This window comes from Amycolatopsis orientalis DSM 43388, assembly GCF_000411975.1.
Classification (GTDB): Bacteria; Actinomycetota; Actinomycetes; order Mycobacteriales; family Pseudonocardiaceae; genus Amycolatopsis; species Amycolatopsis orientalis_D.
Genome location: NZ_ASXG01000015.1, coordinates 167,560 through 254,627, shown reverse-complemented (window position 1 = coordinate 254,627; position 87,068 = coordinate 167,560). Strand labels below are relative to the sequence as shown.

Here is an 87,068-nt window from a genome sequence, read left to right as displayed (position 1 = left end):
GCGGGTGCGCTCGTGACGGCCACCGTGGCCAGTGCGGCCGCGGCGGTGGCCGCGAGCCGGGTGAAGAGCTTCATGTTTCCTCCGGTGTTCGCGCCCGCTCGACCCCTGATGCGGACGCCCGGCGAAGCAGTCTGCCCAAATCGGACGGTCCTGAACAGAGCGGAACGGCTGGTCCCGGAGGAAGTTTCGGTAACGTTCGCCGCTTGGCCGGCGATCTGTGCGGTGGGTGCCGAGGGGGACAAAATGGAACTGCAGCTCGTCGTGCTGGTGCTCGGCGTGGTCGTTTTGCTGATCGGCGGCACCGTCTTCGCGGCCTGGCGCTCCGAGCGGGTGGACCGGGACGACGAACCCCCTTCGCGCGACGGCTGACCGATCGGTCGGCGCGCACTCGGCCATCTGGCCGATCCGTGGTCCAGACCCTCGGGCTTTTCGACCGAAGTGCCGCGACGGCACGATCAATAGCGTTCTCGGCATGACGAACGCACAGGTCACCGCCCTGCAGTACGGGTTCATCGGGTTCCTCGCCGTCTGGGCGACGATCCTCGTCCCGCAGCTCGTGCTCCAGTTCGCGCGCTACGGCCGCCTTCGGCTGCGCGGCCTGGTGACGACGGCGGCGGTCGTGTTCTACGCGTGCATGGCGCTGGCGGTCGTCTTCCTTCCGCTGCCCGGCCCGAACAGCCGCCGGCTGGAGCAGACCGTGCAGCTGGAGCCGTTCCAGTGGATCGCGGACATCCACACCGAGCTGGTGAAACACGGCCTCCCGGCGGCGGACTGGTTCGCCACCCAGACGTTCCAGCAGGCCGCGATGAACGTGCTGCTGTTCGTCCCGCTCGGATTCTTCGCCCGGGTGCTGTGGCGGCGCGGCCTGGTGGGCGCACTGGCGATCGGCTTCGCGGCCTCACTGGCCGTCGAGATCACCCAGCTCACGGCCAACTTCGGGACCGCGCCGTTCGTCTACCGGATTTTCGACGTCGACGACCTCATGACCAACACGTTCGGGTCCGGCCTCGGCTGGCTGGCCGGGGCGCTGCTGCTCGCCCTCAGGCCGATCTCTTCAACCCTCCGCGTGGAGCCTGCCCGGAGCGAGCGGATCGACCTCGCCGAGACGCGCTAACCGGGCTCGTCTCGCGATCGCGGCTTGGCGCGCCGCGCGGCGGTCTTCCAGGATCACGATCAACGAGGCGATGGCGATGATCAGTGCTACCAGGCCGAGCACTAGCCACAGTTGCATGTGCTCTCCTCATCGACGCCGTTGTGCGAGAGATCACACAGGCTACCGAGCGGGGCGCCCGATTGGCTACCCCGCGTTCGAAGGTCGTGCGGAGAACCAATCCCGGTCAGCGGCAACCCAGCGCTCGAACCTCAGCCCGGCCCGCTCGAGAGCCGGTTCGAGGGGGAAGGTTTCGCAGGTGAAGGACTGTTTCCAGGTTCGTTCGCCCAGGCGGTAGACAACCGTGGCGGAGAGCCGGTCGCCGTTCCGGCGGACGCCTTCGACGGCGATGCGGACCTCGCCCAGTTGGCCGCCCGAGCCGTCGGCGACCTGGTCGAACCAGGCGGGCGGATGCCATTCGACCAGCAGCTGCCCGCCCGGGGCCAGGTGCCGCCGCGCCGCCGCCAGCAGCGCCTGCCGATCCGGCCCGTTGACCAGATGGCTGCCGAGCACGACGACCGGGAACCGCCGGTCCAGCCGAAGCTCGTCGATCCGAGCGCACACGGTCTCCGCGCCCGTGACGTGCGCGAGCATCTCCGCCGATTCGTCGACCGCGACCACCGGATGCCCGAGCGCGAGCAGCGGATGCGTCACGCGCCCCGCTCCGCAACCGAGTTCGAGCACCTCGGCGCCCGCCGGGATCGCGCCGTGAATCACCTCCGGCTCGCCGGCGGGCGGCAGTGCCCGATAGAGGTCGACCGGGCAGCCGTCAGGCGTCACGCTCATGCCGTCCAGCGTGCCGGAAACTGGGTCGCATGCCCGCCAAACCCACCAAGGCCGAACAAGCCGCCGCGCACGGAACCACCATTCCGGACGTGCTGGCCCCCAACCTGAACGTGTTGTTCTGCGGCATCAACCCCGGCCTCTACTCCGGCGCGCTCGGACTGCACTTCGCCCGTCCCGGCAACCGCTTCTGGCCGGCCCTCTACGCCAGCGGGTTCACCCCTCGCCTGTTGGATCCGAGCGAGCAGGACCAGCTCCTCGACCTCGGCCTCGGCATCACCAATGTCGTGGCCCGGACCACCGCCCGCGCCGACGAGCTGACTGACGGCGAACTCCGTGAAGGCGGCCGGATTCTGGCCAGGAAGGTCGAGAAGTACCGCCCGCGCTGGCTGGCAGTGGTGGGAATCACTGCCTACCGCGTCGCGTTCGGAGATCGCCGCGCCGCGGTCGGGCCGCAAGACCGGACAATCGGGACAACTCGGGTCTGGCTGCTGCCCAATCCGAGCGGTCTGAACGCGCACTGGACCCCGAAAACCCTCGCCGAGGAGTTCGGTCGGCTGCGCGCACAGGCGGTCATCGGAGATTCACCCGAGCAGTTAAACCCTCAGTAGAGCTAACCCGTCCGGGCGGACCCGCACTGCGCCGTCTCCCCGCATTTCGACGGCCATTTTCTACGCAGAGTTTGCTGCGACCAGCCGTTACGGCCATGAGGGGGAAACCGCGTCACAAGCTGCTCTCGGCGGAGTCGGACTAGGGACAAGGTGTCGTTCCCGGCCGGTTCCGGCAGGGGGGACCGGCCGGCACGCCGAGGGGGTGTGCCCGTCACCGGGAGCGACCGAGATGGACGGAGGCCCGAGATGCGTGGCATCGAGCCCCACCGAACGCCCATGTCGGCCGGTCAGCCAGCCGGCGGTCGAAGCCTGGGGGTCGCGGTCGTCGACCCGATCCCGATTTTCCGCGAGGGCATCGCGGCGATGGTGCACCGCACGCTGGGCCTGCACTGGTCCGGACAGGCGGCGAGCCACCACGCGGCGATGCAGCTGTGCGAGCAGGTCCGCCCGGACGTCGTGATCCTCGACTCCGCGCTCGACCCGAACTGCCACCTCGCGAAACTGCTCAACGCGGGCGACCCGGCACTCGTGCTGGTCACGCTCGTGCGCGACACCAACCGCACCCAGCAGTACCTCGCCGCCGCCATCGGCGCGGGTGCGCACGCCATCGTCCCGCGGGCGGTCGATTCCCGGCGGCTCGCCGAAGCGGTCCGGCGCGCGCACAACGACCGGCGCTACATCGACCCGGCGCTGTCCGCGCTCACCGCCCGACCCAAGCGCGAGCCGTCGCCAAGAGCCGCTCCGGTCGACGGTCAGCTCGTGCAGCCCAAGGGCGCCATGCCGCTTTCCCGCCGCGAGTACCAGGTTTTGCAGCTCGTCGCCGAAGGGCTGGAGAACTCGGGAATCGCGAAACTGCTGTTCCTGTCCGTGGAAACCGTGCGGACCCACGTGAAAAGCATTCTGCGCAAGCTCTCCGCTCGCGACCGGACACACGCGGTGACGATCGCGTTCCGCAGCGGCATCCTCGTCCCCCAGCTCGACGACAGCGCCGGTCCCCAGGCAGTGCAGGAGGCCGTGGCGCGCAGCACCCGGTGAGGTCGGACTCCTGGTCGGCCCGGTTTTCCGAGCGAATGCCCACCCCTGGAAGGGCGGATTCGCTTGCTCTGGTTACTCGTAGGTAATATCCTGATGTTACCGGCGAGTAAGGGAACCAGTGCCCGGCCGGAAAGCCGAACACGACACGGAGTGACGACATGGGCCACTACAAGAGCAACGTCCGAGACCTGGAGTTCAACCTCTTCGAGGTGCTCGGCGTGCAGGAACGGCTCGGCAAGGGCGTGCTCGCCGAGTCGGACGAGGAGACCGCCCGCGGCGTGCTCTCCGAGCTGAACAACCTCGCCACCGGCCCGCTCGCCGAGTCCTACGCCGACGCCGACCGCAACCCGCCGGTGTATGACCCCAAGACGTTCAGCGTGACCATCCCCGACTCGTTCAAGAAGAGCTACCAGGCGCTCGTGGACGGCGAATGGTGGCGGCTCGGCCTCACCAACGACCTGGGCGGCTTCGGCCTTCCTCCGACGGTGCAGTGGGCCGCGGCCGAGCTGATCCTCGGCGCGAACGCCCCGCTGTTCATGTACCTGGCGGGTCCGAACTTCGCCATGATCGTGGACAAGAACGGCACCGAAGAGCAGAAGCACTGGGCCCGGCTGATGATCGAACGCGGCTGGGGAGCCACCATGGTGCTCACCGAGCCGGACGCCGGTTCGGACGTCGGAGCCGGCCGCACCAAGGCGGTCAAGCAGGAGGACGGCTCCTGGCACATCGACGGCGTGAAGCGGTTCATCACCTCGGCCGAGAACGACATGGTCGAGAACATCATGCATCTGGTGCTGGCCCGCCCCGAGGGTCCCGGCATCGAGACCAAGCCGGGCACCAAGGGCCTCTCGCTGTTCCTGGTGCCGAAGTACCACTTCGACTCCAAGACCGGCGAACTGGGCGAGCGCAACGGCGCCTTCGTCACCAACATCGAGCACAAGATGGGCATCAAGGTGTCCACCACGTGCGAGCTGACCTTCGGCCAGCACGGCACCCCGGCCAAGGGCTGGCTGCTCGGCGAGGTGCACGACGGCATCGCGCAGATGTTCCAGGTCATCGAGTACGCCCGGATGATGGTCGGCACCAAGGCGATCGCCACACTGTCCACCGGCTACCTGAACGCGCTGGAGTACGCCAAGGAGCGCGTGCAGGGCGCTGACCTGCCGAACATGCTCAACAAGACCGCGCCGCGCGTGACGATCACGCACCACCCGGACGTGCGGCGTTCGCTGATGCTGCAGAAGGCGTACGCCGAGGGTCTGCGCGCGGTCTACCTCTACACCGCGTCCTTCCAGGACCAGCTGTGGACCGGCGAGGGCGACGAAGCGTCCCTGAAGCTGGCACACGGCGTCAACGACCTGCTGCTGCCGATCGTCAAGGGCGTCGGCTCCGAGCGCGCCACCGAGCAGCTCGTGCAGTCGCTGCAGACCCTGGGCGGTTCCGGCTTCCTGCAGGACTACCCGATCGAGCAGTACATCCGCGACGCGAAGATCGACTCGCTGTACGAGGGCACCACGGCGATCCAGTCGCTGGACTTCTTCTTCCGCAAGATCGTCCGGGACAAGGGCCAGGCGCTCGCGTTCGTGGCCGGCGAGATCACCAAGTTCATCGAGTCCGAGGCGGGCAACGGCCGGCTCAAGAACGAGCGCGCGCTGCTCAAGCAGGCGCTCGAGGACACCCAGGGCATGCTGGGCTCGCTGATCGGCTACCTGACCTCGTCGCAGGAAGACCCGCAGAACATCAACAAGGTCGGCCAGCACACCGTGCGGCTGCTGATGTCGGTCGGCGACCTGCTGGTCGGCTGGAAGCTGCTGCAGGGCGCCGAGGTCGCGCTGGCCAAGCTCGACAACGGCCCGTCGGCCAAGGACAAGCCGTTCTACGAGGGCAAGCTGGCGGTCGCGTCGTTCTTCGCGAAGACCGTGCTGCCGGAGCTGACCTCGCGCCGCGCCATCGTCGAGGCCGCGGACAACGCGCTGATGGACGTGGACGAAGCCGCGTTCTGATCGCACTCGCTGGAAAAATGCCCCGGCCCGCACCCCGGACCGGGGCATTTTCCGTGCTTCCAGTGGCGGTTACCCCAGTCGGGCGGTAAGCCGGGTTTGGCCCTCCGGGTTCCGGGCTAAACCGGTCGAGCCCGGTCCTCTCGGCAGAAGGAGTTCGTCATGGCGGTTTCCGGCATCATCAGCGCGATCGTGATCGGCCTGATCCTCGGCCTGCTCGGCAAGCTGGTCGCCCCTGGAAAGCAAGCGATCCCGATCTGGCTGACGATCATCGTCGGCATCATCGCCGCGTTCGTCGGCACCGCGATCGCCCGCGGCCTCGGCTACGCCGACACCAAGGGCATCGACTGGCTCGAGATCATCACCCAGGTCGTGCTGGCCGCGATCGGCGTGACGCTGGCCGCGAGCCTGTGGGGCAAGCGGCAGGTCAAGAGCTAGCTCAGTCGTTCAGTTCGGGCTCGAGCAGGCTCATCAGGTACATGTCGTGGTAGCGGCCGTCCGGCCCGCGATGGCATTCGCGGTGCCTGCCGTCCTCCACGAACCCGACCTTGCGGTAGACGTGCCGGGCGCGCTCGTTCTCGGCGACCACCCAGAGCGCGATCAGGTGCAGCCGCATCACGTTGAATCCGTAGCGGCACATGAGTTTCAACGCCTCAGTGCCGTAACCGCTGTCCCAGTGGTCGGTCTCGCCGAGGTAGATGTCCAACTCGGCGCGGCCGACCTCTGGGCGAGCGTCTCGCAGGTCGACGACGCCGATCAGCTTGCCCGCGTCGATCGATTCGATGCCGAGCACGACGTTCTCGTAGGTGTTCACCGGGCGGTCTTCGGCCCGCTTGCGCAACTGGGCGAGTGAGCGCGGGTAGTCGCTGGTCATATACCGGCCGACCTCCGGATCGTGGATCCATCGGTAGAGCGAGTCGGCGTCCGACGGTTCGAGCGCCCGCAGCCGCACTAGCTTCCCGGTGAGCATCCCGCCCCTTATTCTCGTTTCAGCACAAGGAAATCCGTGACGCCGACCAGTCCGAGGAACTGCCGCACCCCGGGCGGCATCGGCCGGCGCGACTCATCATGCACGAGTTCTGGATCACGCACGCGGTATTTACGGCCGCGGGTGATCAGCTCCGCCTCGCCCGCCGTGCGGACGTTGCGAACCCAGTCGGAGTCCGGTCCGTAGGTGAGCGCGACGACGAAGCCGTCGTCGGTGCGGAAGACGTTGAGCGGGGTGCGGAATTCGCGGCCGGACTTCCGGCCGCGGTGCACGACCACCCCGAATCCGGGCAGTTTGTCGGCGAAGGGTTTCGTGACCCGGTTGGTGACCACGCGGTTGAACCGGGCGAGACGTTCGGGCAGCACCATGCCGCCGAGCCTAATCCAACGTACGTGGAATTTCCTGCCGGAGACGCGCTGTGCACCTGAGCGGACGGGTCTGGTGGGATGGGCCCGCACGGGGACGCGAGGTGGGGAGCGGGCATGTCCGAAGACTGGCTGATGCGGCAGGATCCGCGCGCCGCGGTGATCGTCGCGCAGAGTCTGGTCGAGCATCCGGAGCGGCTCGAATACGTGCTGCTGGACGAGGAAGACGACTGGCTGGTCAGCGACGGCTCCAAGCTCAGCGGCGACGCGGAGCGCAACCGCGAGCGGTACGCCTCGATGTGCCTGCACGACACCGTCGAGTTGGTGCCACAGCTGACCGCGCTGGCCGAGCTGCCCGCCGGGATGGGCGCGAACTGGAACGCGGAGACCGCGACCTGGGAACTGCTCTCGCCGACCGATCCGCACGACGACGAGGAAGCTTCCGCGCGACGGGCGGCTCGCGTCGCGGACTGGCCGCATCCCGGGTCGCCGACGGACAAGGCGTACCTCAGTCTCGGGTTGACGGAGATCGCCACCGCGGCGGACGCACCGGCCCGCGGCGTGCGTTATGCGAACCGGGAAGAAGACGGCACGTGGATGTTCGTCGGCTTCGAGGTGCCGGACCCCGATGAGCAGACCGAGGTCGAGGTTGACACCCTGGAACTCGGGCACGTGGCGGAGCTGTATCCGGACGTGGTCGAGCTGCTGGACGCGGAGCCGGGGGAAGTGTTTTTCCGCGAGGCGCCGGATGCCGAGTGGTTGCAGGTAATCGACGACGGGGAGTGAAGATGTCCGAACGATGGCCGCTGCGGCAGGACCCGGAATCCCCGGTGATCATCGCGCACGAGCTGGTGGATCATCCGGAGAAGCTGGCCTTCGTCGTCCTCGACGATGACGACGACTGGTTCATCAGCGACGGCGCCGAGTTCGAAGAGGACATGGAGGTCAACCGCCAGCTGTTCGGCGCGATGGCTCTGCGCGAGGCGGTGACCCTGCTGCCGCACTTGGTCGCGCTGGCCGGCGTGCCGGCCGGGATGGCCGCGGACTGGGATCCGGAACGGCGGACCTGGCTGCTCAGCTCGGTGTCGGATTCCGATGACGTGGACGAGGACCTCGCCCACCGCGAAGCCCGGATCGCCGCCTGGACGCATCCTGGTTCGCCGCTGGAAGAAGTGCAGCTGAGCACCGGCTTGACCGAGATCGGCACGACCGCCGACGCTCCGGCGCGGGCGGTCCGCCAGGTCGTCCGCGAGCAGGACGGGACGTGGCTGTTCGTCGGGTTCGAGGTCCCCGAGGCGGAGGACTTCGAGGTGGAAGGCCTGGAACTGGAACACGTCGTGCGGCTGTACCCGGACGTCGTGCCGACCCTGCTCGCCGCGCCGGGCCAGGTGTTCGACCGCGCCGAGCCGGGCGCGCCGTGGGAATTGGTGGAAGGCTGACGTCCTTTGTGGACCGTCTGAAATCGCAGACGCTTTCCCGTCGTCGTAGGTTGGGCGGCCGGGGCCGGATCAGTTCTACTGTGCCGACCCGCTCGCGCGCCGCTGCGCCGCGGGCCGCCGATTTCGGGAGGTAGGCGTCGATGACGACGAAGTCCGGGGATGGTTTGAGCCGCCGGTTGAACGGCAGGCACATCCGGTTCATCGCCTTGGGCTCGGCGATCGGCACCGGATTGTTCTACGGCTCCTCGGACACGATCGCCAAGGCCGGGCCGTCCGTCCTGCTGGCGTATCTGATCGGTGGCGCGGCGATTTTCTTCGTGCTGCGCGCTTTGGGCGAGATGGCCGTCAACGATCCGGCACCCGGCTCGTTCGGCGAATACGCGCGGAAACACCTGGGCCCGTTAGCCGGCTTCCTGACCGGCTGGACGTACGCGTTCGAGATGGTGATCGTCTGCGTCGCGGACGTCACGGCTTTGGCGGTGTACATGGGATTCTGGTTCCCCGAGGTGCCGCGCTGGATCTGGGTGGTGCTGACGATTCTGGTCATCGCCGCCGCGAACCTGGTCAGCGTACGGGTTTACGGTGAACTGGAGTTCTGGTTCACCCTGGTGAAGGTGGTCGCGATCGTCGCGATGATCCTCGGCGGCGCGGCAATCCTGCTCTTCGGCCTCGGCGGTGATTCCGGCAGCGTCACCAACCTGTGGTCCCACGGCGGCTGGTTCCCCAATGGTGTTGGCGGTTTCCTGGGATCGTTCGCCCTGGTGATGTTCGCCTTCGGCGGCACGGAAATCCTGGGCCTCACCGCGGCCGAGTCGGAAGACCCGCGCACCGCCATGCCCAAGGCGGTCAACACGGTTCCCGTTCGGGTGCTGCTTTTCTACGTGGCGACTTTGGCGATCATCATGATGCTGAACCCGTGGAACACGATCAGCACCTCCGGCAGCCCCTTCGTGCAAATCTTCGCCGGGCTGGGTTTGCACTCCGCCGCAACGGTTTTGAACATCGTCGTGGTCACCGCCGCGCTGTCCGCGATCAACAGCGACATCTTCGGCGCCGGCCGAATGATCTACGGTTTGGCTCGTCGTGGCCAAGCCCCCGCGGTCATGGCCCGGGTTACGCGCAATGGCATCCCGTGGATGACCGTCCTGGTGGTCGCTGCGGCTTTGAGCCTGGCTGTGGTGTTGAACTACCTGTTGCCGGACAGCGCTTTCCTGCTGATCGCCTCGGTAGGCACGTTCGCGACGGTGTGGGTTTGGTTCATGATCCTGCTTACGCACTACCGGTCTCGCCGCTCGTCGCCTGCCGCCGAGCTGGCCTTCCCGGTGCCGTTCTGGCCGGTGGGTCAGGTGCTGACGATGGTGTTCATGGTGTTCATCTTCGTGGTGATGGCGTTCGCCGAGGACACTCGCTTGGCGTTGATCGTGGGCGTCGTGTGGCTGGCGGTGCTGTGCGGGTTGTTCTGGTTTCACCGGAGGGCTGCTTCGTCGGCCCCGAGGGAAGACGCGATGACCGAGGCGGGATAAACCCAGGTGGCAACCGGGTCGGGCAGCGGGATGCGTGAGCACTTAGCGTCCATGATGGACACCCCTTCTCCGAACGCTGCGGCATTCGCAACCGATGACGCAACGCCGATCGCGGCCGCGGCGGTGGTTCCGCACCAACCTGGCCAAAGCGCCCGGCCTCTGAGGTGCCGCCCGCTCGCTCCGCACCGAGAGCGGAAATAGCGCCGCGAAATGGTCCCGGAGAAAAGCAGTAGGGGCGCTTACCATTCCGGAAAGCGCCCCTACTGAGCTGCTGAAACAGCCAAGAGAGCGGATGACGGGAATCGAACCCGCGTATTCAGCTTGGGAAGCTGATGTTCTACCATTGAACTACATCCGCAGTGCCCAGCCAGCATACACAACCGCGGCACCCCCATGTCCAGCGGGGCACGTCTTGACGCTCCGCCAGCGAAGTGACAACACTTGTTGTCGACCCACGGTGCGGAGGTGCGCGATGGACGACCCCGAGATGCCCCCGGAGATGTTCCGCCAAGGCGGGTTCCGCCTGGCCGCCCGGACCCGGGGCGCCACCGCCGACGAAGGCCAGATCAAGCGGCTCCGGAGCTTCGCCCAGCAGCAGGACGATCTGGCCGACGCGGTCGTCGAGTGGCTGCACCGGGAGCCGCGCCAGCGAAGTCGGGTTGAGGAGGCGCTCGGTGGCGGCCAGGCGCCGCCTGAGCTGCAGGACTTCATCGACCACGTGGAAGCCACTCCGTACTGGGTCGATCACCAAAGGCTCGTCAGCGGCGCGAAGGCGATCACCCGCGCCGGGCTGCTTGGTCTCTTCCCTCTCGGCGACATGTCGCTCATGGGCGGCTACCTGGCCTCCCGCGCGACGAAATCGCTGGTCGGCACCGGCGAGATCGAGCATCGGGCACCGCGGCGGCTGGTGGAGACCGCGGCGTGGTGGATTGACGTCACGACTCCAGGGGCGCTCGAGAAGCACCGCACGGGATATCAAGCCGCCTTGCGGATCCGGCTCGTGCACGCGCACGTCCGGCGCGCGATGAACAGCCGGCCCGACTGGGATTACGACCGGTGGGACCGGCCGGTCAATCAGGTGCAGACCGCGGGCACTCTCCTGCTCTTCTCGCTCGTCTACGTCTTCGGCACGCAGCTGCTCGGCCTCCGCTACACCGCCCGCGAGAAGGCCGACATCCTGCATCTTTGGCGTTACGTCGGCTGGCTGATGGGCGTCGACGACGAACTCCTGCCCGCCGACGAGGACGACGCCTGGCGGTTGCTCTGGATGCTCGCCGCGACCGAGTTCATCCCCGACGACGACTCCAAACGGCTCGCCCGCGCCCTTGTCGACGCGCACGCGGCGATCGGCGAGGGGCGCGGGGCCGCCGGCAAAGTGCTCGCGCAGGTGAACGTCGGCGTGCATTCCGCGATCAGCCGGCTCGTGCTCGGGCGCGACAACGCCGACTTTCTCGGGCTGCCGGACAACCCGGTCGCGCAGGCCGCGGTGCTCGCCGCCGCCGGCGTGAATTACGCGGCGGAAACCGTCCGCCAGCTCATTCCCGGGGCGACTGCGCTGCAGGAAGCGCTCGGCGCGTTCGGCCGCCGGCGGTACCTCAAGCGGATGAACGCGGTCTTCGAGCGGAGGGGCGCCCCGGCCGTGCCCAGCCGCCCGATAGGCTGCATCCGTGCTGCTCAGTGACCGTGACCTCCGCAAAGAGCTCGACGCCGACCGTCTCGGCATCGACCCCTTCGACCCTGCCATGGTCCAGCCGTCCAGCATCGACGTCCGGCTCGACCGGTACTTCCGGGTCTTCGACAACAGCAAATACACCCACATCGACCCGCAGCTGCAGCAGGACGAGCTGACCTCGCTGGTCGAAAAAGAGGGCGACGAGCCGTTCGTGCTGCACCCCGGCGAGTTCGTGCTCGGGTCCACGTTCGAGCAGGTCCGGCTCGCCGACGACCTCGCCGGACGGCTCGAGGGCAAATCCTCCCTCGGCCGCCTCGGGCTGCTCACCCACTCCACCGCGGGCTTCATCGACCCCGGCTTCTCCGGGCACATCACGCTCGAGCTGTCGAACGTCGCGAACCTGCCGATCACGCTGTGGCCCGGGATGAAAATCGGCCAGCTGTGCATTTTCCGGCTGTCCAGTTCCGCGGAATTCCCGTACGGCTCCAGCGAGGCGGGCTCCCGCTACCAGGGGCAGCGCGGGCCGACGCCCAGCCGTGCGTACAAGAACTTCCACCGCGTCGACACCTGGCGCTAGGCCGCCCGCACCGGGGCCGCCCAGTCGATCCGGTGGTCCCACATGAACCGGTTCGGGTCGTCGCCCGCCGGTTTGCGCAGCGCGCGCGTGATGAAGAAATCCCGGAGCACGCGGCCGATCGGGCCCGGGGCTTTGGCATCGCCGTTGCGTTTGCCTTGGGCCACAACGGCTTCCACTCGCTCGCGGCGCAACGCCTCGAAGGTCGTCAACGCGGTCGCCGGGGCGGAGACGTCGCGCAGGCACCTCGCCAGCGTCACCGCGTCCTCGATCGCCATCGCCGCGCCCTGGCCGGCCGCCGGTGACGTCGCGTGCGCGGCATCGCCGATCAGGCCGATCCGGCCGCGGTGCCACACCGGGACCGTCGGGAAGTCGTACGTCGCCCACGGTTCGTAGATGTTTTCGCTGGCCTCGATGATCGCGGTGGCCGGCGTGCGATCCGGGCGGGCGAGGTCGAGCAGCCGCTTCCGCCAGCCGGGGCCGCGCATCGCGGCGAGGTCGGATTCCGTCGGCTCGCTCGCGTGCGGCACGTTCGCGAACCACCAGACCGCGCCGTCCGGAGCGAGCACGTGCGCGAAGAACGCCCTGCGGCCGAACACCATGTGCATGACGCCCGGCTCGTCGTCGAGGTCGAGCCCGCGCGCGAAACCGCCGGTGTTGAGCAGCGGCACGTACCGCGGCGACGGCGCGGAGGGATCGAGGATCCGGCGGACGGTCGACCGCAGCCCGTCCGCGCCGATCAGCAGGTCGCCGTGGGCTTTCGTGCCGTCGGCGAAGAGCGCGGTGACGCCGTCCGCGTTCTGCTTGGCGTCGGTCAGCCGCTTGCCGAACTCCGTGGGCACGCCGCGTCTGACCGCTTCGTCGCGCAGCGCCACGTAGAGGTCGGAGCGCAGGACGGTCTGGCTCACCGTGCCGTCCGGCAGCGGGCCGCCGAGCGGGAACTCGCTGAGCCGGCGACCGTTGCCGAGCCCGAGCGTCATCCGCGGAGTGTCGAAACCCAGCTCTTTGACCAGCGGTTTCAGTCCCAACGGCGTCAGCGCGTCGAGGCCGTTCACGGCGAGCGTCAGAAACGCGCCGACCCCCTCCGCGCTGCGGTCGTACGCCTCGTACAGCACCGGTTCGTGCCCCACCTCGTGCAGCGCGATCGCGGTGATCGCCCCCGCGATGCCCCCGCCCGCGATCAAGACTCGCGACATGATTCACCCCTTGGAATATCTTGGAAAGTAATTCGTTCTATCGAACTAAATAGTTCGCTAGACTTCGGGGCATGTCAAGCGAGCGCGAGGATCTGGTCGCTGAGCTGCTGCTTCGGGCCCGGAAGCTGTCGACCGAGACGGTCATGTTCCATACCGCCATCGCTGAGCAGAGCGGGCTGTCCGCGGTCGAAAGCAAGGTCACCGACTACCTCGCCCGGCTCGGTCCGCTCACTCCGAAGGAGCTGGCGGGGTACGCCGGGCTCGCGCCGGCGTCCGTCACCGCGCTGGTCGACCGGCTCGAGCGCAAGGGCATCGTCAACCGAATGCCGCATCCAGACGATCGGCGGAAGGTTCTCGTCCGAGTCGACCCGGCGACCGTCGAACGCTCCGCGCCGTTGTGGGACTACATCGTCTCGGCGACCAAATCGGTGGCGGACGGCTACTCCGACGAGCAACTCCAAACGGTGATCGGCTTTCTCGAACAGGCAGCGGCCATCACCCACGAGTCAACCGTGCGTCTCACCAATCGCTCAGCGGAGTGAGGTAATCCCACTGCCGGGTAGGAAATCGCCGCGGCGTCACCGGATGGTGGAAAACTTGCCCGCATGGTTTCGGCCGGGAAACGTCTGCTCTTAGTCCTCGGCCTGACGGCCACTCTGCTGACCGCTGCCCTGCCCGCGGCGCAGGCCCGGCCGGCGCAGGCGTTGCAGGTCGCGACGGCCGCCGAACCGCATCGGGTGCACGTTGGCGACCAGGTGACGTTCACGGTGAGCGTGACGAACCCGGCTTCGGACGCGGTGTCCGATGTGGACGTCGTGGATGAGCAGAACCCGCAGTGCGGCAAGAAGATCGGCACCTTGGCGCCAGGGGCCAGCACGCGTTATCAATGCACGTTCACCGCGCCGGAGCAGGGGTTCGTCTCCGCGGTCAAGGTGACCGGCGTGGGTTCCGGCGGGGAGCGGTTGTCGGCTTCGGCGGGCAGCAACGTCGATGTCCTCCGTCCGGCCGTGCTGTTGAGTCAACAAGTCGACAAACCGGCTTACCGTGCTGGCGATCAGGCCATCTTCACGCTCAAGACCACCAATACCGGCGACGTTCCGCTCCACGACGTGACCATTGGCGACCCAGCGGTCCCCTCGTGCGCTCGCGCGATCGGATCCCTCGCGCCGGGGCAATCGGTGGTCGGCACCTGCGCGGCGAGCGTGCCGCTGCCGGACGGAGCCAGTGCGACCGTGAAGGGGATCGACCCGCTCGGCAAGGTCGTCAGTTGGACCGCGGACGCGAAAGTCCCCCTCATCACGCCCGCGGTAGCGGTCTCGAAGGAGGCCGTTCCGCCGGTGGTGCACGGCGGGGATCAGGTCACCTGGAAGGTCACCGTGCGCAACACCGGGGACAGTCCGCTCAACCCAGTGGACGTCACCGACGACACCACGCCGGAATGCTCGCGGTCCTTCGGCGTGCTCACCCCCGGCACCGAGCAGACCTACTCCTGCACCGCGAAACCCGCGCGCACCACGACAAACAGCGTCACCGCGACGGGTACTGACGCGACTGGCCGACCGGTCACCGCCAAGTCTTCGGCCACTGTCACGGTGATCCATCCGGCCTTGGCGGTCACCGCTGCGGTCTCCCCCGCGCAGGTGCGCGAAGGGGACCGCGTCACTTTCACCGTGACCGTGCGCAACGCTGGCGACGTGCCGCTCGACGACGTCGCGGTAGCCGACGACAGCGTGCCCGGTTGTGTCCGCAAGTTCGGCACGCTGGCACCCAACGCGGTCGAGACGTACAAGTGCGAACAGTTAGCTCCTGCGGACGACGTGACCAACACCGTGGTCGCGACTGGTAAAGATCAGCTCGGCACGACACAGCGCGCCACTGTGGAGGCGCGGGTCGACGTGGTTCACCCGACGTTGGAGGCTGCTGTCGCCGCGGCGCCCGCGCAGGTGCGCGAGGGGGACCATGTCACCTTCACCGTCACAGTGCGCAACAGCGGAGACGCCGAACTCCATGACGTCACGGTGGCCGACGACCGGGTCGCGGAATGCGCCCGAACTCTCGGAACTGTTGCTGCCCAAGGCAAGCAGACCTTCACCTGCGGCACAGTCGCCGGGGCCCAGGGCTTCCCGAACGACCTGACCGTCACCGGCACCGACCCGACTGGCCGCCCGGTCAGCGCAAAGGCGAGTGCGTCGTTCACCGTGCAGCACCCGGCGGTCAGCTTGACCGCGAGTGTCCAAGGTGGACCGTTCCGCGAAAACGACGCCGTTGCGGTGCACGTGATCGTGGTGAACACCGGGGATGTGCCGCTCACCGGACTGGCCGTCACCTCGATGGCCCGCGCCGAAGGCTGCGCGCAGCAGCGCGACGCGCTCGCCCCGGGTGCCAACTGGACGTTCGACTGCACCACCACCGCACCGAGCACCGACGTGACCGAAGCACTGCAGGTCACCGCGAAACCGCCGGTCGGAGCGCCGGTGACCGCAGCGGCCGAGGCAGCGATCGACGTGATCCATCCGCTCGTCACGCTCGCACAGAGCGTCGCGCCCGCCGTCGTGCGCCCGGGCGCGCCCGCGACGTTCACCTTCACCGTCACCAACGCTGGCGACACCGAACTCCACGACACGCAGGTCGCCGACCCCGCCGTGCCGGAATGCGTCAAGCGGGTGGGAACCCTTGCCCCGCAGGCAAAGCAGACCTACACCTGCACCCGGCCCGCGACTGACGACCTCACCAGCGACGCGACGGTCACCGGCACCGATCCGTCCGGCCGCCCGGTCAGCGCGACCGCGAGCGCGCACGTCGACGTCATCCACCCGGCCGTCCAGCTCGCCCAGACTGTCGCGCCGACGCAGGTGCGCGAGGGGGACGAAGTCACCTTCACCGTCACCGTGCGCAACAGCGGAGACGTCCCGCTGACCCAGGTGTCCATTGTGGACGAAAAGACTCCTGGCTGTGTCCGCGACTTGCCCGCGCTGGCCGCCGGTGAAGAACAGCACTACACCTGCACCGTCAAAGCCGGGCAGGACGGCTACTCGAACACCGCGAAGGTGACCGCCGCCGACCCGATCGGCGGCACGGTAACCGCCACGGCGGACGCCGCGTTCACCGTCGTGCACCCGGGATTGGCGTTGACGAAGACCGTCCACGGCGGTCCCTTCCGCGCTGGCGACCCGGTCACCTTCACCATCACGGCCACCAACACCGGCGACGCCCCGCTGACCGCCGTCCAGGTCGCCGACCAGGGCTCGTGCGCGAAAGACCTGGACACCCTCGCTCCGAAAGCCAACAAGGCCTACGACTGCACCATCCCCGCCCCGGCCGACGACGCGGTCAGCACCGCGCACGTGACCGGCACCCCGCCGGCCGGTCCGCCGCTCACCGCGTCCGCCGACGCGCACGTCGACGTCATCCACCCCGCGCTCACCGTGACGACCTCGGCGAACCCGACCGTCGCGCGGGCCGGCGACCCGCTCACCGTGACGGTCGCCGTCACCAACACCGGCGATGTCCCGCTCACCGCGGTGACCAGCAACGACCCCGCCTGCACGAAGAAATTCGACCGCCTCGACCCCGGTGCCGGGCAGAGCTACCAATGCACCGTGAAGGCCAAGCCGGACGACTTCACCGTCGTCGCCGCACTGACCGGCACCGACCCGACGAATCGCCCGGTCACCGCGTCCGGGTCGGCGAAGATCGACGTCATCCACCCGGAACTCGCGCTGATGAAGGCCGCCCAGCCGTACGAGGTGCGCCAGGGCGACAAGGTCACCTTCTCGCTGCTGGTCCGCAACGTCGGGGACGTGCCGCTGACCGCGGTGTCCGTTGTGGACGATCGCACCCCGGCCTGCGGGCACCAGATCCCGAGCCTCGCCCCGGACGCGCAGCTCGAGTACCAGTGCACGATCACCGCGGGCGCGGAGGGCTTCACGAACACCGCTAAGGCGACCGGAACGGACCCGACGCAGCGCACCGTGAGCGCTTCCGCCCAGGCGTCGTTCAAGGTGAAAAAGCCCGCGCTGACCGTCGCCAAACACGCCGCCGGCAGCGCGTATCGAGCCGACGACGCGGTGCCGTTCGAGGTCGTGCTGACCAACACCGGCGACCAGCCGCTGCACGACGTCCGGGTGACTGGCGATCCGGCCTGCGGGCACACCTTCGCCGAGCTTCCGGTCGGTGGAACCCAGCGCTACCAGTGCGTGGCTCCGGCAACTGCCCTGCAGACCACCGCGACCGCCGCTGCCCCGTGGGGACCGCCGGTCACCGCGACCGGGAAAGCGGACTACGTGGTGCTTCGCCCAGCGCTGGACCTGCGCCGCGATTACCTGCGCCAGCCCATCCGGCCCGGTGACCCGGTGACGTACGTGAGCATCCTCCGCAACACCGGGGACGCGCCCTTGCACGAGGTGACCGTTCGCGACGCGGACCCGGCCTGCTCGTTCACCGTCCCCCAGCTGGCTCCGGGCGAGCAGGTCATCCGCGCCTGCACGCTTTCGGCTCGCGCGGACGTCACCACCACAACGAGCGCGATCGCGCTTGACCAGACTGGTCGGACAGTCTCGACGGAGGCCACCACGACGACGAAGGTCGGCCCGTGAGGAAGGCAAAAGAAAAGGCAGCGAAGAACATCTCTCCCTGCCGTATTTAACTTATAACGCAGTGGGGGCCTTGCCGCAAGACCCGGGTGGTACCGCAGAATCTCCAGCCGACACAGGCTGCCGCTCGCCGGCGAACGAGAGCCGAGAACGACCACAGACGGGGGAAACGAACGAATGGGCAGCTACGTGCTCGGTCTCCAGCAGATCGACCGGGAGCAGGTCGCGCTCGTCGGAGGCAAGGGCGCGCATCTGGGCGAACTCGCGCGGATCGACGGGGTCCGCGTGCCGCCCGGCTTTTGCGTGACGACGGAAGCGTTCGAGCGGATCCTCGCGAACGCGCCGGAACTGGCCGGGCCGCTGGACCGGTTGTCGAACCTCGATCCGGACGACCGGGACGCGATCAGCGCAGGCAGCGCGGAGGTCCGGCAGGCGCTGGAAGCGATCGCCATCCCGGACGATCTCGCGGCGGAGATCACCGACGCGCTAGTCGACGGCCGCGCCTACGCGGTCCGGTCGAGCGCCACCGCGGAGGACCTTCCCGGGGCTTCCTTTGCTGGTCAGCAGGACACCTATCTCAATGTCATCGGCGCGGAATCGGTTCTGCGGCACCTCAGCCGGTGCTGGGCGTCCCTGTTCACCGAACGCGCCGTGACGTACCGGCTGCGCAACGGCTTCGACCACCGGAAAGTCCGCATGGCCGTGGTCGTGCAGCAGATGGTCTTCCCGCAGGCGGCCGGGATTCTCTTCACCGCCGACCCGGTGACGTCGAACCGGAAGGTCGCCACGGTCGAGGCCAGCTTCGGCCTCGGTGAGGCACTGGTGTCCGGCCTGGTCAACGCCGACCACTACCAGGTGCGCGACGGCGAGATCATCGATAAGGAGATTTCCGCCAAACAGCGCGCCGTCTTGGCCGTGGAGGGCGGCGGTACCGAAGAGCAACCGATCGCCGAGGACCAGCGGGACCAGGCCGCGCTGACCGACGACCAGGTCGTGCGGCTGGTGGAACTCGGCCGCGCGATCGAAGCGCATTTCGGCCGCCCGCAGGACATCGAATGGTGCCTGGCCGACGACGAGTTCCAGATCGTGCAGAGCCGCCCGATCACCACGTTGTTCCCGATTCCGGAGGCTACCGGCGAGGGAAACCGCGTCTACGTCTCGGTCGGGCACCAGCAGATGATGACCGACGCGATGAAGCCGCTGGGCCTGTCGGTCTGGCAGCTGACGACCCCGCGGCCGATGGCAGAGGCGGGCGGACGGCTGTTCGCCGACGCCACCCCGCTGTTGACCGTGCCCAAGAGCCGCGCCGGTTTCCTTGAGGTAGCCGGGAAAACCGACCCGCTGATGGGAGACGCGCTGGAGACCGTGCTTTCCCGCGAGGGCTTCCTTCCGCTGGCCGACGAAGACGCGCCCGGCGCGCAGGTGCCCGGCGTCGCCCCGGCCACCATCGAGACCGATCCGGCCGTCGTCACCGAGCTGATCGGGCACAGCGAAGCCTCCGTCGCCACGCTGCGGCGCGAAATCGCCACGAAGTCCGGCAACGAGTTGCTCGACTTCATTTTCGAGGACATCAAGGAACTGCGCCGGATCCTCTTCGACCCGCGCAGCCACCAGGTGTTCACCGCGGCGATGCAGGCGTCCTGGTGGCTGAACGACCACCTGCGGGATTGGCTGGGCGAAAAGAACGTCGCCGACACACTCACCCAGTCCGTTCCGCACAACGTCACCGCGGAGATGGGCCTGGCGCTCCTCGACGTCGCGGACGTCGTGCGGAACCATCCCGAGGTCGGCGCTTTCCTGCAGGACGTCGAGGACAACGGGTTCCTGGACGAGCTGCCGAAGCTGCCCGGCGGCGAGGAATCGCGCGCGGCGATCCAGGGATACCTCGACAAGTACGGCATGCGCTGCGTCGGTGAGATCGACATCACCCGGCCGCGATGGAGCGAACAGCCGGTCGCGCTGGTGCCGATGTTGTTGTCCAACATCAAAAACTTCGAGCCGGGGGCCGGGAAGCGGCGCTTCGAAGAAGGCCGGCGGGAGGCGCTGGACAAGGCACGGGACGTGCTGGAACGCTTGCGCGCCTTGCCGGACGGCGTGGCGAAGGCCGAGGAAACCGAGCGGATGATCGAGCGTGTCCGCACGTTCACCGGATATCGCGAATACCCGAAGTACGGCATGGTCAGCCGGTATTTCGCGTACAAGCAGGCGCTGCTGGACGAGGCGCGGCGGTTGGTGCGGGCCGGAGTGCTCGATGAGCCGGAAGACCTCTTTTTCTTGCGGTTGCGGGAATTCCGGGAGGTGGTGCGGACCCACGAGGTGGACCGCGAGTTGATCCGGCGGCGCAAGGAAGAGTTCCGGTCCTTTGCCTCGCTGACGCCGCCGCGCGTGCTCACGTCGGACGGCGAGGCGCTCTCCGGGAAGTACCGCCGCGCGGACCTGCCGGAAGGCGCGCTCGTCGGGCTGCCGGTGTCGGCTGGGACCATCGAAGGACGCGCCCGCGTCATCCTGGACCTCGCCGACGCCGCTCTCGAACCCGGCGACATCCTCGTCACGGCGTACACGGATCCGAGCTGGTCGCCGCTGTTCGTCGCGATCACCGGCTTGGTGACCGAGGTCGGCGGCCAGATGACGCACGGCGCGGTGATCGCCCGGGAGTACGGCCTGCCCGCGGTCGTCGGAGTCCAGAACGCGACGCGGCTGATCAAGGACGGACAGCGGATCCGGGTCAACGGCACGGACGGGTACCTCGAGGTTCTCGACGCCCGATAGTGGGTCTCCGGCCGCTGCGCCATTTGGAGGTAACCATCGTAATCAGTTCGTGATAGTTTCCGCGGCTGTGTCCTCCATTAGTGTGCGCGTTCGAGCGGTGACGGTGACTCTCAGTGTTCTTCTAGGAGGGCTCGGAGCAGCCGGTGGGACTTTCGCGCTGCGCTCCGGGCACCTCGGCACACTGAGCGTCGCTGTCCCGGAAACGCGCGACGACGAGACGTCCGCGGGTGCGCTGCGGCCGTTCGCGGTGTCGCCGGCGTCCTCCACGTCGGCGACCCCGAGCACCAGCGCGCCCGCGACGACGCAGGCACCGCCGCCGTCAACGCCGCCGTCGCCGCCGTCGACGTCGGCCACTCCGGCACCGCTGCCGCCGCCCGCTAAAGAGTCCAAAGAGGACACTCCGACGAGCAGCAGTACGACGGCCTCCCCCAAACCGCGCAGCGCGCCGACGCTGACGGGGCAGGTCCTCGCGCTGGTCAACGACGAGCGGGAGAAGGCGGGCTGCGACCCGGTGGCCGAGGAAGCACATCTCGACAAAGCGGCGCAGGGGCACAGCGACGACATGTCCCAGCGCGACTATTTCTCCCACGACACCCCGGAAGGCGAGAGCTTCGCCGACCGCATCACCGCCGCGGGATACCCCAAGCCGGGCGCGGAGAACATCGCGAAGGGCGCGACGAGCGCCGACCAGGTGATGCGGATGTGGATGAACTCCAGCGGGCACCGCAGGAACATCCTCAACTGCTCGCTGACGAAACTGGGCGTCGGCGTCGCGACCGACGGCCGGTATTGGACGCAGGACTTCGGCTACTGATTCGGCCGCGGCGGAAGGCCGTATCGGGCCAGCACTGTCGCGCGCAGTTTCGGATCCGTCCGCGGCACCGGTTCGATGAACACTTCCGAGACGTCCGGGAACCGCTCGCTCAGTTCGTCCGCCAGCCGCACGCACGCGTGTTCCAGGTCGGAGGCGCCGAGCGCGTCGTCGAAGTCCACGCGGGCGCAGACCAGAACGTGGTCGGTGCCCATCAGCATGGTCTGCAGGTCCACCAGTGCGTCGATTTCCGGCGCGGCCCCGAGGTGGTCCCGGATGCCGCGGACCAGGCGCGGATCCGCCTGGCGGCCGACCAGGAGACCGCGGTTCGTGCTGCCGAGCAAGTACGCGACGCACGCGAGCAGCACGCCGATGAGGATCGAGGCGAGGCCGTCCCACACGTCCGAGCCGGTCAGCTGGTGCAGCCCGATCCCGGCGAACGCGAGCAGCAGGCCGATCAGCGCGGCGGAGTCCTCGAACAGCACCGTCTTCGGGGCCGGGTCGTCGATCATCCGCAGGTAAGCGAAGAACGGCCGCTGCTCGGCCTTCGCGTCGCGGCGAACCTGGCGGACCGCCTGCGCCCACGACACCGATTCCATCGCGAAAGCCAGCCCCAGCACGATGTAGCCGACGATCGGTTTCGTCTGCTCCGCGCCCTCGCCGAAAACGGTGGTGAATCCTTCGTAGAGCGCGAAAACCGCGCCGGAAGCGAAGATCGACACCGCGGCCAGCAGCGACCAGAAGTACCGCTCCTTGCCGTACCCGAACGGATGGCGGCGATCCGCCGGCCGTTCCGACCGTTTCAACGCGGTGAGCAGCAGGACCTCGGTGATGGTGTCGGCGACCGAATGCGCGGCCTCCGACAGCATCGCGCCCGATCCGGTGATGATGCCCGCGACGAGCTTCAGCACCGCGATCGCCAGGTTCACCCCGCCGGCCAGTACGACGGTGAGGGTGCTTTCGCCGCCGCCTTCCGTTTCGTCGCTCACGCCGGAAAGACTAACTGCCCTGCGGGGTACGCCGCCTGCTACCAGCGGCCACGACGAGGGCTAAGGCGACCGCGACCAGCACCGCCTGTTCGACTGTCGCGGCGAAGCCCGCGTTCACGGCCGACAGCAACCCGACCCAGCCGTACGTCACGGTGGCACCCGCGGCCAGCGAAATGGCGGGAGGACGCACGCGGATCGCGTACGCAACCACTGCCGCTTCCAACGCCAGCATCACGACCACGTTCGGCCACGGAGGGAGGAGCGACTTTTGCATGACGACCTGAAACAGCGTGCTTGCGATTGCGCCGACCGCGAAGCCGAGCCAACCGTTGCCGCGCACCGGCTTCGGGGTGACAGTGCGGCGAAGTGTGCCGAATACGAGTACGGCGGCGACGAGGAACGCGCCGACCAGCTGTGCCGGAGACGCGAGGAAATGCCTCATTTGGTAGCTCACGAAGAACGTCGCCGCACAGCCGATGGCTAATACGCCGCTCCATGCCCAGAGCCCAGGCCTGCGCAACCACGACGTACGGCCGAAGAAGGCTTCCGCGATCGCGATGGGCGTGGCGATGCTCCACACCACGTGCAGCGTCAGCACGTACACAGTCCACTGTCCGCCGATACCCAGCCAAGGAACGTACGCGGGCTTAAGCAGATCGAGGTCGAGATAGTGCGGGTTGAAGAGGGTCTGGGTCAGCAGTCCTTCTTCTGCGACGCCGTACGCGAGCGCCAGCGCGATGATGGTCGGCCAGCCGCGATTCATCCGCCGCGCGGCTTCGCGGATCAACACCGCGCCGGCCCCGTAGAGCGTCACGAACATCGCGAACATGACCAGTTGCCGACCCGCTTGCGGCGGGCCGGACAGGTACTGGTCGCCGAGCAGGAATTCGGCGAAGAACGGCGAAAGGGCGGCCAGTGCGGCGACTGCGGTCTTCCGGAAGGTCATGCCGGGAGCGTCGCAGCGCGCGCGTGCGCCGCCCCGGGCCGAACATCATCATCCGGCACTGACAAATGTCCCGGGTCGCGCGAAAAAACGGCCCCTGGCATCCGCGGATGCCAGGGGCCGTCTTCAGCGAGAACCTCAGTCGTCGCCCTCGGGCAACGGCGTTCCGGTCGGCTTCTCGTCGGTCGGGACGTCCGGCTTGGCGGACAGCTCCGCGTCCGATTCGTCCAGCGAGGGCGCGCCCGAGGCGACCAGCGCCGGCTCCGGCTTGCGCTTGACCGCCGTCAGCAGCAGCTGCGCGACGTCCACGACCTCGACCTTCTCGCTCGCCATGCCGTCGCTCTGGCGCGAGGTGACGCCGTCGGTGAGCATCACGCGGCAGAACGGGCAGCCGGTGGCGATCTTCGACGGAGCGGTGCCGAGCGCCTCGTCCACGCGCTCGACGTTGATCCGCTTGCCGATCTTCTCTTCCATCCACATCCGCGCGCCGCCCGCGCCACAGCACATCGACCGGTCGCCGTGCCGCGGCATTTCGCGCAGCTGCGCCCCGGACGCGCCGACGAGCTCGCGGGGAGCGTCGTAGACCTTGTTGTGCCGGCCCAGGTAGCAGGGGTCGTGGTAGGTGACGTCCTCGGCGACCGGCGCGACCGGCGTCAGGTGCTTCTCCCGCACCAGGCGGTTCAGCAGCTGCGTGTGGTGCACGACGTCGAACTGCCCGCCCAGCTCCGGGTACTCGTTGGCGAGGGTGTTGAAGCAGTGCGCACAGGTGACGACCACCTTGCGCGCCTTGCGTTCCCGTCCCTCGAACACCGAGTTCAGCACCTCGACGTTCTGCTGCGCCAGCATCTGGAACAGGAACTCGTTGCCCGCGCGGCGAGCCGGGTCACCGGTGCAGGACTCCTCCGAGCCGAGCACGGTGTACTTGACGCCCGCGATGTGCAGCAGTTCGGCCACCGCGCGAGTGGTCTTCTTCGCGCGGTCCTCGAACGCGCCGGCGCAGCCGACCCAGAACAGGTACTCCGCGTCGCCGAGGTCGCCGTCGAAGACCGGGACCTCGAAGTCGAGGTCCTCCGTCCACTGCAGACGGTCCTTGGCGTTCTGGCCCCACGGGTTGCCCTTGTTCTCCAGGTTCTTGAACATGCCGTTCAGCTCCGTGGGGAACGACGACTCGATCATCACCTGGTAGCGGCGCATGTCCACGATGTGGTCGACGTGCTCGATGTCGACCGGGCACTGCTCGACGCACGCGCCGCAGGAGGTGCAGGACCACAGGACGTCCGGGTCGATGACGCCGCCGTCGTCGCCGACGAGCGCCTTCTGCGACTCAGCGATCGCGAGGACGTCGATGCCCGCGTACATGTTGTCGCCAGACAGGCCGATCTCATCGCCGGCCATGTCACGCTTGCCGCCCGCGAGCAGGTACGGGGCCTTCGCGTAGGCGTGGTCGCGAAGCTGCGTGATGAGCAGCTTCGGCGACAGCGGCTTGCCGGTGTTCCACGCCGGGCACTGCGACTGGCAACGGCCGCATTCGGTGCAGGTGGAGAAGTCCAGCCAGCCCTTCCAGCTGAAGTCCTCGATCGCGCCGACGCCGAAGGTGTCCTCGTCCGGATCGGCCTCTTCGAGGTCGAGCACCTTGCCCTTGCTCATCATCGGCTTGACCGCGCCGAGCGCGACCCCGCCGTCCGCCTCGCGCTTGAAGTAGATGTTGAAGAACGCGCTGAACCGGTGCCAGGCGATGCCCATGGTCATCGTGCGGGCCACCACGATCAGCCAGACCGTGGCGCTCATCAGCTTGATGAAGGCGAACACCGACACCAGCGCCGCGCTCGAGGGCAGCAGCTCGCTGAGCGGGTTCGACACGAACGCGGCCCAGGTCGGCGTCTCGTGGACGTGCATCGCGGCCTTGCCCGCGCGCACGCCGATGATGCCGATGCCCTCGATGATCACCACGGCCTCGACGAAGTAGGCCCACTTGAAGTTCGAGCCGGCGAAGCGCGACAGCCGGTCGGCCCGGCGCGGGTGGTTCAGCTGCCGGATGATCGCGAGCGCGACGCCGCCGACGACCGTGCCGACGCCGAGCAGCTCCATCAGGAGGCTCCACAGCGACCAGTCCTCGAGGATCGGCCAGCCCCAGGTCGGCACGAACACCTCGCCGTAGGCCTCGAACAGCGCGAGCGACCCGATCAGGAAGCCCCACATGACGAGCCAGTGCCACGGGGCGACCTGGCGGAACTTGGCCATGCGGGTGTGTGCCGCGAACTCCTTGATCAGGGTCATCAAGCGCGGCAGGAAGGGGCCGTTGCGCGTCGCGTCCGGCTGGCCGAGCTTGATCACCCGCACGAAGCGGGCAATGGTCGCGATGAACATTCCCCAGGCGACGATGCCCAGGAGGACGGAGATCCCCCCGAGCGTCAGCTGTACAGCGCCCATCGTCGGGTGCCTTTCGTCCGGTGTGGTGGTGCCGCCGCGCGAGCGCGCCGGTGCCGAGCAGGGTAACGCTTCTTACTGATGGGTAACCGGTAAGCCGGTCCCAAGTCCCACCGATGTGGTGCACGCCTCGCTAGCAAGTGGGACGATCGTTCAGGTACTTTCTCGGGTATGGGTGCTTACTTGTACCTCGCTTTGGCCATCGCCGCAGAAGTGACCGCCACCGTCTCGCTCAAACTTTCCGAGGGCTTTTCCAAGGTGACGCCGTCGATCCTGGTGGTCGTCGGCTACGGGCTGGCGTTCTTCGCGCTGTCGCGGGTGCTGAAGCTCGGGTTGCCGATCGGGGTGGCCTACGCGATCTGGGCGGCGGCGGGCGTGGCGCTGGTCGCGCTGGTCGGCGTGCTGTTTTTGCAGGAGCCGATCAACGTCGCGATGATCTCCGGACTCGTGCTCGTGATCGGCGGGGTGGTGCTGATCGAGGTCGGGAGCCAGTCGTGAAAATCCAGACCGACGGCCGCAAGGCCCGCGGCGAGAAGCGGCGGGCGGAGATCATCGAAGCGACCCTGCGGGTGATCGAACGCGACGGTGTCGCCGGGGTCACGCACCGCACGGTCGCGGCCGAGGCCGGGGTGCCGACGACGTCCACGACGTACCACTTCTCCTCGCTGGACGACCTGCTCGTGGCGACGCTGATTTCGTGCGCGCGCGACATGGCGACCGAGGTGTACTGGATGATCGACCGCGCCCGATCGCGTGGCAGCCGCGGCGCGGAAGAGGTGGCCGGCCTGCTCGCGGAGGCACTGGGGCCGCGCCGCGGGCGCACGATGGCGGAGTACGAGCTGTACCTGCTGGCCGCCCGCAAACCCGAACTGCGCCCGGCGGCGCGACGGTGGCTGGACGTGCTGACGTCGATGGTCCGGCACGACGACGAGGTCGCGTTCCGGGTGTTCCTCGCCGGGATCGACGGCCTGCTGATCCAGGGACTGATCGACGACGAGCCGCCGTCCGCGGAGGAACTGCGGCCGGTGGTGGATTATCTGCTCAAACCCGCTTGACGGCGCTGATTACCTTGCCGCCATGAGGACTGTGGGTGCTTACGAGCTGGACGACGACGTCTCGCGGGTGGATCTCGACGTCGTGTGGGAGTTCCTGTCCACCGAGGCGTATTGGTCGCGCTGGCGGACCCGGGACCACGTCGAGCAGCAGGTGCGGACCGCCTGGCGAGTGGTCGGGGCGTACGAGGCGGAGAGCGGTCGTCAGGTCGGGTTCGCGCGGGCGTTCTCGGACGGAGTCGCGATGGCTTATCTCTCCGACGTGTTCATCGTGGCGGACGCACGCGGCGCCGGGCTGGGCAAGGAAATCGTGCGAGAGATGATCGACCACGGGCCGGGGGCGAACTTCCGGTGGATGCTGCACACCTCGGACGCGCACGAGCTGTACCGGAAGTTCGGATTCGCGGAGCACGCGGACGGGCGGTACCTCGAACGCGAGGGGGTGCACTGACGCCCGGGCGAAGTCCTTTTCGGACGGTCGCGTGGGGCCGGTGGCACCCGGCCCCACGACGGAATCTCAGTCCTTGTTCTCGTAAACCGGCACCAACGTGGCCCGCCCGAGGGTGTGGCCGAACATGTTGAACCCGAGGAACGCCGGCGTGGCGTCCTCCGGCACGTCCAGCGTCTCCACGTCCAGCGCGTGCACCACGAAGAAGTACCGGTGCGGCCCGTGTCCGGGAGGCGGCGCGGCGCCCAGGAACTGCTTTACTCCGCCGTCACCCTTGAGCGTGACCGCCGAAGAGGGCAGCCCCGTCCCCGCGGCGTCCCCCGCACCGGACGGCAGCGAAGTCACCGACGCCGGGATGTTGAACACCGCCCAGTGCCAGAAGCCGCTGGCCGTCGGGGCGTCCGGGTCGTAGACCGTGATCGCGAAGCTGCGGGTGCCTTCCGGGAAGCCTTCCCACGCCAGCTGCGGCGAACGGTCCTCGCCGCCGGCGCCGAAGATGCCCGAGAGGTGCGGCTGGGCCAGGGTTTCTCCGTCGGCGATGTCCGTGCTGCGCAGGGTGAACGAGGGAACCGACGGCAGGTAGTCGTACGGGTTGGGCGGCTGGGGCATGGGTTCCTCCTGATTCACGGGGCTCTCCGGCCGCCAGGTTAGGACCCCGGCCCTCCCGTCGCCGCCTCAGGGATGTTTCGGGGGGTTTACCGGATGTCCCCGGGGGTCCGCTCCTTCTACCGTCTCTGGAGACAAGCCGAGAGTGGTACTGAGGGGAACTGACATGGCACGCCCGCTTCTGGCACTGGCCGGCATCGCGGTGATCGGCGTTGGGGTGGCGATCGGATTCGGCGGGTGGGGGTTCGGTTCCACGGTGTCGCGGGACGCGACGCTCACTCAGGAAATCCGCGGGGTGAAGCTGGAGAACGACTCCGGGGACGTGCGCATCCGCACCGCGCCCGGCGCGGCTCGCGTGCATCAGACCCTTCGCTACCACTTCAGCGGACAGCCCGGGGACGCTTACCGCGTCGAGGGCGACCAGCTCGTCATCCTGGACTGCGGCCGCAACTGCACCGCCGACCTGGAGCTTATCGTCCCGGCGGGGATTCCGGTCACCGGCAGTTCCGACTCCGGCACGCTGGACTTCGCGGGCGTCGGCAGCGTCGACGTCACCGCGAATTCCGGCGCGGCGCAGGTGCGGGACGTGCCCGGGCCGGTCAAGCTCCAGCTGGACAGCGGCGCGGCCGAACTGCACGACGTCGGCGAGGTGCGGGTGCACAGCCAGTCCGGCCGGATCGCGGGCGACGGCCTGCGCGGGCCGGTCGACGTCTCCGCGGGCAGCGGGCGGATCGAGCTCAGCCTGACCCAGCCGAACAACGTCAAGGCGCGGGCCGACTCCGGGCGGATCGACGTGTCCGTGCCGCGCGCCGGGTCCTACCAGGTCACCGGCACCAGCGACAGCGGGCGCCGCAGCATCGACCTTCCGCAGAACTCCAGTCCGGACACGAAAACTCTCGAGCTGAACACGGACAGCGGCAGCGTCACCGTCAAGGCCGTCTGAAGGGGAGAACAGACACCTCATGCGCAAACTCGAAACGCGGCTGCTGGCCGCGGTGCTGGCGGGCGCGGTGGGGGCGTTCGCGAGCACCGCGGCGTTCGGCCACTCGCCTGAACCGCAGGTCACGACGCCGGTCGCGGTGGTGGAAATCCCGGTGCAGCAGGGGGTCGTCCGGAACGCGGAGGCGGTCGTGCTCCGCACCTCCGCCGACGACCGGACGGGGCAGGTGCGCCGGGCATGAACCTGGCCGCCGCCGTGCTGGCCATGCTTCCGCTGGTCAGCGCACCGACTCCGGCGTTGACCTGGACGCCGTGCGGGACCCAGCCGGAACCGACCGCGCAATGCAGCCAGATCGAGGTGCCGATCGACCGCGCCCATCCGGAAACCGGCACGGTGCGCATCCCGCTCACCCGCCTGCCCGCCGCCGACCCGGCGCACCGGATCGGTTCGCTGCTGGTCAACCCGGGCGGGCCGGGCGGCTCCGGGGTGGGCTTCGTGCGCTTCGGCGGACTCGACCCCAAGGTCATCGGCTCAGCGCGGAAACCGCTGCGGGACCGCTTCGACATCATCGGCTTCGATCCGCGGGGCGTCTGGTTCACCAACCCGAAGATCAGCTGCGCCCAGGAGAAGCTGTACGACCCGAAGATCGGCCTCTTCCCCAGCACGCGCCAGCAGTACGACGCCTTCGTCGCGCACAACCGCGCGGCGGGCGAGGACTGTCTCGTCAAGACCGGCCCGCTGCTCGGGCACGTCGACACGCAAAGCGCCGCCGAGGACATCGACGCGATCCGCGGCGCGCTCGGCGAGCAGAAGATCTCCTGGCTCGGCGTCTCGTATGGCACCGAGCTGGGCGCGGTGTACGCGGCGAAGCATCCGGACCGGGTGCGCACGATGGTGCTCGACGGCGCGGTCGACCACTCCCGGCCGATGCGGCAGGCGATGGTCGAGGAAGCCGCTGCCACCGAGGACGCCTTGCTGCGGTTCTCCGCGTGGTGCGAACGCTCGACGGACTGCGCGCTGCACGGCAAGAACGCCCTCGCCCGCTACGACGACCTCGTCAGCCACGGCGCGTACGCGAAAGCGCTGGGCCGCAAGGCCACCGGCGAAGAGCTGGCCTCCGGCGCGTACGGGCACCTCTATCTCCCCGCCGAGTGGCCGGTGCTGAGCCGTGCGCTCGCGGACCCGGACGCGAGCGCGCTCGCGACCAGCGCACAGTTCGCGAGCGAAACCTACGGCGCGTACCGGTCGATCGGCTGCCAGGATTTCCCGTCGCCGTTCACCGGGCCGGCGGACCTGCGCGCGACCGCCCAGGTGATCCGCGCGGTCGCCCCGCACAGCTGGCGCTACAGCGAGTACTGGGACCTCTCCGCGGGCTGCACCGGCTGGCCGCTTCCCGCGCTGAACCCGCCGCGGCCGCAGCCGGTGCACGGAGCGCCGCCGATCCTCGTCGTGGGCGGCGCGCACGACCCGGCGACGCCGTTGCGGTGGGCCCGCGGGCTCGCCGCGCACATCGACGGATCCGCGCTGCTCACGTACCTCGGCGACGGCCACACCGGGCTGCTCAACTCCGAGTGCGTGCGGCGTGCCGAGGCCAGTTACCTGGTGAGTGGCGTCACACCGCCGCGGGGCGAATTCTGCGGGTGAACCCGGGAACAAGACCGGGGGGTGCGCCGTTATCCTGATAGCAAGGTTGAGTGCAGTCGGCTCAAGTCTGGTGGACCAGGCCGTGCGCGAGACCTCGAGAACCTGCTAAGAAGGTACTCAAGAGTGCCTCGAAACCGCAGGTCACGAACATAGCAGCAACCCAGCCCAGCACACGAGAGGAAGCACCATGGCGCGAGCGGTCGGCATCGACCTCGGCACGACCAACTCGGTCGTCGCCGTCCTTGAGGGCGGCGAGCCGACGGTCATCGCCAACTCGGAAGGCTCCCGTACCACCCCGTCCATCGTCGCCTTCGCCAAGAACGGCGAAGTGCTCACCGGCCAGCCGGCGAAGAACCAGGCCGTCACGAACGTCGACCGCACGATCCGGTCCGTGAAGCGGCACATCGGCACCGACTGGAAGACCGAGATCGACGGCAAGGCCTACACGCCGCAGGAGATCAGCGCGCGCGTGCTGATGAAGCTCAAGCGCGACGCGGAGGCGTACCTGGGCGAGGAGATCACCGACGCGGTGATCACCGTTCCGGCCTACTTCGAGGACGCGCAGCGGCAGGCCACCAAGGAGGCCGGCCAGATCGCCGGCCTGAACGTGCTCCGGATCGTGAACGAGCCGACCGCGGCCGCGCTGGCCTACGGCTTGGACAAGGGCGAGAAGGAACAGACCATCCTGGTCTTCGACCTCGGCGGCGGCACCTTCGACGTCTCCCTGCTGGAGATCGGCGAGGGCGTCGTGGAGGTCCGCGCCACCTCCGGGGACAACCACCTCGGCGGCGACGACTGGGACGAGCGCATCGTCACCTGGCTGGTCGACAAGTTCAAGGCCGCCAACGGCATTGACCTGACCAAGGACAAGATGGCGCTGCAGCGCATCCGCGAGGCGGCGGAGAAGGCGAAGATCGAGCTGTCCAGCTCCAACTCCGCCAGCATCAACCTGCCCTACATCACGGTGGACGCGGACAAGAACCCGCTGTTCCTCGACGAGACGCTGTCGCGCGCCGAGTTCCAGAAGATCACCTCGGACCTGCTGGACCGCACCAAGGCCCCGTTCAACAACGTCATCCGCGACGCGGGCATCTCGGTCGGCGACATCGACCACGTCGTGCTCGTCGGCGGTTCCACCCGCATGCCGGCGGTGGCCGACCTGGTCAAGGAGCTGACCGGCGGCCGCGAGCCGAACAAGGGCGTGAACCCGGACGAGGTCGTCGCCGTGGGCGCCGCGCTGCAGGCCGGCGTGCTCAAGGGCGAGGTGAAGGACGTCCTGCTGCTCGACGTGACCCCGCTGTCGCTGGGCATCGAGACCAAGGGCGGCGTGTTCACCAAGCTGATCGAGCGCAACACCACGATCCCGACCAAGCGGTCCGAGATCTTCTCGACGGCGGACGACAACCAGCCGTCGGTGCAGATCCAGGTGTTCCAGGGCGAGCGCGAGATCGCGGCGGCGAACAAGAAGCTCGGCATGTTCGAGCTGACCGGTCTTCCGCCCGCCCCGCGCGGCGTGCCGCAGATCGAGGTCACCTTCGACATCGACGCCAACGGCATCGTGCACGTCACCGCGAAGGACCTCGGCACGAACAAGGAGCAGTCGATGACGATCACCGGTGGCTCCGCGCTGCCGAAGGACGACATCGAGCGCATGGTCAAGGACGCCGAGGCGCACGCCGAGGAAGACAAGAAGCGCCGCGAGGAAGCGGAAACCCGCAACCAGGCCGAGACGCTGGTCTACCAGACCGAGAAGTTCGTCAAGGACAACGACGACAAGCTGCCCGAGGACCTCAAGGGCAAGGTGAAGTCGGCGATCGACGAGGCGAACGAGGCGCTCAAGGGCACCGACTCGGCCAAGATCCGCGAGTCCATCGAGAAGCTGAACACCGCTTCGCAGGAGATGGGCAGCGCGCTGTACGCGAACGCGGGCGCGGCCGGTGCCGAAGGCACCCCGGGTGCGGAAGGCGCGGCCGGTGCCGCGGGCGACGCTCCGAAGTCGAAGGCGGACGACGTGGTTGACGCCGAGATCGTGGAAGAGGACGAGAAGAAGTGACCCCCCGCCACTCCGAGACCGAGGGCACTGGCCCCGAGGAACCGGTAGTCGTGCGGGATCGGCGACGGGTGGACCCGCAGACCGGCGAGGTCCGCCCGCCCGCCGCGGAGGACACTCCGGCTGGTGAGGAGCCCGTGGAGCACGCGGGCCCCTCGCTCGGCGATTCCGTGGACGAAGCCGTTCCGGCCGCCTCGGATATCGAAAAGCAACTGTCCGAGCGCACTGCCGACCTGCAGCGTTTGCAGGCGGAGTACGCGAACTACCGCAAGCGGGTCGACCGCGACCGCGAGGCCGTCGTGCAGAGCGCGAAGGCGTCCGTGGTCGGCGATCTGCTTCCGCTGCTGGACGACCTCCAGCGCGCGGAGCAGCACGGCGACCTCACCGGTGCGTTCAAGGCGGTGGCCGACAAGCTGGTCAGCAGCCTGGAACGGGCCGGACTGGAAGCGTTCGGCGCCGAGGGCGAGGAATTCGACCCGAGCATCCACGAGGCCGTGCAGCACAACACGTCCCCGGACGTGAAGGGCCCGACGGTCACGCTCGTGATGCGTCGCGGCTACCGCTTCGGCGAGCGGGTGCTGCGGGCGGCGCTGGTCGGCGTGACCGACCACGAGCCGGCGGCGGCCCCCGCGGAGCAGCCGGTCGATCCGCCGGTCGGCGGCGAACTGCCGCTCGACGGTTCGGTCGATGAGTCCGGTCAGCAGTAACAATCGGTTCGCAGCGAAAGGAGGAGACACCCGATGAGTGCTCGGGAGTGGATCGGCAAGGACTTCTACAAAGAGCTGGGTGTCTCCTCCGACGCGACCACGGACGAGATCAAGAAGGCCTACCGCAAGCTGGCCAAGGAAAACCACCCGGACGCCAACGCGGGCAACACCGCGGCCGAGAACAAGTTCAAGGCCGTGTCCGAGGCGTACGGCGTGCTGTCCGATCCGGCCAAGCGCAAGGAGTACGACGAGGCGCGCACGCTCTTCGGCTCCGGCGGCGCGGGCGGCTTCGGCGGCTTCCCGGGCGGTGGCGCGGGCGGGTTCGACATGAGCGACCTGTTCACCCAGGCCGGTGCCGGACAGCAGGGCGGCTTCGGCGGGCTCGGCGACATCCTGGGCGGCATTTTCGGCCGCGGCCGGGGCGGGGCCGGCGGTGCGACGGCGAACCGGCCGCAGCGCGGCGCGGACGTCGAGACCGATGTGCGGATCGACTTCCTCGAGTCGGTCAAGGGCGCGACGCTGCCGTTGCGGCTGTCGAGCCCGGCCACCTGTGCCACCTGCGGCGGCAACGGCGCGAAGCCGGGGACCTCGCCGCGGATCTGCCCGACCTGCAGCGGGTCCGGGCTGGTCAGCCGCAGCCAGGGCGCGTTCGCGTTCTCCGAGCCGTGCCAGGACTGCCGCGGCCGGGGCAAGATCATCGACGACCCGTGCCCGGAGTGCGGCGGCGAGGGCATCAGCACCCGCACCCGCACGCTCACCGTACGGATCCCGCCGGGCGTGAAGGACGACCAGCGGATCCGGCTGGCCGGACAGGGCGAGCCCGGACGCGGCGGCGCGCAGGCGGGCGATCTGTACGTGCGCGTGCACGTGGCCCCGCACAAGCTGTTCGGGCGCAAGGACCTCAACCTCACGCTCACCGTGCCGGTGGACTTCACCGAACTCGCGCTGGGCACCACGCTCACGGTGCCGACGCTCGAAGGCAAGGTGTCGCTGAAGGTGCCCGCGGGTACCGCGAGCGGACGAGTGTTGCGCGTGCGCGGAAAGGGCATTCAGAAGCGGGACGGCGCGCAGGGCGACCTGCTGGTCACCCTGGAGGCGGCGGTCCCGGCGAAGCTCGACGACAAGGCGCGGGCGGCGCTCGAGGCCTACGCCGAGGCGATGAAGGGCCACGATCCGCGGCCTGAGATCACCGAGTTGCTCGAAGGCAGGTGAGGGTGATGTTCGGCGGTAATCCGGGACTCCCGCACGGCGCGGACGAGGACACCCCGGTGTTCGTGATCTCGGTGGCGGCCCAGCTTTCCGGGCTGCACGCGCAGACGCTGCGCTCCTACGACCGGCACGGCCTGGTTTCGCCGGGCCGCACCGCCGGCGGCGGGCGGCGCTACTCCATGCGCGACATCGCCCTGCTGCGCGAGGTCCAGCGCCTCTCGCAGGAGGAGGGGGTCAACCTGTCCGGCATCAAGCGCATCATCGAACTGGAGAACCAGGTCGACGCGCTGCGGTCCCGGGTGCACGAGCTGACCGAAGAACTCGCCGCTGCCTACGCGGCCGCTGAACAGGCCGCCGCGGCGGTGCACGCGTCCTATCGCAAGGATCTGGTGCCGCTGCGGCAGAACACGTCGCTGGTGGTGTGGAAACCCAAGCGCCGCTGAGTTTGGCGCCGAAGGCCCTCTCGCGTTTACGACGCGGGAGGGCCTTTCGCTGTCTGGACCTCCGCGCCGAGTGCCCGCAGATCGGCGAACGCCTCGTCCAGGTAGTCGTCCAACGCGCGCGTCGGATCGCTGATCCAGGCCTGCGTGGCGTGGTGGAACGTCGCCCATCCGGCGTGGGCGGCCAACCCCGCCAACCGATCCTCGACGCCTCGCTGCCGCAACGCTTCCGCGAGCGCCTCGGCGAGCGTCGCGGCTTTGGCCAGATTGCGTTCGCGCAGCGTCGGCGTCGCCGCGATCAAGTCCCGCCGGGGCTCGGCGAACGGGAGATTGCGTTCCATGATCCGCCCGGCCTTCCGGAAGGCGCGCAGCAGGATTTCCAGCGGGGCCAGGCCTTCCGGAGCTTCGGCGACTGATTTCGTCAGGTCCTCGCGCAGGTCGGCTTCGCCGTCGAAGAGCACCTCGCGTTTGTCGGGGAAATGCCGGAAGAAGGTGCGCTCGGTGACGCCGGCCCGGGCCGCGATCTCCGCGGTGGTCGTCTTGTCGAACCCGTTTTCCCGGTACAGCTCCAGCGCCGCCTGTTTGAGGCGGCTGCGCGCTTCTGCTCCGCTCCGTGGCACGTGGTGAGCCTACCCGCGGTTTGCGGCAGTGACTGACACCACATTGCGTCAGTCACTGTCGCTACGCGTAGAGTCAGTGACTGACACTAAGGAGCCTTTCATGCATGTGTTCGTCACTGGGGGATCCGGGCAGACCGGCCCGGCCGTCGTCGCCGAGCTGATCCGGGCCGGGCATTCGGTCACCGGTTTGGCTCGCTCGGACGCTGCTGCCGCGCGGCTGGAGTCGCTGGGCGCGACGCCGCACCGCGGTTCGCTCGACGACCTCGACAGCCTCCGCCGCGGCGCCGAAGCCGCCGACGGCGTGCTGCACATGGCCCAAGGCGGCAGCTACGCCGACCCGGACGACCTCATCCGCCGCGACTGCGAGGCGATCGACGCGCTGGGCCAGGCACTGGTCGGCACCGGCAAGCCGTTCGTCAGCACGTCCGGCACGCTGGTGCTGAAGGCCGACCAGGTCAGCACGGAACTCGACCCGGCCGATCCGAACTCAGTCGCGTACTTCCGGATTCCCGGCGAGCAAACCTGCCTCGGATTCGCCGACCGGGGTGTCCGTGCCAGCGTCGTGCGGCTCGCGCCGACCGTGCACGGACCGCGCGATCACGGCTTCATTCCGGCACTCATCGCGGGCGCGCGCCGGGCGGGAGTCTCGGCCTATCTCGGCGACGGTACGAACCGTTGGCCCGCCGTCCATCGCGAAGACGCGGCGGTGCTTTTCCGCCTGGCGCTGGAGAAAGCGCCGGCGGGAAGCATGCTGCACGGGGTCGGGGAAATCGTGGAGATCAAGAGTGTCGCGGAGAAGATCGCGCAACTGCTGGACATCCCCACGGCGTCCCTGACGCTCGAAGAAGCCGCCGAGCATCTCGGAAACCCATTCCTGGCAAGGTTCTTCTCGCTTGACGTGCCCGCCTCCAGCACGCACACCCAGGAGCTGCTCGGCTGGACACCGCGCCACCCGGCACTGCTGGAGGACCTCGAGACGGGCGACTACTTCACGGCGGAAGCCAGCGAACGCGCCGAGGCGGTCTGGCGGTAGTTCCGGCTGCTTGAGCGCTACTTCAGGTGCTCTTCGAAGAACGCGGTGACGCGTCGCCAAGCGTCCGAATCGGACGGTTCGTGATAGCCCATCCCGGCGACCTTGGCGAGCGCGGCCAGCGGCGCGGGCCGGTAGTGGTTCGCGAAGCCGTGCCCCGCGTCCGGGTATTCCTTGACGTCGTGCGGGATTCCGCGTTCGGTGAGCGCGGCTTCGAGCTTGGCGGCCGCGCCGCGCAGCGAGAGGTCCTTGCCGCCGAAGCTGCCGACGATCGGGCAGGCACCGTCCAAAACGGACAGATCCCTCGGCAGCTGCCCGTAGTACGGCGCGGAAGCGTCGAAGTCCCGCGAGGCGGCCACCAGCGCGAACCCGCCGCCCATGCAGAAGCCGACGACCCCGACCTTGCCGGTCGCGTCGTCGCGTCCGGCGACGAGCGTCCGCGCGGCCTCGATGTCCGCGAACGCCCTGCCCTCGCGGGTGAACAGGTCCTGGAAGGTCCGCTTCACACACCGGATCAGGCCGCCGCGGGAGTACAGATCGGGGCTCAGCGCGAGATAGCCCGCGGCGGCGTACCGGTCGGTGATCTCGCGCGCGTCCTGGTTCAGCCCGAGCACGTCGTGGATCAGGACCACCGCGGGGAACGGCCCGGTGCCGCTAGGCACTGCCAGATAACCGCCGATTTCGCCGTCCGCTGCCGGAATCCGGATGTCCATGGCAGCCGACGATAGCCACGTGCGCCGGATCGCGCTCAGTCCGCGGTGAACGGGTCGTATTGGATCTGGTCCAGCGCGCTGCCCGCGACCAGCATCCGCGACACCGTCGCGCGGATCATCGCCGGAGACCCGGACACCAGGATGTCGTGGTCCGGCCACGCGCCGTACCGCGTGACCGCCTCGGCGAGCGTGCCGTGTTCGCACCCGGGCAGATGGTCGCCGCGTTCGACGACCGGGGTGATGGTCAGCCACGGGTTGGTCGCCGCGAGCGCGCGCAGTTCTTCCAGGTCGTAGAGGTCTTCGCGGGTCGGTCCGCCGTAGAACAGCCGGGTCTTCGGGTTCTCGCCCCACAGCGCGAGGTGGTCGAGGATCGCCCGCAGCGGCGCGACCCCGGTGCCGCCCGCGACCATCAGCACCCCGCGCGACTGCTCGCGGTTGACCGTCATCCGGCCCAGCGGCGGGCCGAGCCGCCAGACGTCGCCCGCCTGCGTGTGGCTCACGATCGCGCGGGACACCCAGCCGCCGTCGACCGCGCGCACGTGGAACTCGATGCCGCCGTCCTCGCGCGGCGCGTTCGCCGGCGACAGGTACCGCCACAGCCGCGGCCGCTGCGGCACCTCGACGCTCACGTACTGGCCCGGCGAATACGGCACCGGCTGGTCCGGGATCACCCGCACCAGCGCGAGATCCCAGGTGAGCCGCCGGTGCTCGATCACGGTGGCCGACCAGGACGCCGGGTTCTCGTCCGCCGCCGCGGCCTCCTGCATCACGCGCGCGACGATGGTGAACGCCTCCGCCCACGCGCGCTCGACCTCCGGCGTCCAGTCCGGGCCGAGGTGGTTTTTCAGCGCGGCCAGCAGCGCGGTGCCGACGGCCTCGTAGTGCTTGGGGGCGACGCCGAACTTGCGGTGGTCGCGGCCGAGCTGGCGCAGGAACGGCAGCAGGTCGTCCGGCCGGTCCACCATCTGCACGACGCGGGCCAGCGCGCGGATGATCCGGCCGCCCTGCACTTCCATGTTGATCGGGAAGAAATCGCGCGTGGCGGGCGCGAGGGTGAAGAGCATCCCGTAGAAGAACTGGGAGATCTCCGGGGCGTACGGCTCCGATTTGGCCCAGGTGTCGCGGATGAGCTGCACCATCGCGACGACGGCAGCGGGCGCCTGCCGGGGCGCGGCTGAGCTCCGCGGGAGCGGGCTGATCGAATCGGCTGTCATCGGGCTGTCGTCGTTCATGGGTCGGGACCGGAGGCCGGGGGGCTGGGAGGGAAAGGTCACGAGAGCAGGGCGGCCGAGGTGGTCGGGTGCGGCTCGCGCCGCGCGGGGGAATTCGCCACTCCTGCTCCTCGTTGTCCACGACGTGCTCGCCGCGTCGGCATCGCGGGGCGTCTGGTCCGCAGAGTAGCCGTACTGAGGCGGAATGCCCGCATCGTTGCTCCGGTCGGGTTACCGGCCAGTCGGGACGTGGGGCAGCTCACCGAATAGATAGTTGTCCTACGCAACCTTTGAATCTAAACTTGTAGAGTACAAGCAAGTGGGCATGAGGCCCGGGAGGAACGATGAGCCCAGCTGACGACGTGCGGCTCGAACTGCTGCGGGAGCTGAAGGCGTCCGCCCAGCTCCAGCACCTGTGGATCATGCAGGCGTGGCAGAACGAGCCCGGGCTGCACCCGGCCTCGGCGATGCTGCTGTCCGACCTGGCCAAGCACGGCGAGGCGCGCCCGTCCGAGGTCGCCAAGCGCAGGCTCGTCGACCTGTCGGTGATCAGCAGGCAGATCGCCCAGTTGCAGGCCGCCGGGCTGATCGAGCGCCGCCCCGCCCCCGAGGACGGCCGCGCGTCGCTGATCAGCGTGTCCGAGGCCGGTCTCGCCCGGCTCGAACAGTGGCGCAAGCAGTACCTCGAATTCTTCGAGACGGCACTGGGCGGCTGGGACGAGGACCGGATCGCCGGCCTCACGTCGCAGCTCGCCGAATTGAACGAAGGTCTGCGCGCGACGCTCGGCCCCTCCGGGTACTGCGCCGGCGCGCCGCACGCGGGAAAGTGAAGTAGCGAAAAGTGGAAGAAACCGCATCCGGGCAGCCGATGACGCACCGGGAAATCCTCAAGGCCTTCACCGGCCTGCTGCTGGCCCTGCTCGTCGCGTTGCTGTCGTCGACCATCGTGTCCAACGCGCTGCCGACGATCCTCGCCGACCTGCACGGTTCGCAGAGCGAGTACACCTGGGTCGTCACCGCGACGCTGCTGACGTCGACCGCGACCACCCCGATCTGGGGCAAACTCTCCGACTTGTTCAGCAAGAAACTGCTGTACCAAATCGCGATCGTCGTCTTCACCGCCGGTTCGGCACTGGGCGGGATCGCGCAGTCGATGCCCGAGCTCATCGCCTACCGCGCGGTGCAGGGCATCGGGCTCGGCGGGCTGCAGGCGCTGATCCAGGTCGTCATCGCGGCGATGATCGCGCCGCGCGACCGGGGCCGCTACACCGGTTACACCGGCGCGGTGTTCGCCGTCGCGACCGTCTCCGGCCCGTTGATCGGCGGGCTGATCGTGGACTCGCCGCTCGGCTGGCGCTGGTGTTTCTGGGTGTGCGTGCCGCTGGCCGTCGTCGCGTTCATCGTGCTCGGCCGGACGCTGAAGCTGCCGGTGCTCAAGCGCAAGGTGCGGATCGACTGGCTGGGCGCGACCCTGCTGGTCGGCGGCGTCGCGCTGCTGCTGATCTGGGTTTCGCTGGCGGGCGGCAGCTTCGCGTGGGCTTCCTGGTCGAGCGTCGCGTACGTCGGCGGGGCGATTGTCGCGCTGGCGCTGGCGGTGTTCGTCGAATCCCGGGTCGCCGAGCCGGTGGTTCCGCTGCGGCTCTTCCGCAACCGCACCTTCACGCTGTCGGTGCTCGCCTCGCTCGCGGTCGGCACCGCGATGTTCGGCGGTTCGGTGTTCCTCGGGCAGTACTACCAAATCGCGCGCGGTTTCTCGCCGACGCACGCCGGTCTGATGACGTTGCCGATGGTGCTGGGCCTCGCGGTCGCCTCCACCGGAGCCGGGCAGGTCATTTCCCGCACCGGACGCACCAAGCCGTTCATGATCGCCGGCGGGATTTCGCTGCTGGCCGGGCTGTTCCTGCTCTCGACGGTGGACCACGCGACGAACCTGACGCTGATGGGCGGCTATCTCGCGCTGGTCGGCCTCGGACTGGGCTTCCTGATGCAGAACCTGGTTCTGGTCGTGCAGAACACGGTCGCGATGAAGGACATCGGTTCGTCGTCCTCGGTCGTCACGTTCTTCCGGTCGCTCGGCGGCGCGGCGGGCGTGTCCGCGCTCGGCGCGGTGCTCGCCGCCCGGGTGGCCACGAACATCGCGAACTCGCTGTCGCAGATGGGCATTCACTCGAGCGGCGCGGTTTCCGGCGGTGGCGGCACGTTCGCCATCTCCTCGCTGCCGCCGACGCTGCAGCCGGTGGTGCGCGCGGCCTTCGGTGACGCGACCGGCACGGTCTTCTTCGTCGCGGGCTGCATCGCCGTGGTCACCTTCCTCGCGGTGCTGTTCATGAAGGAGGTGCCGCTGCGCCGGACCCTCGACGCGGATGCGCCGGCACCGTCCGCGGTTTCGGCCGAGGCCATCTCGGTGGTCGAAGCGCCGGTCGAGATGACCAGCGTGCTGCGCGGCCGGGTTCTCGACGCGGCCGGTCGGCCAGTGTCCGGTGTCGTGCTCACGCTCACCGATATGACAGGACGGCAGGTCGACGTCGGCCGTACCGGACGTACCGGTGCGTACGAGCTGTCGGCGAACACCGTGGGCGAGCACGTGCTTCTCGCGACGGCTGGCTCGACGCGGCCCGCGGTGTCGACCGTGTACCTCAACGGCAACGCGCGTTGGCACGACTTGCTCTTGGACAGCCAGGGCACCATCTCGGGTCGCGTACGCGTGGCCGGTCGGCACGCCGCCGTCGCCGGCGCGGTACTCACTCTCACCGACCGACTGGGCACTGTCACCGCAACGCACATCGCGGGCGGCGACGGCGCGTACCGATTCACGGGAATCGAACCGGGCGCCTACACGCTCACGGTGTCCGCGCACGGATTCACGCCGCACGCCGAACCCATGACGGTCGGAGACGGCGCGGCGGCACAGCATGATGTCGAACTCAGCGAAGCCGTCGAGCGAGAGTTCGTTGGACACCAAGGAACACTGAGCGTCGAATGAAGTGGCTCGTGAGTGTTTGTTTCGGGGCTAACCGCGACAGACACTCACGAGCTTTCTACTGCGAGTGGCATTTGCCGCCCGGCGATGCGCCCTCCCGGCCCTGCCTCGTCCCCCTCCCCCGGAGGTAGCGTCGAATACGTGACGCGAAGCAGGGTCGCGATGTTGCTGGCAATGGGGATCGACAACTTCGGTTCCGGACTTTTCCTTCCGCTCGCACTGCTTTATGTGACGCGGGTGATCGGGGTCCCGCTCGTCGAAGCGGGCACCGCGGTCACCCTGGGCACCACGGCAGGGCTGCTCATGCCGCCGCTGGCCGGGCGATTGGTGGATCGCGCTGGGCCAAGAGCAGGAGTTCTTGCGGCGCAACTGTTGCAGGCTGCCGGAATTAGCGCGTACTTGTTCGCGCACGGCCTCGGCGGCGTGGTGGTGGCGGCCATTCTTCTTGGCGCCGGCCAACAATTGTTCTACAGCTGCCTCTTCGCGCTCGTCTCCGAAGTCGCTGGAGACGTGCCGAAGGACCGGCCGTTCGCCGAAGTCGGCATGGTGCGCGCGGGCGGATTCGGGCTCGGCGGACTGATGTCTTCGGCACTGCTCACCTGGTTCGGCGACAGCGGTTACTCCGTCGCGCTCGTCGTGGATGTGCTGACCTTCCTCGTGGCGGCGGGTCTCGTCGCGCTGTTCCTCCCGCCCGGCCGCCGGTTCGCGCCCCTGCCGCGCGTGCGGAGCGGAGTGTTGCGCAACCGTCCGTACCTGACCTTGATCCTGCTGAGCGGCCTGTTCGGGTTGTCGCTCGACTTCTTCCTCATCGGCACCCCGGTGTTCGTGCTCGACCGGCTGCACGCGCCGACCTGGCTGCCCGGCGCGATCCTGTTCCTGCTGACCGTCATGACCAGCGCCGGCGGGACGATCGCGTTGCGGCTCACCCGGGGCCTCACCCGGATCAGCGCGATGCGGGCCGGGTCGGCGTTGTTCGCCGCGTGGTGCCTGACGAGCGTCGGCGTGCTGCTGGTGCCGCGCAGCTGGCAGGTGCCGTATCTGCTGGCCGCCACGCTCGTGTTCGCTGCCGGTGACCTGGTGTTCGGCCCGCGCTCCGGCGCCCTCGCCGAGGCCGCCGCGCCACCCGAAGCGAAGGGCCGTTACCTCGCCGCGTTCCAATACGCGTTCACTGTGGCTCAGGTGCTCGCTCCGGCGGTCGTGTCGTTGTTTTCCGTGGCGGCTTGGTTACCCTGGGTGCTGGTCGGGGGTTGCGCTTGCCTCGCCGCGCTCGGGCTCGGCAGGCTGGCACCGAGGCTGCCCGCGGCCGCGGTGGCACCAATTCAGAGTTGAGCGGAACAGACTCAACTTTGCTGACGTTATACCTGTCGATGGGCCTTGGTCGGGCCTGTCACCAGGTATTTCCACGAACGCATGAGGTGAGGGATGGACGCTTTCAACCCGACCACGAAGACCCAGCAGGCGATCTCGTCCGCGGCGCAGGCGGCCACCGTGGCCGGCAACCCGCACGTATCGGCCGCCCATTTGCTGGGCGCCCTGCTGGCGCAGGGTGACGGGACTACCGCACCGCTGCTGACCGCGGTCGGGGCGGACCCGGAGACGGTGCACAAGGAGCTCGAGCCGATCATCAACGCGCTGCCGTCGGCGACCGGCGCGACCGTGTCGACGCCGCAGTTCGACGCGCCCGCGGTCAAATCGCTCTCGCAGGCGCAGAAGCTCGCCACCGAACTCGGGGACGAGTACGTGTCGACCGAGCACCTGCTCGTCGGCCTCGCCACCGAAGGCGGCCAGGTCGCGGACCTGCTCAAGCGGCACGGGGCCACGCCGGACGCGCTGCGCGAGGCGTTCGCGAAGGTGCGCGGTTCGGCGCGGATCACCAGCGCGGATCCGGAAAGCACGTTCAAGGCGCTGGAGAAGTACGGCGTCGACCTGACCGAACGCGCGCGTTCGGGCGAACTCGACCCGGTCATCGGCCGCGACACCGAGATCCGGCGCGTCGTGCAGGTGCTTTCCCGGCGCACCAAGAACAACCCGGTGCTGATCGGCGAACCGGGCGTCGGCAAGACGGCGATCGTCGAGGGCCTGGCCCAGCGGATCGTCGCGGGCGACGTGCCGGAATCGTTGCGCGGCAAGCGAGTGGTCGCCCTCGACCTCGGGTCGATGGTGGCCGGCGCCAAGTTCCGCGGTGAGTTCGAGGAACGGTTGAAGGCGGTCCTCAAGGAGATCACCGACTCCGCGGGCGAGGTCATCACCTTCATCGACGAGCTGCACACCATCGTCGGCGCGGGCGCGACCGGCGAGGGCGCGATGGACGCGGGCAACATGATCAAGCCGATGCTCGCCCGCGGCGAGCTGCGGATGGTCGGCGCGACCACGCTCGACGAGTACCGCCAGCACATCGAGAAGGACCCGGCGCTGGAGCGCCGTTTCCAGCAGGTGCTGGTCGGCGAGCCGTCGCCGGAGGACACCATCGCGATCCTGCGCGGGCTGAAGGAGCGCTACGAGGTGCACCACGGGGTCCGGATCACGGACGCCGCGCTGGTCGCCGCCGCGACGCTGTCGGACCGCTACATCACCGCGCGGTTCCTGCCGGACAAGGCGATCGACCTGGTCGACGAGGCCGCGTCGAAGATCCGGATGGAGATCGACTCGCGTCCGGTGGAGATCGACGAGGTCGAGCGGGCCGTGCGGCGCATGGAGATCGAGGAGATGGCGCTGTCCAAAGAGGACGATGCCGCTTCTCTCGAACGGCTGACCGCGCTGCGTGCCGAACTGGCCGAGAAGCGCGAGGAACTCACCGCGCTGACCGCCCGGTGGCAGAACGAGAAGGGCTCGATCGAGACCGTCCGGGAGCTGAAGGAGCAACTGGAGCAGCTGCGCGGCGAATCGGAACGCGCCGAACGCGACGGCGACCTGGGCAAGGCCGCTGAGCTGCGGTACGGCCGGATTCCGGCGCTGGAGAAGGAGTTCGAGGCCGCGATGGCCGCGAACGAGGCCAGCAAGCAGAACGTCATGCTGAAGGAAGAGGTGGGCGCGGACGACGTCGCCGACGTGGTCAGCGCGTGGACCGGCATTCCCGCCGGCCGCCTGCTGGAAGGCGAGACGGGCAAGCTGCTCCGGATGGAGGAGGAGCTGAACCGCCGCGTCATCGGGCAGGACCAGGCGATCCAGGTCGTCGCGGACGCCGTGCGGCGCGCCCGGGCGGGCGTGGCGGACCCGGACCGGCCGACCGGATCGTTCCTGTTCCTCGGCCCGACCGGCGTCGGCAAGACCGAGCTGGCGAAGGCGCTGGCGGAGTTCCTGTTCGACGACGAGCGCGCGATGCAGCGGATCGACATGAGCGAGTACTCCGAGAAGCACTCGGTGGCCCGGCTCGTGGGCGCCCCTCCGGGCTACGTCGGCTACGACCAGGGCGGCCAGCTCACCGAGGCCGTCCGGCGCCGCCCGTACACGGTGGTGCTGCTGGACGAGGTCGAAAAGGCGCACCCGGACGTGTTCGACGTGCTCCTGCAGGTCCTCGACGACGGCAGGCTGACCGACGGCCAGGGCCGGACGGTGGACTTCCGCAACACCATCCTGATCCTGACGTCGAACCTCGGCTCGCAGGCGATCGCGGACCCGGCACTGGACGAACGCCAGCGCCGCGACGCGGTGATGGAGGTCGTGCAGCGCCAGTTCAAGCCGGAGTTCCTGAACCGGCTGGACGACATCGTGGTGTTCCACGCGCTCGGCACCGAGCAACTGACGTCCATTGTGGACATCCAGGTCGCCCGGCTGGCCAAGCGGCTCGCCCAGCGCCGCCTGCACCTCGAGGTGACCGACGGGGCCCGGGAATGGCTGGCACTGAACGGCTTCGACCCGATCTACGGCGCCCGTCCGCTGCGCCGGCTGGTGCAGTCGGCGATCGGAGACCAGCTGGCGAAGCAACTGCTGTCCGGCGAGGTCCGGGACGGGGACACCGTGCGGGTGGACCTGCCCGAGCTGGAGGCCGGCGACACGCTGAAGGTGTCGCGGGTCTGACGTGGTGAGTGAAGGCCTGCTCGCGGAGTTACCGCGGGGAGGCCTTCACTGTGTTTGGAGGTCGTTCGCGGGCACCGGCCGGTTCCCGGAAGTCAGTCGCGTCGTCGCCCGTACGGACCTTCCAAGTCGCAAAAAACGAAACCGCCCGGCCGCTGAAGCGCGACCGGGCGGTTTCCGGGTCTCAGGAGGAGGCGTCCTCGGGTCGATCTTGTTCCACCGGTCGAGGCGGGGGAACCTCACCCCGGCCCGGCGGAGTGCGCGGTGCGGGCGGAGACGGCTGCCGCTCGGTCATCCGGGTGTCCGCCGGAGACGGAGCCGTCGTGTCGACCGTGCGTGTGTCGACCGGCCGGGTCGCCGTGGTGTCCGCCGGGGACGGGGCGCTCGTCGGCGGGCCAGCGGGGGTTCCCGCGGAAGGCGTCCAGGTCCGGTTCGAGTCGTAGTCCTCGTCGAACGGGTCCACGATGTCCGCGATCTCGCCCAGGTCGCGCAGCAGCCGCTCGAGGCGCGACGGCCCGGCGCCCGGCACGACGCTCGCCAGCACCCACTCGTTCTCCAGCCAGGCCACGCCGACGTCGCCGCCGAGCTGGTCGGCCGCGTCCACCAGGTCCTGGGTGATGACCTGGCGCGCCCCCTCCGAGTCGTCGGCGAAGGCGTAGCGCTGGCCGATCGGGCCGAGCATCTCCGGCATGTTCTCGCGCTGGAACGGCACGCTCGACAGCCACATCTCGACCGGCACCCGGTGCGTCTTGTTGCAGCGCACGGCCACGACCACCGCGGGCACCTGGCCCTGGGACTCGATGTCGAAGATGAACACCGGGCGGCGGCCGTCGGAGGTGAAGGTGGAGCCCGCGACGACGTTCACCGCCGCGTCGGCGCCGAAGTAGCCGATCGCGCCTCCCGACCACTGCCGGGGCAGCCGTTCGTCCTCTTCCACGAACTGCCAGCCGCGCAACTGGGCCCAGCGCTGCCGCTCACGGTTGCGCGAGCCTTCCCTGGCCCGGTCCGCGAAGAGCAGGCCAAGCCCCGCCACCAGCGCGACGGCGGCGATGACGAACCAGATCCACGCCGAGATACCCACGCCGGTCAGGGTATCGCTGCCGGGCCCTCCTCCCGGGACGGCGGCACCGTGTCGGCGCGCCCCGTTTGGCCGGAACCGTCCAGGTCGCGTCGACAAATCGGCTAATCGCCCGGTTCGGCTGTCCATTGCGGACGGGTTCCCGCTGACCGGACGGCCCGCTGCGCCTGTCCAGCGATCACGGCGGACAAGCCGGACAGGAACCTTGCCGGACCGCTCCGGTGCCGAGTAGAGGTCGTTCGACAGCCTTTCCCGCCGCCGCCGACAGCAGGAAGGACCCGCGCATGTCCCTCTCGAGAAGATCGGTGCTGACCGGGACCGCGGCGGCGCTCGGCACGCTCGCGCTGCCCAGGGCCGCGGCGGCGCGGACGGTGCGCGACTGGTCCCGCGCCGTCATCGACTCCACGATGAAGCGCTACACCCCGGAGTCCATCGGCGGCTGGAGCTACCCGCTCGGCCTCTACTTCTACGGTCAGTACCTCTTCTACCGGCGCACCAAAGAACGCCGGTACCTCGATTACGTCCTCGCCTGGTACGACCGGTTCATCACCGACGACGGCATCTCCAACAGCTTCAGCAGCCTCGACTCGATGCGCGCCTGTCAGATGCTTCCGTTGCTGTACAACGAAACCGGCAACGCGAAGTACCGCAAGGCCGCCGACCAGCTGCGCAAACGCTTCGAGACTTACCCGCGCACGAGCGACGGCGGGATGTGGCACGCGGTCAGCCGCCAGCACCAGCTGTGGGGCGACGGGGTGTACATGGCGCAGCCGTTCCTCGCGTTGTACGGCAAGGTTTTCCAGGACCCGACGTACTGCTACGAGGAATCCGCCAAGAACCTGTCCGTCTACTTCGGACATCTCAAGGAACCCGCGAAGGGCCTGATTTACCACGCCTACGACGAAAGCGGCACCCAGCCGTGGGCGACCGGTCCCGGCAAGCATTCCAGCTTCCACTGGGCCCGTGCGGTCGGCTGGTTCGGGATGGCGGCGATCGACATCCTCGAGGTCCTGCCCGCCGACCATCCCCGGCGGCCGGAGCTGGTCGGGATCGTCCAGTTCCTGGCCGAGGGGTATCGCCGGTTCCAGGATCCGCGGACCGGCCGGTGGTACCAGGTGGTCGACCACGGCGGGGACGACGGGAACTGGCTGGAGACGTCCGCGTCCTCGATGTATGCGTTCACCGTCTCCCGCGGAATCGAGCGCGGCTATCTGCCCGCTTCCTACGCCTCGGTCGCCCGGCGCGGCTATGCCGGGGTGTTGCAGAAGGTGTCCGTCGGGGCGGACGGGCTGACGAACATCACCGACATCTGCGAGGGGACGAACGTCGGGGACCTGCAGTTCTACTTCGCGCGGAAACGGCTGACCAACGATTTCCACGGTCTCGGCGCGTTTCTGATCATGAACGAGCAATTCACCCGATACCGCCCCTGAAAAGCGAAAAGGACCCCTTGAACGAATCAAGGGGCCCTTTTCGCCGCACGTGCGAGTTACGTCTCGCCGGTCGGGTTGGCGGGCTTGGCCAGCGGACCAGGCGACCAGATCCCGGAATGCGTCACCGACTGCTGGTGCAACGCCGCCGAAGCCGGAAGCGCGTTCGCGACCTCGGGCTTCACCTCGTACAACGTGCCCCAGTCCCGTTCGACGTCGCCTTCCAGGTACGTCGGCAGCGCCTGCATCTCGGTGCTCGCGTCCATCCACACGAACGGCCCGCCGCCCGCCGGAGAGGACCAGTACCGGCCGACCGTGCGCAGGTCGTCGCCCGCGCTGATCCGGTACTTCGGCACCTCGGCGATCCCGTTGTGGATCGACGACGGCCGCAGGCACGGGTGCTGCGCGGCGGCGGCCCACTCCAGGAAGACCGGGTCCTTCCCGACCACGTCGGTCATCTTCGCGATCTTCGGCGCCCGGGGCGCGCTGAACGCGAACCAGCCGTCGTCGCCCAGCCCGCGGCCCTTCGCCACGATCCGCACCTGGTCGGCGCCCTCGGGCACGCTGACCCGCGCGTCCCGCCAATCGGTGTTCTTCTTCTTGGCGTCGAGCGTTTCGCGCTTGAGCACCTCGAACCCGCCCGGGGTGTTCTTGCCGAATTCGGCGGTCAGCGAGTTCGGGTCGTCGGGCTTGCCGGTGAGGGAAACCACGATCGGCACTGAGCCGTCGCGCGCCCGTTCCGGGATCGAATACCACGGGGTGCGCAGGTCGCCCGCGCCGTCCCCGGACTTGTGGTAGCTGCCCCAGATAGGCGCCGCGTCGGTGCCGAAGTCGTACGGGGGCTTCCATTTGTCGTCCGAGGGCAGTCCGCCGTTGGTCACGAAGCCCTTCTGGGTGCTGGCCAGCCAGTCCTTCGGCGTGGTCCCGCGGTCGGCGTCGGAGGGCACCTGCCAGCCGGGCGCGGCGGTGGTCGGCTGCTGCGGCGCGGCTTCGAGGAGCCCGGCTTTCGGATCGCGCTCGACCTTGATGTAGTCCGACAGCCCGCAGCTCTGCCCGGCCAGCTGGCGGATGTTGTCGGCACCCATGTTGTAGGTGTCCCAGCGCTTCTGGATGCCCTTGGCGATGCTGCCGACCTCGAACAGCACCAGAATCGCGCACACCGTCGACAGCGGCGCGAGCCCGAGCCGCAGGGCGCGGCCGCGGTTTTCCAGGTCGGACTTCGCCACCGGCGCGGGCGGTACGAACGGTTCGTGCTCGTTGTGCTTCATGTGCTCGATCGCCGCTACGGCCAGCGCGACCGCCGCCGCCACGAGCGCCATCGTGCTCAGCTTGATGCCGAAGATCTGCGGCGGCAGGTCGAACCACGGCACGCCCCACGCCGACACGTACCACCAGGCGTTCGGCCCGGTGGAGGCCAGCGCGACGATCACCATCAACCCGGCGAAGAACGCCGCGCGGTTGCGGCGCGACAGCAGCACCGTCGTACTGGTCGACAACGCGGTGAGCGCGGCGAGCGGGCCGCCGACCGCGACCAGCATGCCGAAGTGGTGCGAGTGTTTGGTCGGAGCCAGCGCGAGGACCACGAAGGACAGTGCGCTGATGCCGAGCAGCCGACGGCTGGGGCCGAGCGCGGCCCCGCGGATGTTCCCGCGCCGCAGCAGCACGACCGCGCAGGTCGCCAGGCACAGGAAGATCAACAGCACCGGGAACCGGCGCGTCATGGAGCCGTCCGGGCCGTTGCTGAACAGCATCGTGTACCGGTCCAGCTCGTCGTACCAGGCCCCGGTCGGCCCGAGCGACGAGCGAAGCCGTACGGATTCGAGAGCGCCGCTGAGCGTCTGGTCGCAGAAGATGAGCGCGAGGATCACCAATCCGGCGGCGGCGATCGGGGCGAGCACCGGCACCCAGCCGAACTGGCGCGCGTGCCGCAGCACGATCTTCGCCAGCGGTTTCAGCCCGACCACGAACGGCAGCACGGCCATCAGCCCGTGCGGGTTGACCGAGACACACAGCGCCGCGACCGTCAGCCCGATCGCCGCCGGGCCCAGCCGCCGGGTCGCCACCGCGCGTTCGACGGTGCAGATCGAGATCAGCGACAGCAGCGCGACCAGGTTCTCCGGGCGCAGGCCGTTGTCGTAGGGCAGCCAGAAGGCAAGGAAGACCGCGCCCGCCGCCCAGCCGGCCGCGCTGCTGATCCGCACCTGCCTGCCGAGCCGCGGCAGCACGCCCCGGCTGATCAGCATCCAGGAGGCGATACCCATCAGCAGCGACGGCAGCCGCATCCACGGCGTCAGCGAACTGACCTTGGCCATCGCCGCGTAGACGTCGACGAACCACGCCATCGGCGCGTCCGGCGCGGCGAACCACCGGTAGTACTCGCCGATGTACCCGGCGTCGCCGCGGACGCGCGCCATGGTCGTGAAGTAGCCGTCGTCGGCGGTCATCGCGCCGATCAGCCACCAGACCAGCAGCGTGCCGAGCACGGCTACGTCGAGGAATTTGAGCTTCCACCAGCCGCGCGCGGCCAGCCGGGGCGCGCTTCGGCCGGAGAGCCGGTCCAGCCGGTACAGCGCGAGCACCGCGCCGATGAAGCAGAGCACCGACAGGACGATGGCGGCCAGTTTGATGCCGGTCGCGGTGCTGGCCCAGCGGTTGTCGACCTGCGCGGAAACCGAGAGGCCGTGCGTGTCGTCCTGGTTGGTGAGGTCGGAGAAGAAGCCGGTGAGCTGCGGCCGGTGGTCGTCGCTGACGTCGGCCAGCCGGTTCCCGCCGACGGACGCGGTCGTGTGCTTCGCGTCGGAGTGCACGGTGATCGTGCAGTCGCCGTCGCCGAGCGGGGCCGAGCCGAGTTGCTGCCCCTGTGAGGAGAGCGTGAGCTGTCCGTCGTTGACCTGCAGCGCCATGCCGGTGACGGAGCCGATGCTGGAGCTCTGCGGGTTGGTGCTGAACAGCACGGCACTGCCGGAGGTGCGCGCGTCGAGCGCCCGCGCGGTCGCGCACGGGACCTTCGCGTCGAGCGAGATCGGCGCCTGCGCGGTCAGCGGGGCGGACACCGCTCTCGTGCCCTGAGCGGTCGGCCAGTCGAGGGTGGTTTGCTCGAGTGTGACGGGCAGGAACGGGACCGCGATCGCGAGAATCGCGCCGGCGATTCCGAAAACCGCAGCGAGCAACCGAGCCCGACGCCCGGCCTGGCTCTTGCCGATAGCTGTCGGCGACGCCTTTTCGGCGGCAACGGATTCGAGGTCGACCACGCCCCGCAGGCTATCCAAGCGGATGCCGGCCTCCCGCTCGGGACTCTCCCGGGCGTGGCCCCACCTGGTCGAGCCCGGATTCTCGCACCGAATCACCACGGTGGGTAAAAGAAACCCGACCTCGCTTACGTCGAACGGGTGAAGCCTCGCAGCTCGCGACGGCTCGGACCGAGGACCGTTTCACGATCCGGAAACACTCCGGACTCGATTGCCGAAAGCGGACCGGGCGACTCGATGAACTCAGCCGGGCGAAAAGGTGAACGGCGGTCCGGAAACTGTCCATCCGTTGTCGATGACCGGATTGCCGAGCACTTCGGCGCCCACGTGCTGGCTCCGGGTAACCGGAACACCCACAGTAGAAGCGGTGCTTACGCGTGCCGCCGCGAGGTCCGCGGCCGTCAGTTCGCCGTGGAACCGGTCGGTGCGCTCGGCGGTCGACTGGCTCGTCGCGGCCAGCGTGTGGACCGGGCCGAGGTCGCCGGACACGCTGTGCCGCTCGGTCGACTCCAGGCGCGTCACGTCGAGCTTGCCGGTGAATTGGCCGAGCACGCTCTCGTCGGAGTTCGCGACCACCGATCCCGCCGGGCCGAGGTCGACCGCGTCCGCGGAGGTGCGTTCGACGCGGGTACCGCCCATCAGGTCGCCGGAGAACCGGCCGGCCAGCCCGGTCTCGGCACCGGTCTTGCTGGCCGACAGCGCGTCGACGCCGTGCGGCAGCTGGACGCCGTGCCGCATCGACTGGTCCAGACCCGCCACGTGCGCACCGTCGAACGGCTGGGTGTGGTGCACGCCGAGGTCGTTGCCGGTGACCGCGTGCGCGGGCTCGCCGAGCCGCAGGTCGTGCGTCTGGGATTGGCTGGCGGCTTCCGGGGCGAGCGCCTGGTGCAGCTCCGAGGCGGCGGACGCGGGCAGGTCGTGCGTCGCGACCGTCTCGTCGCGGGAGAATTGGAGGTCGGAGGAGGAACCGTGCTGGTGCAGGTCGAGCGGCAGGCCCCCGCGCGGGGTGTCCGCCAGCGCCGCGGCCGGGCCGGCGAGCAACAAGGCGAGGGGTGCCGCACCGGCGGCCATCCGGGGCAGATATCCGGGCGTCCGCTTGGAGTGCTTGCCCATGCGCCGGACCATACTGCGCCACCAGCGCGAACGCAGCTGAAAAACGGGTAGCTTCACCCACATGACCACCAGTTCTGTGATCACCGGAGCCACCGCCGGCATCGGCGCGGAATTCGCGCGCCGGCTCGCCGCCGAGAAGCGCGACCTCGTCCTGGTCGCCCGGGACGAGGAACGGCTGACCGCGTTGGCCGAGCAGCTGCGCGCGCGGCACGGCGTCGAGGTGACCGTGCTGCCCGCCGATCTGTCCGAAGTGGACGGCCGCAGGCGCGCCGCCGAGCTGCTCGAAACGCGGCCGGTCGACCTGCTGGTCAACAACGCGGGCTTCGGCCTGAGCGGCGAGTTCTGGGAGATCCCGGCCGAGGACCTGCAACGTCAGCTCGACGTCAACGTGACCGCCGTGCTGCAGCTGACCAGGGCGGCGCTGCCGGGCATGGTCGACCGCGGGCGCGGCGACGTCATCAACGTCTCCAGCGTCGCGGGCTTCTTTTCCGGCCGCGGCTCGACCTATACCGCCAGCAAGAACTGGGTCACGTCGTTCACCGAGGGCATCGCGATGTCCCTGCCGAAGGGCGTGCGGATGATGGCGCTGTGCCCCGGCTTCACCCACACCGAGTTCCACGAGCGGGCCGGTCTGCGGCGGGAGGGGCCGAAGGCGTTCTGGCTCGACGTGGCCCAGGTCGTCGACGAAGCCCTCGCTGACCTGCGGCGCGGCAAGGTCGTCTCGGTGCCGAGCCTGCAGTACAAAGCCCTCGTCGGGATCGGCGGACTGCTGCCGCGGCCGGTGCTGCGCAAGCTGGCCGGCGGGTTCGGCAACCGCCGCCGCACCTGAGAGGTAGGGAGAGCCCTACCCCGTCCCGGCGGGCGCGCCCCAGGGTGTTTTCCCCCGGCAATCCATAGCGTTTCCCCCATGGCGACTGGGGAAGCGGTGCAGCTCGAATCCGTCCGCAAGGAATACGGCCGGGTGACGGCACTGGACGGGGTGAGCCTGTCGTTCCCGCGCGGCGGCTTCACCGCGGTGATGGGCCCGTCGGGCTCCGGCAAAAGCACATTCCTGCACTGTGCGGCCGGCCTCGACCGGCCGACGAGTGGTTCGGTGCGGCTTGCGGACCAGGAACTGGGCAAGCTGTCCGAAACTCAGCTGACGAAGCTGCGCCGGGACCGGGTCGGGTTCGTCTTCCAGGCGTTCAACCTGCTGCCCGCGCTGACCGTCGAGCAGAACGTCGTGCTGCCGCTGCGGCTGGCCGGCCGCCGGGCGGACCGCCGGCGCGTCGCCGAGATGCTCGGGCACGTCGGCCTGAGCGACCGGCGCAAGCACTTGCCGGGACAGCTCTCCGGCGGCCAGCAGCAGCGGGTGGCGATCGCCCGTGCGCTGGTCAGCCGTCCGGCCGTGCTGTTCGCCGACGAGCCGACCGGCGCGCTCGACACCCGTACCGCGGCCGAAATCCTGGGCCTGCTGTCGGAATCGGTGCGCGGCGGGCTGACCGTCGTGATGGTGACGCACGACCCGGTCGCGGCGTCGTACGCCGACCGGGTCGTCTTCCTCGCGGACGGCCGCGTCGCCGGAGAACTGCACCGGCCGACCGCGACGGCGGTCGCGGAACGCATGACGCACCTCGGCGCCTGGGCCGACCGGGTGCCGGTGGGCGGCTTCTGATGTTCACTCTCGCCTTGCGCACCTTGCGTTTCCGCACCGGCGGGTTCGTCGCCGCGTTCGTGGCCGCGTTCCTCGGCGCGGTGATCGTGTCCGCCTGCGCCGGCCTGATGGAGACCGGGATCCGGTCCGCCACGCCGCCGCATCGGCTGGCCTGGGCGTCGGCCGTCGTGGCCGGGACCCAGGAATTCGAGCTGCGGAAGCATTCGGACAAGCCCAAGACGCAGTCGGTCGCGCTGCCCGAACGGGTCCGGCTGGACCGGTCGCTGGCGGAGACGATCCGCGCGACACCCGGCGTGTCCACTGTGGTCGGTGAGGTGAATTTCCCGGTGTCGCTGGGCAAGCAGCCTCTCGTCGCGCATGGCTGGGAGTCCGCTCGGCTGCCCGGTCCCGCGCCGCGCGCCGCCGAAGTGGTGCTGCCCGCCGCCAGCGGTGCTTCCGTTGGAAGCACGGTTGACCTTGCGGTGCAAGGAAAGTTCAGTCGATACCGGGTTGCCCGGACCGTGGACAGTTCCGACGTGTTCTTCGCTGACGACGTGGCCGACCAGCTCTCCGGGCATCCCGGAAAGGTGGACTATTTCGGCGTGGTCACGGACAATCCGGCTGCTTTGCAGCTCGGTTCGGGGGTGTCCGTGCTGACCGGGGATGAGCGCGGCCTCGCCGAGTTCCCCGAGGCACAGGCGAGCGGCGGTCGGCTGATCCCGTTGTCCGGTGTCGCGGGTGGACTGTCCATTTCGGTCGCGGTGTTCGTCATCGCCAGCACGCTGATGCTGTCGGTGCGGCAGCGGCAGCGGGAATTGGCTCTGCTGCGCGCGATCGGCACGACTCCGCGGCAGTTGCGCCGCATGGTTCTCGGCGAAGCGCTGGTCATCGGCGTGCTCGCGACCGGAGTCGCGGCCGCGCTGGGCCCGGTGTTCGGCCGGTGGCTGTTCGACCAGTTCACTTCAGGCGGCTTCATCTCGCCTGCCGTGCAGTTCCACCAAGGTGCGATCCCGATGCTCATCGCGGCGGGCGCGACGCTGCTCGCCGTCGGAATTTCCGCGCTGGTGGCCGGATTCCGCGTCAGTCGCATCCGGCCGACCGAGGCACTCGCCGAGGCCTCCGTGCCGCGTGGCTGGCTGACTCCGGTGCGGTTGATCGTCGCGTTGCTGTGCTTCGGCGGCGGGACCGCGCTGGGCATCGTCACGCTCGCGGTGATGACGGGACCCATCGCGGCGAGCACCGCGGGTCCGGCGGTGATGCTGTGGGCGATCGGCGTCGCGATGATCAGCCCGGGCGTCACGAAGCTGACCGCGATCCTGTTGCAGGGCCCGATGCGGCTGGTCAGCGGCGTCACCGGCTGGCTGGCGATCACCAACACGCGCAACGCCGCCACCCGTGTGGCCGGCGCGGTAACGCCGATCATGCTCGCCGTCGGTATCGCGACCGCCAACATCTACCTGCAGACCACGACCACCGCCGCCTCCGCGCAGGCCTTCGTCGAAGACCTCCGCGCCGACGCGGTCGTCGCAGGCCCCACCGGGATTTCTCCGGAAGCCATCGACCGAATCCGGCACGCGGACGGCGTCGCGACGGTGTCGCCGTACGTCACCAGCCGGGCGTACCTCATCGCGCCGTTCGACGACAACCAGACCAAGAAGGGCTACCCGGCACTCGGCCTGACTGACGCCACGACCAACGCCGCCACGGTCGTGCGCGGCAACCTCGCCGACCTCACCGGCGACACGGTCGCGTTGCCGGACACCGCGGAGGTGTCGCGGTCGGTCGGCGAATCCGTCACGCTCCGTCTCGGTGACGGGAGCGACCGGACCCTTCGCGTCGTCGCGATCGTGCACCAGCGGCCCGGAGCCGAACAACTCCTGCTGCCCGCCGATCTGCTGGCCGCACACACCACGTCCGGTCTGGCCCGGCAGGTGCTCGTCCGCGCCGAACCGGGTGTCGGCCAGGCCCGGCTGACGCGAAGCCTGACCGCCGCCACCGCTGGTCTCCCGGTGTCCGTCGGCGATCGCGGCACGCTGACCGCGGCGAACGCCAAGGGCGACGAGACCGGCGCGTGGGTGAACTACCTGCTGGTCGGCATGATCGTCGGCTACACGGTGATCTCCGTGGTGAACACCCTGGTCATGGCCACTTCGCGGCGGCGGAGGGAGTTCGGCCTGCAGCGGCTCGGCGGGTTCACCCGCGGCCAGGTGCTGCGGATGGCGGCGGGCGAAGGCGGTCTGATCGCCGCGATCGGCATCCTGCTCGGCACCGTGGTGTCGGCGGGCGCGATCGTGCCGTTCTGTCTCGTCGCGACCGGCCGGGTGCTGCCGGAGGGACCAGTGTCCGTCTACCTGGTGATCATCGCGACCGCGATCGTGCTCGCCTTGCTCGCCGCGGTCCTGCCCGCTTGGGTGGCGACCCGGACGCGTCCGGTGACGGCCGTCGCGACCGGGGAGTGACTCGCGGAAGTTGTCGGTGGCGTGTGTAAGACTCTCGGCCGTGGCGTACCCCGGGTTGGATCAAACTGCGAAGCTCGAACTGGCGAGGCTGGTCAGCGAACTGGCTGTCGTGCACGGCAAAGTCACCTTGGCCTCGGGCAAGGAAGCCGACTACTACGTCGACCTCCGGCGGGCGACGCTGCAGCACGCGGCCGCCCCGCTGATCGGCAAGCTGCTGCGGCAGCTCACCGCGGACTGGGACTACGTCGCGGCCGGCGGGCTCACCCTCGGCGCGGACCCGGTGGCGCTGGCGATGCTGCACTCCGCCGCGGCCGAGGGCGTGGTGCTCGACGCGTTCGTCGTCCGCAAGGCGATCAAGGAACACGGGATGCAGCGCCGGATCGAGGGCGTCGAGGTGCGCGGGCAGCGGGTGCTGGCCGTCGAGGACACCTCCACCACCGGCGGCAGCGTGCTCACCGCGGTCGAGGCGCTGCGCGAGAGCGGGGCCACCGTGGTCGGCGTGGCGACGGTCGTCGACCGCGACACCGGCGCGCGGGAAGCCATCGAGAAGGCCGGGCTCGAGTACCGGTACCTGCTGAACAAGGACGACCTCGGGCTCAGCTGAGGCTCGACCGAGGCTCGGCCGAGCGGGAGTGAGCACAGTCACTCACAATGCGTGCGTGACGAATGCCCGCCTCCTGGTGTCCCCCTAGCGGAAGGGGGTGCCGTGACCACGACAAGTGTCCCGCTCGACGACGCCACCCTCGTCAGCCGTGCGCGAGACGGCGACGTGCGCGCGTACGAACAGCTGGTGCAGCGCTACCAGGGCCCGATGTTCCGGCTTGCCCTGAAGATGCTGCATCACCGCGGCGACGCCGAGGACGTAGTACAGGAAGCGTTCCTCGGCGCGTGGCGGAAGCTGGCGCAGCTGAACGACGACAAGGCGTTCGTCGGCTGGCTGTACCGCGGAACGACCAACCGCTGCCTCAACGTGATCCGGGCGCGCCGCCCGCAGGCCGACGTCGACCTCGACCTGGCCGAATCCCCGCGGCGCGACACGCAGCCCGAGCACGCGGCACAGGTCAGCGGCCAGCTCGCGGCGCTCGACGAGGCACTTCAGACGCTCACCCCGCAGCAGCGGGCGTGCTGGCTGCTGCGTGAAGTGCACGGCCGCTCGTACGACGAGATCAGCGAGATCGTCGGCGCGAACCCCACCGCGGTCCGGGGACGCATCGCCCGGGCCCGCGCGCAGCTGGCGGAGGTGATGAAGCCGTGGAGGTGAACCAGGACTACGAATTGCCGTGCGGCCGGGAACTGGAGACGGTCTGGGAGAACCTGGACGAGGTCGACGACCACCAGGCGGACTGCGTCCACTGCCGTACCGCGCGGGACAGCCTGCTGGCGCTGCGCTCGGCGACGCAGGAGCTGATCGACGAACCGGACCCGACCCCGCCGGACCTGTTCGGCCGGATCATGTCGGCCGTCCGCGCCGAAGTGCGCCGCGGCCAGATGCTGGACCTTTCCGCGACCGAGCCGGGTTCTGTCGAAGTGAGCGAGCAAGCCGTCGCGGTCGTGCTGCGCTACGCGGCCGACTCCGCCGGCGACGTCCGCGCCCGCCGGGTGCGGGTGCGCAAGGTCGGCGTCGATTCGTCCGGCGCGGCCCAGGTCGAGGTCGAACTCACCCTCGCGGTGCGCCTCGGGAACACCAGCGGCGCGGACACGTTGGCCCGCGTACGAGAACTGGTGTCCGCTGCCGCGACCTCGCGAGTAGGTATTTCGTTGGTCAGCCTGGATCTGCTGGTGGAAGACGTATACGAGGACGGGGAATGACCGCCGAATACGTGATCGCCGCCCCGGTGATCGCGAGCGTTGCCGCCCGGGCGGCCGCCGAAACCGCCGGAGTCGTGCGCCTGGAACCCGGGCTGCGCGGCCTGGCGACCGCCTGGGCCCGGGAAGCCCGGCAACGCTGGAAGGGCCTGGAACCGGCTCCCGCGGACGGCGTCCGGGTCCGTGCGCACGAGGACCGCTTGACCGTGGAGGTCGACGTGGTCGTCTCGGGCGCGGACCAGGCCGCCGCCGTGGGCCGCGCCGTGCAACGCGCGGTGGCCCGGGAAGTCCTCGCGCAGACCGGCCGTTCGGTGGACGCCGTCCGAGTGTCCATATTGGACATCGAAGTGGGGCGGCAGTGACCGATCCGCGTTCGCTGACCGGAAGACTCGCCGACGCCCTGTCCGCCATCGACGGCCTCTGCCCCGCGACGAGCATCGCCGCGGAGATCAGCTGGCTCCCCACTGACCCGGCCGGCGGGTCAGTCGACCTGAGTGCCGAATCGGTGGAGGTGCGGGTGGTGGCTCTGCGCTTGCCCCTGCCGCCCCTGCTGTCTGCCGCCGAATCCGAAGTGCGCAAGGTGCTCGACGGCACCGAGTGGGCGGACGCGCGCATCCGCCTGGTGGTGACGGACATCGACGGGGCCGCGTTCACTGGCTGAACGCTCCCCGCGGCTTTCCTCGCCGGTCCTGTCGGCTTCGACGAAGTCGTTCTCGGCATCGATGACGTGCTCTCGATCGAGTTCGCGCACCCCGTCGACGTCGTCCGTACGACAGCGGGCCCGGACGGCGCGGCCCCGGCCTCATGACCTCGAGCTCAGGCCGGGCTTGGGCTAGTCCCGCGCTTCCGCCCGCTTTCTCGCGCGATCCGTGGGCACGGAACGGAGTCATACCGCACGGTCTCCTACCCGGAGTGATCCCTCCGTTACCTGCTGGGTGAACTCGTTGCTCCGGTGGGTCGAACATCACATCAGGTCCCCCTATTTCCCGTTCCCTGGGCGGGTAATCGGAGTAACGTCGCTGGTAGGTGCACTGGGAAGGGGGCGAAGGTGGACACGACGGTCGCGCATGTTCTCGCCGATGTCACCGTGGCGGTGCACATCCTCGCCCTGCTCTTCATCGGCTTCGGCGGCTTCCTCGCGTGGCGGTGGCCGAAGGTCATTTTCGTGCACGTTTTCTTCGCGGTGTGGGGCGTGCTGGTCAATGTCACGCCGATTCCGTGCCCGCTCACCGCGCTGGAGAATTTGTTCCGGCACCAGCAGGGGCTGGGCGACTTGCCCGGCGGGTTCAACGCGTATTACCTCTACGGCACGGTGATCCCGCGCTCGCTTCTGCCGGTGGTGGTCGTGGTAGCGCTGGCGGTACTGGTGATCTCGTACCTGGGTGCCTACCTGCAGTGGCGGCACCGCCACCACGACAGTCCGGCGCACGGCGTCAGCCTGGGCTGAGCGACAATCGTCCTTCGTGACGACGGAACACCCCGAAGCGGGCCCCACCGAGTGGGTGAACCGCGAGGAGGTCGGCGTCGGTCCCTGGCCAGGCGACTGGCCGGACGACCCGCGCTACGACCCCGAACTCCTGGCCAACGGCGACCGCCGCAACGTGGTCGACGCCTACCGCTACTGGCGCCGCGAAGCCATCGTGTCCGATGTGGACACCCGACGGCACCCGTTCCACGTCGCGATCGAAAACTTCCAGCACGACCACAACATCGGCACGGTAGTCCGCACCGCGAACGCCTTCGCCGCCGCAGAGGTCCACATCGTCGGCCGCCGCCGCTGGAACCGCCGAGGCGCGATGGTGACGGACCGCTACCAGCACCTCCGCCACCACGAGGACGTCGCCAGCCTGCTGAATTTCGCCACCGCGGAGGGGTTGACCGTGGTGGCCGTGGACAACACGCCCGGCGCGGAGCCGGTGGAAACCGCCGAACTGCCGAGGAACTGCCTGCTGCTGTTCGGCCAGGAAGGCCCCGGCCTGTCCGAAGCAGCCCAGACCGACTCGGCGAAAGTGGTGTCCATCGCTCAGTTCGGCACCACGAGGTCCATCAACGCGGGCGTCGCGGCCGGAATCGTGATGCACACGTGGATTCGGCAGCACGCGGACCTGTCCCAGGCCTGGTGACCGGGGGCTCGTGAGTGGCTACGCCGGTTAGAACCGGTACCAGCACTCACGAGGTCCGCCTTGATGCTGGCCGCCTGGTTCTGCGCCGACGCTCCCCAGCGGGCAGTCGCCCGGGCCTCGGCGTGGAGAGGCAAGTTCGCCGCAGCGCAGGCAGAATCGCCTTATGAGTGCCGATTCAGCGGAGCCCGCCGACCCTGCCGCGCACGACGACGCGGCTCGTTCTGCGCCGCAAGCGGCTGATCCTCTAGATCGGGCGGCGAATGGGGCGGAGCGCGCGGCGTCGGCCGAGCGCTCGGCAGGCCCGTCCAAGGGAGCAACCGACCCAGTCGAACGCGGCGAAGCGGCTGACCGTGCCCCAGCGGCTGAGGACGCAGCAGCCAGTCGCCCCGACGCAGCCAAGCGTGGCGCGGCAGCTGAGGGGCCAGCAGCCAACCGTGCTGCCACGGCTGACGGTCTAGCCGCCGACCATGCTGACGCGGGCAAGCGTGCCCCCGCAGCCGACCGCACCGAAGCGGCCGACCGCACCGGTGCGGCCGACCGTGCTGCCGCAGCGGGAGGTGCAGCCGCGGCTGGGCGCGCAGCGGCCGATCGTGGCGACGCAGCGGATCGTGACACCGCAGATGAGGGCACAGCAGCCAACCGTGCTGCCACGGCTGGACGCCCAGCAGCCAACCGTGCCGACGCGGCCAACCGTGCCGACGCGGCCGACCGTGCCGACGCGGCCGACCGTGCCGACGCGGCCGACCGTGCCGACGCAGCCGACCGTGCCGCCGCGGCTGAGCGGGCAGTCTGTGCCAGGCACCTACGCCGCCTCTGGGCACTCCCCGGCACCGTCCTAGGCCGCAGCGGTTGGCCGCCCACCCTTGGCCAGCGGCTCCACTGGCACTGGAACTACTGGTGGCAAGCCCACCTCCTGGACAGCCTCGTCGACGCGCAACTTCGGCACCCCACCCGCGAGCGCACGCGGCTGATCACCCGCTTCATCACGACGGTGCACCGCCGCAACTTCGGCTCCTGGGTCAACGACTACTACGACGACATAGCCTGGCTAGGCCTGGCGCTGCAGCGAGTACGCCAACTCGAACTATCCACTGTGGACGAACCCATCGAGGCGATCAGCGAACGGCTGCACGAAGGCTGGACAGAAGACCTTGGCGGAGGAATTTGGTGGCGGCGAGGCGACTCCTTCAAGAATACCCCCGCGAACGGTCCGGCGGCCATCTTTCACGCCCGTACGGGTGATCAAGAACGAGCTGGCGCGATGACGCAATGGCTCACCGACACCCTGGTCGACCCGGAGACCGGCCTGGTCTGGGACGGGATCCGGGCGGACACCGGCGAAGTGGTCAAGCATATTTTCTCGTACTGCCAAGGGGTTTTCCTGGGTGCATGCCTGGAGCAGTCCCGCTGGGACGACGCCGCCCGCACCATCCGCGCGGTCGAGAAACACCTGGCACCACAAGGAATCCTCCCTGGTTCCGAGGGTGGCGACGGTGGGCTCTTCTCGGCGATCGCCGCCCGATATCTCGCGCTCGCGGCCAAAAGCCTGCCCCGTCCGGAAGCGGAGACCGCGAAACAGCTAGTGCAACAGTCAGCGGAAGCCTGCTGGAACGGGGCGGCGCAAGAGAAAACCGGACCGTTGTTCAGCGCCTACTGGGACAAGCCAGCCCCGAACCCGCCGGGCAAAGCGGAACGGGACCTGTCTGTCCAAATTGGAGGATGGATGCTACTGGAAGCTGCCGCTACCCTCTAAAACTCAGCAACCGCACGAAGCGCGGTGCAAAAACCGCGGCGCGAGACGGACGGATTCCGGCCGACGCTCCGGCTCGCGGCAGCGCGCCAGCAGCAACTGCACCGCTCGGCGGCCGATTTCCGAGATCGGTTGCGCCATTGTCGTCACGCCGGGCGAAACCGTGCGCGCCCAGTCCATGTCGCCGTACCCGACGACCGCCAGCTCGGACCCGATCCGGATGCCGCGCCGGTGCGCTTCCCACTGCACCCCGATCAGCATCGCCTCCCCGGCGACCACCAGGGCAGTCGGCGAAGGCCACCCGTCCAGGAGTTTGGCGGCGGCCCGCGCCGCGCCGCCCGCGGTGGATTGGCCGGAGGCGACCAGTTCCGGGTGGTACCGCAGCCCAGCGCGGCCCAGGCCCAGGCGGTAGCCCAGGGCGCGTTCTTCGCTCACCGTGGTGCCTTCGGTGCCGGTGATCAGCGCGATCCGCCGGTGCCGACGCGCGGCCAGGTGCTCGACCAGCGCGGACATCGCCTGGAAGTTCTCCGACCCGACCTGGTCGACGTCGTTGCGGCCGGCGATCCGGTCGACCAAGACCGTGGGCACGCCACCGCGCACTAGCCCGTTCACCACTGCCTCGTCACCGGGGGCGGGCACCAGAAGGACGCCGTCGACCCGGTCCGCCTGCAGTGCGCGCAGCACTTCGGCTTCCTCGCGCGGCGAATCGCCGGTGTCGGCCAGCAGCAGATCGCAGCCCGCGCGTGCGGCAGCGCCGCGGATGGCCCGCAGCAGCTGGTCGTGGTACGGGCTGGCGTGCCTCCCCAATGCCACCCCGAACCGATGGGTGACCGGCAGGTCCCAGTGGGAGACTTCCGGCGCCAGAACGGTCATTTTCCCGGCCCTCGTCGTCGGTACCTACCCAACAGTAGCCACAGTCGGGGCAGCACTGAGAGGGGTCGAGACGATCGGGTCCCGAGAATCACTGAGGTGAGTGAACGGCCCGCGCGGCGGTTACGCGGGGCAGCCAAGACCAGGGCTACGCGCACCCGCACGAAGCCCGGTGGCGCAGGGTCGGCGGCAACCGCACAGTCTCGGCGGGACGTCCGGGATCCGCCAGCCGAGCCAGCAGCAACTGCACCGCCCGGCGGCCGATTTCGTCGATCGGCTGGGCCATCGTCGTCAGCGGCGGGTCGACGAGATCGGCCCATTCGACGTCGTCGTACACCACCACCGGCAGGTCCTGTCCGATCCGCAACCCCCGCCGCCGCGCCTCGTGCAGGACGCCGACCATCATGCTGTCGTTGGCCACCACCAGCGCGGTCGGCGGATCCGGCAGCGCCAGCAGCGTGCTCAACGCCAAGCCGCCGCCGTCGCGAGAAGAGTGTCCGCACGCCACCAAATCCGGCGACCAGCTCAGACCCGACCGGCCGAGGCCGAGCCGGTAGCCCAGCACGCGTTCGTCGCTCGTCGTGAGCCCGGGCGCGCCGGAGATCATCCCGATCCGGCGGTGGCCCAGCGACGCCAGATGCGCGGTCAACGCCGAGGTCGCCTGGATGTTCTCCGCGCCGACCTGGTCGATGTCGGTCCGCGTGGTGAGCCGGTCCATCAGCACGGTCGGCACGTCCAGCGACACCAGTTCGCCCAGCACCGACCCGTCGCCGGGCGCGGGCGTGATCAGCAGCCCGTCGACCCGGCGCGAGCGCAGTGCGCGCACCACGTCCCGTTCGGTGGCCGCGGTGTCGTGCGTGTCCGCCAGCAGCACGGTGTATCCGTTTGCCGACGCCTCTCGCTCGATCGCGTGCATCAGCGCCGCGAAGTACGGGTTCGCGACCAGCGAGATCGCCATCCCGATGGACCGCGTACCCCCGGTGACCAGCGAGCGCGCGATCGCGTCGCCGGTGTACCCGGTCGTCTCGATCGCGCGCAGCACCGCGGCTTTCGTCTCCTCGGCCACCGCCCGCGTTCCGTTGACGACGTGCGAGACGGTCGTGATCGACACACCCGCCATTTCGGCGATGTCACGCTGGGTCGGGCGGGTCGAGCGAGGTCGCGGCATGTCCGTCCTTCATCGGGAGAGCGAAACCAGGAGCGTTGCCAAGCGTTTGCGCAAACGCTTGCGTCTAGCAGTGAGTCTGTCTACCTTCCCGTCCATCGGCAAGCTCGCACCTCGATTCGGAGGGCATCTCCATGAGACACCGGAGTCTCACCGCACTCGCCTTGGCGGCCGCTGTCGCGGTCTCCACCGCCGGGTGCACCGTCGAACGGCACTGGGGCGGCAGCTCCCGGACCGGCAGCGGCAAGGCCAAGGTCGGCCTCGTCACGAAGACCGACACCAACCCGTACTTCGTCGAACTGCGCAGTGCCGCGGCCGCCGCGGCCAAGGCCAACGGCGCCGACTTCAGCGCTCTCGCCGGCCAGTTCGACGGCGACAACGACGGTCAGGTGCGCGCCATCGAGAACCTGATGCAGCAGGGCGTCAACACCATCCTGATCACGCCGAGTTCGTCCACCGGCGTGCTCAAGGCCATCAAGGACGCCCGCGACGCCGGCATCCTGGTGATCGCCCTCGACACCGCCACCGAACCGCCGGACGCGGTCGACGCCACCTTCGCCACCGACAACTTCGCGGCGGGTGAGCAGCAGGGCGCGTACGTCAAAGCGGCGCTCAAGGGCGCGGACCCGAAGCTGCTGATGGTCGACGGCACGGCGGGCAGTTCGGTCGACACCCAGCGGCACGGCGGCTTCCTCAAGGGCATCGGGCTCAAGGACGGCGCGCCGGAGATCAAGGGCCACACCAACGCCAACGGCGACCAGAGCCTCGCTCAGCAGGGCATGGAGAACCTCCTGCAGCGCACCACCGACCTCAACGCGGTCTACACGATGAACGAGCCGATGGGCCGCGGCGCGTACGCGGCTTTGAAGGCGCGTGGGCTCAACAACCAGCTCGTCGTCGGCTCGATCGACGGCGGCTGCGAGGGAGTGCAGAACGTCAAGAACGGCCAGTTCGCCGTCACCGTGATGCAGTTCCCGCGGAAGATGGCCGAGCAGGGCGTGCTCGCGGCGGTCGAGTACGCGAAGACCGGGAAGAAGCCGAGCGGGTTCGTGAACACCGGCTCCACCGCGATCACCGACCACCCGATGCCGGGAGTGCCGAGCAAGGACACCGCCTGGGGGCTGCAGAACTGCTGGGGAGGCGGGAAATGACGACCGCGACGGCTAAAACGGTCAACAACCGCGAGCGCGAAACGCTCGGCGAGTTTTTCCTCCGCGCCCCGGCGGTCGGTCCGGCACTGGCGCTGATCGTGGCGATCTTGGTGTTCTCCTTCGCCACGGACACCTTTTTCGACCTGGACAATCTGTCCACAGTGGTCCAGCAGTCGCTGGTGGTCGGCACGCTCGCGCTCGGCCAGACGCTGATCATCCTGATCGCGGGCATCGACCTTTCCAACGCGTCGTCGATGGTCGTGGCGACGCTGGTGATGGCCAAGCTGGCGGCGGTCACGAACGTTTTCTTCGCGCTGCTGGCCGGGGTCGCGCTGACCGTCGTCGTCGGCCTGTTCATCGGCACCTTGGCGACGCGGATCAAGCTGCCCGCCTTCATCATCACGCTCGGCACGTTCACCGGCCTGACCGCGGTGGCGAAGCTGATCGCGGGCGGCCAAGCGGTTCCGGTGTCCGACGGACTGCTCACCTGGCTCGGCACGAAGCGGTACCTCTTCGGCGGCATCCCGATCACCTACGGCATGACGCTCGCGCTGCTGATGTTCCTCGCCGTTTGGTACGCGCTCACGAAAACCGCGTGGGGCAAGCACGTTTACGCGGTCGGCAACGCGCCGGAGTCCGCGCGGCTGTCCGGCATCAAGGTCAACCGCACCGTGCTGTCGGTCTACCTCGTCGCCGGCCTGTGCTTCGGCATCGCCGCGTGGCAGGCGCTCGGCCGCACGCCGAACGCCGACCCGAACCAGTTCCAGCTCGGCAACCTCGACTCGATCACCGCGGTGGTGCTGGGCGGCACGAGCCTGTTCGGCGGACGCGGTTCGGTGCTGGGCACGCTGTTCGGCGCGCTGGTCGTCGCGGTGCTGCGCTCGGGACTGACGCAGATGGGCGTGGACGGCAACTACCAGGACCTGGCGACTGGCGCGTTGCTGATCGCCGCGGTGGTCGTGGACCGGATCGCACGGAGGCAGCAGCAGTCATGACTTCCTCGAACGAGCAGCAGCCCACCCTTTCCGCGCGCGGCCTGGTGAAGCGCTACGGCCGGGTCACCGCCATCGACGGTGCCGATTTCGACCTTTACCCCGGCGAAGTGCTCGCCGTCGTCGGCGACAACGGGGCCGGAAAGTCCAGTCTCATCAAGGCGTTGTCCGGCGCGGTGGTGCCGGACGCCGGGGAGATCAAAGTGGACGGAAAGACGGTCCACTTCAAGTCCCCTTTGGACGCGCGGCACTACGGAATCGAGACCGTGTACCAGGATCTGGCCGTCGCGCCGGCGCTGGACATCGCGTCGAACATGTTCCTGGGCCGGGAAAAGCGGCTCAAGGGACCGTTCGGCATCGGGCTGCGCAAGCTCGACACCGCGACCATGCGCACCGAAGCGCAGCGGATCCTCGACGACCTCGGCATCCAGGTCAAATCCATTACCCAGCTGGTGGAAACGCTTTCCGGCGGCCAGCGGCAAGGCGTCGCGGTGGCGCGCGCGGCGGCGTTCGGCACCAAAGCGGTGATCATGGACGAGCCGACGGCCGCGCTGGGCGTCGCGGAATCCGCGAAGGTGCTCGAGCTGATCGGCCGGATCCGCGACCGCGGTCTCCCGGTGGTGCTGATCAGCCACAACATGCCGCACGTCTTCGAAATCGCCGACCGGATCCACGTGCACCGGCTCGGCAAACGCGTCGCCGTGGTGTCGCCGAAGACGCACAGCATGAACCAGGTGGTCGGCCTGCTCACCGGTGCGTTGAAGCTCGACGAGACCGGCGAGGTCGTCGAGGTCGCGTCCACCACGCACGCCGGGTTGACCTGACGTGCGAGTGCTGCTGGCGGGCTTGTGCACCGTCGACGTCGTACAGCGGGTCGCGGAATTCCCGGAACCGAGCGAGAAAGTCCAGTCGCTGCAGGTGGATGTCGCGGCCGGCGGGCCGGCGACGAACGCCGCGGTGACCGTCGCCGCGCTCGGTGCCGAAGCGACCCTCCTGACGGCCCTCGGCACCCACCCGCTGGCCGCGCTCGCCCGCGCGGACCTCGAAGCCTGCGGCGTTGCCCTGGTCGATCTCGCTCCAGCACGCGCCCAGGCTCCGCCGGTCAGCGCGGTCGTGGTGCGGGACGGCGACGGCGAACGCACCGTCGTCTCCCGCAACGCCGCCGCCGACGAGCCGCTCGAAGTGCCGGACCTGGCGCCGGTTTTCGAACGCGTGGACGCCGTCCTCGTCGACGGGCATCATCCCGAGCTAGCGCTTGCTGTCGCGCACGAAGCCCGCACCCGCGGAGTGCCGGTCGTCCTCGACGCGGGCAGCTGGAAACCGGTACTGGACCAGTTGCTGCCCCTGGTCCACGTGGCAGCCTGTTCGGCGCGGTTCCGTGCTCCCGCACCGAGTCTGGCCGAACGCGGAGTGTCAGTGACGATCACGACGGCGGGCCCGGAGCCGGTCGCCTGGAGCACTACGGAAGACTCTGGGCAGGTCCCCGTGCCGCTCGTCGAAGCGCGGGACACCCTGGGGGCCGGAGACGTGTGGCACGGTGCGCTCGCGTACGCGGTCGCGACGCGGGAAGGCGCGGTCGCCGACTGGATCGGATACGCGAACGCGGTGGCCGCGGAGCGGGTCCGGCACGTGGGGCCGCGTTCGTGGACCGGGCCGGTCGGGAAGCTGGCGAAGAGCGGAGAAGAGGGAGTGCGATGACGGCGTTCGAGGATCTGCTGGCGCGGGCCGAGAAGCTGGCCAAACCGCGGGAACGGCACGTGCTCGGCATCGTCGGCGCGCCCGCCTCCGGCAAGACCACGCTGGCCTGGGCGATCGCCAACGCGCTCGGTTCGCGGGCCGCGGTCGTCGGGATGGACGGCTTCCACCTGGCCCAGGTCGAACTGCAGCGGCTCGGCCGCACCGACCGCAAGGGCGCGCCGGACACTTTCGACGCGGCCGGCTACGTGCACCTGATCCGCCGGCTCGCCGAGGGCCGCGAGACGGTCTACGCGCCGGAGTTCCGCCGGGAGATCGAGGAGCCGATCGCCGGTGCCGTCCCGGTCGCGCCCGAGGTCCAGCTGGTCATCACCGAGGGCAACTACCTGCTGCTTCCGGACGACCCGTGGAGCGGCGTGCGGCAGTACCTCACCGAGGCGTGGTTCCTCGCTCCGGACGAGCCGGAGCGGATCGAGCGGCTGGTGTCCCGGCACCGGCGCTACGGCCGTTCGCTCGTCGAGGCGCGGCAGCGCGCGCTCGGCTCGGACCAGCGCAACGCGGACCTGATCGCGAGCACCCGCGACCGCGCCGACCTGGTGCTCGAGAACCTGCCGCTGACGAATTTCGCCCTCTGAGCAGGCTCTGCGCAGGTGATGTTCTCCGATCCGGCGACGACGGATCCCTACGCCGGCGCGGTCACCTGGGACCGGGCCGGCGAAGCCCGGATCGCCGTGCTGTACCCGCCGTACGTCCCGCTCGTCCGCACGCACCTGAACGGACTGCGAGCGCTGGTCGACCGGCGGCTGTCCGACCTTGAGGCCCCCTTCGCGGATCCGAGGCTGGCGCTGCTGGTGGAACGGATGCGGGAGGCCAGCGACGTGCCGCCGGCCGAACCGGAGGTGCTCGCGGACGTCCGAACCCGGCTGGACTGGGCGCTGTCGGTGCTGCCCGAGCACGGCGGGGTCCTCGAGCTGCACACGCCGATGCACCAATGGTGGTGGGGGCGCGCACTGCTCGATGTGTGCACGGCGATCAGCGCGCTGCTGGGAGCGTGGCTGCGGGGCGAAGCGGTGGACGGGCAGCACTGTCCGGACGACGCGACGTGGTGGATGTGGATGGCGCAGATGCGCTGGCTCGACGCCCAGTTCGTCGAGCCGCTCAAGCCAAGTGGGGAGTGACCTGTGGGGGTTTTGGTCGTCACCGGCGGCAGCCGGGGGATCGGCGCGGCGATCTGTGATTTGGCCGCGACCCGTGGCTACGACGTGGTGGTGAACTACTCCGGCGACCCGGCTCCGGCCGAAGAAGTGGCCGACCGGGTGCGGAGCCGCGGTGCGCAAGCGCTTGCGCACCGGGCCGATGTGTCCGATGAACAGCAGGTCAGCGAGCTTTTTTCGGCGGCGGCCGAGCTGGGTCCGCTCGTCGGTTTGGTGAACAACGCGGGCATCACTGGCAACACACCCGGCCGGCTCGACGAGCAGCGTGTCGAGACCGTGCGGCGGGTGCTGGACATCAACGTCACCGGCGTTTTCCTGTGCTGCCGGGAGGCGGTGCGGCGGATGTCGACGCGCTACGGCGGTTCCGGCGGAGCGATCGTGAACGTCTCGTCCACGGCTTCGCGGAACGGCTCGTCGGGCGAATGGGTGCACTACGCGGCGTCGAAGGCGGCGGTCAACACGCTCAGCCTCGGCCTCGCGCGGGAGGTCGCCGACGAGGGAATCCGGGTCAACGTCGTGTCCCCCGGCCTGGTCGATACCGGGTTGCACGCCGCCGCGGGGATGCCGGACCGGCTCGACCGGCTCAGCCCGGCCATCCCGCTCAAGCGCGCCGGCCAGCCGGAAGAGATCGCCGCGGCCGTGCTGTGGATGCTGTCCCCGGAGGCGTCCTTCACCGTCGGCGCGGTGCTCGAGGTCGGCGGCGGCCGCTGATCCATCTCGGACAGTGAGACGCCGGGCGACAGGCAGATCACGATTGACCCCGGAACTCGGTCAACTCGCCCGTAGCGGTTGTCCCGGTGTGCGAGTCTGGACCGAGGGGTTGAAAGGACGGCCGCGAAAGTCATGCCCAAGCTCACGTCTGTGCACCATCTGGCGCTCACCGTGACCGATGTGGACCGAAGTGTTCCCTGGTACGTCCGGGTGCTCGACCTCGAGGAAAGCCATCGGCGCGAAGACCCGGAAACCGGGGTGCGCAAGGTAGTTCTGCGTTCGGCCGGAGACGGCTTCTCCGTGGTGCTGGTCCAGCATCCGGACACCGAGAGACCCGCCTTCGACGAACGCCGCACTGGTCTGGACCACGTCGCGTTCTCGGTGTCGTCGCGGGCCGAGGTCGCCGAATGGGAAGACCGCCTGCGGGAGTACGGCGTTTCCTACCTGCCCGCCACGGAATCGCAGACCTTCGCCGGCTCCGCGGTGATCGTGTTCCGCGATCCGGACGGCATTCAGCTGGAAGTCTGGTCCGACCCGTCCTGAAACTCAGGCGTGCGCGTCGTCGGGTTCTTCGACCGGACGCCGCATTTCCTGGCGGTAGCGCAGCACGCCGTACGCGGTGCCGAACACGAAGAACGCGATGCTCACCCAGAGTGCGGCGGTCTTGACCCACGGGATGGCGTCGAGCAGACCCGCGCCGTAGTAGCCGAGCAGCACGAGCGTCGGCACCCACAGCAGCCCGCCGACGGTGGTGGCGAGCAGGAAGCGCCGCGAATCCATCCGCGCGGCACCGGCGATGAGCGGGGCCAGCGTGCGGATCCACGGGATCCACCTGGCCGCGACGATCGCGAAGAATCCCTTGCGGTCCAGGAACGCTTGCGCGCGTTCGAGGTTGTGCCGGTTGAGCATCCGCCCACCGCGCCGGGCGATCAGCGTGGTGCCCGCGCCGCGCCCGATGTAGTAGCCGATCTGGTTGCCGAACACGGCGGTGACCAGCGCGGCCCCGGACAGCAGCCACGCGTTGAGGTCCGAGCCGTGCTGGGCGAGCACCACGCCCGCGCCGAACAGCAGGGAATCGCCCGGCAGGAACAGGCCGATGATGAGCGCGCACTCGATGAGCACGAACGACAGCACGATGACCCAGACGAGCACCGGGCCGGCGGTGTCCAGCCAGCTCAGGCCGATTCCCGCGGCGTGCGCGGGCTGGGCGGCGTCGAGGTTCACGCGAAGAGCCTACGTGGCTGGGCGCGGCTGCAGTACGCAACCATCGAATCCTCCGCAGTTGGTGACTTTGGGTATTCCTGGGATAACCAGACTGTTCACCCTTTTCGCCCAGGACAACGAACCGGCCGCCCGGAACAGTTCCCGGGCGGCCGGTCGCGGTTTTCTCTAGAACTGCGGCAGGGACTCGCCCTGCACCGCCTCGATGTCCAGCTCCACCTTCACGGTCGTGCCGATCGCGGCCACGCCCGCCCGCACCATCGCGCTGTAGTTGATCGCGAAATCGTTGCGGTGCAATTGCGTTTCGGCGTGGAACGCGGCACGCACCCCGCCCCACGGGTCCGGGCCGTGCCCGGTGTAGCGCAGGTCGAGCGTGACGTCGCGGCGTTCGCCGTGCAGCGTCAGCACTCCGCGCAGCGCCCAGTTGTCCGTGCCGAGCTGGGAAAGCCCGGTGCTTTCGAACGTGATGAGCGGATACGCGTCGACGTCGAGGAATTCGGCCGAACGCAGGTGGTCGTCGCGCATCTTGATGCCGCTTTCGATGCTGCCCGCCTTGATCTCGGCGCGCACGCTCGACCGCTCGACCGGCCGGGCCACATCGATCCGCCCGGCCACGTCCGGGAACCGCACCTTGATGCTCGCGATGCCCATGTGCCGCGCGGTGGCGACCACCGACGAGTGCATCGGGTCGATCGTCCACGGCCCCTCGGGCGGCAGTTCGATCGCACCGGAAACCGGCATGAGCGCGATGTCGCCGAGCAGGCCGGCCCCGTCGGAGCCGATCTGCACGGTGCGGGCCAGCGGCGTGTACCCCGGCGCGGTGATCACGGCGGTGTAGACGCCCGGGGGCAGCGGGTCAGTGACCACTGCCCCCTTCGCGTCCGTGACCTGCCGCGCGACCTGGCGACCGTTCAAGTCGGTGACTGTGAGCACCGCGTTCTCGACCGGCCATCCGCCGTTCGAGCGCAGCTGTGCGCGCAGGCCCCCGCTCATGCGCGATCGACCAGCTCGTCGAGCGCCTGGTCGTAGCCCAGCCGCACGTCGTGCTGGGCTTCGCCGTCGTTCAGCGTCACCTGGCTGGTGGCGGGCGGGTAGCCGCTCGCCACGACCGTGTAGGAGCCGATCGGCAGGTCGCTGACCACGTACCGGCCCTCGCTGTCGGTGCGGGCCACCGCCGCGACGTTGCCGTTCGCGTCGAGCACGGTGATCCGCGCGTCCGGCACGATCCGGTCGCCCTCGGTGCGAGCGACGCCCTGGAGCAGCACCGCGCCGGCGAGTTCGACGTCGTGGCGCAGCACGCCGCTGTCCGGCACCGTCAGCGTGACCGCGACCGGGCGGTAGTGCGGGCCGCTCGCGACCAGCGTGTACTGCCCGGCGCCGACGCCGCTGAAGGTGTAGACGCCGTCCTCGGCGGTGATGAACGCGCCGTTGACCTCGCCGCGCGAGTCGGTCAGCGTGACCGTCGCGTTCGCCAGCGGGGTCGCGGTGCCGATCGAACGGACCACGCCGGTCAGCTCGCCGGATCCGGTGAGCGTCACGTCCAGGTTCGCCGGGTGCCCGCCGACCACCACGCTGGAGGCCTGCGGCTGGTGCCCCGGAGCGGACACGATCAGCACGTACGTTCCCGGACCCTGGGTCGGGATCGAGTAGCTGCCGTCGCCGTTGCCGGTCGCCCGTGCCACCTGACGGCCCTGCTGGTCGATCAGGGTCAGCGCGGCCGCGCTCACGTGGCTGCCGTCCTGGCGGCGCACGTGGCCGGTGACCGGGACGCCGCCCGAGCCGGCGGTCGTGCCGAATTCGGCGTCGGCCACCGAGTTGGTGATCGGCATCGGCCGGGCGTCAGCCACCGCCTGTGCGTCCCCGTGCCCGTTGGTCAACGCGTGCTTCCCTCCTGCTCCGACGAGCACTGGCTCCTTCGGTCCTTCCTCGAACAGCGAACCCGCGGTCTTCAGCTCCGCGGTGTCGTCCGCGGCGGGGGTGGGCTCGTCCAGGCCTTCCAGCAGCGCCTCGCCGCCTTCGACCGCGGCCGCCGCCGGGTTCATGCCCGCCAGCGGGATCTCCTTCATGAACAGCAGCACCAGCGTGGCCAGCAGCGCGACGCCGCCCGCGGTGTAGAAGACCGTCGTGATGGACTCGGTGAAGCCGATCAGGATCGGCGTGCGCACCGCTTCCGGCAGCGTCTGGATGACGCTGGTGTTGCTGGACACGTCGCCGAGCTTGCTGCCCGCGCCAGGGGGCAGGTGCCCGCCGAAGGCCTTGGTGATGTTGTCCGGCAGCACGTTGAACAGAATCGTCAGGAACACCGCGACACCGGCGGTACCGCCGATCTGGCGGAAGAACGTGGCCGACGCGGTCGACACGCCCATGTCCTTGCGCGGGCCCGCGTTCTGCACCGCGATGATCAGCGTCTGCATGCACTGGCCGAGACCGAGGCCGATGATCAGCGCGGCGACCAGCGGGTGCCAGATCGGGGTGTCGTACTTGACCTGGGCGAAGAAGAACGCGCCCGCGGCGATCAGCAGGGTGCCGATGATCGGGAAGATCTTGTAGCGCCCGGTCTTCGACGTGATCCGGCCGGAGATGATCGACGCGGACATGATGCCGACCATCAGCGGCAGCATCAGCAGGCCCGACTGGGTCGGCGTGTAGCCCTGCACGACCTGCAGGTACTGCGGGATCATCGTGATCGCGCCGAACATCGCCACACCGACGATCACGCCGCCGATGATGGCGACGGTGAAGGTCGAGTTCTTGAACAGCCGCAACGGGATGAGCGCGGCGTCCTTCATGAGTTTTTCGACGACGATGAACAGCACCACGCCGACGCCGCCGATGCCGTACATCCAGATCGACTTCGTGTCGCCCCAGCCCCACTTCTGGCCCTGTTCGGCGACGATCAGGAACGGCACCACGGCGATGACCATGGTGAGCGCGCCCCACCAGTCGATCTTGTGGTCGTGGCGGTTGTGCGGGACGTTCAGCACCTTCGCGACGACGAACAGCGCGATGACGCCGATCGGCACGTTGATCAGGAACACCCAGCGCCAGCCGTGCAGGCCGCCGAGGGTGTCGAAGCCGGCGAAGAAGCCGCCGAGCACCGGGCCGAGCACGGTCGAAGTGCCGAACACGGCGAGGAAGTAACCCTGGTACCGCGCGCGTTCCCGCGGCGGGACCACGTCGCCGATGATCGTCATGGCCAGCGACATCAGACCGCCGGCGCCGAGACCCTGCACCGCGCGGAACGCGGCCAGTTCGTACATCGACGTCGAGAACGACGCCGCCGCCGAACCGGCGACGAAGATCGCGATCGCGGCGAGGTAGAACGGCTTGCGGCCGTAGATGTCGGACAGCTTGCCGTAGATCGGCGTGGCGATCGTCGACGTGATCAGGTACGCCGTGGTCGCCCACGCCTGCAGGTCGAACCCGTGCAGGTCGTTGGCGATCCGGACGATCGAGGTTCCCACGATCGTCTGGTCGAGCGCGGCGAGGAACATGCCGCACATCAGGCCGCTGATGATCGTGACGATTTGGCGGTGGGTCAGCCGCGGACCGCTCTCGCTGTTTTCAGCGGGCGCTCCCCCTCGCGACTGAGGTTGTTTTTCAACGGTGGACGTCATGCGTTCGAGGCCCCCTTGGCCTGTGCCGCCGCCATGCTGTCCGACAGCGACGGATTGTTCTGTTCGATACCTGTGTTGAGCCGCGCGAGAAGCTTGTTGAGCGTCTCGCGCTCCTCCTGGCTCCAATCGCCGAGTACTTCGGCCAGCCACCGGGCGCGGTGCTTGCGGTTTTCGTCGAAGACGCGGAGGCCTTCGGCGGTCGGGGCGAGCAAGCAGGCGCGGCCGTCCTCGGGGTCGGCCTGCCGTTCGACGAGTCCGTGCTGCACGAGCGAGCTGGACTGCCTGCTGATCGTGGAGATCTCCGAGTGCAGGAACTCGGCCAGCTTGCTGGTGCGTTGCGGGCCTTCGTGGACGAGGCAGAAGAGGATCGCGTACGCGGCCCTCTCGATCCCGTCCGGTCCGTGCTTGGCGACCTGGGACTTCGCCTTGTTGATCAAGCGCATGAAGCGGACCAGCTCGTGTCCGAGCTGGTCGGCAAGGTCGAGGTCGGCCTCTGGCCTGACGGCGGAGTTCTGAGGTGCCATGTGGGTCTTCCTTGGGGTGGAGCAAACCATTGGTTGGCGACTGCAACTAGTTGCCTAGAGCAAGAGTGTGCCCGTACGGCGGATTCCGCAAGCGGTCGACCCGTGGTTGTGTCACAACACACTTTAGTTGCCGCATGCAAGCAGATTTCAACCGGAGGGGTATCGTCCGGTTTCTCCCGATATGGGGACGCTGCTGGTCATCGGGGGTTCGCGCGGGAACAGATCCCTCGTTCGGGGCTTTGATAGAGGCATGACTGACGACACAGCGCTCTACGACCTGATCGCGGCGGGCAAGCAGGGCGTCCTGGCGACCCTGAAACGGGACGGCCGTCCGCAGCTGTCGACCGTGACGCATTACTTCGACCGCGACGCTCGCCAGCTGCAGGTATCGATCACGGACACGCGCGCGAAGACGAAGAACATGCGCCGGGATCCGCGGGTGAGCTACCACGTGGCGTCGTCGAATGGGTGGTCGTACGCGGTGGCAGAGGGGCGCGCGGTGCTGTCGCCGGTCGCTTCGGCGCCGGACGACGAGGCGGTGGAGGCGTTGATCGCGCTGTATCGCAAGGTGGCCGGCGAGCACCCGGACTGGGACGAGTACCGCGCGGCGATGGTGGCGGATCGGCGGCTGGTGCTGACGGTGGAGATCGAGCGGGTGTACGGGCTGGTTCGCTGAGTTTTCTCGACGGTGTTCGGTTCGGGCGCTTGCTTGGGGTGTCACGCTCGGGTGTGATTCGGCAGCGCTGACGGTGCGCTTCAGGGGTACCGGTTTGGCCGTCTTGGCCGGTTTGACTGGTGCCCCTGGCTGCTCTCGGGTCAGCCTGGCCTGCGTGGGTGTTTCGGCCTGCGGAACTGGCCTCGGCGCGATTCGGCCTCGCTTACGCGGGCTGCCTTCTCGCGTGCCGTTCCGGCGGCTCAGCCCTTGCCTCGCCCCGCGTCCCGGCCGTCGCCTTCGCCGGTTTGGCTGGTGCCGCTGGCTGCTCTCGGGCCAGCCTGACCTGCGCGGGCTGTCTTCTATCGTGCCGTTCCCGGCGGCGCAGTCCTCGCGGGTGCCCTGTCCCGACCGTCGCCTTGGCAGGTTTGGCTGGTGCCCCTGACGCCCCTCGGGCTAGCCGGTTCAGGCGGGTGCGTCGATGTGCGGAACTGGTCCAGGCGCGATTCGGCTTCGCTTCACGAGGGCTGTCTTCTCGCCTGCCGTTCCCGGCGGCTCAGCCCTTGCCGTGCCCTGTCCCGACCGTCGCGTTGGCCGGGGCCCCGGCCTCGATCCGGTCCGCGATGTCCTCGATCTGCGCCAGGAGGCTGTCGGTCACCTCTTCGCCCAGCGCCGCACGCATGTAGAGGCCCTCGCCGACCAGCATCACCAGCTCCGCCGTCACCGGGTCCTCGACGTGCTCCAGCATCAGCTCGCGCGTGCGCTCGGTGCAGCGCCGCGACACTTCCGCCGCGACCGGGTCGTTGAGCACCAGCCGGAGCGCGGCCATCGTCGTGCGATGCAGTGCCAGGTCGCGTGTGACGTCGGTGATCGACGAGCGCAGGTAGTGCCGGACCACGCCCTCCGGCGCGTTGCGCGCGCGTTCGAGGTCTTCGTCGGTCAGCCGCTCCAGGCGTTCGAGGAGGCCGTCGCGCAGGGCGTCCTTCGAGCCGAAGTGGTAGAGCAGGCCGCCTTTGGACACCCCGGCGTGCGCCGCGACCGCGTCGAGCGTGATCTCGGCCGGGCCGCGGTCGGCGAGGATGACCTCGTACGAACCGAGGATGTGTTCACGTGCTGAAGGTTTAGCCATCACCTTGACTATACCGTCCAGACGGTTTACCTTCTACCTCGGGACCGAAACTGTACCGTCTGGACGGTACAAGAAAGGAAGAGTGCGCCATGGTGTGGCGCGGAGGCCAGTGGTGGGCTTTGGCAGTTCTGGTGCTGCCGGTCCTCCTGATCAGCGTGGACGCGACAGTGCTGGGGTTCGCCCTGCCCTACCTCAGCGAGGATCTCGCGCCCACGGGTGCGGAACAGCTGTGGATCGTCGACGTCTACTCGTTCGTCCTGGCCGGATTGCTGGTCTTCATGGGCACGCTGGGCGACCGGATCGGCAGGCGGCGGCTGCTGCTCCTCGGCGGCGCGGCCTTCGGTGCGGCGTCGGTGCTGGCGGCGTTCGCCACGTCGCCGATGATGCTGATCATCGCGCGGGCGTTGCTGGGCGTCGGCGGCGCGACGCTGATGCCGTCCACGCTGTCGCTGATCCGGAGCATCTTCACCGAGGACCGCACTCGGCGCACCGCGGTCGCGATCTGGAGCGCGGCGTTCTCCGGCGGGATGGCGGTCGGCCCGGTCGTCGGCGGCTGGCTGCTGGAGCACTTCTGGTGGGGTTCGGTCTTCCTGATCAACGTGCCGGTGATGGTGCTGCTGCTCGTCGCGGGCCCGTTGCTGCTGCCGGAGTTCCGCGACCCGAACCCGGGCCGCTTCGACCCGTGGTCAGCGCTGCTGTCCCTGGGCACGATGCTGCCGGTCGTCTACGGCGTGAAGATCGCCGCGACGGAGGGGCTGACCTGGTCGGCCGGTGCCGCGATGGTGCTCGGGCTCGCGCTGGGCGTGGTCTTCGTGCGCCGGCAGCGGCGGCTTGCCCAGCCGATGCTGGACCTGGGGCTGTTCGCCAACCGCAAGTTCGCCGGGTCGGTGATCACGAACTTGCTGGGAGTGTTCGCCCTGGTCGGGCTGCTGTTCCTGCTGCCGCAGTACCTGCAGCTGGTGCTCGGCCTGACCCCGCTGGTCGCGGCGCTGTGGATGCTGCCCGCGACGGTCGCCGGAGTCGTCGGCGCCCTGGCGGCCGCCTGGCTCGCGCGCCGAGTCCGGGTGCCGGTCCTGGTCACCCTCGGCCTGCTGCTCGGCGCGGCCGGCTTCCTGGTCCTGACCACCATCGGAGCCGACGCCGGACTGGCCGCGGTAGTGGTGGCGTTCGTCCTGGTCGGCGGCGGCGTGGCATTGTCCGAAACCCTGACGAACGACCTCGTGATCTCCGCCGCCCCGGTCCACCGCGCCGGTGCCGCGTCGGCGATCTCGGAAACGGGCTATGAGCTGGGCGGCGCACTCGGCACCGCTCTGCTGGGCAGCCTGGCCACGGCGGTCTACCAGTCCGGCCTGCCCGCCACCACGCCACCCGCAGCCCACGACACCCTGGGCGGCGCGGTAGCCACCGCACACGCCCTGCCCGCAGCCGAGGGTGCGGCGCTGCTGAACACCGCCCGAGAGTCCTTCGTGACGGCGCTGCACACAAGCGCGTGGGTGGGTGCCGCGATCCTCGTGTACACGGCACTGCAGGCGTACTTCCTGTTGGGCCGCAGGCGAAACCGCTCGCAGGACACTCAACGGGAGGAGCCCGCGATGTCCGCGTGACCCCCACCCCGTCAGGCAGGCGCACGAACCCCACCTGCCTGACGGGCTCCGCAATTCCGGTTGCTGGACAAGGGAAATGCCCCAGTCCGGGCCGCCCTGTCGATGCTCGACCCAGCCGACTACCCGTCGACGCTCGGCTCGCGTGACTGCCGGTCGGCGCTGGTCTCGCCTGACTGCCGGTCTACGCGCGGCTCGGGTGGCCGCTCTCCGGCGCTCGGCTCGCGTGGCTGCTCGCCGGGGCTTGGCTCGCGTGGCTGGCGGTCGATGCTCGGCTCGGTCGGCTGCCGGTCGATGCTCGTGTCGCTTGGCTGCTCTCCGGCGCTGGGCTCGCGCGGCTGCTCGCCGGGACTGGCTTGCGTGACTGGCAGTCGGCGCTGGGCTCGCGTGGCTGCTCGCCGGGGCTTGGCTCGCGTGACAGGCGGTCGGTGCTCGTGTCGCTTGGCTGCTCTCCGGCGCTGGGCTCGCGCGGCTGCTCGCCGGGACTGGCTCGCGCGACTGGCAGTCGGTGCTGGGCTTGCGTGGCTGCCGATCGGCGCTGGGCTCGCGTGGTTGCTCGGCGGGGCTTGGCTCGCGCGACTGGCGGTCGGTGCTCGGCTCGCGTGGCTGCCGGTCGATGCTCGGTTCCTGTGACTGGCGCTCGGCGCTCGGGTCGCGCGGCTATCCGTCGATGCTCGTCCACGCGGACATTGCCCGACGCCCGGTAGGCGAGAACGCCCCTGGCGCGACCGGATTCCGTTGGCCCTGGATTGTCGCAGCCCGGTGATGCACTCCCCTGAGCTACCAGCTCGACCACCGGCGGCTGCGGCTGGGCCGCGTCGCGTCTGTCTTTGCTGGCCGCCGGGTTCGCCGCGTTTGAGATTCGCTGCTCCCGGTTCGCTGGCCGTGGTTGCTAGCGCCGCGAGGATGCTCACCGGCGTGAGCGGGCTCGGCTTCTGTTTGGTCAGTGCGGACGGGTTCGCTACCTGAGCTGCGGCAAGGTGACCGGTTGCAGCGCTGGCCAGCGTCGCGTCTGTGGTCGTTGCTGGGGCTCGGGCCAACCGCGCTTGAGCCGCAGCGGTTCGGCTCGCTGTCGGCGGTCGTTTCTCCGGCGCGGCGTAAGGCGCGCGGAGTGGGAGGGTGCGGCTCCTACTCCGGCGCGCCCGGTGAAGTGCCGCCGGAGTGTTCGGTGCCCTGGGCAGCGTCATCTCTGGCCGCGCGGCCGCGCTCGAGGTTCTGCGCTCCCCGTTCGCTGGCGGCAGTGTTTGCCCGGTACGGATGCCGTGCGGGGGTAAGGCGTCCGGAGCGGGCGGGTTCTGCTTGGTCGGCTCGGTGAAGGTTCGCTGCCGCGCTTCCGGCGCGGCGAGCGGATGCGCTGGGCAACGGCGTCTCCGTGGTCGTTGCCAGGACTGGGACTAACCGCGCTTGAGGCGCAGCGGCTCCGCTTGCTGTCGGCGTCGTTTGTCCGGTGCGGATTCCGTTGCTGCGTAATAGCTTCAACCAGAACACTCACTGCCCGAAGCCTTCCCATGCGGCCACCGGATGCTGCGATCAGCTACATCTCTGCCTCCCCCGCTGGCCCAGCCCGAACACCTCCAGCGGGAGGAAGCCACCGGACCGGACTCAGCCCAACGAAGCGCTCGCCACCCGAAGTTCCTCCAGCGCCGCCACCAAATGCTCTGCCGGAGTCGGGTCCGCCTCGTCGCCGCGGTCGGTTTCCGACCACTCGGCGAACCCCCGCTTGAAAGCCAGCAGCCCCAACTCGCTGGCGAGCGCCGCAGTCGCTTCGGGTAGGCCTCGGGCGGTCAAGGCGGCAGTCATCGCCGCAGCGAGGCCGACGCTCTTCAACGCGTCTCGCTCCTGAAGTTCCGTGCTGGCCGCGACGGCGGCCCTCAACCGAGGGGCGATTTCCCGGTTCATCGGGCCCATCGCGGTCGCGGCGCGGCGCAGGCCGTTCGCGACGGCTTCCAGCGGGCTGGCTTCGGCGGGGGCGTCGGCGATTCCCTCCGCGAGCAGTCTGCTCAGTGTTTCCTGCCCGGCCACCAGCAGCTCCCGCTTGTCCGGGAAATGCCGGAAGAACGTGCTCTTGGTGACGCCCGCGCGCTCCGCGATCTGAGCGACCGTCGTGGCGTCGTAGCCCTGTTCGGCGAACAGGTCGACAGCCGCCACGACCAGGCGTTCGCGTGCTCCGGGTTCCCAGCGGGCCATGAAGTCCATCCTATGTGATGAGACCTTTGTCCCGTCACCCTGGTAGCGTGTGACGGGACAATAGTCCCATCACTTTCAGGGAGAGATCCATGCGCGTGTTTGTCACCGGCGCGACCGGTTTGGTCGGCTCCGCCGTCGTCGCCGAACTGCTGGACAACGGCCATTCCGTGGTCGCGCTCGCGAGGTCGGACGCCTCCGCCGCGGCGGCCGAAAAGGCTGGCGCCGAGCCGGTTCGGGGGGCGCTGGCCGATCTGGACGTCATCCGCGAGAACGCGGCCAAGGCCGACGGGGTGATCCATCTCGCCTTTGCCAACGCGTTCAGCAGCGCCGAAGCCCTCGCGAACGCGGTCGCCGAGGAGACTGCGGCGCTCAAGGCGCAAGCCGAGACGCTGGTCGGTAGCGGTCGGCCGTTGGTCGCGGTTTCCGGCACGCCGTTCGTGCCCGGCCGCGTGGCGACCGAGGCCGATCCGGTTTCGACGGACGGGCCGGTCGGCGGGAGGGGGCGCACAGTCACCGAGGTGCTGGGGTTCGCGGATCGCGGAGTCCGGACGTCAGCGGTGCGGCTGCCGCGCACGGTGCACAACAACGGCGAGGGCGGATTTGCCGGCCTGTTGACCAACATTGCCCGGCAAAGCGGAGTGTCCGGTTATCCGGGCGACGGCACGCAACGTTGGCCGGCGGTGCACGCGCTCGACGCGGCGGTCCTCTTCCGGCTCGCGTTGGAGAAAGCGGAACCAGGGACGGCCTGGCACGCGGTCGCCGACGAAGGCGTTCCGGTCGCGGACATCGCGGCAGTGATCGGACGGCGGCTGGGGCTTCCGGTCGAATCAGTGCCGGAGGAGACCTACGGCCCGCTCGGTCCGATCTTCGCGATGGACCAGCCCGCCTCCAGCGTCCACACCCAGCAAGCGCTCGGCTGGACCCCGAAGCACCCGGACCTGCTGGCCGACCTGGAGAACCTCGGCCGCTGACTTTGCGGTTCCGGCAAAGAACCTTGTCGTCCGGCGCGGTCAGCGGAATCGTGAACGGCGGAGGTGGTAACGAAAATGGCTCCGTCCGGGAAATCCGAAACCATGCAGGACGCGCAGTCCTGGGAAGACCTCTACCGCAGCCGCGAGCAGGTGTTCAGCGGCGAGCCCAACGGCGTGCTCGTCACCGAGGTCGAGGGGCTGGCGCCGGGGCAGGCGTTGGACGTCGGCTGCGGCGAAGGGGCCGACGCGCGATGGCTGGCCGCGCGGGGCTGGCAGGTGACGGCGCTCGACATCTCGCGCACCGCGTTGGAGCGGGCGGCCGCGGCCAACGCCGGGATCGCCTGGGTGTGTTCGGACCTGGCCGCGATTCCGCTTCCGGCGCGGGCGTTCGACCTGGTCAACGTCCAGTATTTCCCGCTCCGCAAGGACGAGCGGCTGCTGCGGAAGCTGCTCGACGCGGTCGCGCCCGGCGGGACTTTTCTCTTCGCCAGTCACGATCCGCGGGAGCTGTCGCCAGAACACGCCGGTTACTGCCAGCCGGACGACATCGCGCGGGCTCTCGGCGACGAGTGGACCGTGCTCGTCAACGAGAGCCGGCCGCGGGTAGCGCCTGCCCCGCCGGGCACCGCGCACACGCGCGACACCGTCCTGCGCGCCCGGCGGACCAGCTAATATCGGAATTAATATTCCGCACTGCGGAGAGGCCGGTTTACCATGCGGAGATGAGCAACGACGCCCTCCTCCAGCGGCTCCGGGACGACCTCGGTCCAGCCGCGGTGCTCACCGACGCTGACGTCACCGACGCCTACGCACGCGACATGATGCCGCTCGCTCCCTCGGGAAAACCGTTGGCGGTCGTGCTTCCGGCGGATACCGCGGGAGTACAGGCGACTGTCCGGGCTTGTGCCGAAGCGAGAGTCCCCATCGTGCCGCGCGGGGCGGGCAGCGGGCTTTCCGGCGCGGCCAACGCGATCGACGGCTGTGTCGTGCTTTCGCTGACGAAGCTGAACGAGATCCTGGAGGTCGACGCGGGCAACCGGCTCGCCGTCGTGCAGCCGGGCGTCGTCAACCTCGACTTCCGGTCCGCGGTCGAAAAGCACGGCCTGTTCTATCCGCCCGACCCGTCCAGCTACGACTGGTGCACCATCGGCGGCAACCTCTCCACCAACGCCGGCGGTCTCTGCTGCGTCAAATACGGGGTGACCACTGATTCGGTGCTCGGCTTGGAAGTCGTGCTCGCCGACGGGTCGCTGCTGAAAACCGGCCGGCGCACGGTCAAGGGCGTCGCGGGCTACGACCTCACCAAACTGTTCATCGGCAGCGAGGGCACGCTCGGCGTGATCACCCAGGCGACCGTGTCGCTGCGGCCGCTTCCGCAGGCCCCGGCCACTTTCGTCGCCGGGTTCAACACCACCGAAGCGGCCGGCGAGGCGGTCGCGCGTGCGGTGCGCGAGGGGTTGGTGCCGTCGCTGCTGGAGATCATGGACGCGGCGTCGATCAAGGCGTCCGAGGCCTACCTCAACACCGACCTCGGCGCGGGTTCGGACTGTCAGGCTCTCCTGCTCGGCCAGTCCGACGCCGGCGGCGAGGCGGCGCGGCGCGAACTGGCGCTGCTCGAGCAGATCTGCACCGACTGCGGCGCGGACCTCGTCTACGCCACGGACGACCTCGAAGAGGGCAAGATGCTGCTGCAGGCCCGTCGCGTCGTGCTGACCGCGCTGGAGACCTATGGCGTCTGGCTCACCGACGACGTCAGCGTGCCCCGCACCCGGATCGCCGAGCTGATCCGCGGCTGCGAACGGATCAGCGAAAAAGTGGGCCTCAAGATCGCTGTCGTCGGCCACGCCGGGGACGGGAACATGCACCCGACCATCGTGTACGCCCCCGATTCCGAGGACGAGTTCGCGCGCGCCCAGCAGGCGTTCGACGAGATCCTCGACGTCGGCCTGTCGCTCGGCGGCACGGTGACCGGCGAGCACGGCGTCGGCAAGATCAAGCGCGAATGGCTCGCCCGCGAGATCGGCCCGGTCGGAATCCGCGTGCACCGGCAGATCAAACAGGCCCTCGACCCGGAGAACCTCTTCAACCCGGGCTCGATGTTCTCGATGACCGACTGACCCGGATACGACGAAGCGGCGTCCGGAGACTCCGGACGCCGCTTCGGGACAATGCGGAAAGTCAGTCGCGCACGCGCGGGATCTGCTGCGTGACGTCGGCCGAGTTGTCGGCCGGACGCGCCTTCTTGCCGCGGCGGCCGCGCAGGTATTCGATCGCGATCGGCACCACCGACACCAGCACGATGAGCACGAAGATCGCGTCGACGTTGTCGCGGATGAAGCCGATGTTGCCGAGCAGCGACCCCAGCACGGTGATGCCCGCGGCCCAGAGGATGCCGCCGATGACCGTGTAGGTGAAGTAGCGCTTCGGGTCCATCCGGCCGATTCCGGCGATCCAGGTGATGAACGTCCGCACGAACGGCACGAACCGGGCCAGCACGACGGCCTTCGGCCCGTGCTTTTCCAGGAACGCGTGCGTCTTGTCGACGTACTCCTGCTTGAAGAACTTCGAATCCGGCCTGCTGAACAGCTTCGGCCCGACGAAGTAGCCGAGGTAGTACCCGACGAGGTTGCCCAGCAGCGCGGCGATCGTGACCAGCACGCACACCAGCCACAGCGGGGCCTTCAGGGTGCCGTTCGCGATGAACAGGCCCGCGGTGAACAGCAACGAGTCGCCGGGAAGGACCGGGAAGATGCTGCTCTCGATGAAGATGATCAAGCACAGCACGGCGATCACGGGGACCGTCAGCCCGTTCAGCAGATGCTGCGGGTCCAGCCACGACGGCAGCAGGGACATGGTGGTCACTGTGTTCTGGGCGAGAATCACACCGAAAACGGTACAGGGTGACTCAGTGCGACCTCATTGGGCAAGGAAGCGCAGGTCATCGGTGTGGGATCGGGGTGAAGAACTCGGCCCGGGAGTGCCCGCCGCGGTGGCCGTCCGGGCAAGCGGGAGGGGCGCGGGCTCAGATCAGCGTCAGCAGGCCGATGACGGACCCGGCGGCGAGGCCGAGCAGCACCGCGAGCAGCAGGACCCAGTGCGCGGGCAGCGGGCCGTTCTGCACCGGCTGAGCGGGGCGGCGGAGGGTCGCGTCGTTCGCCCCAGCCGGCGGGAGCGAGCCGGTGGCGCCGGCCGAGGAGCGGTCGGCCGCGTCGAGCGCGGCGCGTTCGCGGGCCAGCGAATCGGCTCCCGCCCCGGACAGCAGACCGTAGTTGGGCGGCAGTTCGGTGGTCGGGCCGGTTTGCGACGGCGCGCCAGCCTCGAACGAACCGGTTCCGGACATGCCGGGCCCGCCGGCGGTGCGGAACGAGCCCGTGCCGGAAGTGCCGGGCTGGAGCGAGCCCTGCGAGCCGGTGCCCGAAGCGCCGGCCGCGGCGTCCGCTTGCTCATCGGCCGGATTCGCCACGACGTGTGGAGCGAAGACAGCTTGGGCACGCAGCGCGTCGGCCAGTAACCGTTCCGGGTCTTTCGGCTCGCTCATCCGCTCCGTCCGCCTGTCGAGGGCTAGCTCGTCACGTACTCAAGGTAGCCCGGCCCGCCTCGGTCACCCATTCGCCCCGGTGCAGGACCCGGGTCGGGCGCAGGTCGTCGTCCAGGATCACGGCGTCCGCGGCCAGGCCGGGACGCAGTGCGCCGGTGCGGTCGGCGATGCCGAGCAGTTCGGCCGGTCGCGCCGAGGTCGCCCGGACGGCGTCCAGTACGTCGAGTTTCGCACCCTTCACCAGGTTGCGGAAGGCGTTGTCCATGGTCAACGTGCTGCCGGCCAGCGAACCGTTGTCCAGGGTGGCGACGCCGTCGTGGACGTCGACCTCCAGCCGGCCCAGCGTGTAGCGGCCGTCGGCGGCGTCGGTGGCCGACATCGCGTCGGTGATCAGCACCGTCCGGCCGCGGCCCGCGTGCTGCGCGGCCAGCCGCACGACCGTCGGGTGCAGGTGGACCAGGTCGCAGATCAGCTCGACGGTCACGCGCTCGTCGTCGAGCAGCACGCCGACCGGGCCCGGCTCGCGGTGGTGCAGCGGGCGCATGCCGTTGAACAGGTGGGTGGCGACCGTCGCGCCGGCGTCGATGGCCGGGACCAGCTGGTCGGCGACTCCGTCGGTGTGGCCGATCGCGGCGATCACGCCCGATTCGGCGAGCTGCCGGACGGCCTTGACGCCGCCGTGCAGCTCCGGTGCCAGCGTGACCATCCGGATCGAGCCGTGCCCGGCGCGCAGCAGCTTCTCGACCGTGCCGGTGTCCGGTTCACGCAGAGTGTCCGGATCGTGCGCGCCACAGCGGGCGCGCGAGATGAACGGACCCTCCAGGTGGATGCCCGCGAGATCGCCCTCCTGTACGAGTTCGCGCAGCGCGGCGATCTGCTCGGTGAGCAGGTCGATCGGGTCGGAGACCAGGCTCGCGAGCATGGTCGTGGTGCCGTGCCGCCGGTGCGCGCGGACCGCGGTGCGGATCTCGTCCGGGTCGAGCGTCGAGAACGACGCGCCTCCGCCGCCGTGGCAGTGGGTGTCCACGAAACCGGGTACGACCAGTGCCCCGGCGACGTCGACCGTCGCGGAGTCCGGGCTGCTCGGGGGCGTTCCGGTGCCTACCGCGGCGATCTGTCCGCCGGACACGGCGAGCCAGCCGTCGTCGAGTACGCGGTCCGGGGCCACGACGCGGCCGCCCGTGATGACGAAGTCTCCGGGGTGCTTCACGCGACCCAGCATATATTGGTCTGGACCAAGGAGGGCCGACCAGCGCGAGATTGGTCCGCCCAGGTCACTGTGGCGGCTGCATTGCCTTCTGCAATGCCTCCAGGGCCCGGCTGGCGGTTGACTTCACGGTGCCCTTCGAAATGCCCGCGGCTTCCGAAATCTCCGCTTCGCTCAACCCGCCGTAGTAGCGCAGCACGAGCACCTCGCGCTGGCGCGGCGGAAGCTTCGACAGGGCGTTGACCACGGCCTGGTGCTCGCTGGAGAGCATCGCGAGGCTTTCCGCGGACCGGGCGTTGACCGCGTGCGGGGGCACGTACTCGCGGGCGGTCTTGCGCCGGCGCAGCACGCTGCGCGATCCGTTGACCACGGCGGTGCGGAGGTAGCCGACCGCCGCGGCGGCGTCGCGGAGCCTGCCCCAGTTGCGGTGCAGGCCGGTGAACGCCTCCTGC

Annotated in this window: 81 protein-coding genes, 1 tRNA gene and 1 pseudogene (1 of these 83 running past the window's edge); 55 read left to right on the top strand and 28 right to left on the bottom strand. The window is 69.3% G+C overall.

Features of this window, described 5'->3' with window-relative positions:
• Both L942_RS45190 and L942_RS02720 read left to right on the top strand, forming a co-directional pair.
• On the top strand, window positions 1-369 hold a 369-nt coding region (locus tag L942_RS45190; RefSeq protein WP_235078859.1), incomplete at its 5' end, for a hypothetical protein.
• A 103-nt stretch (window positions 370-472) separates the two neighbouring features.
• Window positions 473-1,114: a VanZ family protein gene (locus L942_RS02720; RefSeq protein WP_037354353.1), complete on the top strand. Its 642-nt coding sequence runs from the start codon at window positions 473-475 to the stop codon at window positions 1,112-1,114.
• A gap of 183 nt (window positions 1,115-1,297) precedes the next feature.
• On the opposite strand, the gene L942_RS02715 is transcribed toward L942_RS02720, so the two are convergent.
• Window positions 1,298-1,936 carry a class I SAM-dependent methyltransferase gene (locus L942_RS02715; RefSeq protein WP_037354350.1) on the bottom strand — a complete coding sequence of 213 codons (639 nt, stop codon included), beginning with the start codon at window positions 1,934-1,936 and terminating at the stop codon, window positions 1,298-1,300.
• A 29-nt stretch (window positions 1,937-1,965) separates the two neighbouring features.
• Between L942_RS02715 and mug the strand changes: the two genes are divergently transcribed.
• The 4 genes from mug to L942_RS02695 all read left to right on the top strand — a co-directional run bounded on the left by mug (window position 1,966) and on the right by L942_RS02695 (window position 6,017).
• Window positions 1,966-2,544, top strand: coding sequence for a G/U mismatch-specific DNA glycosylase (gene mug / locus L942_RS02710; RefSeq protein ID WP_037354348.1), 579 nt, complete (start codon window positions 1,966-1,968; stop codon window positions 2,542-2,544).
• 246 nt (window positions 2,545-2,790) lie between these two features.
• On the top strand, window positions 2,791-3,579 hold the full coding sequence (locus L942_RS02705) for a response regulator transcription factor (RefSeq protein WP_051165666.1): 789 nt from the start codon (window positions 2,791-2,793) through the stop codon (window positions 3,577-3,579).
• A gap of 158 nt (window positions 3,580-3,737) precedes the next feature.
• The gene (locus tag L942_RS02700; protein ID WP_037354346.1) at window positions 3,738-5,582 is read left to right on the top strand and encodes an acyl-CoA dehydrogenase; all 1,845 of its coding nucleotides are present in this window, start codon (window positions 3,738-3,740) and stop codon (window positions 5,580-5,582) included.
• 159 nt (window positions 5,583-5,741) lie between these two features.
• Window positions 5,742-6,017, top strand: a complete 276-nt coding sequence (locus tag L942_RS02695; RefSeq protein ID WP_037354344.1) for a GlsB/YeaQ/YmgE family stress response membrane protein — start codon at window positions 5,742-5,744, stop codon at window positions 6,015-6,017.
• Between the two features lies 1 nt (window position 6,018).
• On the opposite strand, the gene L942_RS02690 is transcribed toward L942_RS02695, so the two are convergent.
• Together L942_RS02690 and L942_RS02685 are read right to left on the bottom strand one after the other, a co-directional pair.
• Complete coding sequence (locus tag L942_RS02690) at window positions 6,019-6,549, bottom strand: GNAT family N-acetyltransferase (protein WP_037354341.1); 531 nt, start codon at window positions 6,547-6,549, stop codon at window positions 6,019-6,021.
• Between the two features lie 8 nt (window positions 6,550-6,557).
• A complete protein-coding gene (locus tag L942_RS02685) occupies window positions 6,558-6,935 on the bottom strand; it encodes a nitroreductase family deazaflavin-dependent oxidoreductase (protein ID WP_037354338.1) in 378 nt (125 codons plus the stop codon).
• A gap of 114 nt (window positions 6,936-7,049) precedes the next feature.
• Here L942_RS02685 and L942_RS02680 point away from each other — a divergent pair, with 114 nt between their 5' ends.
• The 3 genes from L942_RS02680 to L942_RS02670 all read left to right on the top strand — a co-directional run bounded on the left by L942_RS02680 (window position 7,050) and on the right by L942_RS02670 (window position 9,894).
• Window positions 7,050-7,718, top strand: coding sequence for a hypothetical protein (locus L942_RS02680; RefSeq protein WP_200862680.1), 669 nt, complete (start codon window positions 7,050-7,052; stop codon window positions 7,716-7,718).
• 2 nt (window positions 7,719-7,720) lie between these two features.
• Window positions 7,721-8,371 (top strand): hypothetical protein, encoded by a 651-nt coding sequence (locus L942_RS02675; RefSeq protein ID WP_037354335.1) that lies wholly within the window; start codon window positions 7,721-7,723, stop codon window positions 8,369-8,371.
• A 140-nt stretch (window positions 8,372-8,511) separates the two neighbouring features.
• Window positions 8,512-9,894, top strand: coding sequence for an amino acid permease (locus tag L942_RS02670; protein WP_037354332.1), 1,383 nt, complete (start codon window positions 8,512-8,514; stop codon window positions 9,892-9,894).
• 287 nt (window positions 9,895-10,181) lie between these two features.
• Here the strand turns inward: L942_RS02670 and L942_RS02665 are convergent.
• Window positions 10,182-10,252: transfer RNA gene (locus L942_RS02665), tRNA-Gly, on the bottom strand.
• Window positions 10,253-10,366: 114 nt separating this feature from the next.
• Here L942_RS02665 and L942_RS02660 point away from each other — a divergent pair.
• Window positions 10,367-11,575, top strand: a complete 1,209-nt coding sequence (locus L942_RS02660) for an oxygenase MpaB family protein (protein WP_037354330.1) — start codon at window positions 10,367-10,369, stop codon at window positions 11,573-11,575.
• A complete protein-coding gene (gene dcd / locus L942_RS02655) occupies window positions 11,562-12,143 on the top strand; it encodes a dCTP deaminase (protein WP_037354328.1) in 582 nt (193 codons plus the stop codon). Before L942_RS02660 ends, dcd begins: the two co-directional genes overlap by 14 nt.
• On the opposite strand, the gene L942_RS02650 is transcribed toward dcd, so the two are convergent.
• Window positions 12,140-13,336, bottom strand: a complete 1,197-nt coding sequence (locus tag L942_RS02650; RefSeq protein WP_037354326.1) for an FAD-dependent oxidoreductase — start codon at window positions 13,334-13,336, stop codon at window positions 12,140-12,142. The two genes, dcd and L942_RS02650, sit on opposite strands and share 4 nt — an antisense overlap.
• A 71-nt stretch (window positions 13,337-13,407) precedes the next feature.
• Here L942_RS02650 and L942_RS02645 point away from each other — a divergent pair, with 71 nt between their 5' ends.
• The 4 genes from L942_RS02645 (at window position 13,408) to L942_RS02630 (ending at window position 21,511) form a co-directional block, all read left to right on the top strand.
• Window positions 13,408-13,878 carry a MarR family winged helix-turn-helix transcriptional regulator gene (locus L942_RS02645; RefSeq protein ID WP_037354324.1) on the top strand — a complete coding sequence of 157 codons (471 nt, stop codon included), beginning with the start codon at window positions 13,408-13,410 and terminating at the stop codon, window positions 13,876-13,878.
• Window positions 13,879-13,941: 63 nt separating this feature from the next.
• Window positions 13,942-17,931, top strand: a complete 3,990-nt coding sequence (locus L942_RS02640) for a DUF7507 domain-containing protein (protein ID WP_037354322.1) — start codon at window positions 13,942-13,944, stop codon at window positions 17,929-17,931.
• A 174-nt stretch (window positions 17,932-18,105) separates the two neighbouring features.
• Window positions 18,106-20,697 (top strand): rifamycin-inactivating phosphotransferase, encoded by a 2,592-nt coding sequence (gene rph / locus L942_RS02635; protein ID WP_037354319.1) that lies wholly within the window; start codon window positions 18,106-18,108, stop codon window positions 20,695-20,697.
• A 103-nt stretch (window positions 20,698-20,800) separates the two neighbouring features.
• The gene (locus L942_RS02630; protein ID WP_200862679.1) at window positions 20,801-21,511 is read left to right on the top strand and encodes a CAP domain-containing protein; all 711 of its coding nucleotides are present in this window, start codon (window positions 20,801-20,803) and stop codon (window positions 21,509-21,511) included.
• On the opposite strand, the gene L942_RS02625 is transcribed toward L942_RS02630, so the two are convergent.
• From L942_RS02625 to L942_RS02615, 3 genes are all read right to left on the bottom strand, one after another.
• Entirely contained in the window at window positions 21,505-22,497 is a 993-nt protein-coding gene (locus L942_RS02625) for a cation diffusion facilitator family transporter (RefSeq protein ID WP_037354313.1), read from the bottom strand. The genes L942_RS02630 and L942_RS02625 overlap by 7 nt on opposite strands.
• A 10-nt stretch (window positions 22,498-22,507) precedes the next feature.
• Complete coding sequence (locus L942_RS41855; protein WP_051165665.1) at window positions 22,508-23,443, bottom strand: hypothetical protein; 936 nt, start codon at window positions 23,441-23,443, stop codon at window positions 22,508-22,510.
• Window positions 23,444-23,578: 135 nt separating this feature from the next.
• A complete protein-coding gene (locus tag L942_RS02615) occupies window positions 23,579-25,870 on the bottom strand; it encodes a (Fe-S)-binding protein (RefSeq protein ID WP_037354311.1) in 2,292 nt (763 codons plus the stop codon).
• A gap of 168 nt (window positions 25,871-26,038) precedes the next feature.
• Here L942_RS02615 and L942_RS02610 point away from each other — a divergent pair, with 168 nt between their 5' ends.
• Genes L942_RS02610 through L942_RS02600 form a run of 3 tightly spaced genes read left to right on the top strand, consistent with a single transcriptional unit; the run spans window position 26,039 to window position 27,370 of the window.
• Window positions 26,039-26,365 carry a DMT family transporter gene (locus L942_RS02610; protein ID WP_037354309.1) on the top strand — a complete coding sequence of 109 codons (327 nt, stop codon included), beginning with the start codon at window positions 26,039-26,041 and terminating at the stop codon, window positions 26,363-26,365.
• Entirely contained in the window at window positions 26,362-26,922 is a 561-nt protein-coding gene (locus L942_RS02605) for a TetR/AcrR family transcriptional regulator (protein WP_037354306.1), read from the top strand. The genes L942_RS02610 and L942_RS02605 overlap by 4 nt, the downstream gene beginning before the upstream one ends.
• Window positions 26,923-26,944: 22 nt before the next feature.
• Complete coding sequence (locus tag L942_RS02600; protein WP_037354304.1) at window positions 26,945-27,370, top strand: GNAT family N-acetyltransferase; 426 nt, start codon at window positions 26,945-26,947, stop codon at window positions 27,368-27,370.
• 66 nt (window positions 27,371-27,436) lie between these two features.
• Here L942_RS02600 and L942_RS02595 read toward each other — a convergent pair whose 3' ends face one another.
• Window positions 27,437-27,976, bottom strand: coding sequence for a YbhB/YbcL family Raf kinase inhibitor-like protein (locus tag L942_RS02595; protein ID WP_037354302.1), 540 nt, complete (start codon window positions 27,974-27,976; stop codon window positions 27,437-27,439).
• Between the two features lie 163 nt (window positions 27,977-28,139).
• Between L942_RS02595 and L942_RS02590 the strand changes: the two genes are divergently transcribed.
• The 7 genes from L942_RS02590 to L942_RS02560 all read left to right on the top strand — a co-directional run bounded on the left by L942_RS02590 (window position 28,140) and on the right by L942_RS02560 (window position 34,966).
• Window positions 28,140-28,916, top strand: a complete 777-nt coding sequence (locus L942_RS02590; RefSeq protein WP_037354299.1) for a DUF4097 family beta strand repeat-containing protein — start codon at window positions 28,140-28,142, stop codon at window positions 28,914-28,916.
• Window positions 28,917-28,935: 19 nt separating this feature from the next.
• Window positions 28,936-29,154 carry a hypothetical protein gene (locus L942_RS02585; protein ID WP_037354298.1) on the top strand — a complete coding sequence of 73 codons (219 nt, stop codon included), beginning with the start codon at window positions 28,936-28,938 and terminating at the stop codon, window positions 29,152-29,154.
• On the top strand, window positions 29,151-30,557 hold the full coding sequence (locus tag L942_RS02580) for an alpha/beta hydrolase (protein WP_037354295.1): 1,407 nt from the start codon (window positions 29,151-29,153) through the stop codon (window positions 30,555-30,557). The genes L942_RS02585 and L942_RS02580 overlap by 4 nt, the downstream gene beginning before the upstream one ends.
• A gap of 187 nt (window positions 30,558-30,744) precedes the next feature.
• Window positions 30,745-32,610 carry a molecular chaperone DnaK gene (gene dnaK / locus L942_RS02575; RefSeq protein ID WP_037354293.1) on the top strand — a complete coding sequence of 622 codons (1,866 nt, stop codon included), beginning with the start codon at window positions 30,745-30,747 and terminating at the stop codon, window positions 32,608-32,610.
• The gene (gene grpE, locus L942_RS02570; protein ID WP_037354290.1) at window positions 32,607-33,314 is read left to right on the top strand and encodes a nucleotide exchange factor GrpE; all 708 of its coding nucleotides are present in this window, start codon (window positions 32,607-32,609) and stop codon (window positions 33,312-33,314) included. The genes dnaK and grpE overlap by 4 nt, the downstream gene beginning before the upstream one ends.
• Before the next feature lie 33 nt (window positions 33,315-33,347).
• A complete protein-coding gene (dnaJ, locus tag L942_RS02565; protein WP_037354287.1) occupies window positions 33,348-34,526 on the top strand; it encodes a molecular chaperone DnaJ in 1,179 nt (392 codons plus the stop codon).
• A 5-nt stretch (window positions 34,527-34,531) separates the two neighbouring features.
• Entirely contained in the window at window positions 34,532-34,966 is a 435-nt protein-coding gene (locus tag L942_RS02560) for a heat shock protein transcriptional repressor HspR (RefSeq protein WP_037354416.1), read from the top strand.
• Between the two features lie 26 nt (window positions 34,967-34,992).
• On the opposite strand, the gene L942_RS02555 is transcribed toward L942_RS02560, so the two are convergent.
• On the bottom strand, window positions 34,993-35,583 hold the full coding sequence (locus tag L942_RS02555) for a TetR family transcriptional regulator (protein ID WP_037354285.1): 591 nt from the start codon (window positions 35,581-35,583) through the stop codon (window positions 34,993-34,995).
• 100 nt (window positions 35,584-35,683) lie between these two features.
• Between L942_RS02555 and L942_RS02550 the strand changes: the two genes are divergently transcribed.
• The gene (locus L942_RS02550) at window positions 35,684-36,616 is read left to right on the top strand and encodes an SDR family oxidoreductase (RefSeq protein WP_037354283.1); all 933 of its coding nucleotides are present in this window, start codon (window positions 35,684-35,686) and stop codon (window positions 36,614-36,616) included.
• A gap of 17 nt (window positions 36,617-36,633) precedes the next feature.
• On the opposite strand, the gene L942_RS02545 is transcribed toward L942_RS02550, so the two are convergent.
• Both L942_RS02545 and L942_RS02540 read right to left on the bottom strand, forming a co-directional pair.
• Entirely contained in the window at window positions 36,634-37,326 is a 693-nt protein-coding gene (locus L942_RS02545; protein ID WP_037354282.1) for a dienelactone hydrolase family protein, read from the bottom strand.
• A 35-nt stretch (window positions 37,327-37,361) separates the two neighbouring features.
• Complete coding sequence (locus tag L942_RS02540) at window positions 37,362-38,540, bottom strand: globin domain-containing protein (RefSeq protein WP_200862685.1); 1,179 nt, start codon at window positions 38,538-38,540, stop codon at window positions 37,362-37,364.
• Window positions 38,541-38,881: 341 nt separating this feature from the next.
• Between L942_RS02540 and L942_RS02535 the strand changes: the two genes are divergently transcribed.
• From L942_RS02535 to clpB, 4 genes are all read left to right on the top strand, one after another.
• Window positions 38,882-39,367, top strand: a complete 486-nt coding sequence (locus tag L942_RS02535) for a MarR family winged helix-turn-helix transcriptional regulator (protein WP_037354280.1) — start codon at window positions 38,882-38,884, stop codon at window positions 39,365-39,367.
• A 38-nt stretch (window positions 39,368-39,405) separates the two neighbouring features.
• Window positions 39,406-41,520, top strand: a complete 2,115-nt coding sequence (locus L942_RS02530) for an MFS transporter (RefSeq protein WP_051165672.1) — start codon at window positions 39,406-39,408, stop codon at window positions 41,518-41,520.
• A 138-nt stretch (window positions 41,521-41,658) separates the two neighbouring features.
• The gene (locus L942_RS02525; protein ID WP_037354278.1) at window positions 41,659-42,846 is read left to right on the top strand and encodes an MFS transporter; all 1,188 of its coding nucleotides are present in this window, start codon (window positions 41,659-41,661) and stop codon (window positions 42,844-42,846) included.
• 93 nt (window positions 42,847-42,939) lie between these two features.
• A complete protein-coding gene (gene clpB / locus L942_RS02520) occupies window positions 42,940-45,534 on the top strand; it encodes an ATP-dependent chaperone ClpB (RefSeq protein ID WP_037354275.1) in 2,595 nt (864 codons plus the stop codon).
• Between the two features lie 181 nt (window positions 45,535-45,715).
• Here clpB and L942_RS02515 read toward each other — a convergent pair whose 3' ends face one another.
• Window positions 45,716-46,612, bottom strand: a complete 897-nt coding sequence (locus L942_RS02515; protein WP_037354272.1) for a hypothetical protein — start codon at window positions 46,610-46,612, stop codon at window positions 45,716-45,718.
• A gap of 281 nt (window positions 46,613-46,893) precedes the next feature.
• Here L942_RS02515 and L942_RS02510 point away from each other — a divergent pair, with 281 nt between their 5' ends.
• Window positions 46,894-48,042 (top strand): glycoside hydrolase family 88/105 protein, encoded by a 1,149-nt coding sequence (locus L942_RS02510; protein ID WP_037354270.1) that lies wholly within the window; start codon window positions 46,894-46,896, stop codon window positions 48,040-48,042.
• 56 nt (window positions 48,043-48,098) lie between these two features.
• Here the strand turns inward: L942_RS02510 and L942_RS02505 are convergent, their stop codons facing one another.
• Window positions 48,099-51,290, bottom strand: coding sequence for an arabinosyltransferase domain-containing protein (locus tag L942_RS02505; RefSeq protein ID WP_200862678.1), 3,192 nt, complete (start codon window positions 51,288-51,290; stop codon window positions 48,099-48,101).
• Between the two features lie 240 nt (window positions 51,291-51,530).
• On the bottom strand, window positions 51,531-52,400 hold the full coding sequence (locus L942_RS02500) for a hypothetical protein (RefSeq protein ID WP_106964782.1): 870 nt from the start codon (window positions 52,398-52,400) through the stop codon (window positions 51,531-51,533).
• A gap of 61 nt (window positions 52,401-52,461) precedes the next feature.
• On the opposite strand from L942_RS02500, the gene L942_RS02495 reads away from it, so the two are divergent.
• From L942_RS02495 to L942_RS02450, 10 genes are all read left to right on the top strand, one after another.
• Window positions 52,462-53,229 (top strand): SDR family NAD(P)-dependent oxidoreductase, encoded by a 768-nt coding sequence (locus tag L942_RS02495; protein WP_037354263.1) that lies wholly within the window; start codon window positions 52,462-52,464, stop codon window positions 53,227-53,229.
• A 78-nt stretch (window positions 53,230-53,307) separates the two neighbouring features.
• Window positions 53,308-54,054: an ABC transporter ATP-binding protein gene (locus L942_RS02490; RefSeq protein ID WP_037354262.1), complete on the top strand. Its 747-nt coding sequence runs from the start codon at window positions 53,308-53,310 to the stop codon at window positions 54,052-54,054.
• The gene (locus tag L942_RS02485; RefSeq protein WP_037354260.1) at window positions 54,054-56,492 is read left to right on the top strand and encodes an ABC transporter permease; all 2,439 of its coding nucleotides are present in this window, start codon (window positions 54,054-54,056) and stop codon (window positions 56,490-56,492) included. Before L942_RS02490 ends, L942_RS02485 begins: the two co-directional genes overlap by 1 nt.
• A 40-nt stretch (window positions 56,493-56,532) precedes the next feature.
• Entirely contained in the window at window positions 56,533-57,096 is a 564-nt protein-coding gene (gene pyrE, locus L942_RS02480; protein WP_037354259.1) for an orotate phosphoribosyltransferase, read from the top strand.
• Between the two features lie 102 nt (window positions 57,097-57,198).
• On the top strand, window positions 57,199-57,753 hold the full coding sequence (locus tag L942_RS02475) for an RNA polymerase sigma factor (RefSeq protein WP_037354257.1): 555 nt from the start codon (window positions 57,199-57,201) through the stop codon (window positions 57,751-57,753).
• On the top strand, window positions 57,744-58,301 hold the full coding sequence (locus L942_RS02470; protein WP_037354255.1) for a hypothetical protein: 558 nt from the start codon (window positions 57,744-57,746) through the stop codon (window positions 58,299-58,301). Before L942_RS02475 ends, L942_RS02470 begins: the two co-directional genes overlap by 10 nt.
• Window positions 58,298-58,660 (top strand): Asp23/Gls24 family envelope stress response protein, encoded by a 363-nt coding sequence (locus L942_RS02465; RefSeq protein ID WP_037354252.1) that lies wholly within the window; start codon window positions 58,298-58,300, stop codon window positions 58,658-58,660. The genes L942_RS02470 and L942_RS02465 overlap by 4 nt, the downstream gene beginning before the upstream one ends.
• Window positions 58,657-58,959, top strand: a complete 303-nt coding sequence (locus tag L942_RS02460) for a hypothetical protein (protein ID WP_051165664.1) — start codon at window positions 58,657-58,659, stop codon at window positions 58,957-58,959. Before L942_RS02465 ends, L942_RS02460 begins: the two co-directional genes overlap by 4 nt.
• A 387-nt stretch (window positions 58,960-59,346) precedes the next feature.
• Window positions 59,347-59,745 carry a DUF2784 domain-containing protein gene (locus L942_RS02455; RefSeq protein WP_037354249.1) on the top strand — a complete coding sequence of 133 codons (399 nt, stop codon included), beginning with the start codon at window positions 59,347-59,349 and terminating at the stop codon, window positions 59,743-59,745.
• 16 nt (window positions 59,746-59,761) lie between these two features.
• Window positions 59,762-60,421 (top strand): TrmH family RNA methyltransferase, encoded by a 660-nt coding sequence (locus L942_RS02450; RefSeq protein WP_037354247.1) that lies wholly within the window; start codon window positions 59,762-59,764, stop codon window positions 60,419-60,421.
• A gap of 454 nt (window positions 60,422-60,875) precedes the next feature.
• Here L942_RS02450 and L942_RS44765 read toward each other — a convergent pair whose 3' ends face one another.
• On the bottom strand, window positions 60,876-61,223 hold the full coding sequence (locus tag L942_RS44765; protein WP_037354244.1) for a hypothetical protein: 348 nt from the start codon (window positions 61,221-61,223) through the stop codon (window positions 60,876-60,878).
• Here L942_RS44765 and L942_RS02440 point away from each other — a divergent pair.
• Window positions 61,179-62,174: pseudogene (locus L942_RS02440) on the top strand (glycoside hydrolase family 76 protein); the annotation flags it as partial. The gene L942_RS44765 and the pseudogene L942_RS02440 sit on opposite strands and share 45 nt — an antisense overlap.
• 3 nt (window positions 62,175-62,177) lie before the next feature.
• On the opposite strand, the gene L942_RS02435 reads toward L942_RS02440, so the two are convergent.
• The gene (locus L942_RS02435; RefSeq protein WP_037354241.1) at window positions 62,178-63,044 is read right to left on the bottom strand and encodes a LacI family DNA-binding transcriptional regulator; all 867 of its coding nucleotides are present in this window, start codon (window positions 63,042-63,044) and stop codon (window positions 62,178-62,180) included.
• A 145-nt stretch (window positions 63,045-63,189) separates the two neighbouring features.
• The gene (locus L942_RS02430; protein WP_037354239.1) at window positions 63,190-64,209 is read right to left on the bottom strand and encodes a LacI family DNA-binding transcriptional regulator; all 1,020 of its coding nucleotides are present in this window, start codon (window positions 64,207-64,209) and stop codon (window positions 63,190-63,192) included.
• A gap of 131 nt (window positions 64,210-64,340) precedes the next feature.
• Here L942_RS02430 and L942_RS02425 point away from each other — a divergent pair, with 131 nt between their 5' ends.
• The 8 genes from L942_RS02425 (at window position 64,341) to L942_RS02390 (ending at window position 70,512) form a co-directional block, all read left to right on the top strand.
• The gene (locus tag L942_RS02425) at window positions 64,341-65,357 is read left to right on the top strand and encodes a substrate-binding domain-containing protein (RefSeq protein ID WP_037354237.1); all 1,017 of its coding nucleotides are present in this window, start codon (window positions 64,341-64,343) and stop codon (window positions 65,355-65,357) included.
• On the top strand, window positions 65,354-66,352 hold the full coding sequence (locus L942_RS02420) for an ABC transporter permease (RefSeq protein ID WP_037354235.1): 999 nt from the start codon (window positions 65,354-65,356) through the stop codon (window positions 66,350-66,352). The genes L942_RS02425 and L942_RS02420 overlap by 4 nt, the downstream gene beginning before the upstream one ends.
• Complete coding sequence (locus tag L942_RS02415; protein WP_037354233.1) at window positions 66,349-67,173, top strand: ATP-binding cassette domain-containing protein; 825 nt, start codon at window positions 66,349-66,351, stop codon at window positions 67,171-67,173. The genes L942_RS02420 and L942_RS02415 overlap by 4 nt, the downstream gene beginning before the upstream one ends.
• 7 nt (window positions 67,174-67,180) lie before the next feature.
• The gene (locus L942_RS02410; protein WP_081654914.1) at window positions 67,181-68,047 is read left to right on the top strand and encodes a PfkB family carbohydrate kinase; all 867 of its coding nucleotides are present in this window, start codon (window positions 67,181-67,183) and stop codon (window positions 68,045-68,047) included.
• The gene (locus L942_RS02405; RefSeq protein WP_037354227.1) at window positions 68,044-68,679 is read left to right on the top strand and encodes a nucleoside/nucleotide kinase family protein; all 636 of its coding nucleotides are present in this window, start codon (window positions 68,044-68,046) and stop codon (window positions 68,677-68,679) included. Before L942_RS02410 ends, L942_RS02405 begins: the two co-directional genes overlap by 4 nt.
• An 18-nt stretch (window positions 68,680-68,697) precedes the next feature.
• Window positions 68,698-69,222: a hypothetical protein gene (locus tag L942_RS02400; RefSeq protein ID WP_037354224.1), complete on the top strand. Its 525-nt coding sequence runs from the start codon at window positions 68,698-68,700 to the stop codon at window positions 69,220-69,222.
• Between the two features lie 3 nt (window positions 69,223-69,225).
• Window positions 69,226-69,969 (top strand): SDR family oxidoreductase, encoded by a 744-nt coding sequence (locus L942_RS02395; protein ID WP_037354221.1) that lies wholly within the window; start codon window positions 69,226-69,228, stop codon window positions 69,967-69,969.
• Between the two features lie 132 nt (window positions 69,970-70,101).
• Window positions 70,102-70,512 (top strand): VOC family protein, encoded by a 411-nt coding sequence (locus L942_RS02390; RefSeq protein ID WP_037354219.1) that lies wholly within the window; start codon window positions 70,102-70,104, stop codon window positions 70,510-70,512.
• 3 nt (window positions 70,513-70,515) lie between these two features.
• Here the strand turns inward: L942_RS02390 and L942_RS02385 are convergent, their stop codons facing one another.
• The 4 genes from L942_RS02385 to L942_RS02370 form a co-directional block, all read right to left on the bottom strand.
• Complete coding sequence (locus L942_RS02385) at window positions 70,516-71,193, bottom strand: DedA family protein (RefSeq protein WP_037354217.1); 678 nt, start codon at window positions 71,191-71,193, stop codon at window positions 70,516-70,518.
• 165 nt (window positions 71,194-71,358) lie between these two features.
• Window positions 71,359-72,183 (bottom strand): YceI family protein, encoded by an 825-nt coding sequence (locus tag L942_RS02380; RefSeq protein ID WP_037354214.1) that lies wholly within the window; start codon window positions 72,181-72,183, stop codon window positions 71,359-71,361.
• Entirely contained in the window at window positions 72,180-74,807 is a 2,628-nt protein-coding gene (locus L942_RS02375) for an MFS transporter (RefSeq protein ID WP_037354211.1), read from the bottom strand. Before L942_RS02375 ends, L942_RS02380 begins: the two co-directional genes overlap by 4 nt.
• The gene (locus tag L942_RS02370; RefSeq protein ID WP_037354209.1) at window positions 74,804-75,331 is read right to left on the bottom strand and encodes a MarR family winged helix-turn-helix transcriptional regulator; all 528 of its coding nucleotides are present in this window, start codon (window positions 75,329-75,331) and stop codon (window positions 74,804-74,806) included. Before L942_RS02370 ends, L942_RS02375 begins: the two co-directional genes overlap by 4 nt.
• A 250-nt stretch (window positions 75,332-75,581) precedes the next feature.
• Here L942_RS02370 and L942_RS02365 point away from each other — a divergent pair, with 250 nt between their 5' ends.
• Window positions 75,582-76,007, top strand: coding sequence for a PPOX class F420-dependent oxidoreductase (locus L942_RS02365; protein ID WP_037354206.1), 426 nt, complete (start codon window positions 75,582-75,584; stop codon window positions 76,005-76,007).
• 532 nt (window positions 76,008-76,539) lie between these two features.
• Here L942_RS02365 and L942_RS02360 read toward each other — a convergent pair.
• Complete coding sequence (locus tag L942_RS02360; protein WP_037354204.1) at window positions 76,540-77,112, bottom strand: TetR/AcrR family transcriptional regulator; 573 nt, start codon at window positions 77,110-77,112, stop codon at window positions 76,540-76,542.
• Between the two features lie 89 nt (window positions 77,113-77,201).
• Between L942_RS02360 and L942_RS02355 the strand changes: the two genes are divergently transcribed.
• A complete protein-coding gene (locus tag L942_RS02355; RefSeq protein ID WP_037354202.1) occupies window positions 77,202-78,716 on the top strand; it encodes an MFS transporter in 1,515 nt (504 codons plus the stop codon).
• A 1,599-nt stretch (window positions 78,717-80,315) separates the two neighbouring features.
• On the opposite strand, the gene L942_RS02350 is transcribed toward L942_RS02355, so the two are convergent.
• Window positions 80,316-80,900 (bottom strand): TetR/AcrR family transcriptional regulator, encoded by a 585-nt coding sequence (locus L942_RS02350; RefSeq protein ID WP_037354405.1) that lies wholly within the window; start codon window positions 80,898-80,900, stop codon window positions 80,316-80,318.
• Between the two features lie 89 nt (window positions 80,901-80,989).
• On the opposite strand from L942_RS02350, the gene L942_RS02345 reads away from it, so the two are divergent.
• From L942_RS02345 to L942_RS02335, 3 genes are all read left to right on the top strand, one after another.
• Window positions 80,990-81,871 carry an SDR family oxidoreductase gene (locus L942_RS02345; RefSeq protein WP_037354199.1) on the top strand — a complete coding sequence of 294 codons (882 nt, stop codon included), beginning with the start codon at window positions 80,990-80,992 and terminating at the stop codon, window positions 81,869-81,871.
• A 75-nt stretch (window positions 81,872-81,946) separates the two neighbouring features.
• A complete protein-coding gene (locus L942_RS02340; RefSeq protein WP_235078854.1) occupies window positions 81,947-82,543 on the top strand; it encodes a class I SAM-dependent methyltransferase in 597 nt (198 codons plus the stop codon).
• A 50-nt stretch (window positions 82,544-82,593) separates the two neighbouring features.
• Complete coding sequence (locus L942_RS02335; protein ID WP_037354197.1) at window positions 82,594-83,988, top strand: FAD-binding oxidoreductase; 1,395 nt, start codon at window positions 82,594-82,596, stop codon at window positions 83,986-83,988.
• Between the two features lie 61 nt (window positions 83,989-84,049).
• Here the strand turns inward: L942_RS02335 and L942_RS02330 are convergent, their stop codons facing one another.
• The 4 genes from L942_RS02330 to L942_RS02315 form a co-directional block, all read right to left on the bottom strand.
• A complete protein-coding gene (locus L942_RS02330; protein WP_037354195.1) occupies window positions 84,050-84,754 on the bottom strand; it encodes a DedA family protein in 705 nt (234 codons plus the stop codon).
• Between the two features lie 139 nt (window positions 84,755-84,893).
• Window positions 84,894-85,409, bottom strand: a complete 516-nt coding sequence (locus L942_RS02325; protein ID WP_037354193.1) for a hypothetical protein — start codon at window positions 85,407-85,409, stop codon at window positions 84,894-84,896.
• A 31-nt stretch (window positions 85,410-85,440) separates the two neighbouring features.
• A complete protein-coding gene (gene nagA, locus L942_RS02320) occupies window positions 85,441-86,631 on the bottom strand; it encodes an N-acetylglucosamine-6-phosphate deacetylase (protein WP_037354192.1) in 1,191 nt (396 codons plus the stop codon).
• A gap of 52 nt (window positions 86,632-86,683) precedes the next feature.
• Window positions 86,684-87,068 carry the 3' portion of a SigE family RNA polymerase sigma factor gene (locus L942_RS02315; protein ID WP_051165663.1) on the bottom strand. Its footprint extends 191 nt past the window's final position, so 385 of the gene's 576 nt are visible here — the last part of the coding sequence; its start codon lies off the right edge, out of view; it ends in the stop codon at window positions 86,684-86,686.

Excerpts from the sequence above, each read along its gene's own strand:
- L942_RS02350 (WP_037354405.1), bottom strand. The coding sequence starts at position 80,900 with ATGGCCCGCTGGGAACCCGGAGCACGCGAACGCCTGGTCGTGGCGGCT.
- L942_RS02580 (WP_037354295.1), top strand. The coding sequence starts at position 29,151 with ATGAACCTGGCCGCCGCCGTGCTGGCCATGCTTCCGCTGGTCAGCGCA.
- L942_RS02360 (WP_037354204.1), bottom strand. The coding sequence starts at position 77,112 with ATGGCTAAACCTTCAGCACGTGAACACATCCTCGGTTCGTACGAGGTC.
- L942_RS02720 (WP_037354353.1), top strand. The coding sequence starts at position 473 with ATGACGAACGCACAGGTCACCGCCCTGCAGTACGGGTTCATCGGGTTC.
- L942_RS02560 (WP_037354416.1), top strand. The coding sequence starts at position 34,532 with ATGTTCGGCGGTAATCCGGGACTCCCGCACGGCGCGGACGAGGACACC.
- L942_RS02500 (WP_106964782.1), bottom strand. The coding sequence starts at position 52,400 with ATGGGCAAGCACTCCAAGCGGACGCCCGGATATCTGCCCCGGATGGCC.
- L942_RS02715 (WP_037354350.1), bottom strand. The coding sequence starts at position 1,936 with ATGAGCGTGACGCCTGACGGCTGCCCGGTCGACCTCTATCGGGCACTG.
- L942_RS02675 (WP_037354335.1), top strand. The coding sequence starts at position 7,721 with ATGTCCGAACGATGGCCGCTGCGGCAGGACCCGGAATCCCCGGTGATC.
- L942_RS02430 (WP_037354239.1), bottom strand. The coding sequence starts at position 64,209 with ATGCCGCGACCTCGCTCGACCCGCCCGACCCAGCGTGACATCGCCGAA.
- L942_RS02705 (WP_051165666.1), top strand. The coding sequence starts at position 2,791 with ATGCGTGGCATCGAGCCCCACCGAACGCCCATGTCGGCCGGTCAGCCA.
- L942_RS02365 (WP_037354206.1), top strand. The coding sequence starts at position 75,582 with ATGACTGACGACACAGCGCTCTACGACCTGATCGCGGCGGGCAAGCAG.
- clpB (WP_037354275.1), top strand. The coding sequence starts at position 42,940 with ATGGACGCTTTCAACCCGACCACGAAGACCCAGCAGGCGATCTCGTCC.
- L942_RS02600 (WP_037354304.1), top strand. The coding sequence starts at position 26,945 with ATGAGGACTGTGGGTGCTTACGAGCTGGACGACGACGTCTCGCGGGTG.
- L942_RS02650 (WP_037354326.1), bottom strand. The coding sequence starts at position 13,336 with ATGTCGCGAGTCTTGATCGCGGGCGGGGGCATCGCGGGGGCGATCACC.
- L942_RS02535 (WP_037354280.1), top strand. The coding sequence starts at position 38,882 with ATGAGCCCAGCTGACGACGTGCGGCTCGAACTGCTGCGGGAGCTGAAG.
- dnaK (WP_037354293.1), top strand. The coding sequence starts at position 30,745 with ATGGCGCGAGCGGTCGGCATCGACCTCGGCACGACCAACTCGGTCGTC.
- L942_RS02685 (WP_037354338.1), bottom strand. The coding sequence starts at position 6,935 with ATGGTGCTGCCCGAACGTCTCGCCCGGTTCAACCGCGTGGTCACCAAC.
- L942_RS02355 (WP_037354202.1), top strand. The coding sequence starts at position 77,202 with ATGGTGTGGCGCGGAGGCCAGTGGTGGGCTTTGGCAGTTCTGGTGCTG.
- L942_RS02590 (WP_037354299.1), top strand. The coding sequence starts at position 28,140 with ATGGCACGCCCGCTTCTGGCACTGGCCGGCATCGCGGTGATCGGCGTT.
- L942_RS02485 (WP_037354260.1), top strand. The coding sequence starts at position 54,054 with ATGTTCACTCTCGCCTTGCGCACCTTGCGTTTCCGCACCGGCGGGTTC.
- L942_RS02405 (WP_037354227.1), top strand. The coding sequence starts at position 68,044 with ATGACGGCGTTCGAGGATCTGCTGGCGCGGGCCGAGAAGCTGGCCAAA.
- L942_RS02420 (WP_037354235.1), top strand. The coding sequence starts at position 65,354 with ATGACGACCGCGACGGCTAAAACGGTCAACAACCGCGAGCGCGAAACG.
- L942_RS02615 (WP_037354311.1), bottom strand. The coding sequence starts at position 25,870 with ATGGGCGCTGTACAGCTGACGCTCGGGGGGATCTCCGTCCTCCTGGGC.
- L942_RS02340 (WP_235078854.1), top strand. The coding sequence starts at position 81,947 with ATGGCTCCGTCCGGGAAATCCGAAACCATGCAGGACGCGCAGTCCTGG.
- L942_RS02345 (WP_037354199.1), top strand. The coding sequence starts at position 80,990 with ATGCGCGTGTTTGTCACCGGCGCGACCGGTTTGGTCGGCTCCGCCGTC.
- mug (WP_037354348.1), top strand. The coding sequence starts at position 1,966 with ATGCCCGCCAAACCCACCAAGGCCGAACAAGCCGCCGCGCACGGAACC.
- L942_RS02415 (WP_037354233.1), top strand. The coding sequence starts at position 66,349 with ATGACTTCCTCGAACGAGCAGCAGCCCACCCTTTCCGCGCGCGGCCTG.
- L942_RS02325 (WP_037354193.1), bottom strand. The coding sequence starts at position 85,409 with ATGAGCGAGCCGAAAGACCCGGAACGGTTACTGGCCGACGCGCTGCGT.
- L942_RS02610 (WP_037354309.1), top strand. The coding sequence starts at position 26,039 with ATGGGTGCTTACTTGTACCTCGCTTTGGCCATCGCCGCAGAAGTGACC.
- L942_RS02375 (WP_037354211.1), bottom strand. The coding sequence starts at position 74,807 with ATGACGTCCACCGTTGAAAAACAACCTCAGTCGCGAGGGGGAGCGCCC.
- L942_RS02640 (WP_037354322.1), top strand. The coding sequence starts at position 13,942 with ATGGTTTCGGCCGGGAAACGTCTGCTCTTAGTCCTCGGCCTGACGGCC.
- dnaJ (WP_037354287.1), top strand. The coding sequence starts at position 33,348 with ATGAGTGCTCGGGAGTGGATCGGCAAGGACTTCTACAAAGAGCTGGGT.
- L942_RS02400 (WP_037354224.1), top strand. The coding sequence starts at position 68,698 with ATGTTCTCCGATCCGGCGACGACGGATCCCTACGCCGGCGCGGTCACC.
- L942_RS02510 (WP_037354270.1), top strand. The coding sequence starts at position 46,894 with ATGTCCCTCTCGAGAAGATCGGTGCTGACCGGGACCGCGGCGGCGCTC.
- nagA (WP_037354192.1), bottom strand. The coding sequence starts at position 86,631 with ATGCTGGGTCGCGTGAAGCACCCCGGAGACTTCGTCATCACGGGCGGC.
- L942_RS02465 (WP_037354252.1), top strand. The coding sequence starts at position 58,298 with ATGACCGCCGAATACGTGATCGCCGCCCCGGTGATCGCGAGCGTTGCC.
- L942_RS02585 (WP_037354298.1), top strand. The coding sequence starts at position 28,936 with ATGCGCAAACTCGAAACGCGGCTGCTGGCCGCGGTGCTGGCGGGCGCG.
- L942_RS02670 (WP_037354332.1), top strand. The coding sequence starts at position 8,512 with ATGACGACGAAGTCCGGGGATGGTTTGAGCCGCCGGTTGAACGGCAGG.
- L942_RS02435 (WP_037354241.1), bottom strand. The coding sequence starts at position 63,044 with ATGACCGTTCTGGCGCCGGAAGTCTCCCACTGGGACCTGCCGGTCACC.
- rph (WP_037354319.1), top strand. The coding sequence starts at position 18,106 with ATGGGCAGCTACGTGCTCGGTCTCCAGCAGATCGACCGGGAGCAGGTC.
- L942_RS02390 (WP_037354219.1), top strand. The coding sequence starts at position 70,102 with ATGCCCAAGCTCACGTCTGTGCACCATCTGGCGCTCACCGTGACCGAT.
- L942_RS02660 (WP_037354330.1), top strand. The coding sequence starts at position 10,367 with ATGGACGACCCCGAGATGCCCCCGGAGATGTTCCGCCAAGGCGGGTTC.
- L942_RS02490 (WP_037354262.1), top strand. The coding sequence starts at position 53,308 with ATGGCGACTGGGGAAGCGGTGCAGCTCGAATCCGTCCGCAAGGAATAC.
- L942_RS02335 (WP_037354197.1), top strand. The coding sequence starts at position 82,594 with ATGAGCAACGACGCCCTCCTCCAGCGGCTCCGGGACGACCTCGGTCCA.
- L942_RS02700 (WP_037354346.1), top strand. The coding sequence starts at position 3,738 with ATGGGCCACTACAAGAGCAACGTCCGAGACCTGGAGTTCAACCTCTTC.
- L942_RS02495 (WP_037354263.1), top strand. The coding sequence starts at position 52,462 with ATGACCACCAGTTCTGTGATCACCGGAGCCACCGCCGGCATCGGCGCG.
- L942_RS02540 (WP_200862685.1), bottom strand. The coding sequence starts at position 38,540 with ATGACAGCCGATTCGATCAGCCCGCTCCCGCGGAGCTCAGCCGCGCCC.
- L942_RS41855 (WP_051165665.1), bottom strand. The coding sequence starts at position 23,443 with ATGACCTTCCGGAAGACCGCAGTCGCCGCACTGGCCGCCCTTTCGCCG.
- L942_RS02690 (WP_037354341.1), bottom strand. The coding sequence starts at position 6,549 with ATGCTCACCGGGAAGCTAGTGCGGCTGCGGGCGCTCGAACCGTCGGAC.
- L942_RS02645 (WP_037354324.1), top strand. The coding sequence starts at position 13,408 with ATGTCAAGCGAGCGCGAGGATCTGGTCGCTGAGCTGCTGCTTCGGGCC.
- L942_RS02695 (WP_037354344.1), top strand. The coding sequence starts at position 5,742 with ATGGCGGTTTCCGGCATCATCAGCGCGATCGTGATCGGCCTGATCCTC.
- L942_RS02550 (WP_037354283.1), top strand. The coding sequence starts at position 35,684 with ATGCATGTGTTCGTCACTGGGGGATCCGGGCAGACCGGCCCGGCCGTC.
- L942_RS02530 (WP_051165672.1), top strand. The coding sequence starts at position 39,406 with ATGACGCACCGGGAAATCCTCAAGGCCTTCACCGGCCTGCTGCTGGCC.
- L942_RS02370 (WP_037354209.1), bottom strand. The coding sequence starts at position 75,331 with ATGGCACCTCAGAACTCCGCCGTCAGGCCAGAGGCCGACCTCGACCTT.
- L942_RS02425 (WP_037354237.1), top strand. The coding sequence starts at position 64,341 with ATGAGACACCGGAGTCTCACCGCACTCGCCTTGGCGGCCGCTGTCGCG.
- L942_RS02545 (WP_037354282.1), bottom strand. The coding sequence starts at position 37,326 with ATGGACATCCGGATTCCGGCAGCGGACGGCGAAATCGGCGGTTATCTG.
- L942_RS02380 (WP_037354214.1), bottom strand. The coding sequence starts at position 72,183 with ATGAGCGGGGGCCTGCGCGCACAGCTGCGCTCGAACGGCGGATGGCCG.
- L942_RS02595 (WP_037354302.1), bottom strand. The coding sequence starts at position 27,976 with ATGCCCCAGCCGCCCAACCCGTACGACTACCTGCCGTCGGTTCCCTCG.
- L942_RS02680 (WP_200862680.1), top strand. The coding sequence starts at position 7,050 with ATGTCCGAAGACTGGCTGATGCGGCAGGATCCGCGCGCCGCGGTGATC.